The organism is Variovorax sp. P5_A3 (assembly GCF_056400665.1).
Genome location: NZ_JBFUKW010000003.1, coordinates 224,709 through 339,772, shown reverse-complemented (window position 1 = coordinate 339,772; position 115,064 = coordinate 224,709). Strand labels below are relative to the sequence as shown.

Here is a 115,064-nt window from a genome sequence, read left to right as displayed (position 1 = left end):
TCAACCGCAATTGCAGATCGTGTTCTGCAGACCATCCCTAGTGGCTTAACCATAGGAATGGTGCAAGTAATGCAACGATGACAGGCTCATCAACCGACAATGCTTGCGCTGCATATTGTTGTTCCTGTTTGGCTGCACTCAGCTTCTTTTCAGATGCAGCCGCAGGGAGAATTTTGTTGGATAGCTACAGAATGTCTGCGAAGTGTGGCAAATCATTCCACTCCATCATCTTGGAGGCCTGAAAAGCCGCGTCAAACCTGGACTTCGATGAAAACCCGTGGCGCTTTACCGTCAGTTTTACCGTTTAATCCATTGCTCGAAAGAGGATTTGCGACCGCTTGTGATCGAGCACTCTTTGTCACGCTGCAACATCCACACGCAGATGGCATGAGCACGTGAGATTGGCGGCGGCGGCTGGCGTGCAAGACGGACCGGAAACGGCCAACTTGCTCGCGCCATGACCCCACTCACGCCTACGAGGCCGATGTGGTTGCTGCTCAAGGGTTCGGCAGCCACTGGCTGAATAAGTGGCACTTGCTACATCAGCTCGAACGGCGAGAGCACGCCCGCGAGGTACTCCTCACGCCCGTCTTCCACGACCAGCCAAAGGGTCGGGCCGTCGATAGCCTTCGCGCCCTTCAGCACTTCGTCAATGGTGGTTTGCGCCTTGAGCAGCCGATCCTGCGTTACCAGGACCAGTGCCAGGCCTGGCGTATGGCCGGCAGCCTCTTCTATCGTCATTCCCAGCCGCGTCCTCCGGGCTGCCTGACTGCTGTTCAGGAACTGGGCCAATGCCAGCTCGGACAGCAGATGCCACGCCTGTCGATGCCGCACCGGGAGAAAGGAGAAAGAGTGCATGAGCATGAGCTGCCGCGCATGGGCAACAGGTTGCCAGGGTTCCACCGTGATTGGCGACTTGACCATGACGTAGCCCACCGTGGGCTTCACATCCACCATCAACGCGTCCTCCAGACCGATGCACAGCTCAATGGCCGCCACCGTCGCATGACGCGCATAGGCGCCCAGATGCATGTTGTCATTGCGAGCCTTTCGTACCGTGTCGTAGAGCGCCTCGAAAGACTTGAATCCCGACGGGTGCGTTTTCACTAGTTCAGTCAGCATGGGTGACAGCCGCGCATAGAAGGCAATTCTGTCCTCGTACTGGCCGAGGTCGCCCTGTTGGCCCAACAAGCGCAAGCCAAGCGCCTCCAGCGCGAAGCATATCTGCTCAAAGCCCTCAGCATCTGCCAAGGCAGCGTACCGGGCAGACCTGAACTCATCGCGGTAGTGACGCCGCTCGAGATCGATGAGCGGCCGTAGGGGCGGGAGATCCTTGCGGCTCATCTGCGGTAGTCCTCTTCTCGCGGCAATGCTTTGATCGTCTCCGGCATCGTACGCGACCGCCCTGCCGGGAATCGACGGGGCGGGCATCTGAAGTCGGCACGCAAAACGCCACAATCTACCTACTTCAGGCTCACCCTAGCACCGCAGAACACGCTTTCCGATGTGCAGCGCATTGGTCTTGGCCTGCGCCAACTGGCCGTCATGCGGATGTACATGGACGATAGGGCCTCCAGCGCATCGGCGATGACGCCCAAGTGCCGGTCGACGACCTGAACAGGAATATGGCCGGCTATCCGAGATTCGACAGCTGTCTCCGGCAGCTTCGCGCGGGCTGGCCGAGAAGTTCGCGTCACAATTTGACAAGACAATTCCTGGAAAAGGCAATGAAGCGCAGCGAGCTGTATGAAAGAGTTTGGGCAACACCTATGACCAAACTGGCAGCGGAGTTGGGAATCTCCGACGTGGGCTTGGCCAAAGCCTGCCGCCGCCATGCGGTGCCCGCGCCACCGAGAGGCTACTGGGCCAAACTCAAGGCGGGTCAAAAGCCGTTGCAAACGCCGCTGCCCACCCCTGAGTTGGACGTCGTCGTGTACTTCGCGACCAGCGATCCCGAAGAGCGGGAGCGGCAGCAGGCGATCGAGCGTCGTCGCACTGAGACGCTGCAGGCCGTGGCAACAACAGCCGCGAACCGGCCACCGATCGAGTTCGCCGCGGATCTGGAGGGCGCCCACAGCTTGGTCAAGGCCACCCAGCGTTATTGTGAGCGTGTACCCGCGCTGGTCGAGCGATACAAAAGAAGAGGCATTGCAGGATGGCACACGGAAAAACCCCAGGATAGGCCGCCTCCCGAGCAGCATGGACGGTACAACCTGATATCCCGTGGATACCTGGATATCAATGCGTCTCTTGCCGCCATGGACTGGGTCCTGCGATTCCATGCGACGGTCCTGCGTGGCTTGAAGGACGGCGGCATGGTGATCGAGCGAAGGGAAGCCACCGAAGACCGGCGAGGTCAGCAATCGAAAGGACCAGCTATAGAGATGCGATTCAAAGGCGAGACGTTCACCATCAGTTTTACCGAGGGGTACCGGCGCATTCGCCTGGACTCGGCTGAGCTTGCGAAGAAGAGGAAGGAATCGTCCTGGGCCAGCGAATACGAGACAAAACCGTCCGGCAACTTCACTTTCAGCATTCAGGGAACCGAATACCAAGGCAGCAAGTCATGGCAAGGCACGCAAGAAAAATTGCAGCGATTGGTCGACGAAATCGTCCGCACTGCCTTCCAGTTGGCGTCGCTTCAACCTCAATTGCGCCAAGAGCGCCAGGACCGCGAATCCAGCGCTCAGCGCGCCTCGGAATTGCGCGCGCAGGAACAACGGTGCTGTGACGCGCGAGCGGAGCAGTTGAAGCAGGCATTTCTGATGATGGAGGCAGATGCTCGCGTGCGGCAATTAAAAACTTTCCTCGACCAGTTGGAACAGGCCTCCGCCGATCTGCTGCCACCATTCGACGAACGTGCGAAGGTGTGGGTGAGTGTTGTCCGGGCCGAACTCGCTGCTCGAAGCCCCTCCGACGAAATCCTCCACCGCTGTCTGTCCGTCCCGTCCTGGGCAACCTGGCCGCCGGCTTGGTGGCCCACAGAGGCTCCTCACAAACCTTATAGCGGCGAGCAGACCTAACCTCGACAAGAAGAGACAGACATGACAAAAGAACCCAGCAGAGAAGAGCTCTCCAAAGCCCTCACCGCGGCAACAAAGAGGCATATCGCCCCGATCTTTCGCGTCAACCCGGTGAAGGTCGCGATTCACGGCACAAAGGGAGCAATTCAGGATCAGGGAACGATCACTTTCGTGAAGTATCAAGGTAAATGCTTTGGCCTGACTAACGGGCACGTCATCGGTGATGTCGACCGGCCTCGAGCAGATGCAGCCTTCATGCTCGCTCTCGACAAGCACACGCCACTGCCGGGACGGCTCATCTTTTCGTCAACTCCTAGGGACACAGACTTCCCTTTCGATCTTGCCGTCTTTCTTCTTGACGAGGAGAGCATCACACGAGGAGGGAAACTCTTCGTCGATCTTACGAATGAATCGTGCCCCATTTTGGAGTCGGCGAAATATCTAGCGGTCGGCTACCCTGGTGTACTAAGAACAGAGAACAACACGCAATCAGTTCATCCAATATTCCACATAGTCGTAACATCCGTGCTTTCTTCTGATCGAAAGCTTGTGTTCCACGACGAAGTTCCCGCGTCCGCATTTGAGATGCGTTTCGGAGGAATTTCTGGGGGAGCAATTTTCGACATCCGAGATGGTGACAACTATTCGATCGCCGGCATCATTTTCGAAGGGCGCGGCCATGACGATGAAGTCGATGAGCGTGGTAGCGCGACCGACATCGGGGTATATGGAGTGCCGCTAGACACCCGATTCATTGACCGATTGCTGGATCACGTTTCCGCTGCGGGAGGCACTTTAGATCTGCAGAAGTTGTCATGGCAAGTGAACATCACCATTGACGACAATGATCATTCGCCCACCCAGTAGGAAGCATGACCCCGCCTGCCGTTACGGCTTTATGAAACTGCGCTACGGTCCTGTTGTCTGAGCCAATATTCGTTTTTGTCCACGATGCAGGAGTAGCCAGCGTCGGAAACGAGGGCTTCCGGCGCTGCAAATTGCTGCCCGAAAGATCAACCGTGCCGAATGGGCTTCCCGGCTCCAACTTCACGGCTATGCACAATTTGACTGACCACTGAATCTGCCCATTGCTGTATGCGGCCTTCAAGTTCTTCCCGCCGCGGGCAGCCAAGCGCCTGTCGCGAGGTGTGCGTGACTTTAGCAACGACTGCTTGGAGCCCGAACAGCGACTGGCATTCCGCGACGGCAACATGGGCTAGGACGCCGCAAGCGATCACGAACTGCAGCGAACGAACCTCCTGAAATAGACGAGCGATGTTCTCTGCCGAGGTGACCTCTTCCTCCGTTGGTACCGAGCGCCCGGTCTTGGCCCGATACTCGACTCGCGACCATGCGTTTGTGATCAGATAGTTGTTGCGCGTTTTGTCGGGAAAGGTGGAAGGGAGAGCGTGATTAAGGTGGGGCAGCGCAGCTTCAAGCATCCGGCCTGTTTGACCGGCGCAGGGGTATTTGGCCTTTTCTTCAAAGCGCCCAGGACAGATAAACACAAAGCCGGTTCCACTCGGGTATTCAGGCAACGCGATGTGGCAATTTCTTTGTTGGGGCGCCATCTCGGAATGTTAGTCGATGTACACGGACCTGGCCGGTGACCTTGCCCCTGGAATCCGTACCCCATAGCAGAGTTCATAAGCTGACTTGCCTTGGCCGATTGGCAAGCCAGTGGGCATCGCTGGGCCGGTACGGCGTGGCAGGTCGACCGCGACATCCTGCTAATGTTCGTCGTGTCAACGGCGCGTTGCCCGTATGCCTCAGTCCAAGCAGCGAATAATCCGGATGACTCAATCCATGCGCAGTCTCAACGAACGTCAAGACAGGATCGCCTGTGTGAACCGCACCGGGTTTCGAGGAGGCCTATTGGCTTGAGTCAGACCGGGATGGTCTGACTTCTCTTCTTGCTGTTCTGCTTTCATTATTCCAGCCCCCCGCAGGGGCCGCCGGAGGCACCCGCGGTTGGGCCATGTACTCATGGTTCAACCCTCCTGCAGCGCCGCCGACCGGGCAGCTTTGCTTGTGGTCCGGGCCTGGGCTTGTTGTCGCCAGTAGTTGGCCTCGGCTTCGGCCGGCGGGATATAGCCGATGGGCTCAAGCAAGCGGTGGTGGTTGAACCACGAGACCCACTCGAGGGTGGCCAGTTCGACCGCTTCGCGCGTCTTCCAGGGCCCGCGCCGGTGGATGATCTCGGCCTTGTACAGCCCGTTGATGGTCTCGGCCAGCGCGTTGTCGTAGCTGTCGCCGGTGCTTCCCACCGAGGGCTCGATGCCGGCTTCGGCCAACCTCTCGCTGTAGCGGATGGAGACGTATTGCGAACCCCTGTCGCTGTGATGCACCAGCGTCCCTTCGCGCTCGCTGCGACGCGCGTACAGGGCCTGCTCGAGTGCGTCGAGCACGAAGTCGGTCTGCATCGAGCTGCTGACCCGCCAGCCGACGATGCGCCGCGCGAAGACATCGATGACGAAGGCCACGTACACGAAGCCCTGCCAGGTCGAGACGTAGGTGAAGTCCGCCACCCAGAGCTGGTTCGGCCGGTCAGCCTTGAAGTGCCGCTTCACCCGGTCCAGCGGGCATGCCGCCTTGGCGTCCGGTACTGTCGTGCGCACCTTCTTGCCACGACGCGCACCGCTCAGCCCGCCTAGTCGCATCAGCCGCTCGACCGTGCATCGCGCCACGGCCGTGCCTTCGCGGCGCAGTTGCCGCCAGACCTTGTCGGCGCCATAGACCCGCAGGTTCTGGTCGTACACGCGCTGCACCAGAGGCAGCAAGATCGAATCACGCCGGGCTCGCGCGGCCAGCAGCGCCGGGTTGCGCTGGCGCGCTGCGTAGCGCCGGTATGCCGACGGGGCGACCTGCAGCGCTCTGCAGATCGGCTCGACCCCGCAACGAGCGCGATGCTCGTCGATGAAGGCGTTCACTTCTTGAGCTGGCGGTCGAACTCCGCCTGGGCGAAATACGCGCTGGCCAACTTCAGGATCTCGTTGGTCTTGCGCAGTTCGCGAACCTCGCGCTCGAGGTCCTTGATGCGCTGCTGCTCGACAGTGCTCGGGCCTGGCCGTACGCCGCTGTCGCGCTCGCCCTGGCGCACCCACTTGCGCAGCGTCTCGCCCGTGCAGCCGATCTTGCCGGCGATCGATTCGATCGCCGCCCACTGCGACGGGTACTGGTCCTTGGCATCAAAGACCATGCGCACCGCGCGATCCTGAACTTCGGGGGAAAACTTCGGGGACTTCCTCATGATGACTCCATTCTCAATCGAAGGAGCCTCCTCAAAATCCGGGGCGGTTCAGTGCGCCTCCCAATCAGCTTTGAGCCTCAACTAAACTTGTCCGCATCTTAGTCGTAGACGCTCTTTCAAACATGGTCCTTCAAGTCCCTCCCCAACCTGATGCTGACATGCTCGGCTTTGCGCACGATCTCAAGTTCCAAGAGTCCGAGCTGATGCAATCCGCCGCCTTTGGCCCGCAAGCGAGCATGTGGAGGTGCGCGACGTACACTGCCGAGGGAATCGGGTACTGGATCGGCCACCGGGCAGGTACCTCGATCGAGCTATTCGCCTACTTGGCACTCATCCCAAGGGATCTGGATGCCCTTCGTGTTTTGGAAGCCAAGAAGGGATGGACGGCACCCGATTGGCGCCGCAAAGGCCTCGGCAGAAGCCTGCTCGAAGAGGCCGCCAAGTCGGCCCCGTTGCTTAGCGATGCCGACGGAATGACCGCCATGGCATACGCACAATGGAACTCCGCAACAGAGTTCGAGCGCCGTTGGTGGGATGACGAGAGACGATGTTTTGTCGACGACACGGTCGTGCCGCCCGAAGATCGCTTCACGGCTTTTGACTCAGGCAAACGGTGGCTGATGATCCTAGAACTGCGTTAACGCCTCAAGGCGACCTGCTTCTCCCAATTAGCTTCGATAGGCACATCCGGTCCACGGGAGCGCGCGGGGCTGCCGATCCGCACGCGGCTCGCCGTTGGCAACGAACCGTGGAAAGGCTAACTACCGAAACCTTCTTCTGCGAAGACGCCTACGTCGACGGCGAGAAAGACCTCGGGATCCAGAGCCGTGTTCTCAACAACGACGTCGCTGTAAATTTCCACCAACTCTCGGCAAAGGCGAATGATGCCGCTTCTGTCTGCGGTAAACATGGCGGCGCCGGCGTTGTGGGTCAGCTCAATCCCGTCCGATGAATATTCAAGATCATCCCGCGTAGCGCTTTTACCTAGGTTGTGGATGCTGTTTCTAGTGTTGGAATAGAACCTGACAGCCAGCAGATCTTTCGCACGATCTCTGAGGCTCTCCTTGGGCTGCCTAGACAACACAAACTCGATTTTTTCACGCCCGGAGACATAGTCACTGACTTTGGCTATGCGAGCCAAAACTTCTTCCTTTTCCTCATCCGACACGTGGTTGTATTTTGTGATCAATTTCTTCAAATGCTTTGAGCGGCTGTTCGAACTCGGGTGCTCGAGGCGCAGTGGCTCGTAGATTCTCGCCATGAACATTTCAAACGCCGAGAACGTGGAAACAATGAAGTCCATGTAGGTGCTGCCTACCACGAACTCCGTCCCATTGCGAAACAAGCTCTCCATTCCTTGGACCGCGCGGTGAATGCTGTCGAGGTGCATCCCCCGGTCGCGGGCTTCGCTGACAACTGATGCAATCAATTCGCCTCTCGGACCACCCTTTTCGAGGCAATCCGCCGCCTCATCGTTGATCTGAGCGACCAACAGGCAGTCGACTGCTCCGACGACGTTCATGAAGAAGGAACTCGCCACCCCGTGGAAACCGAATGCCTGCCTCAATGCGTCGTCCAGCACAAGGCATCGGGTCTTCAACAGCATCAGATTGAGAATCCTGTCCTTCTGGTTCTGGTCAAATTCTCTATCTTGACGGTACGTCGTACGTAGGGCGCCAGATTCTTTCTCTTGACTCACAAAAAATCATCTTTCACGGAGTGCTATCGAGCCCTGCGACGAAGTCTTCGATGGCTTCGAAACAGATTACTCTGAATCCGTGCCCTGGAAGAAGTCCGATAGCGCGGGCGCGGAGCGGTTACGCATGCTTCGATCCTATCGCGCCGCAGACACAGCGCTCGACAGGAGCGCCATTCGCTCCGCGCCGTGGAGGGGCGAGCGCCACAACACGGCTTCAAGGAGAAGGCCGCGAAAGCGGATGGGCAGGCCAACCTTGACGGATCAACCGTATAAGGCCAGAGATCGGCGGAATCTAACCGCCCAAATGGGCAGAAACAGGTCTACGCAGATCCAGTAGCCTGAGGCGCGGGTTGTCGGTGCTGTAGCGGTCATCGACAACGCTCCGCTTTGCCGGAATGCGCTGGGTTACCCTGCGGCCCCACTCAATGGTTTCCGAAGGCCGGAAACGCGCATGAATACTGGCTTTGCGGGGTTGGGACATCGCACTTTACCGTCACTTCTACCGTCGAAAAACGAGTGCTTTTGCTGGCGCGGGAGATGGACTGGGTTTGCGGGGCAGCTACTCCAGCGCATCAATCGTCAACGATCGCACGTGTCCAAGTCCACGAAGGCCCTCTCATTTTGATCGTGGCGACGTCGTTATGCATGCCACCTCCGCCATCCGCTAACTAGCAAGAGAGGCTTAGAAAGATTTTTGCACACTCTGCCCTGAAGGTGCTGCGCGTGCCCGCTGGAAGGATGCCCTGACACGGCCGCGCACGGGCGGTCACCGCCGGCTCCTAAACGGCCAGCGGTGGCTTAATTCAAATGTCGGTTTCCTGCACGCCGGCGTTCTTGAGCAGATCGAAGAATTCTGCGACCTTCTCGCGAGGTCCACGCGCGTGGCAGAACAGGAAGAGTGCACGCTGCTTTGCGCGCGACAACGCAACGAAGAAGGTCGCGATGCCTTCGGGATTACCGGGTACGTGACTCCACCACGCCCGGTCGTCCAAGCCAATGAAGGCAATGGTGTCGTACTCGAGTCCTTTGCTCTTGTGTACCGTCATCAAAGGAATCCGGCCAGCGCCAGAAAACGCTGCCAGGCAGGCAGGCCAGTCAAGGGCCGCCTCCGCACAGTCGGCCAAATGACGCACGAAGGCCTCGGCCATGATCTGCAGCAAGTCTCCGTGGGCATACTGCAGATAGTTTCTCTGGATCGCATCCCCATCCAGGTATTCGAAGACCTTGACGGCCAACTCAACCGCACTCTCACGCCTCGGCGGCGCCTTGGCCATGTCGGCACGCAGCGTCGACAGAAACGAAACGAGCTGCGCCTGAATTCTGCCTGCGCCGCCCTCATCATCTGCATCCAGTCCGCGCAGCGCCTGCAACGCACCGCTGGCGCGCTGCCAAGCTTCGGGATCTCGCCGACTCGTCCCTAAACGAAGAAACGCCAGCACGACTTGGCCAATCTCATCTGCCAGCAGATCCTGCAACGTCGTTCGCCCCAGCGCTCGGCTTTCGTTGCGAATGCTCAATCCTGCTGCTGCAAAAGCGTCCCTCAGGTCCAACTCGAAATCGTCGGCCCGCTGTCGCACGAGCAGCGCGTAGTCGCGAGGCTGTTTGCCGCGCTGCGCCATGTCATCGGCGATCCATGCAGCAAGCATTTTGGCCTCGTCCTCGCGCGTGTGGCTCGCCCAGATCTGAGCCACGTCGCCGGCCACCTGGCGCTCCGCCTGGGCCTGAGTAGGCACGGCGTTGGCGTCCAGGGCGCGCGCCACCACGTGCTGGATGCGCACGAGATCGGGAGACGATCGAAAATTGAAAAGCAGTGGAAAGCGCTGTGCCGTGAACTCTGCTTCGAACCGCTCGAATGCGTCGGGGCGCGCTCCTGCCCAGCCCATGATGCGCTGCTTGTGGTCGCCTACCGCCGTGACAGTCGCCTGTCCTGCGAACGCACCCGAGAGGAAACTGTACTGCGCGTAGGTCGTGTCCTGAAATTCGTCGACGAACACGAATGGGTAGGTCGTGCGCAGCGCTGCGCGAATGTGCGCGTTCGATCGCAGCAACAGGTCTGCCAACCGGTTGATACCCACGAACGTAAGGGACGAACGCTCCCCTGGCGCGAGGAGCCGTTGCCACCAGCGGTTCAGCGCAAATTCGACGCCATTCGTCGGGGCCGCACGGTCCACGGTCAGGATTCGACTGCCCACCACTTCAGGCTCAAACGTGAGCGGGCTCAGGGCGGCAACGTCCGCTTGCCAAAGCGGCGTCGCGGCCATGCGCGTGTCGTAAAGGAAGCCCTCCATCTGAGCCCTCGTCGGGAAAGCCACGTCGTAGGGCTTCGTCGGCCGGCGTGGTGCAGGGATCGCCGAATGGAACCGATCCACCAGTCCCTTCGTGAAGGCGTCGAACGTCATCGACGCAAAGCGATTGGAAAGTTCCGGGCGGCAGCGCTGTCGCACGCGTGCCGCGAGATTCTCGGCCGCATCGCTCTTGAACGAGATGGCCAGCACCCGGAAGGGTGGAGCGCAAAGCCCTGTCTCGAGCAAATAGGCGGCGCGCTGCGCCAAGAACTCCGTCTTGCCCGAGCCTGGGCCCGCAACGACACTGGCCGAGCTCGCATGCCTAAGCGCCCTCCAAGCCTGCGGCTCAAGATCGAGAATGCCGCGAGGACGCCAATCTTCCGGGGCAACGCGTGCCATCGTCAGGCGCCGCCCGGACCTGCCGGCTCAAGCTTGGCCTGAACGTAGCCGATCAGCGCCTTCAGTTCCTCCGGCGCGCCCGCTGCAAGCTGCGGAGCTCCGAGCGACGACAGCACGCGGACGTGCGTCGACGGCTTGCCTCGTCCCAGGAAAAGGTAACGGTACCAGCGGAACGCTTCGTCCCAGGTCGCGTCGTACAGCGCATGCTTTCCGTCCTCACCGAGCACGGCACCGCGCGGCTCGCCTTTTGCGGATGGGCCGAGAGCGCCAGGCTCCAGCACCTGGTACGCGGCGGGGAACGCCTTGTACATCGAACAGTCAAGATCCAGTGGGGCGGAAAAGAAGACGCCGAAGCCGCGCAGCCACGGCATCCACGCTTCGCAACCTGGTGTATTGGCCGCAGCGTATTGGTCGAACAATGCAAGGTTCGCCTGATGCCCCTCGGGCTTGAGCTGGTCGCCGAACAGCTGTGCCGGCGTCACGCCGCATTCCAGCAGCTGCAGGCAGGTGGTCTTGATCCGTCCCCAGCCTCCGCCGCTTCGCCCCCAGTCGAGATCCAGCAGGGTCGCATGCGGGATGTCGAGGTCGGTCAGGAGCCGCCAGAGATGGTTGACGTGCCGGCCGCCGAGCGGAACGATGGCAACGAAGGATCGGTCGATTGGAACGCCCAGCGAAGCAGCCAGTTTCGGCAGCACGACTTCCTCGGTGGCCCCCTCCCCCAACACTACGAAGCGAGCGAAGTAAAGTTCGGGATAGCTCCTCACCGCCTCGCGCACGAACTTCGACGCCTCTTCCAGACCGGCTGGAAGTTGCAGGGCTCGGACCACGGCGGTGCGGTCCGCGGAGCTGAGCCGGAAGTGGCGCACGCCCTCAGGCTCGATCCGCGCCAAGATGCTGGCCGAATGGCTGGAAACGATGGCTTGCGCGCGATGGCCCTGGGTTAGTTCCAGAATCTGGCCGACGATGCGTGACAGGTAGAAAGGAGCAAGGGTGTTCTCGGGCTCCTCCACCGCGATCAGGGTGAGCGCGGGCACCGAGACCGAATCCTCCAGGAAACCCGCCGTGGTCGGATCAGCGGCGGCCTGGGCCTCCACGTCTAGGATTGCTGCCGTAATCGCCAGATGAAACAGCGAGCGCTGTCCGTCACTCAGATCTTCGAGGCTGCGCTCACGTCCCGACTCGTCGGGATGGAACATGACCTCCACCTTGCGGACGAATTCCTGCCAACGTACGTCCACCGGACGAAAAACCGGCGTGGTGTCCGTGCCTGCCGAGTGCATTTGCTGCCAGCGATGGGTCACCGCCGCTGCAATTCGTCCCACGGCGGTCTCTCCGACGAAAGCGCCGTTCATGGCCGTTCCCGCACTGGCCAGCACCTCCTTCACGCCTTGCGACCAGTTGATGGCGCGCCACAGTCGCCCTTTGAGAAAAGCCGAGACCTGCGAGCCGCCGTCGCGGTTCGCCGGCACGTAGATCATCTGGATCTTGGCGCGGTCCGCCGCTCGTAACTCGAAACACTCGTCCTCGGTAAATGCGCCGAAGGTGCGAACCGCAAGCAGCTTCTGCTCCACGGCCCCTTCAAGCGAGCCGTCGTCCGTCCAGCTCGCCTGCAAACGCAGCCGGCATTTCAGACGACCCTGCTCGTCGGCGACCATCTGCTGAAAGAACTCGGGCACGGCGGCGAGGTCGGCTTGGCCGTCAAGTTCGGGGAACGCGATGATCGCCTCAACGTAAAGACTGCGCTCCGCGAGTGGCACCAGTTCGGCCGCAGGAACGTGGAAATCTTGCCGACGAAGACGCCTCTGCTCGCCCGATACGCCGAACATCCGAACGAGCGCTAGCAGCAGCGCCGTCTTCCCCGCGCCATTGACGCCGATCAGCGCGGTGAGATCACGCTGCAAGGCGACAGTGCATTCCGCAGCACCAAAGCATCGGAAACCGGAAATATTCAATCGCTCGATGTGCATGACAGGGACTATCGCCAAATGTAACAACCAGCAGTATGACTCAGGGGGCGAGCGACGCAACACAAACATCACCGCTCGCCAAGACTTGCTGACGACTAGACCCTCGCCTTCGCCGCAACATGCCAACTAAATTCACTATCCTGCGGACAAGCACGCGAGAATTGAAAGCTAATTCCTCAACGTTCGATAGATTGACTTAAGCGACCGTGAACACAATCCCAGACTTTCTTCGCGAAGCCGCAACCGCGGAACTATCAAGATTGGAGCGTGCGCTGCCTACCGATCCGGAATGGCGTTTTATTCTTTTTCTAGAGATTCAGCGCGTTTTCGATGTAGCTTGCATTCAACAGGCAATCTCGGGAAAGAAAGCTCACGGCTATGAGCATAATTTCGATATCTTACGTTGGGGCATGAATTTGGCAACAGCACTGCTGCTTGCTCCTATCAAGACCCCACACGCTCTGCCTCTAGTTGCAACCTCAGATGGATTTAGAGCAGACGCCCGAAATTTGCTCTGGAACTTCGGTGCCATAGCCCTTGCACGGAGAACAGCAGACATGGTGCAGCAAAGGTTTTTGCTTGCTGCCCAGGATGGGATATCGATAAGCCTAAAAGACGCAGGCACTGGCCCTGTTCAGTTTATGGATCACATCGAAGATGATCTTTTATTAAGATCAGAAGCCGCTATAACCAAAGATCCGGTTTCGCCGCAGGGCTGGACAATCTGTTCTCCGGAAGAAATTAAACAAAGGCTGCAATCAGTCGGCAACTATTTTGCCAACCCGCCTAAAAAATATGATCCTCTGCTTCAAAAAAAGGAGCTAGAGGCTCTTATGATTCCTCTAATATTTCCATGGAGAACTCCACATGGAACAATGATCGGCTATGGGGCATCAGAGGAAGTCGATGCACATTTTCTGCTGGAGGCGCAGCCAGTCATGAATGACCTTCGCATAGATGCCGGCTTTCATGCAGGCGTTGACTTTGGCAGTTATTCTGGGCTGGACGTGTTGATAGTCGTCACAGTGCTTCTCAGTTTTTTTCGCAAACATGCTGCCTTTGTGCTCCTTGCGCGCCAGCACTTTCCAGAAATAAGCGTGCAGGAAAGTCTAACGATTTGGGGGCCAAAAAATGGTTTAGTTGAGTCTGTTTGCGTAGCTTCCCAGCTGCCCAAAGCTCAAGTAGAAAAAATCCTGCAATCGCTGACATTGACAACAGAAGATGTAGGACGGCTGAAAGTGGACACCACACCGCTCCTGCCCATGCTCATTGATCTTGGCAATGGCTTTTACCTTAAGCCGACCTCTTGCCTGACAAAGAACCCATTGACCGCATTTCTCAAGATTGCTCAGTGGCGCAACCCGTCGACACGCAATTTAGTTTCCTCATCACGAGAGTCTTGGTTCCGGCAAGATGTGTACAGCTTGTTTGGGGGATCTAGGTATTGGTGCGTACCTGGAAATATCGTGCTACGCCATGGCGGCAAGCGACTTACAGACGTAGACGCCGCGGTATTCGATCGCGTTACTGGTGAACTCACATTATTTCAACTCAAATGGCAAGATTATTCGACAAATAGCATCAGCGAATTAAGGAGCAAAACCAGAAATCTCGCTACCGAAGTGGACACATGGGGAAAACGCGTCATGGAGTGGATTCAAAACAACTCTCCTCATCAAGTTGCTACGGCGCTGAGGATTAAAATTCGGGGACAACGCGGAATCACTGCATTATTTTTGGTAGGACTATCCCGTTCCGTCGCCAGAACTCATGGTTATGGGTTTCCATTAACTAACCCCTATCTTTCGATCGCCACGTGGCCGCAGTTCAAACGCGTGAGGGGCGAAATTGGACCTGCGCCCCGGGTGTTGTCAAAGATGCACGAACTGCTGCGTGAGGAGGAACAGCTGTCGCTGACGAACCGGACGCCACATCCGGCAACGGTCTCACTCCGTGATTTTGAGATGCACTTCGAGGATTTTTGGAACAGCTGGGACGATAGTGATTTGAAGGGAGAACCCTCAGGCAGTTAGATCAGCCAGGCGTGCTGCACCAACACGCTGGCAAGTGCACCGACGGTCTGCCTGGAATGCGGCTGCGCGAGCGATCACACGTACGTCAAATTGAGCGCGCTACACCATTTCGAAGCAAGATTGGAATGCCGAGTTTCTGGGATGCTGGACATCGACAACAGAGAAGTTCTGCGGGATCGAGCCGCTACGTGCCGGCTCTAGAGACCGGATACCAAACGCGGCCGCTTGGCGTTCCTCGACGCTTTTATCCGTTGGCAAAATAATTGCTGGGACGCAGGAAATACGCGCTGCAAAGCCTTGCCTGAGCGCGAGCCGCATCGTGTAAAGCCCATTCTCTTCTGCAACACCTTTACAAGTTCCACACACATCGAAGCCATAAAATCCATGGTCGATTACGCCCTCCAGTTCAAGCTTCGTCCGATACGCAGGGCATGATGGGCGGTAGGCGCACTGGGCACATTGCTCGCCAATGCACGCAAGGCCAGTGGCGGGCATCGACCTGCCGCGGGGCAGCGCTGCTCGCAAGTCCGCCAGCAAATGCGAAACAGCCTGCACAGTCGATGGGTCCAGCTTGCCTATCCACTGGTCGCCCTTGCCAAGGAGCTCAACCATGATGTCTACACTCGGATCTAGCTCCCTAACAGCAAGTCCGTACGCTGCAAGCTGCAGCACGTAGCTCCGCTTTGGATGACCTTCGCTGTCCCTGATGCTGCCGGTCTTGAAATCAACAATCCGGACCTGCCTATTCGCAGCCCAGTAGATTTCATCTGCGCGGCCCGCGATGTCGAGGGCCGCGCTCGCAAGCCGCCTCTCCCGACCCACTGGAATACGCCCTGCTACGTTGTTGGTGAGGCCGCCGGCCCCCTCTACGCGGCGCCGCGGCAGCCGCTGGGCCAGCGTCCACGCGAACCCGGCGTGAGAAATGAACTGCGCCCTAGGCAAAAGAGCATTCTTTCCATACCGACCAAGCACCCAAGCAATCAGTTGCCTTGAGGAGCTGTCGTGACTGACGAGGCGGCCAATGCATTGCTCCAGAACAGACACGCTGGACGATGCCTCTACCGGCAGCGTTCGCCGAAGCACTTCTGCTGCATCGTGTACCGCCGTGCCCATCAGGGCAGACGGATGGTCTCCGATTCTTTTCAATACCGGCCGCTCAGTTTCAAAAACGTACCGCAGCCTGCATGCCAAGAAGACGCCTAGCTTCGAAGGATTTGCCGGCTTAGTGCGCTCCACCCACAAGGGCTTATCCATGGTTCGACCTAGCGGCGCATGCGCGTCGGTGGGCAAACTCGCCCCCGCAATGCACAGCTCATGCAGCTCTAGACCGCAGCCCAGCCATTACTTCTCCCATGCGCCTCGAAAGCTCGAAAGTGCTGGCAAATTCAACCTGGTGCCCATCAAGGCACAGGCTTTCGAGCTCGGAATTTCGCTCAGAGACGGCGTCGTGATCCCAGAAAGGATGAACAATGGCCGCCCATTTTTTGGGTCCAATTTCAATCAGAGGGATGCTCCCGGATCTACGCACGCCACTCCCGTACAGCGATGCGCCCTCAGAGGCCAGCTTCCAGGCGTTGTCGCGCCAATCTTCTAAGCTGGCAGCGGAAAAATCTCCACTCAAGCCGGCGTCATAGCTGTCGTCTAGAAGCAGTCTGATTGCGTCCAGCCCAAGCCGCCAATCGAGTAGGCCGTGGTAGGCCTGATTGCCATATCGGTGAAGGCACTTGTAGCAGCCCAGCAAGCATTCCGAACGGTGGCTTTCTTCGAGCAGCTCGGCCACTCCCGCAACAGCAGGAGTGCTAATCAGCACCTTCATCACTTCGACAATGATTGGGTACCCGCTCGCGCCAAGCTGGCTCAGCCTGTTGCATAGGCCAGACCCGTTCACCAACTGATCTGCCATCTGAATCACGGGCATGAAGCGGCCGTCCGGAAGGATCTGCACCCGAGGTTCAAGGATCTCGATCTCGTCTGGATCGATATCCAACAGTTCGCGCGATGCGTAGTCGACGATTAAAAATGCGGCAGAAAGCGCAGCCGCACGGAACCCAGGCGTGAGCCGCGACATTGCTGCGCCCAGTTTCGCTGGCCGAAGGAGCTGGAGCCCCGTTGGAATGCGAGCGGCCATGAGTGCCAAGGAATCGGTCACCTTTGGCGAGGAAAGGTAAAACCCTGACTCAGCTGTTCCATCCGGCGTAAAGCGCATGTCCAAAGGACTCTCGCCCACATCCGCAGACCGTGCGTCGCGGTCGAGCCACACACCATTCGCAAAAATCGACTGGGTGCTGCCGCCAACGCGCAGAGGGATGCGCAAGCTGCCGCTGTCTGCGTTGAAGCCGCTCCATTCGTTGTTGGCAAACTCCCCGCGGTTGATCCGATGGACCCACGCCTGCGGATTCAGCTGTATGGTTGCGTTCGTCCCTGGCGTTTGCGCTGCATCGATCGCAAGAGCTTCTGCAAGCGACGATCGGCTTTGCTTCGTTGCCGATTGGTCGGCATCATCATCTGCCCGCTTCGCCACAAGCGAGGTAATAAACCCGCGCGGCACGAAGCACCGGTACTGTTTGCCTGCCCCTAACTCAGCCCTGCAACCTTTGCACGTATCGCCTGCCGCGCCAGCAGGAGCCCATGACCCGCAAACACCGCACTCCGACATAAGCCTAAGCTCGCCCAGATCTGCAGGACTTGCATCGAAGGAGCCTGGCTTCGAATGCCGTGGCAAGAGCGAGCCCGAGAAGCCCGCCGTGAAGTAGCGGCGCTTGTCCTGAATCAAAAACTTGCCCGGCGCGAACTCTTGAATCGCTACGTCGAGATCGCGGTCCATGTCGGCGAACTTGATCTTATTTTGAGCGCCGCGGAAAGGACGTGTAAGCAGTTGGCGGGTCCGCGTTGGCATTCCATACATGGGAAATCTGCCATGCTCCGCGAGCGCCTCCGCGAGGCCTTTCTCTCCCATTGCTGGATCTGCAAGCACCATGGAGATATCAGCCATCACGCTTTCGACGGTCAGTTCAGACAATATCGACTGAAGCCGCGCTTTGTCCCCCTGCGCGCATGCCGCAGAGAAAGCGTCGCGCTCTGCTACCGTCGCTGCAAGGGCTGATCGAATGGATGGCATCCAAGCAGCTTGCCGAGTGCCCAGCCATGCCACTTGAAAGAGTTCGCCGTGGTTGTCTGGCTTCCCGCGGTGCTCATCTCCCGCCCATTTGCGCCCAGCCGCGACCTCGGCACGGCGCAAATACCTAAACGCGGCTACGAGCCAGCCCTTGCGGACCAAGCGCTGGGCAATCATCTCCAAGCCAGTGGTCAAAAATGGCGGGGGCGGGAGATCTCCGGTGATCTTCTCTGCATGCCGAAAATAGTGCAGGTCGTGGCTCTTGCTCCGACAAACAGTCAGCACAAACGAGAAGGCTTGTCCGCGCCGCCCCGCGCGGCCTACCCGCTGCTGGTAGTTGAACCGCTGCGGAGGCATATTCGCCTGAAAGACGGCCCTCAGGTCGCCGATATCAACGCCTACTTCCATTGTCGTCGTGACAGATAGCACATCTACTACTCTCGCCGCTCGGTCTAAAAGTTGGTCAGCCGGCAGAGGTCCAAAGCCCGCAGGCAAGATGTCATCGTCGTCCGCGATCAAGATTCCTTTGAACCTGCGAAGCCTCGCCGCTGGGTTAACAGTCATCCCAGTCAATTCTTCGACCCGCATCCGGCGAATTCCGCGCGCAGAATGGATCCTCTTCCCTAAGAAGTTCTCAACGCGAAGCTCGCGCGCCATTCCAGAAGGAGCTTCGGGCAAAGCTTTGTAGCAGCGTGTACAAATTCCTGCACCGAAGTGCATATGCACTCGGCCGCAATTTGCGCATCGCCAGTACGAACTAAGCGGGTCGGCAACTTTGAAGTGGATCTTCGCTATTTCAATCAACCCAGCCGGATGGCCGGCAGTTTGAAGCTCCGCAAGAAAGCCGTTGATGAGATCGCGCGCTTCTCCGCCGAAGAGGATGCACCTGGCTTCAGCAAAGCGATAGAGGCGGTTTCTGGGACTTACATCGCTCGCTGAGACCCACGGCGCATCATTCCCAAAATACTGGGATGGATTGACTCGATTGGCATCGGCAAGAACACGGACCATCGCATCAAAAACAGCCAAGTCCGCGCGACTCTTCTCCGCGCGAACGGGCAAGCAGGAGAATCCCCAGCCAGCCTCCTCCAAAGCGAAGTACGTCTTGCTGAACACTGTTTCGGCTAAATGTCTCTTGAGGTCTGCAGCGATGGCTTTGCGGGCCGAATCTAGCTCAGGCTCGTACGATGAACTTTCCCGCCAGATCCATTTCCCGTCCGTCCCGCGCGCGAACAGCTGCTGCCATGCAAAGGTCACAAGCGAACCGGAGGTTCTCGACGGATCTGGGACGGGCGTGATCCCTGTTCGGTCGGTTGGATGGATTCCAGCCTCAACCAGGCGACTCAGAAGCGGCCTCAAGGGCGCTCCGGCAAGTGGCGCGTCCGGTTCAACGACAGCGCCGAGGGGAACGCTGTCGGCGCTGCCAGCCGCCTTTTTTGCACGGAGCGCCAAGCGCTCCCTGCTCAGCCCGTCAAACTCTTCTTCCTCAGCAGCACTGAGGCCTTCAGCCAGGTCCTTCGCTGTGAGTTGGGCCGACCTCGCTGCGATTCGCTGCAAGGCCTCGGCTATTGCTTCAGCAGTGTCTCGTTGCGAATCAATCTGCTGCAGTGCCTCAACTACGATCTGTCGCCGGACGTCATCGTGGTGGCCGCCTTCCAAGTCAAACGCGGCTTTCGCCGCATCCTGGCGGCTGTCGGAGAAGGTCACTAGCCGCTCTCCATCGTTCTTGCGCTGCAGTTCGGCCATGAGCGAGCTTGCAAGCAATTGCGTGGTCTTGGCAAAGCCGACTCTGAACCCTCTTATCGGCGAGAGTTTTCCGCGTCCGTACTTATATGAGGTGCCGCAAGCCGGGCATTGAAATGGCAGCGCAGTTCCGGGCGAGCTCTGCGACTCCTGGTCTCGCACTGGCTTGCCTTTGAAATCCGCGGCTGTGACTTTGTAATGCCATCCTGGAATGGATCCCTCAGGAAATCCACCGTCTGCGCTTAAGTCCTGGATGGTCGCGGTGAAGGGGTTGTAGGCGGCCTCTTGCCAGCGCCCGAATGAGTCATCGTCGATAACCTCCTCTTCTCCGGCCGGCCAGAACCTGTCTGTGGTCGGCATAAACAACGTGTAGTCTTCAGCCGTCCTTTTGTCGACCATTGCAGACTTGGCCCGCTCCGGAAGGCTTTCCGTATCGGGATCGTTCGGCAGCAGCTCGATTCGGCCACCCATCTGGGCCTCAGACCGCTTGCCGCCAAAGAAGAGCGCAGCGCAGCATTCGCAGTAGAGAAGGTCAACGCGCCGCGGCGCGATTCCTTCGTCGCTTTCCCTGCCATACCGCATTCCTGATTCCACCGTGAGGTCGGAAAACAGGCGGCGCGCCCGTTCCGCTTGCGGAAGGTCCATTGGCGCAGGAAGCGGCGCGACGAAAAGCCCTTCGATGGCGCGGAAGAATGTGTGCGCGCGAAAGCGCGGCAGGAGATCCACCTTCCCTGGTAGAGGTGTTCCGAACCAGTCCGACCAACTGTCTGCGCTGGCCCGCAGCCAGATGAGCGCTTCGACGGCCTTCGTAGCCGACGGGGCTGTGCCGAAGAGCTTCGCGCTGATTGCTTCAAGCGACGTGGCGCGCACTGCACCGCCTTCTGCTGCGCACCCGCTTTCGAGAAGCTGCGCAGCTGCGTTAATGGCCGCAAACGCCAAGAGGCCTGGATCCTCGCTGCTGGCTGGACAAGACAGGGCCAATGCAGCCTCGCGCCAAAGCGGTAAGCAGGTATCCAAGGAGCCAGGGCGTTCAGCAGATGACTTGAGCGCGGCAACCGCGCTGCACAGCCGAGACGCGTCGCCTTCGAATACTGCCTTGGCGCCTCCGCCGCTCTTTCCTCGCACCACGCACCCTGCCCAATCCTCCCTGTTTGCGCCAGCTTGAAGCCCCCCGGTGCCGAACATGCTCCACAGGTATTCGATGCTCTGCGCGCGCTGATTCCCATCGACAGGCAAAGACGCGCTGGAGGCAAGTATGCGAAGCTTGTGGCGATGCGCAGGAGAGTCGAGGCCAAGGCGGCTAAGCAAGTGCTTAAGCAGGTAGCTGACCTCCGTGCCGGCGGAACCGCGTTGCAAGTGGAGTTCGTCGAGCACCAGGAAAAAGTAAGCGTCCGGATCAGTTTCAATCCATCGCCGCGTCGCCACGAAGATGGGCTCGTCCACTTCGCGCACCAGCATGGTCGAAAGCATGCTGGTGTTGGTAATCAAGATGTCAGGGGGATGGCGCTGCATGTCCCAGCGGCTTACGACTTCGGCGCCTGGCACCCGTGGGAAGTTGAACGGCAGCGACTCATCTTTTTGGGCCACCGCCTGGGCAACGGCCGCCGAGTAGGTTGTCTCCAGCGTGCTCAGGTACTCCTGCAGTTCTGCTGCCTTCCTTGCCGATCGGTCTTGTTCCCGCTTATCGCGCAGCCGAGGATGCTCATGCCACCCCGTCACTTTGGTGGCGCTCGTATACCGTCCGAAAAAGATCCTATTTCCATGGAAGTGCTTATCCATCGACGCGTGCGCAGCATCGGAATCCAGCGCACGGCGCATTCTCACCAGCTGGTCTTCGACCAGCGCATTCATGGGATAAAGAATCATCGCCCGCATCGCCTTGGGCCTAGAAGCAGCCTCGATGGGGGCATCCCGCCTGTAGGTAGGCTTCGAGGTGCTGCCCGCTTGCCACCAAGGGCTCCACGAACTGAGCTCGGGGCTCGGCGGCCATGAAGCCGCCTCCTTCGATATCTGCGCAAATATGGGAAGCAGAAAGGATTCAGTCTTGCCGGACCCCGTTCCTGACGTCACCACTCCTGGCTTCCCAGGTTGCACGCCTCGCGCCAACATTTCAAGCTGGTGCGTATAAAGCTTGTACTTTCCCGTCGACGGGTTGTTGTCGGCACTCGGAAGAAGCCCACTCAGGCACAGGTCGACAAACGCTTCTCGCTCCTTTGCATTGAAGCCAGGGAGCCACTTTTCTCCCCCGGGACCATCGCGCAGGTCACTGATCGCCAGTCCATAGTCTTCATACTTTGGCATCGGCTCCAAAAACAAGTCGGCGCAAAGAGTCCCCTTGTCCTCCAACAACTTCCGCCGAAGCGCTTGTATCTCAGGCGGCCCGATTCGAAATGCTGTTTCCAGATACGCGATGTAGAAGTCCCGGATGGATTCGAACGTTTCTATTGGACTGTTCATCTCATGCTCCTAGTTCGATTCCAAAAATCCGCGCAATCGCCCCGGCGGCAGCGCCATCCGCAACCTCGGCAGCGTAAGGGGAAAGATCAGGCGCGAGGCGTTCCACTTCGCTACGCAGGTCTGCAGGCGCCTGCCTGCCGACTGAAAAAGCAAGCGCAGAGATCGCCCTCGCTCGATGTGCAGAAAAGCCCAAGGCCTCCGCGGCGAAGCTCGCCTGTGCCAGGACAGCGCTTTGCGTCCCGCCGCCGGTCTGAACTGGCCCAGCAAGCGCGTTCCACGCCTCGGCAGAGACTGATGCCGCATCCATCGGCAGCCCAGCAATTGAGCCAGTCTCATCTCCCCAAGGGCCGTCGGTGTGCAGTACGGGCATAAGCGCAGCAAGGGTGCCTTGGACCGGAAACACACTTTTGCCTGCCGCAAAGGTAAGCGCGAACACTGTCGGAGAGCGGAGCGACACGTGGCGAAGGTTGCCCGCGGCATCTTTCCAGCAAACATCTCTCCCGCCATCGCCGGCTCCTGGGAGCTCAGCCAGCTCAGGCAGAAGGGACTCCGGAGGAGTTCGGTTAGCCCCCCGCAGCTCAATAACAGAAGCCCGGCCGGCCTTTGATTGAATCTCCAGAAAGGCACCTAGCGTGGCGGGCCAGGCACGCGGTCCAGAGCGGATCAGCGCCGGGGCATTCATCAGGTCGCTGATGCTGAACATATCGCCGCTCACTGCGACTTCGCACACGACCCCCTCTGAAATCAGCGCGGCGAGTACAGCGATCGCATCGCGTGCGGCTTGGCCTGAAAATCCTATGACAGGCCGCACCGACGCAAGCGCTACCGCGGCCAAGATCATGGTTTCGCTAAGCCCGCTCTGCTCAGACCGGGCCGTGATGGCGGCGACAAGAGCCCGCTTAGTCGGCAGGACTTTGCCGCCCACCGATAACGCAGAGTTCAAGTCGGCGCTCATCTGGCCAGCAGAAACTTCGGGACCTGATTGAGCGTCTCGCGCTTGCGGCGACGCGGCGTTGCTCCCTAGGATTGCTTTGAGCAGCGCTGCATTGGCTAGCGTCTCGATCCCGCCTTCCACAGCTTTGTCGAAGGTATTTTTGATCCGCCGCTCCAAGTCCGCCTCTTGCTGGCGGCTGGCTTTTTTAAGCCTATCGATCTCTGCGAGCGCAGCTTCTTTCCTTGCTGCCAAGTCCGCTTCAAGCAGGCGCCGCTTGTCGGCCAAATCAGCAACCTCTTTCTTGAGGCTTGCTTGCTGCTCTTCATGCGCCTTGGCAATGCAGGCGATCTCTGCATCGATTCGACCCTTTATTTCTGGCAGCTCAAGTATTTGTTGGATCGCGCCATCCAAAAACACTTTTGCATCTGCAGCGTTGCCAAGGCTCTCGAGCGCGCGCTCGTGGGCTTGCAGATCGACTGTGGAGCTGCTGAGATTGGCAAAAGTTGCGAGTGCCTGGATCTGCGTTTTTCCAAGGGAAGGAACGTTCTCGAAATCCTTTGCTTGCTTGAACAGGCGCTTGATCAGCGTGCCCGCCGGCTCGCAATGAAACTTGCCGATTCCCGCTGGCAGGTCAGGAACGAGGAACAATCGGGCGGCGGTGAGCTCTATCGATTCGAGGCCGCGGTAGCAATCCAGCGGCATGTCGAAATTGAATTTCCCCGGGTCACTGAGGCCGCTCGGCAAGCGGAGTGCAACTCCATCCGAGAGAACGAATATGGGAACGATTGCGTGGATCGGCTTGTAGGCCTCTAAAAGCCATTGACGGACCTTGTCTGGCTCCTGCGAGGAATACGGCACACGGCTGACCGAGTACGCCCTGCCCTTGTGCTGCGAAATGACATATCGCGTGGCCTTGTCGGGGCTTTTCATCTCGGCGGTCCAGATGCCTATCTCGCCTTCAGCAAAGCTTCCGGGGATTGAATGCGGCGCTGCAGTTGCGTCCCCGCTAGAGGGGAACAGCGCTCTTGCCTGCAATGTCGAAACTTCGGTCCATTTGCCAGCTATCTCTAGCGCGACGGGGCTCACAAAAATGTGTCCCTGCGCAAGCACTTTTTTAACAATGCCAATGAATGGGATTCCGTCGGCACTTTCGACCATGCCGGGAACATAGGGCTGGGCCTTTTGAACGGTGCCTTGTGCGATCCGAGCCGGCCGCGAGTTCAGTGCGGCAATCACCAGCCCGAGCTTTTGTTCCACTGGGCTGCTACTGGCGCCCAGTGCATCCCTGCGCTCCGCCGCCATGCTTTCGTCGCCGCGCATTGACGCAAGCATTCCCGAGACCAGGGACGGCAAGGGCCGCAACGATGCCGGCAGCGGCTTTCCCTCAACGATGGCGAGGCACGAATCCGCGTCTTCGTCTGTTATCTCCACGACAGCCGGGGCATGATGATCAACGCTGTCGGAGGCCTCTTCCACGGCGCTCGCATCAACCCCTGCGAGAAACGCTTGAACGATAGGGTCGTCCTCTCCATGCGCATAGCTTCGGAGCAGGATTCGCCAAGCTGTTTTGGTGCTGTCGGCGTCACCATCGCCTGCGCTGGCAGCTTGAATGCTCTTCAATGCTCCAGAGGCATCTCCGAGATCCTCAAAAACTGCATTTTTCTTGAACCAGTCTCGGACAATCGCATCTGGCTTGGGCTGCAGCCCCGCTAAAAACCGCACTCGCCGTGGCAGGCCTACCGGCAAATTGTCAGCTTTCGCCCCTGCAGCGACCAAGCGCTTCTTGGTGTCGCTGAGGCACCGGTCCACTTCTCCAGGAGCAGTTCCTAGCGCATACATCAAGCTCAACCTGCTTTTTGCCGAATCCCCTGCGTTTCGCATCCCAGTCCCCTCTTTTTGCTTCTGTGTCGTTACTGCTTTCAGTGCGCGAGGAATGCCTAGCTCCGCTCGCGCACCCGCCTGCCTTTCAGGATGCTCAGCGCCAGTGCTCTCCGTTCGCCCGCCCTGCTCTCGTGTGGCTCTCGCGGCCCAAGTTCTCCAACCTGGACACCGTTCCAAATTCGCAGGCCACTTGCCCCTCGAAAAGCGTGGCCTCCATTGCTGGCGATTCCAACAATGCCACCGCCGAAATGCATCCACCAGCTGCTTACTGGATTTGGCAGGCTGAGCAAGGAGCCGTTCCAATCCACGTCTCCGCCTCGGGAAACGGTCCCCAGCCCCTCGGCAGACAATGCTGCACTTATAAGCATCGCCCAGCAGAAGCTGTCCGTGCGCCGGTAGCCGGCGTCCAGGCGCACATAGTAAATGTGCCGCTGGCGCCCCTCTGACCGCAGCACAGAACCTACGGGCAGGAGTTCACGAGGCACCTTCTCTGGCATCCACTGGAATGCGCCAGAATCCCACAGCGACACTACATTTCCGAACGCTGGTGCTGCTGTCTCCGCCGCATCAGTCCTGGATATCAACAAACCTGCAAGGACATCTGCCGCAGTCTCTAGCGTGGAAAGCCGTCGCAAACGCAGCATCGAGGCGATCTCACGCGCCTTTTCTTCGCTGCCGATGTCGAGCTCGACGCAGCCGATTGACAGCGGCATTGCAACATCAGCAATTCGCTGGGTGCGGTCGCCATCAGTTAACCCATTAGCCAAAGCAGACCGCTCCTGCTTCGTTAGCATCCCGCGAATTCTGGCAATGATCCGGTGTCCGCTGCGGACCCATGAGATGGTCCGCAAACCGGCCGCGACTGCCCCGTAAGGCGACAAAGGACTCTCGATCGGCTGCAGCCAGCCTCCCACAATCAAGGCGCGACGCAACCTCCAGCCGTCCAGGCCCGCCGCTTCCGCCGCCATGCGAAGGTGAGCATTGAGCTCGTCAAATTGCAACGCTCCCCTGGTCTGGAATCGCAGGGACAAGGCCTCTGCAAGCCAATCGAGTGCAGGGTGAATGGTGTCCACACCTACGCGCTCGCAAGGCGCAGCCTGAACGGCAGTTGGACTGAGTAGTTGCTGCCGTTTGCCGAAGTGGACAGGCCAGCTGGCTTCGGTTGCTAGAGAGCCATGGACAGGAAGGAAGGATGCAGCAACTGATTCGCGCACACCGGAACGTCCGTCGATCAGCCATTCCATCCGGCTTTGCGAGAACTCAAGCGGCGCGCCCGGCGCTCGATCGATAACGGGCACTTCAAGGAAATGGCTCGCGTCCGCCGCTTCTCTTTCAAGCGAGAAGCGGCACACAACCTGCCCCTCAACGCCCACGAGCTGGGATGGGGGGATATAGAAACCCTCGTCGCTCGCACTAAGTGCCCCAGCGGCCAGCAGGTCTCCGGCAGCGTTGAGGACTGTGTATGTTCCAGCAACTGCGCCTTCCAAGCGTACATACGGGTTGCTAGCTGGGGTCAAAAGGATGGCCTGCCCATATCTCGCAGCTCCAGCAATCCGAGGCACAGCTGGCACCCAGCCTTGAACGAACAATTTGCGCGCGCCTGCAGGAACCTCAAGCGAAAGCCGCTCCATGAAAGCGCTGCTAACCGCCGAGAAAGACAGCAGGCACCATGGCCCTGATGTCTCCTCCGTCCCGATCTGGGCGCATGGGACCCCTGCATGGCTCGCAAGAGACTTGATGCGCTGCGCCCCGCTTGAACGCATCAGCACACAGCATGGCCCGCCCTCGAAATAGCGGCCATCCGAACTCATGCTCCCAAGCGAATCTAGAAAGAACGGCAGACATCCTGCCTTCAGTGCCCCTCCTAACCTCGACCTTGCGAACGCTTTGTCCTTGTCCACCATCGCCTGCAACTCGGAGATCGAAGCTTTCAGCGTGGACCCCGACCATGCGGCGATGTACTGCCCACGGGCGCGCGGCAGCCGAACTCCCTGCCCTTTGCCGAATGCAAGCGCGGCTTGCTTGTCCGCAAGGATAGTGAGTGCTGGAAGCTGGGGATCCGCAACATCCACCTGTACGCATACGCGGCCAAACTGCGCGAATTCTTTTTCCTCTTCTTCGCGCGTTATGTCCCTCACCGCGCCCCAGAACGGGCTGTCATAGGCCTCCTGCAGTCGCTGTTCGGCAACGAGCGATCGGAATCCGCTAAGTTCGTCCTTGAAGGTTTGGCTAAATTTTCCGAGCCGCTCATGGGCTGCCCTGCTAACAGCCTGGAAAGGATCTCGGCTATCAACGGCGGAGTCGGCAAGCGCGGTGCGCAAATAAATCTCATCCCTGTACGAGGGAAAGGCTAAGCGCTTGGCGTGACCAATGCGCGTTTCGTGCTGGGGGTCAGGCAGGACCAGCACCGCGCAGTCGCCTGATGATGCTGCCCGCCTCTTGGTCCACGATGCGAATTGCGTCCAGAGCGCCGGAAGATCGGCGAAGTGAAAGCTCTCCAATTCGTCAATATCGAGCAGCGCCGCAAACCGCGTCCTGAACCTGCCAACTTGAAACGTATCGTCGTCTGCGCTTGCTGCAAGCAGCGATAGATAGAGCGCTGCAAAATTGGGTGGGATGCCATCGCGCTTGGTTAGAACCGCGATCCGTGGAGACAGCGTGAACTGATCCTTTATTGATTGCACATTGCTTCCGAAGGCACTGAGGAAGCCTCGCTTTGCGGCTGTGCGGTTTTGCCCCCCAGAAAGCTGCTCCAGTACGCGCCCGGTCGCGTCAATCCGGCTGAGAGTTGTGCGCGCCCGGTCAGGCCGGAGGAAAAACGCGGCGACCAGTGCTGTGTTCCATTGGGAAAGCGACGCGGGGGGCATGCGGAATCAACTGCTGCGCCGCAGCCCTGTACCGCCGCAGCTGCTGCGGCTAGATGCCGAGAAGCGCATGGACGTGCCTTTCCAGTGCTTCGATTTCGCCCGGCCCGGCGCTCCCGCGCTGCTCGGTGATAGAGCGTGCGAGGCCAGAAATTGCCGCCATGTGGGGGTCGGTGTCGCTGTAAGGGGGAATCCGCAAATATTCCGCAACGCTGGCGCCAAGGCTGAGCTGTGCCCCGTAAGCAGAGACAGCGTTTGCGACGGTCGGAGCGTTGAGGAAGCCAGTGAGATACGCTGCTTCGCCTTCCGTCTCAACTGGGATGAAGTACAGCTTGTGGTCGGGAATCACGATCTTCTCACCGGATGCACCCATGGCCGTGCTGCCTACATAGGCAGCTGCAAATGAGTTTCCCATCTCTCGCCAAAGGACCTTGAATGGAGAAAAGGTATACGGGCCTGTGCTCCAAAGCGAATAGAAGGGCTGGCCTTTTTGGAAGCGCTTCAAGCTGGAGCGTTGCTCCAGATGGGTCTTGAAGCGATTCAAGAATTTATAGGTCTGCGGAGATTTTCCTGCCAGGTCCGGGTCTCCGTGCCCTCTTTGGGGCATGATGATGCGCAGCTCCTGCTCAGGCACCGCACAAAACGGCGCGACTCCTCGGCCGCGCAAAAGGGGGAACACATGCTCCGATTCGACGGTCGCAGTGATTTCTGGAATCCCCTTGGTTTTGCCGATGTCCGCGGCGTTCCGAACTGTCACAGCATCCGGGTTGCTGGTTTCCGTCGCGTAGACCCAGAATATCCCGTTGCGATCCGTCGTCACGCCTTTGCGCGCTTGGTACTCTGGTTTCGCATCAGCTGCGAACACCTTTGCAAAGACCGCTTGATCCAATGCGGATCCGACAAGCCAAGGCCTGGTGCCGTCGCCACCTGGCACTGGCACGCCAACCCAATCGAGCGACGTCGCAGCGCCGCGGAAATGCTCGGCCGATGCAAATGTTCGCAGCTTAGCTTCACCGGCTGGTTTCCACACTGTGTAAGGAACAGGGAAAACAGTGGCGGCGTCTCTTTGGAGCAGCAAGAAGGTTGGATGGTTGCTGACTCCATCGAAGGGACGAATGTCCTGGAAGTCCTGCACCATCAGGACCTTGCAGGCCAGCCGCCCGTTGTCGATCGAAAACTTTCTGAAGCCTGCGCTTGATTCCGTAGTGAACACCGATCCAGGAAGGAAAAATCCCAGGCGTCCATCACGCGCCAAATAGTGCTTGGCGGCCTGATACGTGATCACTGTCGAGATGTCGGCCTCTATGCCGCCGACCCACTTGTCCGTGCTGAAAACGCCGAGATCCTTGCAATGCTGCTGGATAGAGACGGCGTACTCTTTGGGTAGATTGCTCCACTTCACCCAGGGAGGATTGCCGCATACATGAGAGGACGGCGGTACCGCCCCCGCTGCAAACCGGTCTGCGAGGATCGAGCACCAAATGCCGTTCCATCCTTGTTCGTGCAGTGCTGCAAGATTGCCGACTGTGGCACTAACGACAGCAATGTCCGAATCGTCGAGGCCCATCGATTGCAGCATGGGCTGGATAGAGCTGCAGATTCGCTCTGCGGTGTAGTCGGCATCGATCAGAGTGCGGATTTTGGCAAACGCACGAAAGAAATCAGCGTGGCCGATCATCCGCACTGGCACAGAGAACTCTTTCGGCCCCACCTCGGTCTGCAGTACATGGCTGTAGTTCGAGAACATGTCTACCGCCGCCGGATTGATGGCATCTGCGAGATACACCGGAAGCCGGACAGGGCGCAAGGGATCGAGATGCGGCGATAGGAAAACTGCAAGCGAACCCTTTGCGGCAAGCACGGCCAGCGGGTTCAAGTCGATGCCATGCAAGCCTGCAAGCAGCGCATGGGCATCAGCTCCGCTGTCCGCTTTCCGGCGTCTGCGGATTGCCTCGAGCAGGAAGGTGCCCGATCCGCAAGTGGGATCTGTTAGTGGGTCGGCACTGTCCCACTCCAGCAAGTTCATTCCATGCTCTGCGAGCCAGTCGGGGGTATAGAACTCGCCAAGCGCATGGCGCACTTCCCTTGGAATGAAGCGTTCGTATATTCCTTTGAACAGGTCACGCGTGGTGTCCGCGTGCTTCTTTGAAACTGTGAAGTCGACTCCACCAAGCCGCGCCAGGAGTGCGCCCAAGTGGGAGCGGTACTTGGGCCAGTCGGGGTCGTCCAGGTACCAAGAGAAGAAGTCCCCGCTAAGCATGTTCAGAATTCCGGCGTGCTCAAACAGCTCGCCGGTTTCGACTGCTTTGAGGCGATCTTCGACAGGAACGCCACGCTCCAATATGTTCTGGCTAGCGCGCGGCAGCGCACAAGCAGCAACGACCTTTGCGATGATCGCTATGTAAGTATTGAGCGCAAAAAGGTACGCGGCAGGGTTGTCTTGGTAGGGCTGATCATGCGAAATTTCCTGCCTGGCGAGGAGCTTCTTCATCTGCTCAGGCTGGAAGCCCACCACCTGGCTGAATAGCCGCCGCCATTCGGCAAACAGCATTTTGGTTTTGGACGTTGCGCCGGATGCGTCTGCCCTGCATATGCTCGAATAGAGCTCAGGGATCAGAGCCGTTCCATAGGCAGAATCCGGACCGACCAACGCTTGGAGCAGCTGCGGATGGACAAGCGGCCTGCCGTCCGACTCTAGCGAGGCCATGAGCCGGCCTGCTGACAGCTGGTCAAACGCGGACAGCGGCTCCCACTGAGGGACCGCGCCATCATACTTTCCGAAGGTTATATGCGATCCGTCCCACGCTACGAGCACATATTCCTGTAGCGGCCGACCCTCTTCCGCGGCGATCAGCTCCGCGTACTCTTCGGCTTGCCGCCGGGCGTGCAAAGCTTTGCTGCCCGCGCGCCCGCCGAATGACTTTGGCGGCTCGTACTCGATGATCACCGCCCCATGGGCTACGTCCGCGAATTTTGTCGGCTTGCCAGCAGCCTTGAGCGCGCGCTCAAGTTGGAAAGGCGTCCACTCAATGGATCGCGCCAGGCATTCCTGCTCCAGCGCCTTTTCCAGTTCGTGGCGCAACTGCGCCTCGTTTTTGGACGCCTCGGTCGCGGAAATCGCCGCACTGACCAAACGAAGTTCCTTGTCGCTAGCCACGGAGCTCCAAGGCGTGCGCCATATCAGGCATCTTTTTTGATTGTTTTGGCGTACTGACCGCCGGTGCATCCACCAGTCCCGCGCCTGTGAACAAGTGGGTGAAAATTGCCTTCGCCAACTTAGGCGGAACCGCGTTCCCTATCTGGGTAAATTTCGATGCGACGTCGCCCACTGGCACGAATTTCGCGCTGAAGGTTTGTATCCGCGCGCATTCCCGCCAAGACAGCCTCCTTGCCTCTTCGAGCTTTTGACGCTCAGGATCGGCCTCCAGGTGCTCATACTGGTCGGAGAAGTCCCAGCGCTGCTTCCAACCATCCGCCAAGTTTGACCAGGTCAGCGTCATTACGGGACTGGCAGGATGGAGCGTGATATGGCGCCAATTCGCGACGACAGTAAATGCCGGGTCATTCCACTTTGCCTTCCGGTTCCTCGACATGTAGTACCAAGAGAAATGGCCGTCAGGGTCATGGGGTCGCTCGTAAAACTCCCCTTCTGGCCAGAGCGGCAAGCCCTTGATAGCCTCGCCGTGAGATGCGTACGGCTTGAGTGGACCGGAAGCTTTGGTGCCTTTGCCGTGGGTAGCCGCTGGAAATTCAAAGCTTTGGTTCAAGTCCTTGCGCACACCTACGATGAACAAGCGCTTCCGCGATTGCGGCACGCCGTAGTCTTTTGCATTGAGGACCTGATAGCTGACGGCGTAGCCGGCTTTGCCGTACGCGTCCAGCTGTTCATTCAAAAATGTTCCGCTGCTGAGCTGCTTGAGGCCGGAAACGTTTTCGGCGACGAAGTACTTCGGACGGACAATGTTGACGACGCGAAGGAATTGCTTGTAAAGGTTGGTGCGTTCGTCTTTTTCCGGATCTCGGTTTCCAGCCATCGAAAATGATTGGCACGGATACCCGCCCACCACGACGTCTGCGTCTGGGAACGCCAGGATGCCGGCGATATCTTCATTCCGGATATCAGCATCCGAAAAATACTTCGTCAGCGTTTTGCAGGCATCTGGCAGCACATCATTCGCAAAAATGACATGTCCGCCGGCCTCTTCGACTCCGAAATCCATGCCGCCGCACCCCGAGAACAGGGAAAGCACACGGATCTTCTCATCGTTCTTTTCAAATATCTTTCTCACTGCTGTTGCTTCTCTGTTAGGCGTCTTTGGCATTAGCGCCCTGGGGGAGAAGCGGCCACTTGGATTTCAGATAGCTGTCGATCGCATCGCGGACCACCCACGCCAATGAAACCTTGTTCTCCTCAGCAATTTTTTCCAGAAATTGGTACTGCTGCTCTGGAAAGCTGATGGAAGCGCGCACCGTGCGCTCCGGCCCGTCTGTTTCCTGGCGCTTTGATTGAGCCCGCATAGCCTTACCCCCGCAGATGTTGAGCCTTTTCACCATATTACACCAATGTGGTGAACGTTCACGGCCGGCGCGGGCCATCCGCGGGTGGCCGCTGGCCCAACACCGGCTAGGTCCGCATAAATTCTTTGATGCGTTGCTCGGTCCGTTTCAGGTCGCGGATCTCACATTCCCATAGCTCCAAAACCTTCCAACCGAGTTGGGCAAGCGCGCTTGCATTCCGGGCGTCCCGTGCACGGTTTCCAGCGATCTTGGGAGACCAGTAGCCCTGGTTCGACTTCGGGACAGGGCCAAGCTTGCAGCCGTGCCCGTGCCAGAAGCATCCATGAACCAGAACTACCTTTCGGTGCCTAGGAAGGACCACGTCAGGCTTGCCGGGAAGGTCTTTTCGGTGGAGACGGAATCGATAGCCCATGCGGTGCAGCATCGACCTCACCACAAGCTCCGGGGTGGTGTCACGGCTTCGAATACGGCTCATGAGCCGCGAGCGCTGATCGGGCGTTAGCGTGTCAATGGCGACCTCCTCAGACGGATCATCGGACTGATGATTATCCGGACAGCCTGCCTTGGCGCGCTCGCTCAGACGTTCGATGCGTCCATCAATTCGATGCAGACCCGCTGCAAGCTGCCGCTGTCAAAACAGCGCGCGTACTTGTGCGTCACCCGGCATCGCCGGGTCGCGCTGTCGTGCTGCGCATCGAGCCGCTGGCGGCGTCTCGCCCCTTCGGCATCCATCGCTGACGCCTTCGCGCGTGTCCGCGCTGCGCGCTTCGCTTGCCAATCCGGCAACGGGGGGTGTGGCGGTGGGCTGGCTTGCTGTTCCCTTCACCGTATCACGCCGTTCTCGTCGTCAAGCTCTGCGCGCCCTGCCCTGCGGTTGTGCGCTTGCGTCCTGGCGGCCGTCTTCGAACCCTGACCACTGCGCTGCGCCGTGCTGGTGCCGGTCTCGGGCAATCCCGCCCGATTCACGGAGCCGACGATGGCGCACGATCTCTTCTCTTTCGATTCTTCCGTTCTTCTGGTTCGCGATGTCGCGGGCGACTACCGGCCGGCCGATGCCGGCGAGGTGCTGCAGGCCGCGCAGCGGCTGTTGGGACAGCAGTTGCAGGGGCGCGAGGTGCTGTCGTCGCCGCAGGTGGTGCGCGACTTCCTGCGGGTCAAGCTTGGGGCGTTGGAGCACGAGGTGTTTGCCGTGTTGATGCTCGATGCGCAGAACCGGCTGATCGAATACGTCGAACTGTTCCGCGGCACGGTGAGCCAGGCGTCGGTCTATCCGCGGGAGGTTGTCAAGGAATCGCTGGCGCGCAATGCGGCGGCGCTGGTCCTGGTGCACAACCATCCGTCAGGGGTTGCTGAGCCGTCGCGAGCCGATGAGCACCTGACGCAAACGCTGAAAGCGGCGCTGGCGCTGGTGGACGTGCGCGTGCTGGACCACCTGATCGTCGCGGGCCGCGACGTGCTGAGCTTTGCGGAGCGCGGGTTGCTGTGACACAAAGGGCCAGCAGGCCCTTTGATTCTTTCTTTGTCGTGCGCGCTGCGCGCGTCGTCGGTGGTTCTCCAGGGGACTGGCTGAAGCCAATCCCCGCCGCGCAGGCTTGGCGCCCCTCGACACCGCCGACCAGGCGACGCCTGATCGGCCAGCGCATGTTGCCGATGCGCGCTGCGCGCTTGTTCACCTCCAGTCAGGCGTGCCCACGGCACGCGGAGGCGCTCGCCGCGCGGCCGTGGGTTCGTCGCTCCCCTGGCCGTTGGCCGGGTATCCGTCTTTCCCCTCCTTCATCGCTGATCCCGCGACCGTAGCCGCCGGCGCCAGGCCGTCAAGGCGCGCAGGGCCGTGTCCTCGCCTGCGGCTGCGGGCCGCCCCAACCCCCTGCGCTTGCTTCCTTGACGGCCCGTCCCCGCCGGCCCGGTTTTTCGCGGGCGATGAACTCAGGAAAGACGGCGGCAACGGCGACCAGCCCAGGTCACTGCGCCGAACCCACCGAAGCCAACACCGGGCTCCGAATCTTGGAATCCGGCTGGTGTGGGAACCCACAGGAGAGCCGCGCATGCAGACACCGACACCTTGAACCCCCTCCCTCTTTTTCTTCCTTCACTTTCAACGTCCCAGTATGGGACAGGAGATTTCAATATGAACACCGCTACCCTTCACGAAACCACCGCCATCGCCGCTGCTGTCGCAGCCGTCACGGCTGCGCAGGAACTGCTGCTGATTCCGCTGTCCAAGCTGCGGCCTTCCAGCCGCAACGTGCGCAAGAGCGGCGGCACGTCAATACCCGAACTCGCTGCCAGCATCGCCCGCGTCGGCTTGCTGCAAAACCTCAACGTGGTGCTGGCCGTCGATGGCGAGTACTACGAGGTCGTAGCGGGTCGCCGTCGCCTCGCCGCGCTCAAGCTGCTGGTCAAGCGGCGCAAGCTCGCCAAGGACTTCGAGGTGCCCTGCCTGTTGGGGTCCGATGCGGCGGCGCGCACCGTGAGCCTGACCGAGAACGTGCAGCGCGAAGCCATGCACCCCGCCGACCAGTTCGAGGCCTTCGCTGATCTGGTGGCCGAGGGACGCCCCATCGAGGACATTGCCGCCGACTTCGGCGTGACGCCCTTGGTGGTGCAGCGGCGCTTGAAGCTCGCCAACGTCTCGCCGCGCCTGTTGGCTGACTACCGGGCTGACGCCGTCACGCTGGAGCAATTGATGGCCCTTGCTATCACCGACGACCATGCGGCGCAGGAGGCGGCGTTCTATGAATCGCCGCAGTGGCAGCGCAGCCCGGAGGCGCTGCGCGACCACCTCACGCATGAAGAGATCGACGCGGGCCGCGATGCGCTCGCGAAGTTCGTGGGCGTCCAGGCCTACGATCAGGCTGGCGGGGCTGTGCGGCGCGACCTGTTCGCGGACGAGCAGAACGGCATCTTCCTCACGGATGCAGCGCTGCTGGAGTCGCTGACGAAGGAAAGGCTCATGCCGGTGGCTGAGCAGGTGCAGGCCGAGGGCTGGGGTTGGGTGGACGTGGCGCCGCGTGCCACCTACGCGGACCTGCACCAGTTCCAGCGGATGCGCAGCAAGCGGCGCGAGCCGAGCAAGGCCGAAGCCAAGCGCATCGCCAAGCTCGAAGCGCAGCAACGCAAGCTGCAAGACCGCCTGGACGACGAGAACGAGGACATAACGGACGAGCAGGCGCAGGCCATGCAGGACGAGATGGACAGCCTGGGCAATGAGCTGGAAGCCTTCGAGCGCACGCTGGTGGTCTATCCGCCGCGCGGGATGGCGACGGCGGGGGCCGTGGTGTCACTCGACCACAAGGGCGGCGTGATCGTGCATCGCGGCCTGCTGCGCGAGGAACAGGCCAAGGCGTTGCGGGAGCAGGACCGCGACGGGCACAGTGCGGATGACGAAGCCGAAGACGGCAGCGGGCGGCAGGAGGCCAAGCTCACCATTTCGGAGAAGCTGGTCAAGCGCCTGAGTGCCCATCGCACCGCCGCCCTGCAGGCCGAGGTCGCCCGGCATCCGCATGTGGCGCTGGTGGCCGTGGTGCACCGGCTTGCGTTGCGCGTCATCCATGACGCGCACTACGGTTCGCCCATCAACATCACCACCAATCCGCAGGACCGGCTGGAGCAGTACGCACCGGACGTAGCCGAGGCACCGGCTGCGGTGGGCATGCGACAGGTGCGGGAGGCTTGGGGCAAGCGCCTGCCCAGCGACCCGGATGCGCTGTTCGCCGAGTTGCTGGCAATGCCACAGCAGGAGCTGCTGTCGCTGCTGGCAGTGTGCGTGGGTTTCACGGTGACCGCCATCGCTTCGCGTGAGGACGAAGCCCCGGCTGCTGCGCTGGCGCAAGCAGTCGGGCTGGACATGCACGCGTGGTGGACGCCGACCGCAGCAGGCTACTTCGACCACGTCTCCAAGGCCAAGGCACTTGAAGGAGTGCGGGCCTTCGCGCCCGGTGAGGTGAACCGGCTCGGCAAACTCAAGAAGGCACAGATCGCCAGCGAAGCCGAGCGGCTGGCAGCGGGTACAGGCTGGCTGCCTGCGATGTTCCGCGCCCCGGAGGTAACGCCGGCTGACGTTGCAAGCGCTGAACCGATTGCTGAGGGGCAGGCCGATGCCGAAAACCACGAGGACGCGCACGCAACGGCGTGATCCTTATGACTCCCCGGCCGCGAGGCCGGGGATCAAGAAATCGGCGCGACGCGCGCGGCAGGTCTGCCGCGCGCGTTTTGACTTCCGGAACGCGCAAGCCCAACGCTCCCTGCGTGCCGCCTTACGCCAGCGCTCGCTGCGGTGGGTTGGGGATGCCTGCTGGTCACGGGAGCATCGAACAGCACCGATCGCCTGCAATCCAGCGCGCTGATCGAGCCTTCGACAACCCCATCCGGATACCCCATGAACCACCAAGGCGTCAGCGAGATATTCTTTGAAGAGTCCTACACCGTGCCGGCAGACCAGACGGCGAAGTCGCTTTTCGCGCGGCTTCCTCACGGAAACGGGTATGCGGAGCGGCTGATCGAATGTCTTGCCACGGGGTACTTGGTGGCAGTGGTCGAATCCATTTGCATTCGTGAAATGCAGCAGCACGTTGATGTTGCCGCTGAAGTGGTGGTCGGTCGTTCGATCCGTATCGACCATCGAGGTCCGATCCCGCCAGGGTCGCCCCTGCGTCTGCGCGGCTGGCTCGAGCGGCTGGGGGACCGAAGCGCGACATTCCGCGTGCAGGCTCACGATGCTCATGAAATCGTCTGCGAAGCGACTGTCACGCTGGTGGCCGCACAGCGGGCACCAATGGAGTCGCGCATCGCTACGAAGGTCCTGGCGCTCCAAGACCCCTGAAAGCTAGCTCAGCGCGCCCCGCGGTAGCGGAGTCCGGGATACGAGTCCACGTGCTGCACTCGAATGTCATGCGATCCTTTCTGAATCAAGCGGGCTAACAGTCCGCCATGACGACGGTGGCTCAGCGAGAGCGTTCCGATGCGCGTCTCCTTCCAAGCCGCAAATTCCGATGCTCTGGCCAACGCCGATACGGTGGGATCGCTCTTCCCTGTTTCGTTGTCGACCGACATGACCCGGGCTGCGTTGGGGGTCGTGCCGAAACGCTGACGCAGCGGTGACGGTACCGGGGCCATGCGTCCTTCCGCGACAGGATCACACCCACAGTGGCCTTGTATTTGTCGTGAATCCTGGCGAGGGCACGGCGGCGCTGCACTTCGCTTGGCGCCGCCTCGGGCTTCTTCGCCGCAACCGACCCGGCCCGACAAATTTCCCCGACCTGCGGTCTTCCTCGCGAGGCAAATTTCTCCGGCCTCCCGGTCCTGCGCTGCGCTGCGGCCCCGCCGCTTCGCTATGGGATGCGGCGCGCCCGGACCCTCACCCATCGGATCACGCCAAGGCCGCGATGGGCGCGACCTGGTCAACTTCAAAAGGACTGCATCATGGCCAATATCGGCACCTTCACCGCACAGAACGACAGCTACACCGGCACGGTTCGCACCCTGACGCTCAACGTCAAGGTCAAGATCGTGCCCAACGACAAGGAGAGCGAGAACGCTCCCGACTACCGCATCGTCGCCGGCAACTTCGAGATCGGCGCGGCGTGGAAGAAAGTCAGCCGGGCCGAACGGCCCTACCTCTCGGTGACCCTCGATGACCCTTCGTTCCCGGCAACGATCTACGCCCGCCTGGTCGAAGGCGAGGACGGCGCGCATAACCTTATCTGGTCGCGCAGCAAGGGCGACTGAGCGTCGCCCCCGGGGCCCCCCCCCCCCCCGGGGGGGCCCGCTGCTCCCCTGCAAGGCCTTCTACTTCAACAGGTCGGGCAGGCAGTCGGCGAACGCAGGCTGGATCTTGCTCATGGGCTTGGCGACCGCTTCATCCCATGTCAGGACCGCCAGGGTCATGGCGGTCATCGTGAGCAGCCCATTGGAATTGCGCAGGATCTGAAGGGCCAGGTGGACCGGAAAGCCCTCGGACTGGCGGCGCAGCGGGTGGATACCGCCGTGCACGAACGAGTTCAGGGAATGCCAGGACACGTCCTTGAAATGCGCCAGCATCTGATGCGCGGCCGCGGGCACGTTCGGTCCGACACGTTTTCCGATTTGCTCGATCATCTCGCTGGCCGAGGGGAGATTCTTCGCGGCCTGCTCGCTCTGCAGGGTCAGCGGTGCATTGAGCTTCTCGATCGCCAGATCGCTGGCGGCATATTGCAGCCACATGGCGCGGGTCAAGGCCTCGAACTGCAGCCGCATCAGGCCGACCGCCGACGTGGCCAATCCCATTGCCATCAAGGCCCGCAGACTGAGACCGTGCTCGAGCGCGACGGAGCACATGCCGAAGGCAGCCTCACCACGAGGCGAGGGATCGAACTCGGCGCCGTCGAGCAGGTGCAGCAGGGCTTCGTGCAGCTCGTCGGAACGACGGAGCATCACTTCCAGGGGATCGTCCGAGGGTTCTTGTTGGAGAGCTTCCATGCAGGCATCGTATTCGCTTCAGTGCGGGCTCTGTGCGTCCCCGGCGCGCCGGGCCGCGCTCTCGTGCTGCGCATCGAGCCGCTTGAAGGCGTCTCGCCCCTTCGGCTTTGATCGCTGACGCCTTCGCCTGCCGGCGCTGCGCGCTTCGCTTGCCCCGTGGCTATCCCCTCCAAGCTATCGGTACAGTCCGAAACCTGATTGTCTGAATTGCGGATTCCCCCATATCCGTGCAGTCGCGTCTGCGCTTGGTCGCCAATCCGCTTATTCGACTTTGAAGCTCTACGGCTTCACGGGCAAGCGCGAAGACGGCTTTCCACTCCTCAGGCTTTGCTGAATGCCGTATTGCCGGCTCCACGAATTTGCGGATAGGCTAGCGCCGCCAAGCCGACCCCGGCATCTACTAACGCACTTGAGAGAGGCTCAAGCCCCCCGTTGGACTCGAACCGCTTGCGCGCGCAAAGCTCGGTGGGATGCGGAGATACCATTGGCCATGAAAAATCCCCGACGCGTCTTGGACGAGCTCTCGCTTGTTGAGCTTGGCGTCTACGTTTATGGACTGTCCGACCCTCAGTCGAATCGCGTGCTGTATGTCGGCAAAGGTGGGGGCAAGTTCGAGGATGGCTCTGGCAATCTTCGAGTGTTCAGTCACTTCCGGGAGGCGGAGCGTGAACTAGAGCAGGCCGAGAACGACGCTTCCTTCCGTCCAAGCGCAAAGTGTCTTGCAATTCAGGCCGTGTGGTCACGGGGTGAAGATGTTCGGGTTTCGTTCTATCGTCGCCGCCTGCGAGACGAGCTTGAGGCCTACCACGTCGAGGCCGCTGTAATCGCTGCTTTGACAGACTCACCGCAGGGCGCGACAGCCAATGCGAATCTCGGGATGCATTTGGACAGCCATGGAGCAATGTCGCTGGCAGAAGCCGTCGACTGCGGCGCGCCCCCGGTCGACCCGCCCGTTGCGTGTCGCGCGCTACTGTTCAATATTGCTAACTCGCTGGCAAAACGCCAAGCGCGTACCCCTGCAGACGTCTATGAGTGCACTAGGTATGCTTGGGCGCGACTGGCGAAGCCCGCGGCGGACATCATCGCCATTGGCTATTCTGGGAATATAAGCCGCGGTGGCTTCACAGCTCCGCAATGGCGCAAAGAAGACGACGGCCGCTTGAGCTTCACCGCCGGCACCACAAGCTGGCTTGATCAAGAACATCATCTGATCGGTCACAGTTTCACCGCGGTTCTTCATCTGGCGCCTTGGCGCCAGCGAAACGGGGCGATCGGCGTTGAATTCGACGGCGCCGGACAATTCAGGATCTTTCGGGGCGCTTCAGCGACAGTGGCGCAGCGGTGGTTTCCGTGCGTGTGATTGAGCCTACTGGTTCATAGCCGCCAATCATGAATGCGGTGTTTCAAAAATGTCGCACGTGGATGCGGAAGTAAAACAGCCGGTGAAGTCGGCTCAAAAAAAAGGTGAAGGAAGAGGATGAAGAAGCGCAATCGAAATGCCATGACTGAACGCGAGGGGCTGCTGGCTGTGGAAAGTGCCTGCAACCGGTTGAACCTAATCTGGCGCGATCTGCTTCAGGAGGATGTGGGCATTGACGGCACGATTGAGATCGTCGTCGATGAGTTTCCCACCGGCAAGCTTGTAGGGGCTCAGGTGAAGTCGGGAACCAGCTACATCAGATCGGAGACTGCCGAAACGTTCCGCTTCTACCCTGACAAGGACGACCTTGAATATTGGGGGAGCGTCTCGATTCCAATGTTTCTCTTCGTGCACGATCCTCGGCATGGCGTCGTTTATTGGACCGACCTGAGCAAACATGTCCAGGAGCGCGCGGATGATCCATTTGGCGCAGCGTTTATCAGTTGTCAAAAGTCCAATCTAGTGGACGACAACTTCTCTGCGTACCTGAGAACCCAGTTTGACTTGCTCCTGTACACGCCAGAGCAGTACGCAGCCGTTTGTGCGGAGTTGCAAGAGGTGACACATGCGTTCGGTGCGGCGGAATCGACGGTCACGATCACAGCGCTGGATCTCTTCATCGAAGGTCTTTGGGGGCTCTGCAGCAAGCTGCAGTTTCACTCGAGCCTCATGTCCGAGCTGATTCGCCGTAGCGCGAGCGACAAGCCTCACGTGCTTCTGTTTACGTATTCCTTCGACCGCGCCAACGTCTATCCGTTCCTGACGCGATACTTTCATCTCCTGTCCAAGCATCACTTGGCGGCAATAGATAGTGCTGACATCAATCAATCGCTTTATGCCAAGCTTGAGTATCCGACGTTCATCGCATCATTGACGACCAATGGCCGGCGGTTCACGGAGTATCTGAGGCAGACTGGCACGCCGCGCGTTCATGACAATCAGCATTTCACGCTCGCGTTGCTGCCGCTCGTACAGATCGAGGTCTACACCTCGTTCCGAGTTGAAGATGAGGCGGCGATTTTCGGAACGTTCACGGATGTTCTGGGTATCAGCTTCAATGCCCATTTGGATTACTACCGCGTGGAACATTGGCGCAAAGGCCCCGAGGAGGTGGCGCGCAAGGCATGGGTGCAGAACATCTTTCTGTCAGAGTTGAAGGAGTACACCGCGCGCCATCTCGGCACAATTCCGAAGGACCATTTGAACTTTCGCTATCGGGACGTGCCGCTTTCGCCGTTCATTTGCTGGCTGGAGGACTGGAACGACAACCGGCAGCCACTCCCCGGCAGCTTGCTGCAGGGAAAATCAAACGCTCAGACGGCAGGTTTCTACGACGAGATGCTTGCGATCATGGGGCCTGTTGGTGCGATGACCGTCAGTGAGCCCAAGTTGCCGCCTTTTCCGTCTCCGATGCTCAGTAACGGGGAGAGGCTGTACTAACAAGGGCATGCAGGAATCTGCTCTCGCTCAGGCGGCGACACGTCGCTCCAGTTCGTGTGCCTTTGGCCCACCGAGACTTCCGGCTAGTGGTGCGTAGTGGCGGCGAACCACCTTGGGCCGCCTGCCTCGCCGCTTCCACCTCTGCATCTTGCGCCCTGGTGCTTGAAGATGCGGCGCATATCAACTGCCAGCTGAAGTGCGTTGCTGGTGGACGCGGCTGGCTTGCTGTTCCCTACACCGTATCACGCCGTTCTCGCCGTCAAGGTCTGCGCGTGCTGTGCACGCTGGCGGCCTCGCGGCCGTCTGTCGAACCCTGACGGCTGCGCTGCGCCGTGCTGCTTCCGGTCCCGGGCAATCCCGCCCTGATTCCTTTCCAGGAGAAGACCATGACGAAGCTCATCACGGACGAACAACGCGCGCAGCTGCTGGCCAACGGCCGGCAGTCCCTCGAACAGGAAAACTTCGACCCCGCACCGGTGATCAAGCTCTTCACCCCAGACGCGGGTGCGACCTGGCTGCTGACCGAGATCGACCCGGACGACCACGACCATGCGTTCGGGTTGTGCGACCTGGGCTTGGGCTACCCTGAGCTGGGGTGGGTCAGCCTGGCGGAGATCGCAACTGTGCGCGGCCGGCTCGGACTCCCCATCGAACGGGACTTGCACTTCGAGGCGCAGAAACGCTTGAGCGCGTATGCGCGAGAGGCACGTCTCGCCGGTCGAATCGTAGTCTAGCCACGACGCATTGGCCGCCGGCGACAGTCGGCGGCCGATCTCGCCCTACTCCTCATCCCTGGGCAGACGCGCCTCGGTTTCGAGCATCAGTTCCCCAGCGCTACGGCCCAGCGCTCGCGCGATCTTGAGGATCATCGCCAAAGTCGGCATGTGCTCGCCACGCTCGATCTTGCCCATATGCGAACGCTCGATGCCCGCCTGGTGCGCCAGGGTTTCCTGGGCAACGCCATCTTCAGTGCGCAAGGCGCGCACCGCATCTCCAAAGGCCCGTGCCGGGCCTGCCTCAAATGTCGTCGCGCCGGTCGGCCGCCCGCGCTGTATTCCCTGCTTCTGCATGAACAGAAGCGTTACGTTTTAAAGCAATTAAAACCACGTTATCTTTAACTCATAGAATGCCGGCTTGTCGTGACTGCGGAGGCGCAGATGCATTCGCTGCGGCACGTCCATCTCGCGCTTTGCCCGACTTGCACAGTTCTATTTGAAAGCTATATTCGTATTCCCCCCGGCGATAACGATGACATTCCTAACTGACGAACAGCGCCTTCGAATGCTGGCAAATGGCGCGGCGCGTACGCGTGGCGAAGCCATCGACCCCCTGCCCGTGGTCAAGCTCTACACCCTGGACGCAGGGGCCGTCTGGCTGCTGACGGAGCTCGATGCCGACGAGGATCGCGCCTTTGGGCTGTGCGATGCCGGCACCGGTAGCCCTGAGCTGGGGCAAGTCAGCCTCTCGGCCCTCGAAGGCGTCCGCGGCCCGCGCGGCATGCGCATCGTTGCTGATCCACACTTCAAGCCGCGCCAGCCAATCTCTGGCTACCTGGCAGACGCACGACGCGACGGGTCGATCAACGACTGACCGATCGCGGGCAGTCGCCGATGGCGCGATGCAGCGTCGCCTCGAAAGCGACCTTGTGCGTCCTCCCCTGTGGCAGGTTTCTTCTTCCAAGGAGGATTCCTGTGACCAAGCTCAACCCCGAAGATCTGCCCCGCGCCCCGTGGGCCCTCTCTGCCGCATATCTCTACGTGCTGGACCTCGACGACTCGGGCGTCGCATGGGAGTACCTTCGCCGCAACCCGGGCTACGGCCTGGATTGGGCGCGTCGCAGGCGCGTAGTGTCCTTCGCCCGTTGGGGGTTGCGATGTCGCCGAAAATCCAGGTCTCGACGGGCGCTCTGCGTGTCCGCAGTGGCTGTCCTTCCAGGACGGATTACTGCAGGTGCGGGCCGCGCATGCGCACGACGCCGCAGCCCACCGTTTCGACTTGTGGCGCATTCCCGGCCGCAAACGCCTGGCGCTTGACGGCCCGGACCTGTCGCTGACTGCCGACCTCAGCGCACGGCGCATGCGCTTGTCGCTGTCGGGCACAGTGGCTGATGGTGCTGCCTATGTGAGCGCAGTGCCACTGACATCGCGCCTGCGGGGCCAGCTCGATGCCTTCCATGCGCAGGCACAGGCCCTGGAAGGCCATGCGCCTCGTGTCGATCCTGCGCGGGCGGTCACCCGCGCCGCGCTGCTGCATCTGCGCGCTCTGCAGGCGCTCGACGCCGCGCAGGCGGATGCGTCGCACCGGGACATCGCCCAGGCTTTGTTCGGCCTTGAAGCCGTCGTCCTGCGCTGGCACGAGGATGGCGAACTGCGCGCGCAGGTGCGCCACTTGCTGCGGCGTGCAAAGGCGTACATGAGCGGCGGCTACTTGGCCCTCGCCGGCGTATCACACACCGCAGCAGACCACCCCGGAGACGAGCCAGTGCGCTGAATCTCTCCCTGCCCTGATCGGGCCCGTGTCCCGAGACTGCCTCCATCGGGCCGCAAACGGTTTGCGGCCCATCCACAGCGATGGAGTCCGTCATGGCAGTTGGCAGATCGTTTCCTCCCCTCACGGCCGCAGCGGCTGCGCCGCAGCCTGCTGCGGTTCCGGCTGCGCCGGCCAATCCCGAGTTCCTGACCACCGACGAAGCCGGCGCCTTCCTGCGGCTGTCGCCGCGGACGCTGGAGAAGCAGCGGGTGCTTGGCGGTGGTCCGCGCTTTCGCAAATTCGGTGCGCGCGTGGTCTACGCCGCCGCCGATCTGCGCGTGTGGGCCGACAGCCACACCTACGGCATGACCTCGGACCCAGGCTACGTGCAGCGCGACTCCGTCCGCTGACATACCTTGGGCAACGCCGCATGTCCAAGCGCATGAGCGAACGCGAGCAGCTCTCGCTGTTCCGCGCGCTGCCGCACGACGGCATGGCGCTGCGCGATGCGCAGGACCTGATGGCCTACCCCTTCTTTTCGCTGGCCAAGTCGCCGCGCATCGTGCCGATCCGCTTCGAGGCCGGTGGCATTTCGCTCACCGTCGAAGGCGTGCCCGAGCATGGCATCGCCACCATCTGGGACGCCGACGTACTGATCTGGGCTGCCAGCCAGATCATCCAGGCCAAGAAAGAAGGCATTGCGCCTTCGCGGCTGATGGTGGCCACGCCCTATGAGATCCTGCGCTTTGCGCAGCGGGGCACCGGTCGCAGCGACTACCTGGCGCTGCGCGCCGCGCTGGACCGCCTGCAGTCCACCACCGTCGCCACCACGCTGCGCCAGCGCGAGCGCCCGAACGGCGGCAAGCGGGTGCACCGCTTCTCCTGGATCAACGAGTGGAAGGAGTACATCCGGCCGGATGGGCGCTCCGATGGCATCGAGCTGATCCTGGCCGACTGGTTTTTCACCGGCGTGATGGAAGAAGCGCTCGTGCTCACGCTTGATCCTACGTATTTCCGGCTTTCAGGCGGCATTGAACGCTGGCTGTACCGGCTCGTGCGAAAGCACGGCGGGCGGCAGCCCAATGGTTGGCGCTTCGAGATGCGGCACTTGTACTTGAAGTCCGGCGCGCTCCAGCGCTCGCGCGACTTCGCCGCACACATGCGCGGTCTCGCACTGCGCCAGGCGCTGCCTGGCTACCGCCTGTCCGTCGAACGCAGGGGCGGAATCGAGTGGTTGGCCTTTCACGCTTGCACCGACAACTCCCCGAAGACCGACTTATCCACTCCTGGTGTCGACCGAGACTTATCCACAGCTTCTGTTGAAGAACCTGTGGATTTCATGGGGACGGACTCGGTGGATCACCGGCGCGGGACCCGGGTGATCACCGGCGCAACCATCGGTGGATCACCGGCGCAAAACGTCCCACAACCCGCGCCCAGCAACGGTTTCGGGCCTCCCTAAACATCTAAAGGGATACATAAATGGAAGTCACGCGCGCGCGAACCGAAGCTGCCCAAAAAGCGGGCAGCGCCTCGCAGGAGGCAGTCCGAACACCCGAAAACCGCTTGCCAGGAAGACAAGACCGGCCCGGCAAGGTGATCGCATTGCTCAACCAGAAAGGCGGTGCGGGCAAGACGACGCTCGCCACGCACCTGGCCGGAGAACTGGCGATCGCGGGAAGCCGCGTGACGCTGCTCGACGCTGATCCGCAGGGGTCGGCCCTTGACTGGGCGCAACGGCGCCTTCAGAACGGCCAGGGACGGCTCTACGGGGTGTTCGGGCTGGCAAGGGACTCGCTGCACCAGGAAGCGCCACAGATCGCCCTGGAGGCGGATTACGTGGTGATCGATGGGCCGCCCCGCGTTGCGGCCCTTGCGCGCTCCGCGCTGCTGGCCGCCGACCTGGTGCTGATCCCCGTCCAGCCCAGCGCCTACGACGTCTGGGCCAGCCACGAGATGGTGACGCTCATCGCCGAAGCCCGGGTGTTCAGGCCGCAGCTTCGCGCGGCCTTCGTGATCAACCGGCGTGTGGTCGGCACGGTGATCGGCCGCGAAGCGCGCGCCGCCCTGGCCGACCAGCCGTTTGCCGCGCTGCAGGCCGAAGTCTCGCAGCGCATCGTGTTTGCCGACAGCGTAGCCGCCGGCCGGCTTGCATGCGAGGCCGCGCCGAAGTGCGCCGCGGCGCGCGAAATCGCGGCACTGGCGCAGGCAGTGCAGGAGATGCTGCGATGACGAGTTCAGCGTCATCCTCAACACCGAAGCGGGCATCCATCGGCCGCAAACCTGCCGCCGACCCGGCATCGACCTGGGTGCGCCAGGCCGATGCACCGGAGAACGTCGCGAAGGCGTCGATCTACACCGCGCGCCTCACCGTCGACGTGACGCCGGCGCTGCGGGGCCGCATCAAGGTGATCGCTTTCGAACGTGGCGCCACTGCGGCCGAGATGCTGCGCGAGCTGCTGGAGCGCGAATACGGTGGAGGCCAGTCATGACGCAACCGTCGCCCATTGCCGTGCAGACTTGGCCCCACGCAGCGCTGCCGCCACGGCCTGCCCCTATGCGCGTCTCGCTCGCCTTCGTCGAGCATCGCGTGAACGTCTGGCTGCGCTTCGGCCGGCCGGTGCGCGAGACGGTGCTCGACCGCTGGCGGCGCGTGGCAACCTTCGAGCCCAACGCGGTGTGCTGCCGAGTCAAATGGATCGGCAACGACTACGGCACGGCGCTCTGGCAGCTCATGGTCCTGCAAGCTCCGATGCCGTTCGATGGTGCACAGCGCATCGCCGGCGTGGTGCCTGGCGCGCGCATCATGCTGCGCGCCGATGGCGAACAGCAGGTCAAGTCGGTGCTGGAAAAGATCGACGCCATCGAAGCGCTCGGCATCGAACCGGCCGCGGTTGCCGCCACGTACTGGCACACCGTCGGCAACCGGCTGACTGCGCGCCAGCCGCTGCCGGACTACACCAGCGAGCGGCATGCGGCGCATCTTGCGCGCGAGGCGCTGCGATGAGCCGGCGGGTGCTTTTTGCCGGCATGGGCATCGGCCTGGCTGCGCTGTGCGCGCCGGCCTTCATGCCGATGTCGTTGCATGAGCGCGTGTTCCTGGTTTACAACCCGACGGACAGCGTGCCGCGCGGCTGGTACCAGGTCGGCAGCATCGACAGCGCAGCTGCGCTGCACGTCGGCAGCATCGTGCTGGCCCGGCTTCCTGTCGACGTGGAAGCCTTCGCAGGACAACGCCGCTACCTGCCGAGCGGCGTGCCGATCCTCAAGCGTATCGGCGCCATCGCACCGCAGTCGGTGTGCGTTCGCGAACAGGTCGTCCTGATTGATGGCGCAGTGTCCGCGACCGTACGCACAATTGATGGCGCGCGCCGGCCACTGCACGCATGGCAGCATTGCCGCCCCCTCGGCGGCGGCGAACTGTTCCTGCTCAGCGACACGAACCCGGGGTCGTTCGACAGCCGCTACTTCGGCCCCATCGCCGCCTCTGCCGTGCTCGGCATCGCGCGACCGCTGTGGACTTGGAACGCGCCATGAGATCTGCCTTATCGCAACACCCAAGATGTCTCCGGACTGCAGCCGGGCATGCGCCCGCGCTGCACTCCATCGTGCAGGGGACCCGCCGCCAGCGTGCAGCGCGCGCTGCATCGCCGCTGCCCCTCGAGCAGCGCTGCGCACCCGGTGCGCCGCTGGCGGCAGGTCGGAGCCGGGAGCGGATGCGGAAGGCGGAGACGGAGGGCCAGATAAAGAGGGTGGCACGCCGCGCCTCTCCAAGCCAGTCTGCACGTGGGTTTGCGGCGGCACCGCAAGGGGTCTTGCGCGTGCCGCGCAGAGACTGGAATCCGCGTGGCAGCGGCGGTCGCCGCGTGCTGTTTCCGATGCGCTGCGCTACCGCGCGCTGGAGTCTTCATGGCTGGCAATGATGAGGATCGCTTTCGCATCAAGCCCGCGGCACCTAAATCGCGCAGCGGCCCGAGCTCTCAGCGCTTCGTTTCGCAGGTCCTCAAGCAGGTATCGAAGACCGGCGCAAAGTCCGCCAGCAAGAGCCTTGGAAAGCCCGCCAACACGTTCGGACGCGGCCGCGTCGCTTCCACTATGGCCGGCCAGCGCCTGGGACCGAACGCGCGACGCGTGGTCATCAAGTCCCGCTTCGTGGTATTGCGGCGCGCCAGCCCGAACTCGGCAGCCGTTCACCTGCGCTACATCGAGCGTGATGGCGTCACACGAGACGGTCAGAAGGGCCAGGCCTACGGTGCCGACACCGACGTGGCCGACCTGAAGGGTTTTCAGGAACGGGGGCAGGACGATCGCCACCAGTTCCGCTTCATCGTCTCGGCTGAGGATGGCCTGGAACTGGAGGATCTGAAGAGCTTCACCCGCCAGTTGATGCGCCAAATGGAGATCGACCTGGAGACCCGATTGGATTGGGTGGCCGTGGACCATTGGGACACAGACAACCCGCACACTCACATCGTGCTGAACGGCCATACTGGGGGGCCTGCCAGCGGCAGACAAGATCTGGTGATCGCCCCCGACTACATGGCCCACGGCATGCGCCTGCGGGCCAGCGAGCTTGCCACCGAATGGCTGGGGCCTCGCACCGAAGCAGAAATCAGGCAGAGCCTGCTACGGGAGGTCGATCAGCAGCGGCTCACCGGCCTGGACCGGGTGCTGATCCGGCAAGCCGGTCCCGATGGCATCGACTTGACGGAAAACGCGAGACATCCGCAGAATCAGAATGCACTCCGGGCACGGTTGCAGCGGCTCGAAAGCATGGGCTTGGCAGAGCGGATGGATGCAAATCGCTGGAGGCTCCAGCCCGAGATGGCCACGACTCTCGACGCCATGGGCCAACGCGAGGAGGTACTGGAGACGGTGCGCCGCGCGCTCAAGGGCCAACTGCGCGAATGCGTGGTTCATGAGCAGCCGACTTACCCCGTCACGGGTCGGATTGCGGGCAAGGGCTTGGCGGACGAACTGCATGACCGCGGCTATCTGGTGGTCGACGGCGTCGACGGACGGGCGCACTACCTGAAGCTGCCAGCCGGTACCGACTTCACAGACCTGCCGACAAATGGCATCGTGGAGGCGCGGCCACCAGCCCAGGAGAAGCCGGTGGATCGCAACATCGCGACCGTCGCGAAAGACGGCGTCTACCAGACGGCCGACCATGTGGCTCAACTGAAGCAGGCCAAGGATCGTGATCCGCGATCCGCTGTCGATGCACACGTGCGCCGACTCGAAGCGCTGCGCCGCGCCGGCATCGTCGAGCGCCTCGCCGATGGCGTCTGGAAAGTGCCAACGGACCTACTGCAGAAGGCTCGCACTCATGATGCGAAGAAGGATACGGGGTTGGCAATCGAGCTGCGATCACATCTGTCCATCGATCAGCAGGTGCGCGCGATTGGCGCGACCTGGCTGGACAAACAACTGGTAGGTGAACGTTCGCCGTCGGCGAGTCAAGGCTTTGGTGCTCAGGTTCGCGACGCGATGCGAGATAGAGTCGAGTTTCTTTCTACGAGGGGACTTGCCAAGTGGAACAACGAGAGTGCGCTGCTCGTGAGCAATTTGATTGCGAACCTGCGCGAGCAAGACCTGGCACTAGCGGGCAAGGCGCGGGAGCAGCAGACCGGGCTTACCTACTGCCCGGTAAAGGACGGTGAGATGGCTATCGGCATCTATCGGGGAAGCCTCCAGCTCACCAGCGGCAGATTCGCCGTACTCGACCAGGGTACGAGCTTTTGCCTCGTGCCTTGGCGGCCAGTTGTTGAGAAAAGGATCGGCCAAACCGTGTCCGCCATCGTCCAAGGATCATCTGCAAGTTGGCACTTCGGAAGACAACAGGGAGTAGCACTTTAACAAGGCAATAGCAAGCGGCGTACCCGCCCTACCTTCGGCGCTGTTCGGAACACCATAGCTATGCACTCGACTAGCTTCACTACTAAAACTCCCACGGAACTCAGTTCATTGGGCCGCCCTCATGCGTGCAACCTCTGCCCGCAGAGCGTTTATGGTTTCAGTGACCATTGCAAACGCTTCTCTCTTCGCGGGAAGCACGTAGGCGAATTCAAATTGGACAGATGGTTTCAGAGGCTTTACCACTAGGCCGGCCGCCTTCGCGTCCTCCGCGGAAAAGGGGTCCACAATCGACAACCCCAGCCCGGCGCTCACCATAGCGCATGCGACGGTGCTCAGCTGTGTCTGCGCTACGATTCTTGGGACGACCTGATGGGCTGCGAACATCGCGTCGACGCGAAGATGCGTCCATGTTGGCGAAACGGAAACGAATGGCTCGTCTGCAAAGTCCTTAGGCTCTAAAAAGGCGCGCGAGCTGAGCGGATGCCCGTTGGGCAGCACTGCAACCGTTGGTATCGACTCAAGATGCACAACCGAGACAAGGGGATGCTCAGGGACATTGTTCACCAGCCCGATGTCGCACTTCTCGTTCACCAAGTAGTCGACCACGCTTGTTGAAGGCAGACCAAAGACCGATGGCCTAACGCCCGGAACGCGAGTGCAAAGCTTCGCAACGAAGCGAGGAAGAAAACCGTTCGCGATGGCGGGGAACGCGGCAATACGGATCGATCTAGACGGCTCGTCTCGCAGCTTTATTGCCAGTTGCATGATGGTGTCAAGCCCCGTGAACAGTCGCTCCACCTCGGCAAAAATTAAGCTCGCCTCACGAGTCGGGACGATGCCTGCTCCTTTGCGCTCGAAAAGTTTGAGTCCCAACGCCACTTCGAATTCCTTGATCAAGCGAGTAACGGCAGGCTGCGTGAGATGCAGCATTGTTGCCGCGCGGGTTATCCCGCCGGTGAGCATCGTGGCTCGAAATGCGGCAACTTGCCTTGGGCTGAGTGTTGGCACATTGAATCCTCTATGTTGCGCAGACGCTCCGGCCGACTTCGAAGCTCGGCTCCTGGAGCTTCATCGGTGTGGGCTCGGCTCGAAATGTCTTCCCGGAAGGGCTTCTCCCCGTATTTCGTGGATGCCTGCCTAACCATTACATCACTATTGACCCTGACGAAGAAAGGTTGGTCGCCGGCCTCGCCGCTCGCTTGCAGTGCGGTCCCGTTCTCCCGTTAGTACCGGCAGCCAAGTACGTGCGGACCGAGTGAAGAAGCCGCCGTGCCGTGTGCCCATAAGGTCTTGGCATGTAAACCCTCAATAATCTGATTGGACGCACAAAAGTGTCACAAGTAAGCTAATGCACTTGCACAAATTGGAACACGGCCTGCAGTGAACAGATTGCCTCCCTATACGCGACGCCGGCGCAGGTGTGTTGCAGTGAACAGCTCGCCCTCAATGAAAAGACTAGTCATTCTTCGAAAGAAATCCATATGAGATTCATCTTTGCTACTCTCGTCGCACTAGGAGGTGCGCTTGGCACCGGACAATTCGCGTCGGCGCAGGAAGCGTTTCCCACCAAGGTGGTAAAACTTATCGTACCGTTTGCAGCCGGGGGAGGGACAGACCTGCTGGCTCGCATCGTGGCGGAACGTTTAGGCGCAGTGTGGAACCAGTCTGTTGTTGTTGACAACCGCCCTGGCGCGGCGGGAGCAATTGGTTCTGATGCCGTCGCTAAAGCGAAGAACGACGGGTACACCATCTTGCTGGGAACAGCAACGACACACGCAGTCGCACCATCGCTTGGTCCAAAGCTGCCCTACGACACTCAGCGCGACTTCGTCCCTATCACTGAACTGGCGACGAGTCCCTTCGTGCTGTTGGTGCACCCAACCCTTAAAGTAAGCTCGGTTAGGGAGTTCGTTGAACTCGCGAAGTCCAAGCCTGGCGAGATTCCGTACAACGGCACCACCGGCACGGGGGGGCATATGGCAATGGAGCTGCTGGCCGCGCGTGGAGGGAAAGTTGAGTTGTTGCCAGTCCCCTATAAAGGTAGCGGCCCGGCGCTGATCGACCTTGTGGCTGGACAGCTGTTAGCCGGTTTCAACGATGTGCCGCCTGCGCTTCCTTTTGTGCGCGAAGGAAAACTGCGTGCACTGGCTGTCACCGGGACAAAGCGAACTCCACTGATGCCTCATGTCCCAACCGTCGCTGAATCTGGCTACCCCGGGTACGAAGCAGATGTCTGGTATGGGCTATTCGCGCCGGCAGGAACGCCTTCCCATATCGTCAAGAAGATTGCTGATGACGTGCGCGCAGCGCTTATGGAGCCGAGCGCCAAGAAAAAGCTTGAAGAAAGCGCATTCTCGGTGGTGGCAAGTAGTCCTTCCGAATTCAACATTCGGGTTAAGGATGACGTCGATAAATGGCGCAAGCTGATCAAGGACAACAACATCAAGATGAACTAACCCCTTCAACGACGGCAAAGCCGTTAGGGGCTCTGACATCCGCCTTGAGCTATCGATCGAAGAGCTAACGCGTCTACCGCTTTGCAGCGGGTCTTAAACAAATCGTAGAAAGAATATGTATGTACGAATTCAATCATGAGAAGCGCATCCTGCGATTTCAGGAAAGCCTCAAAGCAGAAGGAGTCGGTTTCGCCGTCGTAATGCGCCCTGCCAACGTTCGGTATTTGACCGGATTCTGGGGCTATGCGACACGGGCCGAATACTTCGAACCTATGAGGCTATTGTGCGTAGTGGTTCCACAGCAAGGCCGGCCGCTACTGGTGGTTCCCAAGATCGAGCGCTCGTTCGCTGAGGCGGCAACAGATGGGCTCGATATTCAGATCGAAAGCCACGTTCAGTGGAGCTCCCCAGGAGAGCGTAGAGACTCGTGGGGCATTGTCCGTGACTTTCTCGTGAAGTCTGGCGGACAGAACAAGTCCGTTAGCGTCGAGCGGCCGCATCTCACTGATAAGGCCTACCGAGCCTTGGAGGAAGGACTTGAGGGATATAGCCTCGTCGAGAGCAGCGAAGCAATCGAGCGGCATCGGGACATCAAAGATCCAGACGAAATCAAACTTCACCGTGCTTGCGGACACCTAGCCGCACAGATGTTTGAAGTTGAGCTTGCGGCAATCAAAGAGGGCGGTTACAGGGAGTATGAGGTCGCGCTCAAGGGCTGGGAGCACAACGTCAGGGCCTGCGCTGCTTGTATTCAGGACGAGACTCTGAACAAGCATTACGTCGACTCCCCTATCGGCCCAGGCGCGCAGTTGCTGACGTCTGGCCCCCGTCTTAGCCGTGCTCATGGTACTGCGTCCACAAGGATGATCGAACCATCGGACATGGTGGCGATTGACTTGTGTCGCGTGCCCTACTTGCTGGGATATCGCACTGGGTTCGGTCGCGTGATTGCGCAGCGCCCCTTGACTTCCGCGGAGGAAGATATCAACGCCGTAGTCAAGAAGGCGTACGACGCGGCGGTGGACATCTGCCGTCCAGGTGTCCCCGCTTCGGACCTCGATGTTGTCGTGCGAGACACCTTCATGAGCGCCGGACTCGGTCCTTACATGATGCACCGGTGCGGACGAACCCTCGGCTCCGAATCCCCGGAAATTCCAATCGCAGAAGGCAACCAGCGAGCCCTGGAGGCCGACATGATCATTTCCATCGAACCATCAATCTACATGGATGGGTTCCAGTCTCGCATCGAGAGCACATTCCGGATCACGGATGAGAAGCCCGAGCTGCTTACTCCAATTCATGAAGGTCTGATTCGCGCCTAGAAGGCCAAACCTCGTAGGGCGCCAGCTGCCCAAGGCCCACTCCTGGATCAGCTGGCGTGGCGACTACTCATTCATACAAATGCCGAACAAGATCAAAAACTCTTCAACGCCCACGCTTCTCAACGCCGTGCAATCGGCCGCCAACCCGTCGAATGACTTTGATGTGATCGTGGTGGGCGGCGGGATGGTTGGGGCCGCGATCGGGTACGGGCTCACCGGAGCAAATCGGCGGATACTGATGCTGGACGGTGCCGACACGGACTTCCGCGCGGCCAAATCGAACTTCGGGCTGCTCTGGGTTCAGGGTAAGGGGCTCGGACATCCGGCGTATCAGAAGCTGTCGATTAGTTCTGCGCAAGCATGGCCGGAGTTCGCAAAGACTTTGCAAGCGGAAAGCGGCATTGATCTCGCTTATGAGCGCAATGGGGGGGTCGTCTTTTGCCTCGGTGAGAAGGAGTTCTCCGAGCGGGCCGCCTTACTGCAGAAGTGGAATGCCCAGACACCCGAGTTTGCTCCGCTAGCGCGGATGGTCGACCGCGTCGAGCTACAGCGACGCCTTCCCTCAATTCGGCTCGGAGACGAGGTTGCTGGGGCGAGCCTGGGAGAACTGGATGGCCAGGTCAATCCTTTGCGGCTACTAGCAGCTCTGCAGACCGCATACCTGCGGCGCGGGGGACAGCTGAAAAGCAATCATGCAGTGACTGCGATCAGTTCGCTGAGGGGCGGCGGCTTTGAGGTAAGTGCCGGCGCCTTCCGGGCACGTAGTGAGCGAGTAGTCATTGCCGCGGGGCTTGGCTCATCCGGTCTTGGCCAAATGGTTGGACTCAACGTACCTATCAGGCCACAGCGTGGCCAGATACTGGTGACTGAGCGCTTGGAACCTCTGCTCCCGTTGGCGGCCACTGGGATACGGCAGAACGCGGAGGGTACGGTCTTGATTGGTGTGACGCAAGAGGAGGTTGGATACGACTTGAGTACGACCAGCGCAGCTGCAGCGCGTATGGCGAGCCGGGCTGTGCGCATCTTGCCGGATCTTGCGCGAGCAAAGGTGGTGCGTCAGTGGTCCTGTCTACGAATCCTGACGCCCGATGGAAGTCCGGTGTTTGCCAGCTCCGTTACCCATCCTGGTGCGAGCATCGCCGTTTGCCATTCCGGTGTGACCTTGGCGTCCTTCTTCGCGGGCGAGTACGCCACAGCCCTTACCCGCGGCTCGCTCCCAACCACTTTTGAAGCCTTTCACCATGAGCGATTCAATGTTCAAAAAGCTGCATGAGGCCGGCGCATCCACGCTGACGATCTACATCGACGGCGAGGCCATCAAGGCCGAACCCGGTGAGACGGTCGCTGCGGTTTTTCTGCGACAGCAAAACACCGTCTGTCGAACTACCCCCGTGGATGAGAGTCCTCGGGCGCCCTTCTGCATGATGGGTGTGTGCTTCGATTGCCTGGCCGTTGTGGATGGAGTGGCATCGACCCAATCATGCATGGTCCCGGTGCAGCAAGGCATGCGGGTCGAGCGCCAGTTTGGTCGCCGGAGCGTGCATCCATGACGCGCAAGTTTGATTCAGTCGTAGTCGGAGCCGGCCCGGCCGGCATGAGCGCGGCAATACGCATGAGTGGCTTGGGCCTATCGGTACTAGTCGTCGATGAACAGCCAACCCCTGGCGGCCAGATCTGGCGTGCCGCGGAAGCCGTAGCGGAAACGCGAATCGGCGCACTGCTTGGCAATGAATATCGGGCGGGTGCAGAGGTGATTGCGCGATTCCGTAGTTGCGGCGCAGTGTATGAACCTGATAGCCAAGTCTGGCAGATTGAGCCAGGTTGGCGCGTCTTCATCAAGCGCGGCGGTCAAGTTGAAGCCGTAAGCGCTGACCACATTGTGATCGCTACTGGAGCTCAAGAAAGGCCCGCCCCATTTCCTGGATGGGAGCTGCCAGGCGTTCTCACAGTTGGTGCAGCGCAGATCTTGCTTAAAACGTCGGGCCAAGTGCCGTCTGGCCCAGTGTGGGTGGCAGGCAGCGGTCCATTGCCGCTCCTCTACATGGCCCAATTGCTTCGTGCCGGCGGCAAGATTGCAGGTTGGTTGGACACATCGCCTCGAAACGGATGGCGACATGCGCTTCCCTGGGTAGGCACCGCGCTCCTCGAACTGTCAGAGATCCGAAAGGGCATCGGATGGATGCGCGAGATTCGACGCGGAGGCGTTCCGCGCTTTCGTGGAGTGACCTCGCTGCGCGCCCATGGCGTTGGCCGGTTGCAGGAACTGGAATTCACCCAGCTGGGGCAAGGTACGCGCCGCGTTCACGCCACTGTGTTGCTGTCTCATGAGGGCGTCGTTCCTTCGATCCACATGGCACAAGCACTGGGTTGCACAAACAGATGGGATGCGCAGCAAGCGTGTCTCGCTCCGGTTCTCGATGAGTGGGGTCAATCAACGGTCAAGGGTGTGTATGTCGCGGGGGACGGTGCCGGGATCGGCGGCGCAATGGCAGCTTGCATCCGTGGAGAGCTTGTTGGCCTAGGAATTGCATTGCACGGGGGGAAAATTAAACCGTCCACCAGTGCTAGCGACGCGATACCGCTTCGAGTGCAACTCCACAAGCTTTTGCGCCTGCGTCCAATGCTGGACGTGTTGTATCCACCCCGGGTAGAGATTTCGTCTCCATCAGACGACACCATCGTTTGCCGGTGCGAAGAACTAACCGCTGGAGATATCCGGAAAGCCTGCGCGATTGGCTCGCCTGGAATCAATCAGATTAAGGCATTGACTCGCGCTGGAATGGGGCCATGCCAAGGACGCCAGTGCGGTTACACAGTGGCGAACATTGTCGCCTCAGCAAAGGACCAGAACGTATCGGAGGTCGGGTTCTACAGAGTCCGTCCGCCTTTGAAGCCGCTGACTTTGGGTGAGCTGGCCACCATGAGTTCGGAAGAGGAAAGCAGCAAAGCCCGCTATCTGTAGAGCGCGCTTAGATGTCAGTGCCATATGAAGAACTTGAGGGAGCGTCGAGCAACATGAGCGATATCGAGCGCAAGCACACCAATGCACGTATGAGCAAGATCGTTTGCCACGGCGGCTTAGTCTATCTGTGCGGGCAAACAGCGAACRGCAGTGCCAGCGCGAGCGCAGACATTACCGCTCAAACCCACGAGATTCTGTCGCGAGTTGATGCGCTACTAGCCGAGGCGGGCAGTGACAGATCGCGGATTCTCTCGGCCACCATTTATCTGCGAGACATAAGCGACTTCGCTGCGATGAACTGCGTGTGGGAAGCTTGGCTATCTCCTGACACAGCGCCAGCGAGAACCACGGTGGAGGCACGGCTCGCGTCGCAAACCCTGTTGTGTGAGGTGACTATCAGTGCTGCAATAGCGCACGTTCGACATGCAGACGCGTGACCCGACAAATGACATCTCAAGTCAACCAAACTCGAGCAATTTCCTACACCGAGAGTTGACCCGTGGAGACGTGCGAATCAGCGATGCCCAGGGGCTCTTGGAACGCATTGCCGCGCAGGTGCGGCCTCTTCTGTCGGAGGGGCAACTTCCCAGCTTCATTCCGCAGTTGACGAGAGTAAACAAAATGCAGTTCGGTATCGCATTTGTCACGATTGATGGCAAGGAAGCATTTGCGGGCGATGCTGAGGTTCCATTCTCTATTCAAAGCATTTCCAAGCTCTTTTCTCTCATGCTGGCTCTCGAGCGCGTTGGAGAGGGCTTATGGGCCCGAGTGGGGAAGGAGCCTTCCGGCATGCCGTTCAATGAACTGGTTCAAGTCGAACAAGAGGCCGGCGCGGTGCGGAATCCATTCATAAATGCGGGTGCGCTCGTGATCAGTGACGTTCTCTGCTCCAAGTTCGCTCAACCTGAACTTGCACTTCTCCAAGCCCTGAGACAGAGTGCAGAAGACGAACGAGTAGATATTGATCAGATCGTTATGCGGTCAGAGCGCGAGAGCTGCCACCGGAACGCCGCCATCGCTCACTTGCTCAAGAGCTACGGGCGCATCTGCAATGCCGTTGAAATAGTTCTCGACATATATTGCCGACAGTGCGCTATAACCATGAATTGCCGACAGGTAGCGCGAAGCGCACTACCCTTGGCTAAGGCAGGAGGCCCTGCGTCCAGCGGCAGGCACGTGGGACTTTCATCCGCGCAAGTACACAACGTAAATGCCTTGATGCTCACCTGCGGGACATACAACGCAGCGGGCGATTTTGCGGCTCGGGTCGGATTGCCCATGAAGAGTGGCGTTGGGGGAGGCATTGTCGCAGTCATCCCAGGAGTCGGCAGCGTGTGCGCGTGGTCACCTGGTCTTGACAATGCTGGGAACAGCATAGCCGCTGCACGGGCATTAGAGCTTTTTTCAAAACATACTGGTTTCTCAGTGCTCGGATCGCGTGAGTCGATGATCTCCACACACTGATACCAATTCAGCTTGCGGATGATTACCCCCCCAATCTGGAGCTCAAATATTTGGTATTTACTGCGCGTGACTTGCTTACTTGGGCGAAGCGATGCTTTTCTTCAAGTAGTCTTCGGTCGGAGATGAGATGATCGAGTTGCGACATCTTCGCTACTTCGTCGCTGTCGCGGAGGAACTCAACTTCCGCCGCGCAGCCGAACGCATCCACATCGACCCGACACCGCTGTCACGGACCATCCGTGATCTCGAAGACCAGTTGGGTGTCCTGCTCTTCATGCGTATGCCGCGCAAGCTGCGCCTCACCCCCGCCGGTGCCCGTCTGCTCAAAGAAGCCCACAAACTTTTTATCCGGCTTGAGCGCACGCGACGCGTCGTTCGCGCGACCGATGCCCGCTATCGCGCCCCGCTGCGCATCGGCGTAGCGGATGGCATCGCCCAGCCCAAACTGTCCAAATGCTTCGTTGGCTGGCAGACGCTGGCGCCCGAGACACCCCTCGAACTGTTTGAGATGACTGCCGATGAACTGGCCACCGCGTTGCGGCGCGAGGAGATCGATGCCGGTATCTCTTTCGGCTTGCCGGAAGAAGAGGCCATTGCTCAAGAGCCGGCCTGGAGCTATCCGCTGATGGCAATGTTGCCGCATGGGCACGAGCTGGCGTCTTTGGAGAAAGTGGCCCTGGCTGACCTGTTGGCCTTCCCACTAATCACATGCAAGGCCGACCGGCAGCCGGGCCTGCTGCAACAGATGAAAACCATCGTGTTGCGCTACAGCCCGCCGCCGACGATAGTGGGCGAGGCGAGCAGCCTCGCCGGCCACATCACGCGCGTTGCTGCCGGGATGGGTGTGGGTCTGGCAGATGCAGGCCATGTTGCCACGCAGCACCGCCCCGATGTGGTCGCGGTGCCACTCAAGGAAGACGAACACATCGTCACTTGCGTGCTGCACAAGCACCAGCGCTTCGGTTTGACGGAAGAGCTCCAACGCTTCCTGACCCACGCCAAGAAGTTGCACTGATCGTTACAAGGCCGGCCGTATTGCAGCGATGCGTCGCGCCATCGGCCTTGGACAAGCTGCTCATCGCTTGCAATGCTGCAGGCTCGGCGGCCTTTAGGCCGCGTTGATAGGGCCAGCCACTTGCGGTTCCACGTATCCGCCAGCGTACGCCGCGCCACGCCCTGTTGGGTGTGCATCGCGGCAATCCGATTCCAGACTCAAGCATTTGTGCCTCTGCGGCACGTGCGTGCTGGAACCAGGACGCAAACAAAGACGGAACCAAGACGTGAAAGGGGTGGACGATGCCCACAGGCATCCTTTTCGGACAGATCTTCGTTGTGCTGGGTGTTGCCTTCGGCGGCGTGTGGTCGGCAACACAGTGGACGGCTCATGCGCTGGGCTTTCAATCGCGGCTCGGAGCTGCATGGTTCTATATTTCCGGCGTGCCCGTTTACGAGCCCTGGAAGCTCTTCGAGTGGTGGTACTTCTACGATGCCTACGCACCCGACGTGTTCCTTCGCGGCGGCACCATCGCGGCATCGAGCGGAGTGCTCGCCACCGGCGCAGCCATCGGCATGGCGGTCTGGCGTTCACGTTTGGCCAAGCGGGTCACGACCTACGGCTCCGCCCGTTGGGCAGATGCCGATGAGATCCAGCAGGCTGGCCTGATCCGCGCTACAGGCGTCTTCCTGGGAAAATTGAACGGGAAGGTCGTCGCGTACCTGCGCCACGACGGCCCGGAACACGTGATGATCTTCGCGCCCACGCGCTCGGGCAAAGGCGTGGGCCTCGTCATCCCGACGTTGCTGTCCTGGACCGGTTCCGCCGTGATCCACGACATCAAGGGCGAGAACTGGAACCTCACCGCAGGCTGGCGCACGCGATTCAGCCACTGCCTGCTGTTCAACCCGACCGACGCGAAGAGCGCAGCGTACAACCCGCTGCTCGAAGTGCGACGCGGCATGCACGAAGTTCGCGACGTGCAGAACATCGCCGACATCCTGGTCGACCCCGAAGGCGCGTTGGAGCGCCGCAATCATTGGGAAAAAACCAGCCATGCACTGCTGGTCGGTGCAATCCTGCACGTGCTCTACGCGAGCGAGGACAAGACGCTCCGTGGCGTTGCCAACTTCCTGTCCGATCCGGCATGCCCTTTCGAGGTGACGCTGCATCGGATGATGACGACCAAGCACCTGGGTAGAGATGGGGAAGATGGGGTGCATCCCGTCGTTGCGTCAGCCGCCCGCGAAGTCCTCAACAAAAGCGACAACGAGCGATCCGGCGTCCTGTCCACCGCCATGAGCTTCTTGGGCCTCTACCGCGACCCCACGGTGGCCGAAGTCACGTCACGCTGCGACTGGCGCATCGCCGACCTGATCTCAGCCGAGCACCCGGTGTCGCTGTACTTGGTCGTGCCACCCTCGGACATCAGCCGCACCAAGCCGCTGATCCGTCTGATCCTCAACCAGGTCGGCCGGCGATTGACGGAGTCGCTCGATGGCTCGGATGGCATCGCGCGCAAGCACAAGCTGCTGCTGATGCTCGATGAGTTCCCGGCACTGGGACGGCTCGACTTCTTCGAGAGCGCCCTCGCCTTCATGGCCGGCTACGGCCTGCGTGCCTTTCTGATCGCGCAGTCCCTGAACCAGATCGACAAGGCCTACGGCCAGAACCATTCGATCCTGGACAACTGCCATGTGCGCATCGCGTTCGCCACGAATGACGAACGCACGGCCAAGCGCATCTCGGAGGCACTGGGCACTGGCACCGAGTTGCGTGCGCAGCGCAACTACGCCGGCCACCGGCTGGCACCCTGGCTCGGCCACCTCATGGTGTCACGGCAGGAAACTGCACGACCGCTACTCACGCCAGGCGAAGTGATGCAGCTTCCGCCCGATGACTCAGTGGTGATGGTCTCTGGACATCCGCCGATCAAGGCGAAAAAACTCCGCTACTACCAGGACCGGAACTTCACTGCGCGGGTGCTCCCGCCGCCGGCCCTGGTATCAGGTGTCTATGTGGACCGACCTGCACCGCGCTCTGACGATTGGAGCGGGCTGGCGCCGCTCACAGTGAGCGAATCCACTTTCAGCGGCGAAGAAGGCGGCTTTGCCGACGAGGGAGGTCACCAACTCAAGCCCGAGCTCGAAGTGGCCCCCAACACGCCGATCCTTCCGGCCGACGATGGCCTGCTGGTGCTCGACGATGAGGATGACATGCCACTGCGTCCGCAGGACGTGGACCGGCAACTCACGCGCAGCGCACGTCTTGCCGCCATGGACCCCGACGACGGGATCGCCCTATGAGTCGGACACGCCTGAACATCTTCATCGAGCCAGCGCACGCCAAGCGCCTGGACCAGGTCTCCGCGCACAAGGGGGTTTCGAAGTCCGCCGTGATCGCGGCGGCACTGGCGTCATTCCTCTCGCCGGACGGCGAGGACCAGCGCGAGGCGGCTCTGGCCAAACGCCTGGACCGCCTCTCGCGGCAGTTCGACCGTCTGGAACGCGACCAGGGCGTGCTGATCGAGACCGTGGCCCTGTACCTGCGCCACTACCTGACCGTGGCGCTGCCGGTACCCGAACACCAGCAGGAGGCCATGCGCGCTCAGGGTCGCGCCCGCTATGTCCAGTTCATCGAGCAGCTGGCTCGCCACATCCAGCGCGGGCGCAGCCTGGTCCGGGAACTTCATCAGGACATTGACCCCGTTGCACCGGCACAGCAAACGGGTGAAGGCCACCAGCCGCCCTCCTCCGACGGCGCGATTCATGGAGACGACCCAGCCATGTCCAGTGAAGGAGAAAGACCATGAGGCCCATCAACATCGCTCAGGGCGGAGGCGTGGGCGACGGCGGCGAATCTGCCGTCCGCCGCATCCGCATGCTGCGCACGGCGATGGGGCCAGAGATCGCGGCGGCGCTCGACGACCCGGAGATCGTTGAAGTGCTTCTGAACCCCGATGGATCGCTGTGGGTGGACCGTCTTGGCACTGGCCGCGCGCCGACCGGCACCGCGCTCCCTGCACCGGTGGCCGAACGGATCATCCGGCTCGTGGCTGCGCACGTTCGCACGGAAGTGCATCCGGGCGCGCCGATCCTTTCAGCCGAGCTGCCTGAGACCGGCGAGCGATTCTTGGGTGTGCTGCCGCCCGTCGTGCGGGCGCCGTCGTTCGCTATTCGCAAGCGGGCGCTGCGCATCATGAATCTCGCTCGCTATGTGGAAGACGGTGTGATGACGGCCGAGCAGGCGGCATTCCTGCGCTCGGCGGTGCATGACCGGCTGAACATCGTCGTCGCAGGCGGGACCAGCACAGGCAAGACGACGCTCGCGAACGCGCTGCTCGACGAGATCGCAGAAACCCGCGATCGCGTGCTGATCCTCGAGGACACGGTGGAGCTGCAGTGCCGCAGCGACGACCACGTCGGCATGCGCACCGAGCCTGGCGTGAGCACCATGGCCGATCTGGTGCGCGCGACCCTGCGGCTGCGGCCGGACCGGATCGTCGTCGGCGAAGTGCGCGGCGCCGAGGCTTTGGACCTGCTCAAGGCCTGGGGCACCGGGCATCCGGGTGGCATCGCCACCGTGCATGCCGGCTCCGCCGCTGGCGCACTCACGCGGCTCGAACAACTCGTGCAGGAGGTGAGCGTCACCGTCCCGCGCGCCCTCATCGGCGAGACGGTCAACGTGATCGTCTTCATCGCAGGCCGCGGCCGCGCGCGCCGCGTGCGCGAAATCGCACGCGTCATCGGCTTCGACAGTCATGGCTACCAGCTCGACACCTCGCTCGGGTCGGGCTTTCCTTCGATATCCCCTAACCCGTCATCCACAGGAGAACCGACATGACGAACCTGCGTACATCCGTAAAGCCGCTTCTGTTCGCCGCCACCGCTGCGGCGGTGTTGCTCACCGTTGCGCTGCCCGCGCACGCGGCCGGCTCCAGCATGCCATGGGAGGCACCGCTGCAATCCATCCTCGATTCGATCCAGGGGCCGGTGGCGCGCATCGTCGCGGTGATCGTCATCATCGCCACCGGGCTGGCACTGGCTTTCGGGGACACCTCGGGCGGCTTTCGCAAGCTGATCCAGATCGTTTTCGGTCTGTCCATCGCGTTCGCCGCCTCCTCGTTCTTCCTGACCTTCTTCAGCTTCACGGGCGGAGCGGTGTTGGCATGAACACCTCGGCTGCCAACACGTCGGGGCCGCCCGGCTTCGAAGTGCCCCTGCATCGGTCGTTGACCGAGCCGATCCTGATGGGCGGGGCGCCGCGCACCGTGGCGATCGCCAACGGCACGCTGGCCGCGGCGGTCGGGCTGGGTCTGCAGCTCTGGTTGCCCGGCATCGCACTGTGGATCGTCGGGCACTCACTCGCTGTCTGGGGCGCCCGCGTGGACCCGCAGTTCATGCAGGTCTTCGCGCGGCACATCAAGCACCGGCAACTGCTGGACGTGTGAGGACATCACGATGATGAACCTCACCGAATACCGCAAGCGTCCGGCGCTGCTGGCCGACTGGCTTCCCTGGGCAGGCCTTGTCGCCCCCGGTGTAGTGCTCAACAAGGATGGCTCGTTCCAGCGCACGGCGCGTTTCCGTGGGCCAGACCTGGACAGCGCGACACAGGGCGAGCTGGTCGCCACGTCAGCGCGCCTCAACAACGCACTGCGCCGGCTCGGCTCGGGCTGGGCGCTGTTCGTCGAAGCCGAGCGCCGCGAAGCGGCCGACTATCCCGAGTCATCATTTCCGGAACCACTGTCGTGGCTCGTCGACGAAGAGCGCCGCGCCGCCTTCGAGGAAGACGCCAGCCACTTCGAGAGCAGCTACCACTTGACGCTGCTGTATCTGCCGCCAGAGGAATCGCGCGCGCGTGCGGGCCGGCTGCTCTACGAGAACCAGAAGACCAAAGGCGTTGACTGGCGCGAACGGAGTGCCACTTTCGTATCCGAGACCGAACGCTTCTTCGGACTGCTCGAAGGCGTCATGCCGGAGATCGGCTGGCTCGACGACGGCCAGACATTGACCTACCTGCATGCGTGCATTTCGACGCGCCGACACGCCGTGGCGGTGCCCGAGGTGTCGATGCACCTCGATACGCTGCTGGCGGATGAGCCGCTCACGGGCGGACTGGAGCCGATGCTGGGCGGTTCGCATCTTCGGGTGTTGACCGTGCGCGGCTTCCCGACCTCTACCTGGCCCGGTCTGCTCGACGATTTGAATCGCCTGGGCTTTGCCTACCGATGGAGCACGCGGTTCATCTGCCTGGACAAGGCCGAGTCCGAGAAGGAACTGAGCCGCCTGCGCCGCCAATGGTTCGTCAAACGCAAGAACATCGTCGCGCTGCTGCGCGAGACGATCTTCCAGCAGGAGAGTCCACTTGTGGACTCCGACGCATCGAACAAGGCATCCGACGCGGATGCTGCGTTGCAGGAGCTGGGAAGCGACCAGGTGGCCTTCGGCTATGTCACCGCGACGGTGGCCGTGCTTGATACCGATGCGACCGCGGCAGACGAGAAGCTGCGGCAGGTGGAGCGTGCCATCCAGGGACGTGGATTCGTAACAATCCCGGAGACCTTGAACGCGGTCGACGCCTGGCTGTCGTCGATTCCCGGCCACGCCTATGCGAACGTGCGCCAGCCGATCGTCTCGACGCTGAACCTGGCGCACATGATGCCGGTCTCGGCAGTGTGGGCCGGACCGGAGCGCAACGCGCACTTGGATGGCCCGCCGTTGATTGTCACCCGCACCGATGGGGCGACACCATTCCGACTGGTGACGCACATCGGCGACGTGGGCCACACGCTGGTGGTCGGGCCGACTGGCATGGGCAAATCGGTGCTGCTCGCCACATTGGCGATGCAGTTCCGGCGCTACGCCGGCTCTCAGTTGCTCGTCTTCGACATGGGGCGCTCGATGCGTGCCACCGTGCTCGGACTGGGCGGCGAGCACTACGACCTTGGCACGGACGGAGCCATCGCCTTCCAGCCTTTGGCCCGCATCGACCAGAACGCCTACCGGACCTGGGCGGCGGAGTGGATCGAGGGACGCCTGGTTCAGGAAGGCGTCGTCGTCGACCCGCCTCAGAAAGACGCGGTCTGGTCCGCGCTCAACAGCCTGGCCAGCGCGCCCGCCGAGCAACGCACCATGACCGGGCTGTCGGTCCTGCTGCAGTCCAACGCGCTGCGCCAGGCGCTGCAGCCCTACGTGCTGGGTGGTGCGCACGGCACGCTGCTCGACGCGGACTCGGACCGACTCGGCACGGCTTCGATCCAGTGCTTCGAGATGGAAGAGCTGATGCAAAGCAAAGCAGCGGTGCTGGCCGTGTTGGGTTATCTGTTCGCGCGCTTCGATGAACGCTTCGATGGGGCGCCGACCCTGTTGATCCTCGACGAGGCGTGGCTGTTCCTCGACGACCCCGTGTTCGCGTCGCGCATCCGCCAGTGGCTCAAGACGCTGCGCAAGAAGAACGTCTCGGTGATCTTCGCGACGCAGTCGCTGGCCGATATCCAGAACTCGTCGATTGCGCCGGCCATCGTGGAGAGCTGCGCGAGCCGCATCTTCCTGCCGAACCCGCAAGCCACCGAGCCGCAGATCCGTTCGATCTACGAGGGCTTCGGCCTGAACTCACGGCAGATCGACATCGTCGCGACCTCGCAGCCGAAGCGGGACTACTACTACCAGTCGCGGCTCGGCAACCGGGTCTTCGACCTTGGCCTGGGGCCGGCGGCGCTGGCGTTCGCCGGAGCCTCCTCGCCGGAAGACCAGCGCGCTATCGATGCCGTGCTTGCCGAGGGCGATGCCGGTGCATTCGCCGCCAGCTGGCTGCGCCATTGCGGCCTCGACTGGGCGGCCGATCTCATCCCCTCGTTTCCTCGCTTTCCCTCCGTTCCACCCCTTTCGTCCACAACCAAGGAGAACACACCATGAAGAAGACCTTGCTCGCCGTCACCACAGCGGCCTTGATGAGCGCGCTGCCCGTTGCACATGCGCAGTGGGTCGTGATCGACCCCACCAACCTTGCGCAGAACCTCATGACAGCGGCCAACACGCTGGAGCAGATCAACAACCAGATCAAGCAATTGCAGAACCAGGCGCAGTCGCTGACGAACCAGGCGAAGAACCTGACCGGTCTGGACTTCAGCGCTCTGAACGAGTTGCGCGCCGCACTGTCGGCGACGAACCGGTTGATCCAGCAGGCGCAGGGCTTGGCGTTCAATGTGCAGCAGATGGAGACGCAGTTCCAACAGCTGTATCCCGAGTCGTTCAGTGCCACCGTCTCCAGTGGTCAGATGGTGCTCGATGCGCGCAAGCGCTGGACGAACTCGCTGGACGCACTTCGCACCGCGACCAAGGTGCAGTCTCAGGCCGTGCAGAACTTCGCCTCGGACGAATCGACGCTGACGGATCTGGTGAATCGCAGCCAGTCTGCCGTGGGCGCACTGCAGGCCACGCAGGCGACCAATCAGCTGCTGGCCCTGCAGGCCCGGCAGTCAATCCAAGCGCAGCAGCTTCAGATCACGCAGGACCGGGCGGCCGCGCTGGAGCAGGCGCGGCAGATTGCCGTCCAAGAGCGTGCGCGCGAGGTGCGCCGCCGCTTCATGGGTGATGGCACACCGTACACGCCAGCGGCGGTGAATTTCTACAGCGAGTGAAGGGCGAGCCATGAACAAGCTCTTCATCCTTGCAGCCGTGGCTTCAACCCTGCTGATGGCGGCCTGCGGCAAGCCGGCATCCATCGAGTCCGTCGAATCGCTCGTGGCGAACCCTGAGCGCCTGAAGGAACTTCGTGCGCAGTGCAAGGCTGACCATTCCAAGTTCGGCGATGCGCAGTGCAACGCAGTGGCCGAGGCCACGCGTCGGCGCTTCTTCGGTAGCGGTGGTCCGACGTACACGCCGCCCGCTTCATCGCCAGCATCGCCGGCGCAGAAGGAGTAGCGGTGCAGGACGTGGCGGTCATCGACCGCTTCCTCGACGTCGTCTCGCGCTATATCGATTCGGGCTTCGGGTTGTTGCGCGGCGAAGTCACCTTCCTCACCGCCACGCTGATCGCGATCGACATGACGCTTGCAGGCTTGTTCTGGGCGATGAGCCATGCGTCCGGCCAGGGCGATGACGTAATAGCCAAGCTCATCAAGAAGGTGCTGTACGTCGGAGCCTTCGCCTACATCATCGGCAACTTCAACGGCTTGGCGGGCATCCTGTTCCGATCTTTTGCCGGCTTGGGCCTGACCGCTTCGGGTTCGGGCATGAGCCAAACGCAGTTGCTGCAGCCAGGCCAGCTGGCCAAGGTCGGCATCGACGCCGGCCGGCCGATCATGGAGCAGATCGGCACCATGACGGGGTTCCCGGAGGTGTTCGCAAACCTCGACACCATCGCGGTGCTGTTCCTCGCGTGGCTCGTACTGATCGTGGCGTTCTTCGTGCTGGCGGTACAGCTCTTCGTCACGCTGATCGAGTTCAAGCTGACCACGCTCGCGGGCTTTGTGCTCGTGCCGTTCGCGCTGTGGAACAAGACTTCGTTCCTGGCCGAGAAGGTGCTGGGCAACGTGGTGTCGTCGGGCATCAAGGTGCTGGTGCTCGCGGTGATCGTGGGTATCGGCTCCGGCTTGTTCGCAGAGTTCACAGTGCCGCCCGGTGCCGACCCAAGCATCGACCATGCCCTCGTGATCATGCTGGCGTCGCTGGCGATGCTCGGGCTAGGGGTCTTCGGCCCGGGGATCGCGACGGGGCTGGTATCTGGTGCGCCGCAGTTGGGCGCGGGTGCTGCGGCGGGCACCGCGATGGGTGCAGCGGGGCTTGCGGTGGCCGGAGGTGCGGCCGTGGTTGGCGCCGGTTCCGCGGTCGCGGCCGGCGCGCGTATGACCCCTGGTGCAGCGCGTGCGGCCGTCGGCGGCGGCGCGACGGCCGCGCGCTCGGCGAGCGCGATGGCCAGTGGAGCGAAATCTGCTTACCAGGCGGGCGCTGCCGCATCGGGCGGTAGCGGCGTGCGTGCTGCCGGCGCCGGGCTCGCGAGCGTCGCCAAGGCCGGGGCGAATGCAGCCGGCCAGCGCGTTGCTTCTGGCGCCAAAGCCATCAAGGACCGCGCGGCGAACTTCGTGGCCGATGCTGCTACGCCTGCTTCGCCCTCGGCTTCTGCCTCTGGCTCGACCGCAGAAAGCAGTGCATCCGCCGCCTCGGCATCCGAACCCGCTTGGGCGCAGCGCATGCGTCGCAAGCAGCAGGTGACCCAAGCCGCGACGACCGCCGCCCACGTGCTGCGCTCGGGCGACCACGCCGGTGGCGGCGCCAGTCCCAGCCTGCGGGACAGCTCCAACCCCTGAACCCTTTTTGAAAGGAATCCCTGTGCGTTTCAAACGACCCCAGGTGCGGTATTCGGATACGCCCGAGCCCGTCACCCCATATCAAGCCGCCGCGCAGGTCTGGGACCAGCGCATCGGCGACAGCCGCGTGCAGGCGAAAAACTGGCGCTTGATGGCCTTCGGCAGTCTGTCCCTGGCACTGCTGATGGCCGGCGGCCTGGTCTGGCGATCGGCGCAGTCCATCGTCACGCCCTATGTCATCGAGGTGGACAACGCCGGTCAGGTGCGGGCCGTGGGCGAAGCCGCGGTGCCGTACAAGCCGGCCGATGCGCAAATCGCGTTTCACTTGGCGCGCTTCATTGGCGACGTGCGGTCGCTCTCCATCGATCCGATTGTGGTGCGGCGCAACTGGCTCGAAGCCTACGACTACACGACCGACCGCGGTGCCGCGACGCTGAACGATTACGCGCGAACCAACGATCCGTTCTCCCGCATCGGGCAGAGCTCGGTAGCCGTGGAGGTGACCAGCGTCGTCCGCGCCAGCGATGCCTCGTTCCAGGTGCGCTGGATCGAGCGCAGCTATACGAATGGGTCGCCTTCGGGCACCGAGCGGTGGACGGCGGTGCTGTCCGTCGTGTTGCAGCCGCCGCGCACCGAAGAGCGGCTGCGCAAAAACCCATTGGGCATCTATGTCAACGGCCTGTCCTGGAGCCGTGAACTCGAAGCAGCGCAAGGAGCAAAACCATGAAAGCACATTTCAGTAAGACCGTATCGCCGTTGATCCTGCTGGCCACGCTGGCCTCTGTCGCGGGCTGCACCACGCAGGGCAAGCCGCCGCCGGTGATCTCACTCGATGAACCTGTTGCCGTCGCGGCCAAGGTCTTGCCCGAGCCTGCCAAGCCGATCGAGGTGGTGACCGTTCCTGAGCCACTGCCGTTGCCCGAGCAGATGAAGGCGCTGCCGGTTGAAGTACAGGCGAAGCCGGCGCCAGAGCCGGCCGACGACAAGGTGCGCGTCTCCCGCGCGAATGAGGAAGCGCGCATTGTGCCGACGCGCGAGGGGTACGTGAATGCGATCCAGGTTTGGCCCTATGCGGACGGAGCGCTGTATCAGGTCTACACCAGCCCGGGGCGGGTGACAGTCATCGCATTGCAGGAGGGCGAGGAACTGGTGACGGTCTCCGCCGGCGATACGGTGCGCTGGATAGTGGGCGACACGGCCAGCGGCGCTGGCGCTGCTCTGCGCGTCAACATCCTGCTGAAGCCAACCCGCGTGGGGCTGAAGACGAATCTCGTCGTCACCACGAATCGGCGCACCTACCTGCTCGAGCTGTCTTCGACGCCGCAGGCCTGGATGGCATCGGTGTCCTGGGACTACCCCAAGGATCGGATGCTTGCGCTGCAGAAGCAGGCGCGCGAAGCCCAGCCGGCCACGCCGGTGGACTCGGGCCTGTCGTTGGAGCAGATCAAGTTCCGCTATGCAATCACTGGCGATGGTCCGTCCTGGAAGCCGTTGCGCGCGTTCGACGATGGGCAGCGTGTCTACATCCAGTTCCCCGGTGGCATCGCACAGGGCGAGCTGCCGCCGCTGTTCGTGATCGGACCGCAAGGGGACGGGCAGCTCGTGAACTACCGCTTCCGGTCGCCTTACTATGTCGTCGATCGGCTCTTCGGCGCTGCCGAACTACGGCTGGGTGGGTTCAAGGGCGGCAAGGCCGAGGTCGTGCGCATCGAGCGCACGGATGGTGTTCAGCGCGGGAGTGGATCGTGAGCGATGCCGACGCACCATCCCTCAAGGCCGATCCGGAAACGCTGGCGCTGCGCGCGCAGCCGCGCCCAGTCGTTCGCCTGAATCGCCGCGCGCTGGCCGTCGGAGCTGGCACTGTCGCCGCGGCGGTGCTGGGCGGCACGCTGTGGTCGTTGCAGTCGCAGCAGCGTTCCCGTCCTCCATCGAATGAGCTGTTCAACGTCGATCGAATTGCGAAGTCGGAGAACCTGGACCGGCTGCCGAAGGACTATGCGGGGCTTCCGCCGGCGGTGACGGCAGCACCGCCTGTGCTGGGCGAGCCATTGCCCGGCGATCTCGGGCCGGCGATCGTGAAATCGCAGCAGCCGATGGAACAGCGGATGGCGCCGCCTGGTACCGATCCGGCGCAGCTGGCCGCCGAAGAAGCGGCGCGGTCGTCGGTGTTTTTCCGGGGGGCCGGGAGCGGGGCCGGTGGCGCCAGGCCGGTGGCTGCCGCGCCACCTACGACATCAGTAGCCAATCCGAATGCAGGCATTGCCGCTCCGACCCAGAATCCGTTCAATGCAACGGCGGGCGGCACGCTGCCTGCGGTGCCGACCGATCCGACGGCAGCGCAGAACCGGCAAGACTCGAAAGAGGCCTTCCTGACGAAGGCGGGAGACGGAGCCACGCGCAATCCAGGAAGTCTGCAACCGCCCGCATCGCCGTACCAGGTAATGGCGGGCACCGTGATTTCTGCAGCGCTGGTGACGGGCATCAATTCTGATCTGCCGGGGCAGGTGATCGCCAACGTGACCGAGGCGGTCTACGACACCGCCACGGGGCGGCATCTGTTGGTCCCGCAGGGCTCGCGGCTGATTGGGCGCTACGACAGCCAGGTTTCGTTTGGCCAGCGGCGCGTGCTGCTGGTGTGGACGCGGCTGATCCTGCCAGACACGTCGTCGGTGGCGCTGGATCGGTTGCCGGGGATCGATCCAGCGGGCTATGCCGGGCTTGAGGATGGCGTTGACTGGCACTGGGACCGCATCCTGGCCGGAGCCGCTCTGTCTACGCTGCTGGGCGTGGGGGCTGAGCTGGCAGCGCCGGAGAGTCGCACCGACCAAAACGGTAACCGGACGGTGATCGCCATCCGCGAAGGCGCGCAGGACTCGATCAACCAGGTCGGGCAGGAGATCACGAAGCGAAATGCGAGCATCCAGCCGACGCTGACCATCCGGCCGGGGTTTCCGATGCGGGTGATGGTGAGCAAGGACTTGGTGCTGCGGCCGTACCAGCCATTGTTCTTCGTGCGAGGAGTACCGCAATGAGCGCAGCCAAGCTCCGCCTTGGACCATTGCCAAAGGCAACGACGGTGAGGCTTGCTGTGACCATGCCTGCCGACCTGAAGGACATGCTCGACCGTTATGCGGCTCAGCATTCACAGGCCTACGGCGAGCCGGTTGACGCAGCTTCTCTCATTCCGCACATGCTGGAAGCCTTCATGGCACGCGATCGCGCTTTCAGCAGAGGCGCTGGCAAGCGACCGCCGCCCCAAACTACGACCGGGCACGCTGCAGCAGGTTCTTGATAGATGTCGGCTCCTGCACGATGAGGGCATCAACAGTTGCAGTGCAATCAGCGTGACCGGACTTCCGTGACGCTGTGGCACGGGTGGAGTCGATCATGAGAAAAGGCGAAGAGTCAGCCGCTGTCGGGACCTTTCACCGCGGGCACGTCGTACGCTTGGAGAGCCCCGAACAGCGACCCCAATCGGAGGTTCCAAGCGCCGTGTCCTTCCGGCGCACGATCCGGCGGACGGAACTGCACAAGATGGTGCCGCTCTCCGGCACCACGATCTACGACATGGAGCGTCGAGGCGAGTTTCCGCGCAGATTCAACCTGACCTCGCGCTGCGTGGTGTGGGATCTTGCAGAGGTCGAGGCCTGGATCGAGACACGCCGCCAGGTCTCGGACGCCGCGCAGATGAAGCGTGCGCCCTCCCCCGACGTGCGGCAGCGCAAGCGCCGTCCGGTCAAAGCAATGCTTGCGTCGTGATGACCTTCATCGACGGCGGCAGCAAGGTGGGCGTGTGGGACTTGCCTGCCACCCAGGCGTCGATCATGTCCGCCCACTCTTGCAGCATGTGCCGGCGCTGCTCGGCGTACTCAGCCTTGTTGTAGACCCCGCGCGACGAGCGGCCGTCTTCGTGGGCGAGGCACTTCTCGATCCAGTCACTGTTGAAGCCTAGTTCGTTCAGGGTGGTCGAGCCGGTACGGCGCAGGTCATGCACGGTAAAGCCGTCCAAGGGCAGGCCCTTCTCCTTCGCTCGGGCGGTCACCAGCTGCGTCACGCGGTTAAGGGTCGCATTGGACATGCACTTGTCAGGCTCGTAACGCGAAGGCAGCACGTACCTGGAACCGCCAGCGCAAGTGCGCAGCGCGACCATGATGTCGAGCGCCTGCTGCGACAGATAGACGTTGTGCGCCTTGGAACCCTTCATGCGCTCCTTGGGGATGGTCCACAGCGCGTTCTCGAAGTCGATCTCGTTCCAGGTGGCATGGATCAGCTCACCCTTGCGCACAAGGGTGAGCAGGATGAGCCGGAGTGCCAAGCGGATGGTCGGGTACGACGCCACCGTTTCCAATTGATGGTGCATCAGTCGGATTTCGACCGGCGACAAGGCACGGTCTTTCGGCACGAAGGTCGCGATCGAGGACGGCCCGACGTCATCGGCCGGGTTGGAGACCTTCTCGCCGTGCAGGATGGCAAACCCGTAGATTTGCTTGACGATGTCTCGCACGTGGACGGCCGTAGCCGGGGCCCCCCTGCCTTTGACCTTGTTGCAGAGGTCGCGCAGGTCGTCCGACGTTATTTCGGTCAAGAGGCGGTTCTTGAAGACGGGCAGGATGTCGCGGTCGAGGATGCTCTTGCGCATCGAGCGAGTACTGTCCGCCATCCTGGCGCCCTTGGCCCACCTGTCGGTGAATTCCTGGAAGTTCTTTGCCTCCGACAGACGGCGCTTTTCACGCTGTTTCTCCTGCGCCGGAGATTTTCCGTCAGACACCGCGCGCCGGGCGTCTATGCACCTCTCGCGGGCCCTGGCCAACGACAAGCCGTCCGCTCCATAACGTCCGATCGTCAGAGTCTCACGGCGGCCATTCATACGGTAGTCGTAGCGGAAGGTGACAGTGCCGACCGGCGACACAGTGACGTACATCCCGTCCCGGTCGGTCACCTTGTAGAGCGCGGCCTTGGGCTTGAGGTTCTTGAGCGCGGTGTCGGTGAGCATGCGTTCTCCTGGGCGAGAGCGCCTTTACCGTCAAGCACGCTCAAACTGCAAACACGCCCGGAACCCGCATGAAACCTAGCTTTTCGCCTTCTTTTTTACCGTCATGCGTCGAAACGGGCTGACGGTACAAATTTTAGACCAGTGGAACGAACTTTTGCTACCGACAGATCAACCGACAACTTGAGTTGCTTGCCACCAATCGTTGTCGATAGACGTCAAGAAGAAAATATTTATAAATCAACAACTTACGTCAATTTAGCGATAGTTGTCGATTGTCCGCGAAGAGCGGCAAATCATTCCCACTCGATCGTCGCCGGCGGCTTGCTGCTCACGTCGTACGTCACGCGATTGATGCCTCGAACCTCGTTGATGATGCGTCCCGACACCTTCTTGAGCAGCGCATAGGGCAGTTCGGCCCAGTCTGCCGTCATGAAGTCGCTGGTCTGCACCGCGCGCAGGGCCACGACGTAGTCGTAGGTGCGGCCGTCGCCCATCACGCCGACGCTCTTGACCGGCAGGAACACGGCAAAGGCCTGGCTGGTCAGGTCGTACCAGCTCTTGTCGGTGGCGGGATCGATGAAGTTGCGCAGTTCCTCGATGAAGATCGCATCGGCGCGGCGCAGCAGTTCGGCGTATTCCTTCTTCACTTCGCCGAGGATCCGCACACCCAGGCCGGGGCCAGGGAACGGATGGCGGTACACCATCTCGGGCGGCAGGCCGAGCGCGACGCCGAGTTCGCGGACTTCGTCCTTGAACAGGTCGCGCAGCGGCTCCAACAGCTTCAGGCCCAGTTGCTCAGGCAGGCCGCCGACGTTGTGGTGGCTCTTGATCGTGACGGCCTTCTTGCTCTTGGCGCCACCGGACTCGATCACGTCCGGGTAGATGGTGCCCTGCGCCAGCCACTTCGCGCCCTTGGCGCCGGCGCTGGTGAGCTTGGCCGCCTCCTGCTTGAACACAGTGACGAACTCGCCGCCGATGATCTTTCGCTTGGCCTCGGGATCGCTCACGCCGGCGAGCTTGCCGAGGAAGAGCTCGCTCGCATCGACGCGGATCACCTTGGCGTGCAGCTTGCCGACGAACATGTCCATGACCATGTCGCCCTCGTTCAGGCGCAGCAGGCCGTGGTCGACGAAGACACAGGTGAGCTGGTCGCCGATGGCGCGATGGATCAGGGCGGCCGCCACGGAGGAGTCGACGCCGCCGGAAAGCCCGAGGATGACTTCCTCGTCGCCCACCTGCTGGCGAATGGCTTCCACGGCTTCGGCGATGTGGTCGCGCATCACCCAATCGGGCCGCGCGCCGCAGATGCCGAGCACGAAGCGATCGAGGATCTCCTTGCCCTGCTGCGTGTGCGTGACCTCGGGGTGGAACTGCACGGCGTAGAAATGCCGGTCCTCGTCGGCCATGCCGGCGATCGGGCAGCTCTCGGTCGACGCCATCAGCTTGAAGCCGGGCGGAAGTTCGGTGACCTTGTCACCATGGCTCATCCACACGTTGAGCATGCCGTGCCCTTCGTCGGTCGTGAAATCGGCGATGTCCTTGAGAAGCTCGGTGTGCCCGCGCGCCCGGACGGCCGCAAAGCCGAACTCGCGCTTGTGGCCGCCCTCGACCTTGCCGCCGAGCTGATGCGCCATGGTCTGCATGCCGTAGCAGATGCCCAGCACGGGCACGCCGAGCTCGAACACCGCCTGCGGCGCCTTGTCGGTGGTGTCCTCATAGACACTGGCATGGCTGCCCGAAAGGATGACGCCCTTCAGGCTCCCATCCTTGGCGTACTCGCGAATCCACTCATCCGTGACGTCGCAAGGATGCACCTCGCTCAGCACGTGCGCCTCGCGCACGCGACGTGCGATGAGCTGGGTGACTTGCGAGCCGAAATCGAGAATCAGGATCTTCTGGTGCATATGAATAGCCGAAATAGGTGCCAAATACCCTGCGCCGCTCCCTTCGGGAAACACCGCGGACCGGCTCCGCCGGCCCGCCGGTGTTGCCCCCTGCAAGGGGGTTGGGCGAAGCGACACGAAGTGCGCGCAGCCTGGGGGTGTGCTTATTCAGCCCTGTAGTTGGGCGCTTCCTTGGTGATCTGCACGTCGTGCACATGGCTTTCGCGGATGCCTGCGGTGGTGATCTCGACGAACTCGGCCTTGTTCTTCATGTCCTCGATCGTCGCGCAGCCGCAGTAGCCCATGCTGGCGCGCAAGCCGCCGGACATCTGGTAGACGATCGACACCATCGAACCCTTGTAGGGCACGCGGCCTTCGATGCCCTCGGGCACGAGCTTGTCGGCATTGGGGTTGCCTGTGGTCGATTCCTGGAAGTAGCGATCCGCACTGCCCTGCTGCATGGCGCCGATGGAGCCCATGCCGCGGTAGCTCTTGTAGCTGCGGCCCTGGAACAGAACGATCTCGCCCGGGGCCTCTTCGGTGCCCGCGAACATGCCGCCCATCATCACGGTGCTCGCGCCGGCGGCAATGGCCTTGGCGATATCGCCCGAATAGCGGATGCCGCCATCGGCGATAAGCGGGATGCCAGTGCCCTGCAGGGCCGTCGCGACGTTGTCGACCGCCATGATCTGCGGGACGCCCACGCCGGCCACGATGCGGGTCGTGCAGATGGAGCCCGGGCCGATGCCGACCTTGACGGCATCGGCACCCGCGTCGGCCAGCGCGCGGGCCGCGTCGCCGGTGGCGATGTTGCCGCCGATCACGTCGACCTGCGGGTAGTTCTTCTTGACCCAGCGCACGCGCTCGATCACGCCGGCGCTGTGGCCGTGGGCGGTGTCGACGACGATCGCATCGACGCCGGCCCTCACGAGCGCCTCGACGCGCTCCTCAGTGCCCTCGCCCACGCCGACCGCTGCGCCGCAACGCAGGCGGCCGCTGGCGTCACGTGCGGCGTTCGGGAAGCTGGTCTGCTTGGTGATGTCCTTGACGGTGATCAGGCCCTTGAGCTCCCAGGCCTCGTTGATCACGAGCAGGCGTTCGAGCTTGTGCTTGTTGAGCAGCGCCTTCGCGTCCGCCAGCGTGGTGCCGTCAGGCACGGTGATGAGCTTGTCGCGCCGCGTCATGATCTCGCTTACGGGCACGTCGTAGCGGTTTTCGAAGCGAAGATCGCGGCCGGTGACGATGCCGACCACCTTGCCTGCGTCGCAGACCGGGAAGCCGGAGATGCCGAGCTGGTCGGACAGCGCCATGACTTCACGCACGGTGTGCGTCGGGGTGATGACCACGGGGTCGCGCAGCACGCCGGACTCATAGCGCTTCACCTTCGCCACCTGGGCGGCCTGTTCGGCAGGGGTGAAGTTCTTGTGCACGATGCCGATGCCGCCTTCCTGCGCGATGGCGATCGCGAGGCGCGCTTCGGTCACGGTGTCCATGGCCGCCGAGACGAGCGGCAGGTTCAGCGTGATGTTTCGGGAGAGCCGGGTGGCGAGGGAGGTGTCCTTGGGGAGGACCTGGGAGAACGCTGGCACCAGCAACACGTCGTCGAAGGTGAGCGCTTTGCCGAGAAGGCGCATGGGTGAAGCTCCAAAAGACGGATTGTAACGATGGCTCGGCGCCTGCCGCGCCGGAGGGCCTTGCGTCTTCCCACACGCAATTCCGTCCGAATTTGTCGGAATCGCGGCAGAACGTTGCAAAAATGCCAGCGGCAAAGTTGCAAAACGTAAGGCGGCGCTAAACTGCCGGCCATGAAATTCGCGCATCTGCTTGTCATCGCATCGGTGTTCCTGTTGCCGTTGGGTGCCCACGCCCAGTGGCAATGGATCGACAAGGACAACAAAAAGGTGTTCAGCGACCAGCCGCCTCCTCCGGACGTTCCCGAGAAGAACATCATTCGCAAACCCGGCGTACCCGGTAAGCGGCTGAACTTCAGCACGCCTCCTGCACCGCCGGAAGCCGTGGCAGCAGCCGTTCCGCCGCCCACCGCCGCCAAGCCGACGGGTGTCGACAAGGAACTCACCGAGAAGGCGAAGAAGGCCGAAGACACCGAAAAGGCCAAACAGGCGGCCGAAGCGCAGAAGATGGCGCAGGCCAGGGCCGAGAACTGCAGTCGGGCGCGTCAGGGCAAGGCGACCATGGACAGCGGCATCCGCGTGGCCCGCATCAATGCGCAGGGCGAACGCGAGATCATCGACGACAGCGCGCGCGCCGCGGAAACGCAACGGCTGCAATCGGTGATCGAATCCGAGTGCAGGTAGGCGAGGCTAGTACCCCGCCTTGCCGCCCTTGCGTCGGCGAGCGAACAGTCCCGTTCCGCGTGCGCCCTGCTGCCGGAATCGTTCGCGCCTCGCGACCTTGGGGTCCACCGTGAGCGGTCGGCACAGTTCGACGCGATCGAGGTCAGCGAGGACCTGATCCCATTCGACCGCACGGCCCCAAATGCCGGGAACCGACGCCTGCCAGTCGAACATTGGGAAGCTGGCCCCGAGCCTGCTGGCCGCGACGGCATCCCGCGCCGTCGCACCGTCCGGAAGGGACACGACCTGTTCAAACACCTCGCGCGGCGCCGGCGAATACGTCACCGTGACTTGAAGCATCAGGGTGCGCCGTAGACGTGCTCGGCGCGCTTCACGAAGGCTTCGACCAGATTCGAGGCCACTTTGTCGAACACCGGGCCGACCAGCGCCTGCAGCGCGAAATTGTTGAAGCCGTAGCTGAGGTTCAGCTCGACGCGGCAGGCGCGCTCGCCCTCCTCTCCCACAGGGGTGAATTTCCAGACGCCGTCCAGATTGGAGAAGGGACCGGCGACCAGCTTCAGATGCACCTCGCGGCCGGGCACATGCGTGTTGCGCGTCGTGAAGCTCTGATGAAAGCCGCTGAATGCGAGGCCGACTTCGGCCGTCATTCCGAGGCCGTCCTGCTCGATCACTTTCGAGCGGTCGCACCAGGGCAAAAACTCCGGATACTTCGCAACATCAGTGACGAGGGCGTACATCTCATCGGCGCTGTACCAGATCAGAACGGACTTATGGACTGTTTTCATAGAATCGGCACCGCGTGCGCGACGGATTGTATTGAAGCCATGCAGCCCTCACCTGTCACACCATGGCCACAAAAAAACAAGACACCTCCTCCCGGATCGCGGACAACAAGAAAGCCGCCTACAACTACTTCTTCGAGGAGCGCTTCGAGGCGGGCATGGTTCTCGAGGGATGGGAAGTCAAATCGCTGCGCGAGGGCAAGGTGCAACTCACTGACGGGTACGTCGTGATTCGCGATGGAGAACTCTTCGTGATCGGTTGCCAGATCAACCCGCTGCGATCCGCGTCAACGCACATCACGCCCGATTCCGTTCGCACCAAGAAGCTGCTGCTGCACAAGGAGCAGATCCGCCGCCTCATCGGCAAGGTCGAGCAAAAAGGCTATACGCTCGTGCCGCTCAACCTTCACTGGAAGGCTGGCAAGGTCAAGTGCGAGATCGCGCTGGCCAAGGGCAAGGCCGAACACGACAAACGCGACACGATCAAGGACCGCGAAGGCAAGCGTGAAGTCGAGCGGGCCATGAAGAGTCGAAGCCGCTGAAGGAACATCGATGGCGCTCCAACCCCTCGACGCCGCGCGCGTCAATCCGCTCGAAGGCGGCCCGAGCTTTTCGCTGGGTAATCGGGTGTTGCGGGCCGTCTGGAACCTGAGTTGGGCGCTGCTGGCATCGTGGACCCCTCCGCAGATGCGCTTCTGGCGCCGCTTTCTGCTGAAGCTCTTCGGTGCGCAACTGGGCGAATCCAGCGACGTGCGAGGCAGCGCACGGGTCTGGTATCCGCCCCACCTTCATCTGGCCGATCGTGCCTTGCTGGCTGAACGGGTCACTTGCTACAACATGGCGCCGATTTCACTGGGACGCGCAGCGCTGGTGTCGCAAGGCGCGCATCTCTGCGCGGGCACGCACGACATCGCTTCGCCGACCTTCCAGTTGACCGCGCGGCCGATCGTCATCGGCCCGCAAGCGTGGATCGCGGCCGAGGCCTTCGTCGGACCGGGCGTGGAAGTGGGCGAAGGTGCGGTCCTGGGCGCGCGAGGTGTTGCGTTCCGCTCGCTGGATCCCTGGATGGTGTACGGCGGGAACCCGGCGAAACCGCTCAAGCGGCGCGTGCTTCGCGATGAGGATCGCAGCGGCCTGGTCGGCGACCGTTGAGCTTTTTTTCTAGGACATGGAATAAACCAACCCGTCCTGGCGTTTGTGCAGCAGACAACCCCGATGATCTGCTTCACCTCATGAACGCGCGCCTGCTCGTCGACCATATCCCCAGCCTGCGGCGCTATGCCCGCGCGCTGACGGGCGACAGCTGGTCCGCGGACGACCTCGTGCAGGACACTCTCGAGCGCGCCTGCAGCAAGTGGCGGCTGTGGATCGTGGGAAGCGATCTCAGGGCCTGGCTCTTCACCATCATGCACAACGTGTTTGCGAGCCAAGTGCGTCGCGCGCCGGCGCGCGCGGCTGTCGTCGACATCGACGACGTCGTGCACGAGATACGCAGTGTGGATTCGCACCGTGACCAGGCCATCGACCTGCAGCGGTGCCTGCTGCTGCTTCCCGAGGACCAGCGCGCCGTGCTCCTGCTGGTGGCGCTCGAAGACCTTTCCTACGCGCAGGTGGCCAAGGTGCTGGGTATTCCGGTGGGCACCGTGATGTCGCGCCTCTCGCGGGCGCGCGCCCGACTTCAGGATCTGATGGAGGGCACGCCTGCGGCTGCCTCGGTTCGCCCTGGCCTGCGTCGCCTCAAGTGATCGGCTATCGCCATGAATACGCCCCCACCTTCCCCCGATGACGACCCGGTCGCCTGGGAGGCCCAGTGCAACGCCTTGCGGCAACTGCATCGCGAGGTGCTCGACGAACCCGTTCCACCCTCGCTGGTGGCCGCGGCCGGCCTGGCCGACGAACAGCATGCCCGGCGAACCGGCTGGATGCGCTGGGGCGGCATGGCAGCGGGTGTCTTGATCGCCTTTGCTGCGGGGTGGCTCGCGAACACCCAATGGGCTGTATCACGGCCAGGCGCAGCGCTGGCTCGCGCGCCGGCCACGCGCGAATTCGTGCATGCCGCCTCGGTGGCCCATGCGGTCTATGCGCCCGAGAAGCGCCATCCGGTCGAAGTGGCCGCGGCCGAACAACAGCATCTGGCCCAGTGGCTCTCGAAACGGCTCGACAAACCGCTCCAGGTGCCGGATCTGTCGGCGGAGGGCTACGCATTGGTCGGCGGTCGCCTGCTACCCGGCAGCGACGGTGCCCGCGCACAGTTCATGTTCGAACGGGCTGGGGGCGAGCGCATCACACTCTACATTGGCAGCCTCGGTCCGGGTGCGGATGCTTCGCGCTCGGGAGAGACTGCATTCCGTTTTGCAGCGGACGGCCCAGTGCCGAGCTTCTATTGGGTGGACCGGGGCTTCGGCTATGCGCTGACGGGCGCGCTCCCGCGCGACGCTTTGCTCGATCTCGCGACGGCGGTGTACCGCCAGCTTGAAAAGACCGGCGGATAGACTGTTCCGTCAGAATCGTTTTTTAACCGAAGGAGAAAACCTCAATGAAATTGCTCAGCGCCTCGATCCTTGCCGCCGCCCTGCTCGCAGGATGCGGAAGCATGTCAACAGCGCCGGACACGCCGACGCGCACGTCCGACGGCGTCCTGATCGGCCCGACCGGCATGACGCTCTACACCTTCGACCGCGATTCAGCCGGCAGCGGCAAGTCCGCGTGCAACGGACCTTGCGCCACCAACTGGCCGCCGCTTCCCGTAGCGGATACGGCCAAGGCCATGGGCTCCTACACCATCATCGTGCGCGACGATGGCAAGAAGCAATGGGCCTACAAGGGCTGGCCGCTCTACTACTGGTCGAAGGACACGAAGGCCGGCGACAAGACCGGCGATGGCTTCAATGGCGCGTGGAAGGTGGCGCGCCCCTGAGCCACGAATCTCGCCGGATGGCGAGTTGAATGAAAAAAGGCCGGCTTGATGCCGGCCTTTTTGCTGGGGCTCGCGGCTGCTCAGCAGCGGCCCTTCTTCGCTTGGCCCGGAGGGCAGTGATAACCGCCGTGGTCATGGTCATCATCCCGATCGTGATGATCGTAGTGCTTGTCCTTCTTCTGCTTGTAGGGCTTCCAGTTCGGTTCGACCCAGCGCCAGCCACCTTCGGCACGCACCCAGCGACCTGGCGCATAGGCGTAGTCGGGGCGTGCGGGCTCCCAATAGCCTTGGCGCCAGTCATAGGCGTTGTGCTGCCATTGCCAATTTCCGGGCACCCAGACATAGCCCTGGCGTTGCGGCGGCATGGGCTCGTAGCGCGGTGGCGGTGGCGCCGCCATCACGACGCCGGGTACGTTGATATTGATCGACACCTGGGCTGTCGAGCAAAGGGGCGCGGCAACCAATACACAGGCAGCCAGGACAACGGAAAGTCGCATCAATTCCTCCTCAAAATAATCAATCAACGTCGAGCGGGCTGTCAGGGCATCAGTGAATGCCCTATCCACTCTCAGTGGGGACTGGTCAGGGCACCCGCCGGAGCCCGCCTCTCGCGAAGCCCGAGCAGCTCGTTGAACACCAGGGCTCCGATGACGACTGCGCCACCGGTCAGCACGCTCGGCTCGGGCTCTTCGCCAGCGCCGATCCAGGCCAACGCAATGCCAAAGATAACTTCCAGCAGTGCGAGGAGCGACACCTCGGGCGCCTTCAGCACACGAGCGCACATCACCGACAACACACAGGGAATCGCAAGCTGGAAGAGGCCGAGGAAAGCCAGCAGGCCGAGGTCGTGAGCGTTCGCCTGGAAGGGCCAGGCCAGCGGCAGCGTGACGAGCGTGGAGATGGCGGCGCCGATCAGGACCGCGGGTACGAGGTCGACGTCGTGCCCCTTGGCATGTGCGTGCTGGACCACCGTCCAGTTGCAGGCGCCTGCGAGCGGCACGCACAGCGCGACCAACGTGCCCAACAAGAGACCTTCGCCAAGCTGTGCGCCGTACATCCATCCGATGCCGGCGCCCGCCGCCACGATGGCGATCCAGGTCCGCGACGGCAACTTGTGGCCGATGAAGATCCGTGCCGCCAGCGCCGTCAGCAACGGGCCGGCAGCCATGGTCACCAGCACATTCGCCACGCTGGTCAATGTGAGCGCCACCATGAAGGCGGTGAACATCACGCTCCAGCAGACGCCGGAGACCCACAGCTCGCTACCGCCCTGGCGGATCTTCGAGAAGATTGCGCGGCCCTGCCACAGCGGCAGGATCACCAGTAGCGACGCCAGCGTGAAGAAGCTGCGCCAGAAGGTCACCTCGAAGCTGCGAGCGTGCTCCAGGTGACGCGTGACGACACCCGCCGTGGCCCACATGAGGGTCACGACGACCATCAGCCAGACCGCGCGGCCGTGAGTGAGCCCGCGGCCACCCACCTGCTGCATCAGGCAGTCTCGCGCGAGGCGCGCTTTCGCTCGTGTTCCTTCAGGAAACGCTTGCGCAGGCGCACGCTCTTGGGCGTGATCTCGACCAACTCGTCGTCCTCGATGAATTCAACGCCGTATTCCAGCGTGAGTTCGATCGGCGGCGTGATCTTGATCGCGTCCTCCTTGCCGGACACGCGGAAGTTGGTCAGCTGCTTGGTGCGCGTGGCATTCACGACCAGGTCGTTATCGCGACTGTGGATGCCGACGATCATGCCTTCGTACACCGGATCATTCGCGCGCACGAACATGCGGCCGCGATCGTCCAGCTTGCCCAGCGCGTAGGTGAAGATCTCGCCGTCGTCCATCGAAATCAGAACGCCGTTCTTGCGGCTACCGATCTCGCCCTTGTGCGGCTCATAGCCGTCGAAGATGTTGGAGATCAGGCCCGAGCCGCGCGTCAGGTTCAGGAATTCGTTGGTAAAGCCGATCAGGCCCCGCGCCGGAATGCGGTACTCGAGGCGCACACGGCCACGACCGTCCGGTTCCATGTTGACCAGTTCGCCCTTGCGCTCGCCCAGGGCTTGCATCACGCCACCCTGGTGCGCGTCCTCGATGTCGGCCGTCACCAGTTCGATCGGCTCGTGCTTCACGCCGTCAATGTCGCGGAACACCACGCGCGGCTTCGACACGGCCATCTCGTAGCCCTCACGGCGCATGTTCTCCAGCAGGATGGTCAGGTGCAGTTCGCCGCGACCCATGACTTCGAAGATGCCTTCTTCGTCCGTTTCCTTGACGCGCAAGGCCACGTTGTGTTGCAGCTCTTTCTGCAGGCGGTCCCAGATCTGGCGGCTGGTGACGAACTTGCCCTCGCGGCCGGCCAGGGGGCTGGTGTTGACGCAGAAGTTCATGGTCAGGGTCGGCTCGTCGACCTTGAGCATGGGCAGCGAAGTGGGTTTCACCGGATCGGTGACGGTCACGCCGATGCCGATGTCGGAAATGCCGTTGATCAGCACTATCTCGCCCGGACCGGCTTCATCGGTCTGAACGCGCTCGAGGCCCTGGAAGGTCAACACCTGGTTGACGCGGCCCTTGAAAGTATTGCCGTCCGGACCTTCCATCACCAGCACGTCCATCTGGGGCTTGATGGTCCCGGAGTGGATTCGGCCAACGCCGATCCGACCCACGAAGGTCGAGAAGTCGAGCGCGGAGATCTGCAGTTGCAGCGGCGCCTCGGGGTCACCGGCATGGGCAGGCACGTGCTTCAGAATGGTGTTGAACAGGGCCGACATGTCGGGACCCCACTGTTCGCCATGCTCGCCCTCCTCCAGCGAGGACCAGCCGTTGATGCCCGATGCGTACACAACCGGGAAATCAAGTTGTTCGTCCGTGGCGCCGAGCTTGTCGAACAGGTCGAAGGCGGCATTGACCACGTAGTCGGGGCGGGCGCCGGGCTTGTCGACCTTGTTGACGACCAGGATCGGCTTCAGGCCAAGGGCCAGCGCCTTCTTTGTCACGAAGCGGGTCTGGGGCATCGGACCTTCCTGCGCGTCGATCAGCAGCACGACACCGTCGACCATGCTGAGCGCACGCTCGACTTCACCACCGAAGTCCGCGTGGCCGGGGGTGTCCACGATGTTGATGTGCGTGCCTTCCCAGGTCACGGCGCAGTTCTTGGCCAGGATCGTGATGCCGCGCTCTTTTTCGATCGCGTTGTTGTCCATCACGGTATCGACCACTTTCTCGTGCTCGGCAAAGGTGCCGGACTGGCGCAGCAATTGGTCGACCATCGTGGTCTTGCCATGGTCCACGTGGGCAATGATGGCGATGTTGCGAATCTGTTTGGTGCTCATGGTGTCGCTTCGGTCAATAGTGTTTGCTGGATTTCGATGGGGCTCAGCAAGCGCCCCGGAATCAGTTCGCCGGCCTTCACATGGGCCGAGCCGAGGAATGCCTGGGGTTCGCGGGCGAAGACGGCCACGGCGGGCGCGTCCAGCCACGTGCCGCGTCGGCGCAGGCCGGACAGGAATCGCCCGGCATCTTCGGCGTCGAGCGTGACGGGCGTGTGATCGGCGACCAGCGCTTCGGTGGGGAGCAATTGCGCGAGGCGCTCTTCCTCGGTCATGGCTTCGAGCGCCTCCAGCGTCACGCATTGCGATACGTCGAAGCCGCCGGTCGCCGTCCGGCGCAACGCCGTGAGGTGGGCGCCGCAGCCCAAGGCTTCGCCAATGTCTTCGCCCAGCGTGCGGATGTAGGTGCCCTTGCTCACGGTCGCGCGGATGCGGATCTGGTTGTCGGACGATGCGTCGATCGTCAACCTGTAGATCATCACGTCGCGAGGTGCCCGCTCCACTTCGACGCCTTCGCGCGCGTATTCGTACAGCGCCTTTCCGTCTTTCTTCAAAGCGCTGTGCATCGGTGGCACCTGGCGTATCGGGCCGGTGAACTGCGCTTCGACGCGCTTCAGGTCGGCAGCAGTTGCTGCAACGGGACGCACGGCGATGACGTCGCCTTCGGCGTCGCCGGTGGATGTCTTCACGCCGAGACGCGCCGTGGCCTCGTAGGTCTTGTCGGCATCGAGATGGAGCTGGCTGAATTTGGTCGCCGCGCCGAAGCACAGCGGCAACACCCCGCTCGCGAGCGGATCGAGCGTGCCTGTGTGCCCTGCCTTCTCCGCCCGCAGCAACCATTTGGCCTTCTGCAAGGCCTGGTTGCTGGAAAGACCCAGCGGCTTGTCGAGCAGCAACACCCCATGCACAGGGCGCCGCTGCACCCGTGTGCGTGGCGCGTTCATCTTCAGTCGTCTTTGGAACGTGAAGCAACGGCCTGCGCGATCAGCGCATTCATGTCAGCCGCGCGTTCGGTCGTGCGATCGAACTGGAAATGCAGCGTCGGGACCGTATGGATGTGCAAGCGCTTGAAGAGGCCGTTGCGCAGGAAGCCCGCGGCCTGGTTCAGCGCTTCGGTGGTCTCGACCGGATCGCCCACGAGCAGGCTGAAGAAGACCTTCGCGTGCGCGTAGTCGGGCGTGACCTCGACCGCCTGGATCGTGACCATGCCCACCCGCGGATCCTTTAACTCGCGCGCGATCAGTTCCGTCAGATCGCGCTGGATCTGATCGGCCACCTTGAAGGCGCGGTTGGGGGTTGCGGCTTTTCTCTTGGGCATGGCCAGCGTCGTACGAGGCGCTTACAGCGTCCGGGCGATTTCCTTGATCTCGAAGAACTCCAGCTGATCACCTTCCTTGATGTCGTTGTAGTTCTTGAGCTTGATACCGCACTCGAAGCCTTCGCGCACTTCGCGCACGTCGTCCTTGAGGCGCTTGATCGAGTCGATTTCGCCGGTGTAGATCACCACGTTGTCGCGCAGCAGGCGGAAATGCGCGCTGCGGTTGACCGAGCCGGCGGTGACCATACAACCTGCGACCGTACCGATCTTGGACGCCACGAACACGGTGCGGATTTCGGCCGAGCCGATGACCTCTTCGCGCCGTTCGGGTGCCAGCATGCCGGACATGGCGACCTTGATGTCGTCCACCGCGTCGTAGATGATGCTGTAGTAGTGGAGTTGGATGCCGTTGCTCTCGGCCAGCTTGCGCGCACCAGCATCGGCGCGCACGTTGAAGCCGATCACGATGGCCTTCGACGCGATCGCGAGGTTGATGTCGCTCTCGCTGATGCCGCCGACGCCGGCGTACACCATCTGCACCTTGACTTCCTCGGTCGCCAGCTTGAGCAGGGACTGAGCCAGTGCCTCCTGCGAGCCTTGCACGTCAGCCTTGATGATGATTCGCAGCGTCTGCACCTCGCCTGCCGACAGGTCGCTGAACATGTTCTGCAGATTTGCAGCCTGGGCCTTCGCCAGCTTGGTGTTCCGGAACTTGCCTGCACGGTAAGTGGCGATCTCGCGCGCACGGCGCTCATCGCTCATCACCATGAACTCGTCGCCAGCTTGCGGCACTTCGGTCAGGCCCTGAATCTCGACCGGGATCGACGGACCCGCGGACTTGATTGCCTTGCCGTCTTCGTCAATCATGGCGCGCACACGGCCAAAGGTCGAGCCGGCCAGCACCACGTCGCCCGTCTTGAGCGTGCCGGATTGCACCAGCACGGTCGCGACCGGACCGCGGCCCTTGTCGAGTTGGGCTTCGATCACCAGGCCCTTGGCGGCAGCATCGACCGGCGCCTTGAGTTCCAGGACTTCGGCCTGCAGCAGCACTTGCTCAAGCAGGTCGTCAACGCCCTGCCCGGTCTTGGCGGACACGGGCACGAACGGCGTATCGCCGCCGTACTCTTCGGGCACGACTTCTTCGGCAACCAGTTCCTGCTTGACGCGGTCGAGGTTGGCATCGGGCTTGTCGATCTTGTTGATCGCGACCACGATCGGCACACCCGCGGCCTTTGCGTGCTTGATGGCTTCCTTGGTCTGTGGCATGACGCCGTCATCCGCGGCAACCACCAGGATCACGATGTCGGTGGCCTGCGCACCACGCGCACGCATGGCGGTGAACGCCTCGTGGCCCGGGGTGTCGAGGAAGGACACCATGCCGCGAGCGGTCTGCACGTGATAGGCACCGATGTGCTGCGTGATGCCGCCGGCTTCGCCCGCGGCCACCTTGGCACGGCGGATGTAGTCCAGCAGCGAGGTCTTGCCGTGGTCGACGTGACCCATGACGGTCACGACCGGAGCACGCGGCAGGGCTTCCGCCTGTTGCGCCGACACGTCCTCGTCGGTGAAGGCTTCCGGATCGTCCAGCGCTGCCACCACCGCGTTGTGGCCCATTTCTTCCACGATGATCATCGCGGTGTCCTGGTCCAGCGACTGGTTGATGGTCGCCATCTGGCCGAGCTTCATCAATTGCTTGATGACTTCGGACGCCTTGACGGCCATTTTGTGAGCGAGTTCCGAGACTGTGATGGTTTCGGGCACATGCACTTCGAGCACGCGCGCCTCGACCGGCGCGGCCTGCACGCGCTCTTCCTGGCCATTGCGGTCATTGCCGCGACGGCCTCGCGGGCCACCGCGCCAGTTGCCGCGACCGACGCCGCCGCTGGCGTCGCCGCGGGTCTTGATTTCCTTCTTCTTGGCAGTGTCGCCGGCCCAACTCGACGAGAGCTTGGCCGACTTGACTTCCTTGCCTGCACCGGGAGCCGCTGCGGCAGCAGTTCCGGGAGCAGCAGGCGCGCCCGGACGGGCGGCCGGGGCCGTCGGCTTGTGCAACGTGCCCTTTACCCCGGCCTTGGCTTCCGGCGCGGGCTTCTCGGGCGCCTTGTGCGGCACCAGGACGCGTGCCGGTGCATTCATCATCGCGCGGATGGCTTCGGCTTCGGCCAGCGCCTTGCGGCGGCGCTCGTCCAGATCCCTGGCGCGGACGGCTTCCTCATCGGCACGTGCCTTGGACTCGGCGGCGGCCTTGGCCTTGGCATCGTCCTTCGCCTGCGCGGCAGCGGCTTCCGCGGCCGCCTTGCGATCGGTCACGGCAGGCGCTTCCTCGGGCACATCGGGCGCGCCTTCGGTCACGGTTGCAGCGGCGGCAGCTTCTGCGGCCTTCTTCTTGGCGGCCTTGGCTTCTTGCTCGGCCTGCTCCGCCCGTTCTGCCTTCTCGCGCTCACGCGCCTCGGCTTCTTCGCGAATGCGGCGCTTCTCGACCAGTTCTTCTTCCTGGCGACGGATCAATTCGGCCTGTCGACGTGCTTCTTCCTCGCGGCGAGTCAGTTCAGCTTCGTCGATCTGCGGCGCGGCCGGAGCAGCCGCAGCGGGCGCTTCCTGCGGTGCCGGCTCGGCGGCGGCCGGATGACCTTCGTCGCGCTGGATGAAGGTGCGCTTCTTGCGCACTTCGACCTGGATTGTGCGAGCGCGGCCGGTGGCGTCGGCCTGCTTGATCTCGCTGGTCGACTTCTTCGTCAGCGTGATCTTCTTGCGCTCGGGGTCGATCGTGCCGTGGCTGGCCTTCAGGAAGCCAAGCAGACGCTGCTTGTCAGCCTCGGTGAGCGCATCGGTGACGGCGGCCTTGGGCACGCCCGCGCTCTTGAGCTGGTCAAGCAGGATTTCGGGAGTCTTCTTGAGCTCGTTCGCGAACTCGGCGACAGTGGTACTGGACATATTGGTTTCGTGCCTCCATGACCGTCACTCTTGGCCGGCGAACCAATGTTCGCGGGCTTTCAAGATGAGGTTCTTGGCGTCATCGGCGCTCTGGCCGGTGATCTCGGTGAGTTCATCGACCGCAAGGTCGGCCAGGTCGTCACGGGTGTGGACACCCGCCTCGGCCAATTTCGGAATCAGGGCCGGGTCGAGCCCGTCGAGGTCGCGCAGATCCTGCGAGACGCTCTCGACGTTTTCTTCACGGGCGATTTCCATGGTGAGCAGCGCATCCTTGGCGCGCGAACGCAGTTCGTTGATCGTGTCTTCGTCGAAGCTCTCGATCTCAAGCAGTTCGGAAATCGGCACGTAGGCCACTTCTTCCAGGCTCGTGAAGCCCTCGGAGATCAGGATGTCGGCGATTTCCTCGTCGACGTCGAGCTTTTCCATGAACAGCTTGCGGCTCGCGTCCGTCTCGGTCGCCTGCTTCTGCGCAGATTCGTTGGCGTCCATGATGTTGATCTTCCAGCCGGTCAGGTCGGAGGCGAGCCTCACGTTCTGGCCGCCGCGACCGATCGCGATCGCGAGGTTTTCCTCGTCGACCACCACGTCCATGGCATGCTTTTCCTCGTCGACCACGATCGACGAGACATTGGCCGGCGCCAGTGCACCGATCACGAATTGCGCCGGGTCTTCGCTCCAGAGAACGATGTCCACGCGCTCGCCTGCGAGTTCGTTGGTGACGGCATTGACGCGCGTACCGCGCACGCCGACGCAGGTGCCGATCGGGTCGACACGCTTGTCGTGAGAGAGCACGGCGATCTTGGCGCGCGAGCCGGGGTCACGGGCGCAGCTCTTGATCTCGAGCAGGCCTTGCTCGATCTCGGGCACTTCCTGGCGGAACAACTCGATCATGAATTCGGGGGCCGCGCGCGACAGGATGATCGGCGCGCCGCGCAGCGTCAGGTCGACTTCCATGATCATGGCGCGCACGCGGTCGCCATTGCGCAGGTTTTCCTTGGCGATCATCTCGCTGCGACGCAGGCGCCCTTCGACGCGGCCGGCCTCGACGATGATGTCGCCCTTGTCCAGTCGCTTGACGGTGCCGGTGAAGATCTTCTCGCCGCGCGACATGAAGTCGTTGAGCAGCATCTCGCGCTCCGCGTCGCGGATCTTCTGCAGGATCACCTGCTTGGCGGCCATCGCGCCGATGCGACCGATCGGCACCGATTCGACGGCTTCCTCGATGTACTCGTCCAGCTCGATGTCGGGCATCTCCTCCTTGGCTTCGAACAGGAGGATTTCCTGGTCGGGCAACTGGAGGCCGGCCTCGTCGGGCACCACGTGCCAGCGGCGGAAGGTCTCATAGTCGCCGCTGTCGCGGTCGACGGCGACGCGGATGTCCACGTCGCCCTGGTAGAGCTTCTTGGTGGCTTGCGCCAAGGCGGACTCGACGGCGCCGAAGACGACGTCACGTTCGACGTTCTTCTCGCGCGAGATCGCATCCACCAACATCAACATTTCGCGATTCATGCCACCACTCTCCTCGTTCAGTCCGACACCACCGTGCCAGGTTTGGGCCTGCGCCCTTTGAAATCCACTATCGGGGCGAGCCGCGCTTCGCGGAGCTCGTCCAAAGCAAAACCCAACGCCTGCAGGGGTGCAGGCGCGCGCTTCTTGCTGATCTTCTGGCCGGGCTTCGGCGCCGGCTCGTCGCTCCAGACGATCTGCCAGCCTGGCGATCCATCGCCCGCTGCGACACGTTCCAGCGTGCCGCGAAATTTCTTGCGGTTGGCCGCCACCTGACCGCCCGCCGCAGCACCCATCGGCGCCTTGAGCGTGATGTCAATCACCTCACCGGCAAAACGTTCGAAATCCTGCTCATTGCGCAACGGCCGGTCAATACCCGGCGACGACACTTCGAGGCGCTTGTAGTCCGCGCCATCCACTTCCAGCGCGAACTGCAATTGACGGGTGACCTTTTCGCAATCCTCGACAGTGACGAAAGGCTCCGGCGCACCCGCAACCGCACCTTCTGAATTGGGGCCACTCCAGGGCAAATCAATCGTGACGCGCAGCAATCCCCCGGCCGAGCGTTCGATCTCGACCAGGTCGTAGCCGAGCCCGGCCACGGTTTGTTCCACTGTCTGCTGCAATGCCACGTGTCTGTTTTTGCCTTTGGTGTGCCCGATGCCGCCGCCCGCCTGCGACATCAAGAATGCTTCGACCAATAAAAAACGGGCGGTTGGTACCCGCCCGTTTGGTCGTGAGCCTTGAATTATATGCCAAATGCGTTACGAAACAGGGGTTTCTACGCGGCTTGGATACCTTTGGTCACTTGAGCGCGATGCCAGACAGAGATAAAGAGCACCGCCATGCAGGCCAGGGCCCCGCGCGCCAAGCACCGCGCCTGTCATAACCGATCTGCGACATTTTGCGCTCTCCGAGTTCTTCTAATCTGTCAGCGCCGCCGCGACCAGTTTCTGCGTGTAGGGATGCTCGGGCGCGTCGAGCACCCGGTCGACAGGGCCCGATTCGAGGATCGCGCCGTCCTTCATCACGATGACCTGGTGCGCCATCGCGCGAATCACCTCGACGTCGTGCGTGATCAGCAGGTAGCTCAGGCCGCGCTCGCGCTGTAGGCGCTGCAGCAAGCCCAGCACCTGCTTCTGGATCGTGACGTCGAGCGCGCTCGTGGGCTCGTCGAGCACGAGCAGCCTGGGGTCGACGATCAACGCCCGGGCAATCGCCAGCCGCTGCCGTTGCCCACCCGAAAACTCGTGCGGATAGCGGTCGAGCAACGCGGGAAACTGCGCCTCCGTCAAGCCCACGTCGGCCAGCGCCGCGAGCGCACGTGTGCGACGGGATGCCTCGTCGAGTTCGGGCGCATGGACCGTCAGGCCCTCGCCGACGATCTGCTCGACCGTCATGCGAGGCGAGAGCGACGAAAACGGATCCTGGAAGACCACCTGCATCACACGCCGCAGCGCCCGATCGCTGGCACCGCCCGTCGCCCACTTCTGTCCGCCGACGTCGAGTTGGCCCTCGTGCTTCAGCAGTCCGAGCGCCGCGAGCGCCAGCGTCGACTTGCCCGATCCGGATTCACCCACCACACCCAGCGTCTCGCCGGGACCGACGCGGAAATCGGCGCCCTGCACCGCCACGAACTCGCCCCTGCGGAACCACCCGGCGACGCCAGGGCGGGGCACCGGATAGCTCACCCTCAGCGCAGTGGCGGCGAGTATGGGCGGCGCGTTCGTGTCGATCGCCACAGGCGCCACGTCCCGCGTCGGCCGGCTGTCGATCAGCTTGCGTGTGTACGGGTGTTGCGGCGCGTCGAACACGGTCGAAACCGCGCCGTGCTCGACGATGTAGCCGTTCTCCATCACTGCAACGCGATCGGCGAAGCGACGCACGAGGTTCAGGTCATGCGTGATGAGCAGCACCGCCATGCCATGCTTGCGTTGCAGGTCGGCCAGCAGATCGAGAATCTGCGCCCGGACGGTGACGTCGAGCGCCGTAGTCGGCTCGTCCGCCAGCAGGAGCCGCGGCTTGCAGGCCAGTGCCATTGCGATCATGGCGCGCTGCCGCTGGCCACCCGACAACTGGTGCGGGAACGCCCTCGCCCGCCGTGCCGGCTCCGGAATGCCCGTATCCGCCAGCAATTGCACCGCTGCTTCGTGCGCTGCGCGCGCCGGCATGGCCTGATGCAGTTCGAGCACTTCGGCAATCTGGTCGCCCACCGGGTAGAGCGCGTTGAGGGCGGTCATCGGCTCCTGGAAGATCATCGCGATCTCCTTGCCGCGGATGCCGCGCAGTCGCGACTCGGGAAGGGATAGCAGGTCGCGCGCATCCCCGCCCTCCTCGCCGGCAAAGCTCGCGGCGCCCGAGATTTTGGCGTTCTGCACCAGCCGGAGCAGGCTCAACGCCGTGACGGTCTTGCCCGAGCCCGATTCGCCGACCAGCGCCAGTTTCTCGCCCTGCGCGATGTCGAAGCGGATGTCATGCACCACTTCCTTGTCGCCGAAAGCAACCTTCAGGCCTTCGACCTTCAACAACGGCGCGCTCATTGGTCCGCCTTTCGCGGATCGAGCGCATCGCGGAGCGCATCGCCCATGAAAGTCAGCAGCATCAGCGTGACCACGAGCACGCCGAAGGTGGACAGCGAAATCCACCACGCATCGATGTTGGCCTTACCCTGGCTCAGGAGTTCGCCCAGCGACGGCGTTCCCGGCGGCACGCCGAGCCCGAGGAAGTCGAGCGAGGTCAGCGCCAGGATCGCCGCGCTCATGCGAAACGGCAGGAAGGTCACGACCGGCGTCATGCTGTTCGGCAGGATGTGCTTCCACATGATCTGCAGGTTGCCGACGCCCAGCGCACGCGCCGCGCGCACGTAGTCCATCTGCCGATTGCGCAGGAACTCGGCGCGCACGTAGTCGGACAGCCCCATCCAGCCGAACAGGCTCAGCAGGATCAGCAGCAAGGCCACGCTGGGCGCGAAGATCGCGCTGAAGATGATCAGCAGGTACAGCTCCGGCATGGAGCCCCAGATCTCGATGAATCGCTGGAACGCGAGGTCTGTCTTCCCGCCGAAAAAGCCCTGCACGGCGCCGGCAGCGATGCCCAGGATCACGCCGATGACAGTCAGCGCCAGCGCGAACAGCACGCTCACCCGGAATCCGTAGATCAGTTGCGCCAACAGGTCGCGCCCGCGGTCGTCGGTGCCGAAGATGTTCTCCGACGAAGGCGCGGAAGGATTCGGCAGCTTCGCGAAGTAGTTGAGCGTCCTTGGCCCATACGGATTCGGCGCGTAGATCGCCCAGTTGCCGCCCGTGGTAATACGCTCCCGGATGAACGGATCGAGATAGTCGGCCGGCGTCTCGAAATCGCCGCCAAAGGTCTTCTCGGAGTAATCGCGCACCACCGGGAAGTAGGTCTGACTGTCATAGCGCACGACAAGCGGCTTGTCGGTCGACAGCACTTCGGCGAACAGGCTCAGCACGACCAGCACGGTGAAGACGACGAAGCTCCAGAAGCCGAGCCGGTTTCGCTTGAAGCGCTGCCAGGCCCGGCGCCCCGGGCTCGGCGAAAGCGGCCGTGACGGCGGCGCGCTAGTCAAACTTCACCCTCGGATCGACCCAGACGTAGCAGAGGTCGGACATGAGCTTGGTGACCAGCCCGATCAGCGTGAAGAAGTACAGCGTCCCGAGAACCACCGGATAGTCCCGCCGGATCACGCTCTCGTAGCTCAGCAAGCCCAGGCCGTCGAGCGAGAACAGCGTCTCGATCAGCAGCGAGCCGGCGAAGAAGGCGCCGATGAACGCCGCCGGAAAGCCGGTGACGATCGGGATCAGCGCATTGCGGAACACGTGCTTCCAGAGCACCTGGCGTTCCGAAAGGCCCTTGGCACGGGCGGTCAGCACGTACTGCTTGCGGATTTCCTCGAGAAAGGAGTTCTTGGTCAGCATCGCCGTGACGGCAAAGCTGCCCAGGACCATCGCGATGATGGGCAGCGTGATGTGCCACAGGTAGTCGGTCACCTTGGCGCCCCAACTCAGGCTCTCCCAGTTCGAGGAGGTCAATCCGCGCAACGGGAACCACTGCAACTGCCCCCCGAAAATCACCAGCAGCGCCACGCCCAGCACGAAGCCGGGGATCGCATAGCCGATCAGCACGATCAGCGTGGTCACGAAATCGAAGCGCGTGCCGGCCCGCACCGCCTTGGCGACGCCCAGCGGCACGGCGATCAGGTAGCTGATGAAGAAGGTCCACAGGCCAAGGCTGATCGAGACCGGCAACTTCTCCTTCACCAGCGTCCACACCGCCTTGCGTTGATAGAAGCTGCTGCCCAGGTCGAACTGCGCATAGGACTTGAGCATCAGCCCGAATCGCTCCAGCGGCGGCTTGTCGAAGCCGTAGAGCTTCTTGATCTCCTCGATACGCTGGGGATCGAGGCCCTGGCGTCCCCGGTAGCCACTGCCGGCCGCCACCGCACGCTCGCCGCCCGAATCGCGCCCCTGCAGCTGCGACACCATCTGTTCGACCGGCCCGCCCGGCACGAACTGGATGACGACGAAGGTGAGCAGCAGCACGCCGAACAGCGTCGGGATCATCAGCAGCAGGCGCTTGAGGATGTAGCTGGCCATTGTTCTCCCGAGCCTAACGGTTCGAGGGCGAAGCCCACCACGTCGACATCGCCCAGGAATCGGGCTGGTAGTACGGCGGGATCACTTCGGGCAACACGAAGGGCCTCGGACGGTAGCCGACCAGGAAGGAATCGCTGTACCACTGTGGAACGGAATAGAAGCCGTGTGAAAGCACGCGGTCGAGCGCACGCATCGCTGCGGCAAGTTCGGGGCGCGTCGTCGCCTTCACTACCTGCTGCAGGAGCGCATCGACCGCGGGATCGGCAATTCCCCAGAGATTCGACGACCCCGTCGTTGCCGCCGCCTGGCTACTGAAAAGCTCGAACAGTTCGCCGCCCGGCGCAGTGCTACCCGGCAGCCGCAGACTGGTCATCTCGAACTCGAAGTTGTCCATGCGCTGCTGGAAGAGCGAGCTGTCCACCGTCCGCACGCGCAGCTCGATGCCCAGCTTGCGCAGGGCCGTCTGCATGGGCGTGATGACGCGGATCAGCGAGGGCTGGTTGTTGAGCATCTCGATCTCGAAGACATCGCCGCTGGCATTGCGCAATGCGCCATCGCGGTAGGTCCAACCGGCATCGGCCAGCAATTGCCGTGCCTTCCGCAGATTCGCGCGCAGGCTGGAAGGCGGCACTGTCGTCGGCGAGATGACCGCGGGACCGAAGACCTCGGGGCGCAACTTGCTGCGCAACGGCTCCAACAGCGCCAGCTCGTCAGGACCGGGCAATCCTTCGGCGTGGAATTCGCTGTTGGGGAAATACCCTTCGACGCGCTTGTACAGGCCGTAGAACAGTTGGCGGTTGAGCCAGTCGAAGTCCATCGTCAAGCCGATGGCCTCCCGCACGCGCCGGTCCTGGAACTTGGGATTGCGGGTATTGAAGACGTAGCCCTGGAAATCGCCCGGGTTGCGGTTCTCGAAGACCCGCGCCTTGAGTTCGCCGCTGTCGAACTGCTTGCCCTTGTACTGCCGGGCCCAGTTGCGCGAGATGAATTCGCGCATGAAGTCGAACTCTCCGGCCTTCAGTCCTTCGAATCTCGCTGTCTCGTCGAGGTAGAGCTTGAAGGTCAGGCGATCGAAATTGAACTGCCCCCTGCGCACCGCCAGATTGGCGCCCCAGTAGTTCGGGTCTCGCACGTAGGTGATGTCCCGCCCGAGCCGTGCGTCGGGGATCCTGTAGGGACCGGACGCGATCGGAAGCTCGTTCGTCACCTGGTCGAACGGCTTTCCCCCGCCCCATTTCGGGCTGAAGACCGCCATGCCGCCCACCACGAGGGGCAACTCGCGGTTCGGGCTGGCAAAGTCGAAGCGGACCGTGCGCGGACCGGTGGCGGTCGCGCCCTTCACTTCGGCGTAGATCGTGCGGAACTGGGGCGCGGCGAGCGGACCGGTCAGCGTCTTGAAGGAATACACCACGTCGGACGCCATGACCGGCGAACCGTCATTGAAGCGAGCCTCGGGGCGGATCCTGAAAGTGGCCGAGAGCCGGTCCGGCGCGACCTCCACATCCTCGGCCAGGAGGCCGTAGGCCGTGGTCGGCTCCTCCGAATTGCCGATCAGAAGGCTCTCGAACACCAGCAGGCCCATTCCCGCCGGCGGCGTTCCCTTCAGGGTGAAGGGGTTGAACTTGTCGAAGTTCGTCGACGTGATGGGCGGCACCATGCGCAGTTCCCCGCCCTTGGGGGCCTGGGGATTCACATAGGCGAAATGGGTGAAATCCGGGGGGTACTTGATGTCGCCGAACTGCGCGTAGGCATGGGCAGCCCATGACGGGGCCGCCGAGAGCGCCAACACGAAAAGCAGCCAACCTCGCATGCGAGAATTCTGCCCAAGATTTTCACGAGGTCGTTCCATGGGCTTTCTTTCCGGCAAAAAACTTCTGATCACCGGCGTGTTGAGCAACCGCTCCATCGCCTACGGCATCGCCAAGGCCTGCCATGAACAGGGCGCCGAACTGGCGTTCAGCTACGTGGGCGAGCGCTTCAAGGATCGCATCACCGAGTTCGCGGCCGACTTCGGTTCGAAGCTGATCTTCGATTGCGACGTGGGCGACGATGCGCAGATCGACAAGCTCTTCGCCGACCTGTCGCAGACCTGGCCAAAGTTCGACGGCTTCGTGCACAGCATCGGCTTCGCGCCGCGCGAGGCGATCGCCGGCGACTTCCTCGATGGCCTGTCGCGTGATGCCTTCAAGGTGGCGCACGACATCAGCGCCTACAGCTTCCCGGCGATGGCCAAGGCCGCGTTGCCCTATCTCAACGACAAGTCGGCGCTGCTGACGCTGACCTACCTCGGCGCCATGCGCGTCCTGCCCAACTACAACACCATGGGGCTCGCCAAGGCTTCGCTCGAGGCGTCGGTGCGCTACCTGGCCGAGTCGCTCGGCCCCAAGGGCACGCGTGTCAACGGCATCAGCGCCGGGCCGATCAAGACGCTGGCGGCCAGCGGCATCAAGGGCTTCGGCAAGATCCTGTCGGTGGTGGCCGAGGTGTCGCCGATCCGCCGCAACGTGACCATCGAGGAAGTGGGCAACGTCGCCGCCTTCCTGCTGAGCGATCTCGCGAGCGGCGTGACCGCGGAGATCACCTACGTGGACGGCGGCTTCAGCCATGTCGTCGGCGGCATCGCGGAGCCCGCTGCCTGACCAGCCAGCCCCCTTCGAAACTCCATAATTCCGACATACCTAAAAGTGTCGGGGAGTTGATCGTGAGTTTTTCTGTTCGTGCGGGCCTCAATGCGCCCGTTCTCCTGTCTCGCCGCGCGCTCGCGCTGGGCGCTTTCGGCGCAGTCTTCGCTTCGCTCCGCCCTCTCGTTGCATCGGCGGCGAACGGCGCGAAGGCGCCACCGCTCATGCTGGCCGAGGTCTATCGCCGAGGCCTGCCTCTCGACGACTACTGGGTCAGCGAGAAGTACGACGGCGTCCGCGGCTACTGGGACGGCAAGCAACTCTGGACGCGCGGCGGCGAGCGCGTCGCCGCGCCCAACTGGTTCACCGCGCCCCTGCCCCCGATCCCCATGGACGGCGAGCTATGGATGGGCCGCGGTCGTTTTCCGCAAACGGTTTCGACCGTGCGCAGCCAGACACCGCTCGATACGGCCTGGCGCGAGATCCGCTTCATGATCTTCGACCTGCCTGCTGCCCCTGGAGACTTCACCGCGCGACTCGCGGCCCTTCGCAAGCTCCTGCCCATCACGACCGCTCCCTGGCTGGTCGCCGTGCCCCAGCAGCGCGCCACGACGCACGCGGAGCTGCAGGCTCTGCTCGACAAGACGGTGCGCATGGGAGGCGAAGGCCTGATGCTTCATCGCGGCGCGTCGGCCTATCGCTCCGAGCGCAGTGCCGACCTGCTCAAAGTCAAGCCCTTCGACGATGCCGACGCGCGCGTGGTCGCGCACATCGGCGGACGCGGCAAGCACGCCGGCCGCCTGGGCGCGCTGATGGTCGAGATGCCCGACGGCAAGCGTTTCAAGCTCGGCAGCGGCTTCACCGATGCCGAACGCGAGGATCCGCCCGCCATCGGCACCTGGGTCACCTACCGCTATAACGGCTTGAACCCCTCGGGCGTGCCGAGATTCGCGCGCTTCCTGCGGGTGCGCAACGACCTCGAATGATCGCGCGCCTCTATCTACTTCGGCAGCAGCACCTTGACGCATCCAGGGGGCAACCTGCGTGGCACTGAGCGGGCCGATCGTGTTCGCGGTGCTTTGCGGCGCACTGCTGCATGCGGGCTGGAACGCGCTGATCAAGTCAGGGCGCGACAAGTCGCTCGACACGGCGCTGATCCACAGCCTGGGCATCTTMGTCGCGGTGCCCCTGATCTTCGTCACCGGCCTGCCGGCGCCTGTCGCGTGGCCCTACATGATCGCGTCGATGGTGATCCATCTCGGCTACTACATCGCGTTGGCCGGCGCCTACAAGCATGGCGATCTCGGACTCACCTATCCGATCATGCGAGGCTGCGCGCCGCTGCTGGTGGCGATGGGCAGCCTTGCCTTCATCGGTGAGGCTATCTCGGCGGCCGCGTGGGCGGGCGTCGCGATCATCTGCGTAGGCGTTGTCACGCTGGGACTCTCACGCTCGGCCTTGCACAGCGGCAGTGAGGCGCAGCGGCGCAAGGCGCTCGCCTTCGCACTGGTCAACGCGGCGATCATCGCGCTCTACACCGTCATCGACGGCCTCGGCGTTCGCGCGTCGGGCGATGCGTTCGCCTACGTGGCGGGCTTGTTCCTGTTCGACGGGATTCCGTACCTGCTGCTGGTGCTGTGGCGCAGGCCGGGGCAACGCCGCGCGGCCTTCACGTACATGGCCGGACGCTGGAAGATCGCCGCCATCGGCACCCTCGCCTCGCTAGGCAGCTACGGCATCGCCTTGTGGGCCATGACGCACGCGCCCGTCGCCATCGTCGCGGCGCTGCGCGAGACATCGGTGCTGTTCGCCGCAATCCTGGGCGCCCTCTTCCTCGGCGAAGGCTTCGGCCGGCAGCGTGCCGCCGGCACGGTGATCATCGTGGCCGGCGTGATGACCCTGCGCCTCGCCTGATCAGGCGGCGCGGACGCAATCCGCGTAGTAGCGCTTCTTCCCGGTCTCATCGATACGGCCCACGAGGCCGTGGATGTCGGTCTCGAACCCCGGGCATTCGGTATTGAACTCACGCGCGAACTTCAGGTAGTCCACGATCTTCTTGTTGAAGACCTCGCCCGGGATCAGCAGCGGAATGCCGGGCGGGTACGGCGTGATAAGGCTCGTGGTGATGCGACCTTCGAGGTAGTCGATCTCGACCCGCTCCGTCTTGCGGTGCGCGATATGCGCGAAGGCATCGCTCGGCTTCATCGCCGGCGTGAGGTCGCTTAGGTACATCTCGGTGGTCAGCCGCGCCACGTCGAAGCGCGCATACAACTCATGGATGTGCTGGCACAGGTCGCGCAGGCCCAGGCGTTCGTACTTGGGATGCGCCTGGCAGAACTCCGGCATGATCCGCCACATCGGCTGGTTGCGCGCGTAATCGTCCTTGAACTGCTGCAGCGCAGTCAGCAGCGTGTTCCAGCGGCCCTTGGTGATGCCGATCGTGAACATGATGAAGAAGCTGTAGAGCCCCGTCTTCTCGACGATCACGCCATGCTCGGCCAGGAACTTGGTGACGATGCTGGCGGGGATGCCGGTCGTGGCGAACTTCCCGTTCAGGTCCAGGCCCGGTGTCACGATGGTGGACTTGATCGGGTCCAGCATGTTGAACCCGTCGGCCAGCTTGCCGAAGCCATGCCACTTCGCGGTGCGTGACTCGCCCTTGATGATCCAGTCGTCGGCGCGTCCAATGCCCTCGTCGACCAGCTTCTCGGGGCCCCAGACCTTGAACCACCATTCGTCCTTGCCGAACTCGTCCTCCACCTTGCGCATCGCGCGGCGGAAGTCGAGCGCTTCAAGAATGCTCTCTTCCACCAGCGCGGTACCGCCGGGCGGCTCCATCATCGCGGCGGCCACGTCGCAACTCGCGATGATCGCGTACTGCGGGCTTGTCGACGAGTGCATCAGGTAGGCCTCGTTGAAGAGGTCGCGGTCGAGCGCTCGGTTCTGCGAGTCCTGCACCAGCACGTGGCTGGCCTGGCTGATGCCGGCCAGCAGCTTGTGGGTCGACTGCGTAGCGAACACCAGCGATTCCTTCGGGCGCACGCGGCGCTTACCCATCGCGTGGTAGGCACCGTAAAACGGGTGGAACGCCGCGTGCGGCAGCCACGCCTCGTCGAAATGCAGCGTGTCGACGTAGCCGTCGAGCATGTTCTTGATGGTCTCGGTGTTGTAGATCACACCGTCGTAGGTCGACTGCGTGAGCGTCATCACGCGGGGCTTGACCTTGTTCGCGTCGACATGCGAGAGCAGCGGATTCGCCGCGATCTTGGCCCTGATGGCGGCCGGCTCGAACTCGCTCTTGGGGATCGGGCCGATGATGCCGAAGTGGTTGCGCGTCGGTTTCATGAAGACCGGAATGGCGCCCGTCATGATGATCGCGTGCAGGATCGACTTGTGGCAGTTGCGGTCGACCACCACCACATCGTCCGGCGCCACCGTGTGGTGCCACACCATCTTGTTGCTGGTGCTGGTGCCGTTGGTGACGAAGAAGCAGTGGTCGGCGTTGAAGATGCGCGCCGCGTTGCGCTCGCTGGCCGCCACCGGGCCGGTGTGGTCGAGCAACTGACCGAGTTCCTCGACCGCATTGCAGACGTCGGCACGCAGCATGTTCTCGCCGAAGAATTGGTGGAACATCTGGCCTACAGGGCTCTTCAGGAACGCCACCCCGCCCGAATGGCCCGGGCAGTGCCACGAATACGAACCGTCCTCCGCGTAGTCGATCAGCGCCTTGAAGAACGGCGGCTGCACGCCTTCCAGGTAGCTCTTCGCCTCCCGGATGATGTGGCGCGCCACGAACTCCGGCGTGTCCTCGAACATGTGGATGAAGCCATGCAGCTCGCGCAGGATGTCGTTCGGAATGTGGCGCGAGGTCTTCGTCTCGCCGTAGATGTAGATCGGCACGTCGGCGTTCTTGCGACGCACTTCGCCGATGAAGTTGCGCAGGTTGAGCACGGCCGGATCGAGATCGGGGCCCACCGAGAACTCCTCGTCGTCGATCGACAGGATGAAGGCACTGGCCCGGCTCTGCTGCTGAGCGAACTGGCTCAGGTCGCCGTAGCTCGTGACGCCCAGCACCTCGAAGCCTTCGCTCTCGAAGGCCTGCGCCAGCGCGCGGATACCGAGCCCCGAGGTGTTCTCGGATCGAAAGTCCTCGTCGATGATGACGATGGGGAAGCGAAATTTCATGAGCGGGGCTCCGGACTGGGCAAATAGGCGCGAAGTGTACGGAATTCAGATGAAGGTACTGGTCAGCTTTGACACAATCCCCTCCACCTATCACGACGAGAGGAATCTACATGGCGAGTTCCACCATCTGGTGGTTGATAGCGGGGGCGGCGGTGGTGGTCGAGTTGCTGTCCGGCACGGGTACGGTCTACCTGCTGCTCATGAGTGCGGGCTTCGCAGCCGCGGCGCTGTCCGCGCATGCCGGCGCCGCGCTGAGCACGCAGTTGATCGTCGCCGCGGTCGTCAGCTTGGGCGCGGTGATCGTCTGGCATGCGATTCGCCGCAAGCGTCCACCTGAACCGCCGACGGGCGCCAATCGCAACGTCAACCTCGACATCGGCGAAAGGGTCTACGTCGACGCCTGGAACGCGGACGGTACCGCCACGGTCCGCTACCGGGGCGCGCAATGGACTGTCGTGTCCCGTGCCGGCAGCACGCCGTCGGCCGGCGAGCACAAGGTGGCCGAGGTGATCGGCAGTCGCCTGGTCGTCGAGAAGATCTGAAGCAGAAATCAGAAATCGAAAAGGAACAATGAGCAATGGAATTCGCCGCAGTCCCCCTGGTTCTCCTCGTCATCGCCGTGATCGTCATCACGCAGTCGATCAAGTTCGTCCCGCAGCAGAACGCGTGGGTGCGCGAGCGCCTCGGCAAGTACCACGGCACCATGACGCCGGGACCCAACTTCCTTATCCCCTTCATCGACCGGGTGGCCTACAAGCACAGCCTGAAGGAAATCCCGCTCGACGTACCGAGCCAGGTCTGCATCACGCGCGACAACACGCAACTCCAGGTCGACGGCATCCTCTACTTCCAGGTGACCGACCCGATGCGCGCGAGCTATGGCTCGTCGAACTACATCGTGGCCGTGACGCAGCTGGCCCAGACCTCGCTGCGCAGCGTGATCGGCAAGCTCGAACTCGACAAGACCTTCGAGGAACGGGACATCATCAATTCCCAGATCGTCTCGGCCATCGACGAGGCCGCACTCAACTGGGGCGTGAAGGTGCTGCGCTACGAGATCAAGGACCTGACGCCGCCGAACGAGATCCTGCATGCGATGCAGCGCCAGATCACCGCCGAGCGCGAGAAGCGCGCCCTGATCGCTGCTTCCGAAGGGCGCCGCCAGGAACAGATCAACATCGCCACGGGCGAGCGCGAGGCCTTCATCGCAAGGTCCGAAGGCGAGAAGCAGGCGCAGATCAACAACGCCCAGGGCGAAGCGGCCGCCATCACCGCCGTGGCCGAGGCCACCGCGGGCGCCATCGAACGCATCGCCGCCGCGATCCGGCAGCCGGGCGGTGAACAGGCCGTCCAGCTCAAGGTGGCCGAGCGCGCGGTCGACGCCTACGGCAAGGTCGCCGCCGACGCAACGACCACCCTCATCGTGCCGAGCAACATGAGCGAAACCGCCGCCCTCATTGCGTCGGCGATGCGGATGGTGCAGGCGGGCAAGACGTCAGGTTCCGCCTGAACTCGCTGCTACAATCGCGGGCTCGGAGCGGTGGATGAGCGGTTTAAGTCGCACGCCTGGAAAGCGTGTGAGGGTTAATAGCCCTCCGCGGGTTCGAATCCCGCCTGCTCCGCCAGGAAAACCGAATCCAGCAGCTTCCACCTGCAACCGGAATCGTCTTGAAAGCCCCGCTAGCCGGGGCTTTTTTGTGGGCGCTTTACAAGCGCTACCGTCTGCTTTCTCCTACGCTATGTAAGGCTTCAGGCGCATGATTTTTGCGATCCGGACCGCTACGCTTCACCGCTCGCACTGGCAAGAACTCCGCATGGCCCTTTTCACATTCCTCGTCGAGGACAACAGGACCATCCGAGACAACCTGATCCCCGCCCTGGAAGATCTGGCCGATGCCACTGTCGTCGGCACGGCCGAGACCGAAACCGACGCTGTGCGCTGGCTGGACTCCCATCCGGAGGATTGGCAGTTGGTTGTCGTCGACCTGTTTCTCAAGGAAGGTTCCGGACTGGGCGTGCTTCGCAATTGCGTCCATCGCCCCTCGTCGAAGCGCGCGGTGGTGCTCAGCAACTACATCAATGCCGACATTCGTGCGCGATGCATGGCGCTGGGAGCGGACGCGGTCTTCGACAAGTCGAGGGAGCTGGAGGCGTTCTTCGAGTACTGCAACGGCAACGCGCGCGCGCGTTCCTCCGCACACTGAGGCTTCCGCGCAGCCATGAAAAAAGGGCCCGAAGGCCCTTTTGATTTCAGCGTGAAGCCGCTTGCTCAGCGCACCACGGCGATCTGCGTGCGTGCACCGTTCTTGTAGGTGTACAGCGTCAGCGCACCGTTCTTGATGTCGCCCTTTTCGTCGAATGCGATCGGACCGGTCAGGCCCTTGTATTCGACCTTGCCGACTTCAGGCAGGTACTTCTCGGGATCCGACGAACCGGCTTTCTGCATTGCCGCGGCCAGCACTTGCACGGCGTCGTAGACGTACGGTGCGTAGATCTGGACTTCGACGCCGTTCTTTTCCTTGAACTTGGTCTTCCAGGCATCCAGCGGCGCCTTGAAGTCGCCGTCCACACCGCCGGCTTCGGCGCACACGACCATGTCTTCACCGATCGCGTCGCCAGCCAGCTTGGCCAGTTCGCCGGTGCACAGGCCGTCGCCGCCCATGAACTTGACGTTCATGCCGAGCTGCTTGACCTGCTTGAGCATCGGGCCGCCGACGGCGTCCATGCCGCCGAAGAACAGCACGTCGGGGTTGGTGCCCTTGAGCTTGGTCAGGATGGCGTTGAAGTCGGTCGACTTGTCGGTCGTGAATTCGTGGCCGACGATCGTGCCGCCGGCGGCCTTGGCGGCCTTCTCGAATTCCTCGGCGACGCCCTGGCCATAGGCCGTACGGTCGTCGATCACGGCGATGTTCTTGCCCTTCAGCGTCTCGACCGCGTACTTGCCGAGCGTGCCGCCGAGTTGCGTGTCGTCAGCCACCACGCGGAACGTGGTCTTGAAGCCCTGGCGGGTGTACTTGGGGTTGGTTGCCGACGGCGAGATCTGCGGAATGCCGGCGTCGCTGTAGAGCTTGGAAGCAGGGATCGTGGTGCCGGAATTCAGGTGACCGACGACGCCGTTGACCTTGCTGTCGACCAGCTTCTGGGCGACTGCCGTGCCTTGCTTCGGATCGGCTGCGTCGTCTTCGGCGAGCAGTTCGAACTTGGCAACCTTGTCGCCGATCTTGATGCCCTTGGCGTTGAGGTCTTCGATGGCCATGCGTGCGCCGAACTCGTTGTCCTTGCCGAGGTGGGCGATCGCGCCGCTGGTCGGTGCCACGTGACCGATCTTCACCACGAGCGTGTCGGCCGGAGGTGCTGCCGGTGCGGGCGCCGCTGCAGTCGGTGCGGAAGCGGCGGGTGCCGCTGCCTCTTCTTTCTTGCCACAGGCCACAAGCGCGAGAGCAGCCAGTGCGACCGCAGTCCATTTCAATTGCATGGGGAACCTCCAGAACATTGATAAACAGAGAGTTGAGAACCGGTCTTTCGATCCGGGCGCGAAGACTCAGCAAGTATCGCGCCGAGGATGCACAGCGCCCTCGCGCATTCGACCCGGCGCGCAGTTTAGCCCAAGGATTGAGGGCCGAAAGCTGGCGTAGACCCTGTGTTGTCGGAAAGCTCATGGGCCAGAGCTTCACTCACGAGCGCACGCAAAACGGCTTCGATTTCGGACCGAAGACCGGGGATCATCCGGTCGAGATGTTGCTGAACGGAAGCTGACACGGCATCGCTCACGCGCTCCTCGAGCGAGAGGTCGACGCGCTGCAAGACGCGGTGCAGCAAATGCTCTTCGAGCCTGAACGCCTCGGCCTCCGACAGCTTCGCCTCGGGGGTGAGCGCGACTGCGTCCGAGGGCTCCGCCACGGCTGGCGAAGGCGACTCGACAGGTGCAACTTCTTCGGGCGCGTGCACCGGGTCCGGCGGCAGTTCGAGCACCGTCGTCAGCGTCGGCACGAAACGCGGCGGGGTGCGCTGCGTCATGCGTTGGGGCTCCCGCCGTACGGGTGGGTGCGAATCGCGTACCCGCGATCCTTGTAGTGTCGCCAGCGCGTCCGCCCCGCGAGCTTGTCGGCGTCGTCGCTGCTGACGATGTCGATTAGGCGCTCGAAGCGTTCGAACCTCGCGGGAAGTCCGGCCCCGAGGTTCACGAGGATGGGCCGGTCCGGCAACGCGGCCTCGCCGCTTTCGGCCAGCACGACGGGCGAGCGCGCCACGATGTGCGCGTCGTCCGTGATGCGGCAGTGCGGTATGAACTCGGTCGGCTGCAAGGTCCACAGCGACTGGTCGATGGCGTCCAGCGTCGCGCCATCGGCGACAACCACCAGGCGGGCGCCATGCGCGGCGACTGCCTTGCGCAGCAGCCGGCAGGCATAGCTCACCTTGTCCGGCATGTTGTAGTGGCCGTCGATTTCAGTCACGCCGCGGACCGTGCCTTCCTGGCCTTGCGCGCGGGCGACTTGGGAGTGCCCTGCCGGCATAGCCCGAGCAGGTAGTTCAGCAAGAGGCCGACCGGACGGCCGGTGGAGCCCTTGGACGCCCCGCTCTTCCAGGCGGTGCCGGCAATGTCCAGGTGTGCCCACGGAAAGTCGCTCGTGAAGCGCTGCAGGAACTTGGCGGCCGTGATCGCCCCACCCGCGCGCCCCGCGATGTTGGCGACGTCGGCGAAGTTGCTCTTCAGGCCTTCGGCATAGTCATCGTCGAGCGGCATGCGCCAGCAACGGTCCTGGGCTTCTTCACCGGCGGCAGCGAGCGCGCCCGCCAGCGCGTCGTCGCTGGAAAACAGGCCGCTGCGAATGCCCCCCAGGGCCACCACGCAAGCGCCTGTCAGCGTCGCGATGTCGATCACGGCAGCCGGCGCGAAACGCTTGGCGTAGGTGAGCGCATCGCACAGGATCAGGCGCCCTTCCGCATCGGTGTTGAGCACCTCGATGGTCTGCCCGCTCATGCTGGTCACGACGTCGCCCGGCTTGACTGCGCGGCCGTCATTCATGTTCTCGCACGAAGGCACGAGCCCGATGACATTGATGGCAGGCTGGATGTCGCCGAGCGCGCGGAACACGCCGAGGACGCTCGCGGCGCCGCACATGTCGAACTTCATCTCGTCCATCTCGGCGGCGGGCTTGAGCGAAACGCCGCCGGTGTCGAAGGTGATGCCCTTGCCGACCAGGACGACCGGCGCCTGGTCCTTGGGCGCGCCGTGGTAGCGCAGCACGATGAAGCGAAGCGGTTCCGCCGAACCCTGCGCGACGGCGGCGAACGCGCCCATGCCGAGCTTGGCCACTTCCTTGGGGCCCAGCACCTCGCACTTGATGTTCGGCAGGTCCGCCAGGTCCTTTGCGGCATCGGCCAGCAGCGTCGGGGTGCAATAGTTGCCGGGGCGATTGCCCCATTCCTTTGCGAGTTCGACACCCGCGACGGTCGCCGTGGCTTCGTCGAAGGCTTGCCGAAGCGGCGTCGCATCCGGCACGCCGATGCTCAGGTGGCGAATCGTCCGGGCCTCGGCCTTCGACTTGGTCGTGGTGTAGACGTAGCTGGCGTCCGCGGCGGCGATCACCGCGCCGCCGACGCCGGCCGCATCGGCGTCCTGCGCGAACACGATGGCCAGACGCTTGGGATTCGACCCCTTCGCCGCATTGACGGCGGCGATCACGGTCGAACGGACCGACGACGGCTTGCCATCCCCCACCGATGCCAGCACCACGCGCGAGGCGGTGACGCCGGCTGGGCGATAGAACGCGAGCAGCTTGCCCGCCTTGTCCGGCAGGTCCGAGGACTTGCGGGCGTCGGCGATCAGCGTGGAGAGCGCATCCCTGGAGGCGGGGGTTCCGGACGCCACGAGCACGATGAGGACATCGCATTTTTCCGTGGCAGCCTGGGCGATGGAGAGGGTCTTGAGTTGAAAGTCCATAATCCTTTTTTTCCCTCGACGATGTTATTCCATTCCTCTATACGCAAGGAGCTGTCGCGCAGCTTCGGAGCCACGCTGGTGGTTCTGGTCACCATCGTGATGACCATGATGCTGATCCGCACGCTCGGACTGGCGTCCAAGGGCAGCGTGAATCCCTCCGAGGTCTTCCTCGTGATGACCTACACCGTGCTCGGCTATATGCCGACCATCCTCGGCCTCTGCCTGTTCATCTCGATCGTCGGCACGCTCTCGCGCATGTACCGCGACAGCGAAATGGTGATCTGGTTCTCCGCCGGGCGCAGCCTGGTCGAGTTCCTGCGGCCGCTCTACCAGTTCTCGTGGCCGATCCTGCTGCTGATCGCCGTATTGGCGCTGGTCGGCTGGCCCTGGTCCAATTCGCAGACCCAGGGCATGCGCCAGCGCTACGAACAGCGCAGCGACATCGAACGGGTCGCGCCGGGCGAATTCCGCGAATCGTCAGGGCGCCTGCGCGTGTTCTTCATCGACAAGGATGCACCCGACAGCGCCACGGCGAACAATGTCTTCATCTCCTCGATCGAACGCGGCCTGCAGATCATCACTTCCGCACGCAGCGGGCGAATGGAGGACGTCGACGGCACCCGCTACCTGCTGCTGAACAACGGGCAACGCCTCGAGCGGCCGCTGGCGCCCGACGCCGGCATCAAGATCAGTGAATTCGAGACGTACGGCGCCAAGGTCGGTGGCCGCCTGGACAATTCGCCCGACGCTGCCCCGGTGCGCACCCGCAGCACGCTGGCGCTGCTGCGCGACTTCAGTCCCGCCAGTCACGGAGAGCTGGCATGGCGTATCGGCATGCTGTTGGCAGCGGTCAATTTCGTCCTTCTCGCCCTGGCGCTGTCGAGCGTGAATCCACGCGTGGGCCGTAGCGGCAACTTGGGCATCGCGCTGTTCGCCTTCATCATCTACTACAACATGCTCAATCTTGGGCAGAACTGGGTCAGCATTGGCCGATACAGCATGGGCGGCTTCATGCTGGCGCTGCACGGCGGCGCGCTCCTGATCGGCCTGCTCTGGCTGGCGAAAAGACATTTCAACTGGGGTCGCCCGTCGCGTCGTTCCCGTACTGCAACAACACCCAACGCGTGAAAACAATCCGTCGCCTGATCTACGTCGAGGTGGTGAAGGCCGTCGCCTTCGTCGCCGTCGGATTCCTGAGCCTCTTCTTTTTCTTCGACTTCGTCGATGAGCTGCAATCGATCGGCAGGCCCGAAAGCCTCAACTACAGTGCCGGCAAGGCGCTGATCTACGTCACGATGCTGATCCCGAGCCACCTCTACGAACTGCTGCCGATCGCGGTCCTGATCGGCACGATCTTCGTGATGGCGAGACTCGCGCAAAGTTCCGAATTCACGATTCTCCGCACCAGCGGCCTCGGCCCGTGGCGCGCGCTGCGCACGCTCCTGGTGCTGGGGTTCGGCTTCGTGGTGCTGACCTTTGCCGTCGGCGACTACATCGCGCCGGCCTCCGACCGGGCGGCCCAGTTGCTCAAGGCGCGCTTCCAGGACGCCTACTCCCTGGTCGGGAACACGGGCGCATGGCTGAAGGAGCGCCAGGGCGACAACTCCTTTGCGGTCAATGTGGCGACCATGGGACGCAACGGCGTGCTGAAGGATCCGCGCATCCTCGAGTTCGGCGCCGACGGCTTCATCGTGTCGCAAGTGGCGGCGGCCTCTGCCCGAACCGAAGACGGCCACTGGACGCTGATCGACGTGGAGCGCCAGGAGTACGACACGCGCCGCCCCAGCGGGCCTCGTATCGTCACGACCAAGATCCCCATGGTGGAGTGGCCGACTTCGCTGACCACCGAAATGGTGTCGGTCGCCCTGCTCCGTCCGGAGCGCATGCGCACGCTCGACCTCTTCGACTACATCCAACACCTCGAGGCCAACGGCCAGACGGCGCAGCGCTACGAAATCGAGTTCTGGCGCAAGGTGTTCTACCCGCTGTCGTGCCTGGTGATGATCGTGCTCGCCCTGCCCTTCGCGTACCTGCACTTCCGCCAAGCGGGCATCACGACCTATGTGTTCGGCGGCGTGATGATCGGCATCAGTTTCTTCCTGCTGAACAACGTCTTCGGCTACCTGGGCAACCTCGGCAACTGGTGGCCCTGGATGACGGCGGCGGCGCCCGGGATGATCTATTCCGTGATGTCACTGGCCGCGTTCACCTGGCTGGTATTGCGACGCTAGGCGCGCATCCAATGTCTGCTTTGCAGGGCATCGTCCTCTTTGCGCACGGATCGCGTGACGAACGCTGGCGCGCGCCGGTCGAAGCAGTGGCTCGCCGCGTCGCGATCCTCGACCCAGCGGCCCGGGTCGTGTGCGCCTACCTCGAACTGGTCGAGCCCGACCTGCGCACGGCCGCAGCCGGGCTGATCGCCGGCGGGGTCGATGCGATCCGCGTCGTGCCGCTTTTCCTCGGCATGGGCAAGCATGCGCGGGAAGATCTGCCGCGCCTGCTCGACGAGTTGCGCTCCCAGCATCCGTCGGTGAAGTTCTCGCTGCGCCGTGCCGTCGGCGAGGAGCCCGAAGTCATCGAATTGCTGGCGCGAATGGCGCTCGAATCCTGATCCCGCGCTGATTTTCATAGACTCCGAAGGCATAATGAATTCCTAAATAAGACGGAATTTGTTATGAATCTGCACCAGTTCAAGTTTGTCCAGGAAGCCGTGCGGCGCAACCTGAACCTGACCGAGGCCGCCAAGGCGCTCCACACATCGCAGCCGGGCGTCTCCAAGGCCATCATCGAACTCGAGGAAGAACTGGGCGTGGAGATCTTTGCCCGCCACGGCAAACGACTGAAGCGCGTCACCGAACCCGGCCAGCACGTGCTCGCCAGCATCGAGTTGATCATGCGCGAAGTCGGCAACCTGAAGCGGATCGGCGAGCAGTTCAGCGCACAGGACAGCGGCACGCTCTCGATCGCCACCACCCATACGCAGGCACGCTATGTGTTGCCCGTCCCGGTCGCGAAGCTGCGCGAGGCCTACCCGAAGGTCAACGTGAGCTTGCATCAAGGCTCGCCGGACCAGGTCGCGCGCATGGTGATCGACGAGATCGCGGAAATCGGCATCGCCACCGAGTCACTCGCCGACTACGCCGAACTCGTGACGATGCCCTGCTACGAGTGGCAGCACGTGCTGGTGCTGCCCAAGGGCCACGCGCTCGCGGACAAGGAGCGCATCTCGCTCGAAGACCTGGCGAACGAGCCGATCATCACCTACCACCCGTCGTTCACCGGTCGCACGCGCATCGACCACGCCTTCGCGCAGAAGAAGCTCACCCCGCGGATCGCACTGGAAGCCATCGACTCCGACGTCATCAAGACCTATGTGCGGCTTGGGCTCGGCGTCGGCATCGTGGCGGAGATGGCGGTGCGCGACGAGTCCAACGCCGACCTGGTCGTGCGGCCGATGGGGCACATCTTCGGCGTCAACATCGCGCGCGTGGCGTTCAAGCGCAGCGCCTACCTGCGCAATTTCGTCTTCAAATTCGCCGAGCTGCTTTCGGACCGGCTCGACCGCAACCTGATCGCCAAGGCATTGAGCGGTCACAACCAGGACTACGAACTGTGAGCACCGTGACCGCCCGCACCCCCGACGTCAAGACGAAGCTGCCCGCCGTCGGCACGACCATCTTCACCGTGATGTCGGCGCTGGCCACCGAGAAGAACGCGGTGAACCTCGGCCAGGGCTTTCCGGATTTCGGCTGCGACCCCAAGCTGCTGCAGGCGGTGACGGACGCGATGGCGGCCGGCCATAACCAGTACCCGCCGATGCCCGGCATCCTGCCGCTGCGCGAGGCGGTCGCATCGAAGGTCGCGGCGCTGTATGGCCACAGCTACGACCCGCAGACCGAGATCACCATCACGGCCGGCGCGACGCAGGCGATCATCACGGCGATCCTTGCCGTGGTGCGCCCCGGCGACGAGGTCGTCGTGCTGGAGCCCTGCTACGACAGCTACGTGCCCAACATCGATCTGGCCGGCGGCACGGTGGTGCGCGTGCCGCTCACGCCCGGCACGTTCCGTCCGGACTTCGACAAGATCGCGGCGGCGATCACGCCGCGCACGCGCGCCATCATCATCAACACGCCGCACAACCCGAGCGCGACCGTGTGGACCGAGGCCGAGATGCGCCGGCTCGAAGAGTTGCTCGCACCGACCGACGTGCTGGTGATCAGCGACGAGGTCTACGAGCACATGGTCTACACCGGCGCGCGACACGAAAGCGCATCGCGCTTCCCCGGCCTGGCCGCACGCAGCTTCATCGTGAGCAGCTTCGGCAAGACCTACCACGTGACAGGCTGGAAGGTCGGCTACGTCGCCGCGCCCGCGTCGCTCACCGCCGAGTTCCGCAAGGTGCATCAGTTCAACGTCTTTACCGTCAACACGCCGATGCAGCACGCGCTCGCGAGCTTCATGGCCGACCCGGCGCCCTATCTCGAACTGCCCGCGTTCTACCAGCGCAAGCGCGACCTCTTCGCGGCGGGCCTGTCGAAGACGCGGCTCAAGCTGCTGCCGAGCGCCGGCACCTACTTTCAATGCGTCGACATCAGCGAGGTGAGCGAGCTCGGCGAATCCGATTTCTGCCAGTGGCTCACGACTGAGATCGGCGTCGCGGCCATCCCGCTGTCGGCCTTCTACGGCGACGGCTTCGATCAGCATGTGGTCAGGTTTTGCTTCGCCAAGAAGGACGAAACACTTCAAACCGCCCTCGATCGACTGGCCCGGCTCTGACACGAACGGTAGGAGAGTCCTGACCGCGGGAGGGGGCCCCTTCCCGCGATGGATTCGAGGCCGCGCGCAGACCATGAACTCCTCAAAACATTCCGCCCTAGGAGAAGTTCATGTCCATCTCGTTGATTCTGCTGATCGTCCTGATCCTGTTGCTGGTGGGCGCACTCCCGAGCTGGGGTTACAGCCGCGGCTGGGGCTACGGTCCGAGCGGCGGCCTTGGCCTGGTGCTGCTGGTCGTCATCGTGCTGCTTCTCATGGGGCGCATATAGCCCACGCGCGCTTCCAGGCGCGCACGCAAAAGGCAAGGCCCGCTTCGGCGGGCTTTTGCTCGTCCGCGGACAGGCTGCTCAGCTTTCGAGCTGAACCCAGAGCTTGTCGAGCCGCTTCACGCTGACCGGCTGCGGCGTGCGCAGCTCCTGCGCGAAGAAGCTCACGCGCAACTCTTCCAGCAGCCAGCGGAACTCGCTCATGCGCTCATCGATCGCGCCCTTGCGCTCGGCCAGCAGGCGCCAGTAGCGCTGCTCCTGCGGTCGAAGCTCGGCCAGCCGTTGCGCATCGCGCGCGGGGTCGCCTCGGAGCTTGTCGAGCCGCAAGGTGATCGCCTTCAGGTAGCGCGCGAAATGCTGCAGCCGCGGCCACGGCGTGTCGGCGACGAAGCGCTTACCCATCAAACGCTGCAACTGCTGCGCGGCGTCGGCGGTGGCGGTAGGTTGAATCTTCGTGTCCTTGATCTTGCGCAACGCCTGCGTGTACTCGGCAAGGATCACACCCCCCAACCGCGCCACTTCATTGGCAATCAACGTGAGCCGGCCACGGCCCTCCTCCACGCGGCGCTTGAAGGCCGCCTCGTCGGTCGGCAAGGGTTCCTGCAGGAAGGCGCGTTCCAGGGCCACGTCGATGATCTGCGCGCGGAGCTCTTCGGCAGTGCCGAGCGGCATGTACGCGACCGCCATCTTCTGCAGGTCGGGGATGTTCTTCTCGAGATATTTGAGGGCGTCCTTCAGTTGAAGCGCGAAGAGGCGCCGCAAGCCGCTGCGATGCTTCGCGGCGGCCACGGCGGGCTCGTCGAACACTTCGATCGTGACGGCGTCGCCGCCATCCACCAGCGCCGGAAAGCCGATCAACGACTGCGCGCCGCGCCGGACCTCCATCAGCTCGGGGAGCTCGCCGAAGGTCCACGCCGTGTAGCGTTGACCGGCAGGCAATGCCGGCGGCGCGGGCTCGCTCGATGCAGCCTCCGCCGATGGCCTCGCCGAACCACTGCCGGATGCGGCTTCGGCGGGCTTCGCCGACGCCTTGACGTTGAGCCCCGCAAGCGCCTGGAACGCACCGCGTGCCTGCGCGCCCAGCTCCGCCTTCAAGGCGCCAAGATTGCGTCCCATGCCGAGTTGCCGGCCATGCTCGTCGACCACGCGCAGGTTCATGAACAGGTGCGGCGGCAGCATGTCCAGCTTGAAATCGGTGCGCCTCACGTCGAGGCTGGTCTGGTCGCGCACGCGCTTGAGCAATGCGTCGGTCAGCGAGCCGTGGCCGAAGACCTCGGGATCCGCGAGCAGTTCACTCAGGCGCGCGGCCGATTCAGGCAACGGCACGAGCCGGGCACGCGGCTTCTGCGGCAGGCTCTTGAGCAAGGCCTGCACCTTGTCCTTCAGCATGCCGGTCACGAGCCATTCGCAGCGTTCTTCGCTGACCTGGTTCAGCACGAAGAGCGGAACGGTGACCGTCAGCCCGTCCTTCGCATCGCCCGGCTCGTGCAGATAGGTGGCCGAGCAATCGACGCCCCCCAGGCGCAGGGTCGGCGGGAACGATTGCGTCGTGATGCCCGCCGCCTGATGCCGCATCAGCTCGTCGCGCGTGAGATACAGCAGCCTAGGCTGGTCCTTCGACTGCTGGCGGTACCAGTTCTCGAAGGAGATGCCGCTCGCGACATCCGGCGGAAGCTGGGCATCGTAGAAGGCGTAGATCAACTCGTCGTCGACAAGCACGTCCTGCCGCCTGGACTTGTGTTCCAGGCCTTCGACCTCGCGCACGAGCTTTCGATTGGCCGCGAGGAAAGGCAGCTTGCTTTCCCACTGGCCGCCGACCAGCGCCTCACGGATGAATATCTCGCGGGCGGCGACCGGATCGACCTTGCCGAAGTCGACACGCCGCCCGCTGTACACGACCAGTCCGTAGAGCGTCGCGCGCTCCAGCGCTGCGACCTGCGCACCCTTCTTTTCCCAATGCGGGTCGAGCAACTGCTTCTTGAGCAGATGCCCGGCGACCTGTTCGAGCCACTGCGGCTCGATGTTGGCGATGCCGCGGCCGAAGAGGCGCGTCGTCTCGACCAGTTCAGCGCAGACGATCCAGCGACCCGGCTTCTTCTTGAGGTGTGCGCCGGGATGGCGGTAGAACTTGATGCCGCGCGCGCCGAGGTAGGCCTCGTCGTCCTCCAGCTTCCATCCAACGTTGCCGAGCAGTCCCGAGAGCATCGACAGATGCAGCGGCTCATAGCCCGCGGGCTGGGTGTTGATGCGCCACTTGTGCTCGGTGACGACCGTGAGCAATTGCGAATGGATGTCGCGCCATTCGCGCACGCGCCGCACGTTGATGAAGTTCTGGCGCAGCAGTTGTTCGTATTGGCGGTTGCTGAG

At 62.5% G+C, this 115,064-nt stretch carries 101 protein-coding genes, 1 tRNA gene, 1 pseudogene and 1 other annotated feature (1 of these 104 only partly in view); of the genes and pseudogenes, 62 read left to right on the top strand and 41 right to left on the bottom strand.

What is annotated here, in order from left to right; genetic code table 11:
* Window positions 1-537: 537 nt before the first annotated feature.
* Window positions 538-1,344 (bottom strand): hypothetical protein, encoded by an 807-nt coding sequence (locus AC1D3B_RS06950; protein WP_478189921.1) that lies wholly within the window; start codon window positions 1,342-1,344, stop codon window positions 538-540.
* A 383-nt stretch (window positions 1,345-1,727) separates the two neighbouring features.
* Between AC1D3B_RS06950 and AC1D3B_RS06945 the strand changes: the two genes are divergently transcribed.
* Together AC1D3B_RS06945 and AC1D3B_RS06940 are read left to right on the top strand one after the other, a co-directional pair.
* The gene (locus tag AC1D3B_RS06945) at window positions 1,728-3,023 is read left to right on the top strand and encodes a hypothetical protein (RefSeq protein ID WP_478189920.1); all 1,296 of its coding nucleotides are present in this window, start codon (window positions 1,728-1,730) and stop codon (window positions 3,021-3,023) included.
* Between the two features lie 21 nt (window positions 3,024-3,044).
* On the top strand, window positions 3,045-3,890 hold the full coding sequence (locus AC1D3B_RS06940; RefSeq protein ID WP_478189919.1) for a hypothetical protein: 846 nt from the start codon (window positions 3,045-3,047) through the stop codon (window positions 3,888-3,890).
* A gap of 146 nt (window positions 3,891-4,036) precedes the next feature.
* On the opposite strand, the gene AC1D3B_RS06935 is transcribed toward AC1D3B_RS06940, so the two are convergent.
* Together AC1D3B_RS06935 and AC1D3B_RS06930 are read right to left on the bottom strand one after the other, a co-directional pair.
* Window positions 4,037-4,594: a hypothetical protein gene (locus tag AC1D3B_RS06935; RefSeq protein WP_478189918.1), complete on the bottom strand. Its 558-nt coding sequence runs from the start codon at window positions 4,592-4,594 to the stop codon at window positions 4,037-4,039.
* Window positions 4,595-5,014: 420 nt separating this feature from the next.
* Window positions 5,015-6,273, bottom strand: a protein-coding gene (locus AC1D3B_RS06930; protein WP_478189917.1) for an IS3 family transposase whose coding sequence is annotated in 2 segments (ribosomal slippage) — window positions 5,015-5,985 and window positions 5,985-6,273 — 1,260 coding nt in all. Because the reading frame shifts where the segments join, the coding sequence is not laid out codon by codon here.
* Window positions 5,879-5,995, bottom strand: a sequence feature (AL1L pseudoknot). (Overlaps the previous gene by 117 nt.)
* 158 nt (window positions 6,274-6,431) lie before the next feature.
* Here AC1D3B_RS06930 and AC1D3B_RS06925 point away from each other — a divergent pair.
* Window positions 6,432-6,914, top strand: coding sequence for a hypothetical protein (locus AC1D3B_RS06925; RefSeq protein ID WP_478189916.1), 483 nt, complete (start codon window positions 6,432-6,434; stop codon window positions 6,912-6,914).
* 116 nt (window positions 6,915-7,030) lie between these two features.
* On the opposite strand, the gene AC1D3B_RS06920 is transcribed toward AC1D3B_RS06925, so the two are convergent.
* From AC1D3B_RS06920 to AC1D3B_RS06910, 3 genes are all read right to left on the bottom strand, one after another.
* Entirely contained in the window at window positions 7,031-7,879 is an 849-nt protein-coding gene (locus AC1D3B_RS06920; RefSeq protein WP_478189915.1) for a hypothetical protein, read from the bottom strand.
* Between the two features lie 896 nt (window positions 7,880-8,775).
* Window positions 8,776-10,656 (bottom strand): UvrD-helicase domain-containing protein, encoded by a 1,881-nt coding sequence (locus tag AC1D3B_RS06915; protein WP_478189914.1) that lies wholly within the window; start codon window positions 10,654-10,656, stop codon window positions 8,776-8,778.
* Between the two features lie 2 nt (window positions 10,657-10,658).
* Window positions 10,659-12,623 (bottom strand): ATP-dependent nuclease, encoded by a 1,965-nt coding sequence (locus AC1D3B_RS06910; protein ID WP_478189913.1) that lies wholly within the window; start codon window positions 12,621-12,623, stop codon window positions 10,659-10,661.
* Between the two features lie 206 nt (window positions 12,624-12,829).
* Here AC1D3B_RS06910 and AC1D3B_RS06905 point away from each other — a divergent pair, with 206 nt between their 5' ends.
* Window positions 12,830-14,656 carry a hypothetical protein gene (locus AC1D3B_RS06905; RefSeq protein WP_478189912.1) on the top strand — a complete coding sequence of 609 codons (1,827 nt, stop codon included), beginning with the start codon at window positions 12,830-12,832 and terminating at the stop codon, window positions 14,654-14,656.
* 99 nt (window positions 14,657-14,755) lie between these two features.
* Here the strand turns inward: AC1D3B_RS06905 and AC1D3B_RS06900 are convergent, their stop codons facing one another.
* From AC1D3B_RS06900 to AC1D3B_RS06860, 9 genes are all read right to left on the bottom strand, one after another.
* A complete protein-coding gene (locus AC1D3B_RS06900) occupies window positions 14,756-15,910 on the bottom strand; it encodes a PD-(D/E)XK nuclease family protein (RefSeq protein WP_478189911.1) in 1,155 nt (384 codons plus the stop codon).
* Window positions 15,911-15,968: 58 nt separating this feature from the next.
* Window positions 15,969-21,971, bottom strand: coding sequence for a DEAD/DEAH box helicase (locus tag AC1D3B_RS06895; protein WP_478189910.1), 6,003 nt, complete (start codon window positions 21,969-21,971; stop codon window positions 15,969-15,971).
* Between the two features lies 1 nt (window position 21,972).
* On the bottom strand, window positions 21,973-24,714 hold the full coding sequence (locus tag AC1D3B_RS06890) for a hypothetical protein (RefSeq protein ID WP_478189909.1): 2,742 nt from the start codon (window positions 24,712-24,714) through the stop codon (window positions 21,973-21,975).
* A gap of 128 nt (window positions 24,715-24,842) precedes the next feature.
* On the bottom strand, window positions 24,843-27,653 hold the full coding sequence (locus AC1D3B_RS06885; RefSeq protein ID WP_478189908.1) for a hypothetical protein: 2,811 nt from the start codon (window positions 27,651-27,653) through the stop codon (window positions 24,843-24,845).
* Window positions 27,654-27,702: 49 nt separating this feature from the next.
* Window positions 27,703-30,807: an N-6 DNA methylase gene (locus AC1D3B_RS06880; protein ID WP_478189907.1), complete on the bottom strand. Its 3,105-nt coding sequence runs from the start codon at window positions 30,805-30,807 to the stop codon at window positions 27,703-27,705.
* Window positions 30,800-31,939, bottom strand: coding sequence for a DNA cytosine methyltransferase (locus AC1D3B_RS06875; protein ID WP_478189906.1), 1,140 nt, complete (start codon window positions 31,937-31,939; stop codon window positions 30,800-30,802). The genes AC1D3B_RS06880 and AC1D3B_RS06875 overlap by 8 nt, the downstream gene beginning before the upstream one ends.
* A 16-nt stretch (window positions 31,940-31,955) precedes the next feature.
* Complete coding sequence (locus AC1D3B_RS06870; protein WP_478189905.1) at window positions 31,956-32,120, bottom strand: ribbon-helix-helix domain-containing protein; 165 nt, start codon at window positions 32,118-32,120, stop codon at window positions 31,956-31,958.
* 154 nt (window positions 32,121-32,274) lie between these two features.
* A complete protein-coding gene (locus AC1D3B_RS06865) occupies window positions 32,275-32,679 on the bottom strand; it encodes a very short patch repair endonuclease (RefSeq protein WP_478190012.1) in 405 nt (134 codons plus the stop codon).
* A 65-nt stretch (window positions 32,680-32,744) separates the two neighbouring features.
* On the bottom strand, window positions 32,745-32,900 hold the full coding sequence (locus AC1D3B_RS06860) for a hypothetical protein (RefSeq protein WP_478189904.1): 156 nt from the start codon (window positions 32,898-32,900) through the stop codon (window positions 32,745-32,747).
* 244 nt (window positions 32,901-33,144) lie between these two features.
* On the opposite strand from AC1D3B_RS06860, the gene radC reads away from it, so the two are divergent.
* The 4 genes from radC to AC1D3B_RS06840 all read left to right on the top strand — a co-directional run bounded on the left by radC (window position 33,145) and on the right by AC1D3B_RS06840 (window position 37,895).
* Window positions 33,145-33,654, top strand: coding sequence for a RadC family protein (gene radC, locus AC1D3B_RS06855; protein ID WP_478189903.1), 510 nt, complete (start codon window positions 33,145-33,147; stop codon window positions 33,652-33,654).
* A gap of 642 nt (window positions 33,655-34,296) precedes the next feature.
* Entirely contained in the window at window positions 34,297-36,303 is a 2,007-nt protein-coding gene (locus AC1D3B_RS06850) for a ParB/RepB/Spo0J family partition protein (RefSeq protein WP_478189902.1), read from the top strand.
* Between the two features lie 243 nt (window positions 36,304-36,546).
* A complete protein-coding gene (locus AC1D3B_RS06845) occupies window positions 36,547-36,990 on the top strand; it encodes a thioesterase family protein (RefSeq protein ID WP_478189901.1) in 444 nt (147 codons plus the stop codon).
* 599 nt (window positions 36,991-37,589) lie between these two features.
* Window positions 37,590-37,895, top strand: coding sequence for a DUF736 domain-containing protein (locus AC1D3B_RS06840; protein WP_478189900.1), 306 nt, complete (start codon window positions 37,590-37,592; stop codon window positions 37,893-37,895).
* 60 nt (window positions 37,896-37,955) lie between these two features.
* Here AC1D3B_RS06840 and AC1D3B_RS06835 read toward each other — a convergent pair whose 3' ends face one another.
* Complete coding sequence (locus AC1D3B_RS06835; protein WP_478189899.1) at window positions 37,956-38,624, bottom strand: DUF6988 family protein; 669 nt, start codon at window positions 38,622-38,624, stop codon at window positions 37,956-37,958.
* Between the two features lie 490 nt (window positions 38,625-39,114).
* Here AC1D3B_RS06835 and AC1D3B_RS06830 point away from each other — a divergent pair, with 490 nt between their 5' ends.
* The 3 genes from AC1D3B_RS06830 to AC1D3B_RS06820 all read left to right on the top strand — a co-directional run bounded on the left by AC1D3B_RS06830 (window position 39,115) and on the right by AC1D3B_RS06820 (window position 42,218).
* Window positions 39,115-39,984, top strand: a complete 870-nt coding sequence (locus AC1D3B_RS06830; protein WP_478189898.1) for a hypothetical protein — start codon at window positions 39,115-39,117, stop codon at window positions 39,982-39,984.
* A 117-nt stretch (window positions 39,985-40,101) separates the two neighbouring features.
* On the top strand, window positions 40,102-41,484 hold the full coding sequence (locus tag AC1D3B_RS06825) for a DUF4365 domain-containing protein (RefSeq protein ID WP_478189897.1): 1,383 nt from the start codon (window positions 40,102-40,104) through the stop codon (window positions 41,482-41,484).
* A 386-nt stretch (window positions 41,485-41,870) separates the two neighbouring features.
* Window positions 41,871-42,218 (top strand): DUF2958 domain-containing protein, encoded by a 348-nt coding sequence (locus tag AC1D3B_RS06820; protein WP_478189896.1) that lies wholly within the window; start codon window positions 41,871-41,873, stop codon window positions 42,216-42,218.
* A 45-nt stretch (window positions 42,219-42,263) separates the two neighbouring features.
* Here the strand turns inward: AC1D3B_RS06820 and AC1D3B_RS06815 are convergent, their stop codons facing one another.
* Window positions 42,264-42,554, bottom strand: coding sequence for a helix-turn-helix domain-containing protein (locus AC1D3B_RS06815; protein WP_478189895.1), 291 nt, complete (start codon window positions 42,552-42,554; stop codon window positions 42,264-42,266).
* 178 nt (window positions 42,555-42,732) lie between these two features.
* Between AC1D3B_RS06815 and AC1D3B_RS06810 the strand changes: the two genes are divergently transcribed.
* The 10 genes and pseudogenes from AC1D3B_RS06810 to AC1D3B_RS06765 all read left to right on the top strand — a co-directional run bounded on the left by AC1D3B_RS06810 (window position 42,733) and on the right by AC1D3B_RS06765 (window position 49,812).
* Complete coding sequence (locus AC1D3B_RS06810) at window positions 42,733-43,074, top strand: DUF2958 domain-containing protein (protein ID WP_478189894.1); 342 nt, start codon at window positions 42,733-42,735, stop codon at window positions 43,072-43,074.
* A gap of 20 nt (window positions 43,075-43,094) precedes the next feature.
* Window positions 43,095-43,517 carry a transcriptional regulator domain-containing protein gene (locus AC1D3B_RS06805; RefSeq protein ID WP_478189893.1) on the top strand — a complete coding sequence of 141 codons (423 nt, stop codon included), beginning with the start codon at window positions 43,095-43,097 and terminating at the stop codon, window positions 43,515-43,517.
* On the top strand, window positions 43,435-43,974 hold the full coding sequence (locus AC1D3B_RS06800) for a DNA -binding domain-containing protein (RefSeq protein WP_478189892.1): 540 nt from the start codon (window positions 43,435-43,437) through the stop codon (window positions 43,972-43,974). Before AC1D3B_RS06805 ends, AC1D3B_RS06800 begins: the two co-directional genes overlap by 83 nt.
* 92 nt (window positions 43,975-44,066) lie before the next feature.
* Entirely contained in the window at window positions 44,067-44,363 is a 297-nt protein-coding gene (locus tag AC1D3B_RS06795; RefSeq protein WP_478189891.1) for a helix-turn-helix transcriptional regulator, read from the top strand.
* Window positions 44,364-44,383: 20 nt separating this feature from the next.
* Window positions 44,384-45,196 (top strand): annotated as a pseudogene (locus AC1D3B_RS06790) (replication initiator protein A); the annotation flags it as partial.
* A 239-nt stretch (window positions 45,197-45,435) separates the two neighbouring features.
* On the top strand, window positions 45,436-46,185 hold the full coding sequence (gene parA, locus AC1D3B_RS06785) for a ParA family partition ATPase (protein WP_478189890.1): 750 nt from the start codon (window positions 45,436-45,438) through the stop codon (window positions 46,183-46,185).
* Window positions 46,182-46,445 (top strand): chromosome partitioning protein ParB, encoded by a 264-nt coding sequence (locus tag AC1D3B_RS06780; protein ID WP_478189889.1) that lies wholly within the window; start codon window positions 46,182-46,184, stop codon window positions 46,443-46,445. Before parA ends, AC1D3B_RS06780 begins: the two co-directional genes overlap by 4 nt.
* Entirely contained in the window at window positions 46,442-46,960 is a 519-nt protein-coding gene (locus tag AC1D3B_RS06775) for a DUF2840 domain-containing protein (protein ID WP_478189888.1), read from the top strand. Before AC1D3B_RS06780 ends, AC1D3B_RS06775 begins: the two co-directional genes overlap by 4 nt.
* Window positions 46,957-47,490, top strand: coding sequence for a S26 family signal peptidase (locus AC1D3B_RS06770; RefSeq protein WP_478189887.1), 534 nt, complete (start codon window positions 46,957-46,959; stop codon window positions 47,488-47,490). Before AC1D3B_RS06775 ends, AC1D3B_RS06770 begins: the two co-directional genes overlap by 4 nt.
* A gap of 372 nt (window positions 47,491-47,862) precedes the next feature.
* Entirely contained in the window at window positions 47,863-49,812 is a 1,950-nt protein-coding gene (locus tag AC1D3B_RS06765) for a DUF3363 domain-containing protein (protein ID WP_478189886.1), read from the top strand.
* Between the two features lie 105 nt (window positions 49,813-49,917).
* Here AC1D3B_RS06765 and AC1D3B_RS06760 read toward each other — a convergent pair whose 3' ends face one another.
* On the bottom strand, window positions 49,918-50,820 hold the full coding sequence (locus AC1D3B_RS06760; protein WP_478189885.1) for a LysR substrate-binding domain-containing protein: 903 nt from the start codon (window positions 50,818-50,820) through the stop codon (window positions 49,918-49,920).
* A 473-nt stretch (window positions 50,821-51,293) separates the two neighbouring features.
* On the opposite strand from AC1D3B_RS06760, the gene AC1D3B_RS06755 reads away from it, so the two are divergent.
* The 22 genes from AC1D3B_RS06755 (at window position 51,294) to AC1D3B_RS06650 (ending at window position 72,079) form a co-directional block, all read left to right on the top strand.
* The gene (locus AC1D3B_RS06755; protein ID WP_478189884.1) at window positions 51,294-52,268 is read left to right on the top strand and encodes a Bug family tripartite tricarboxylate transporter substrate binding protein; all 975 of its coding nucleotides are present in this window, start codon (window positions 51,294-51,296) and stop codon (window positions 52,266-52,268) included.
* Between the two features lie 119 nt (window positions 52,269-52,387).
* Complete coding sequence (locus tag AC1D3B_RS06750) at window positions 52,388-53,590, top strand: M24 family metallopeptidase (protein WP_478189883.1); 1,203 nt, start codon at window positions 52,388-52,390, stop codon at window positions 53,588-53,590.
* A 79-nt stretch (window positions 53,591-53,669) separates the two neighbouring features.
* Window positions 53,670-54,863 carry an NAD(P)/FAD-dependent oxidoreductase gene (locus AC1D3B_RS06745; protein WP_478189882.1) on the top strand — a complete coding sequence of 398 codons (1,194 nt, stop codon included), beginning with the start codon at window positions 53,670-53,672 and terminating at the stop codon, window positions 54,861-54,863.
* Window positions 54,844-55,140, top strand: a complete 297-nt coding sequence (locus AC1D3B_RS06740; RefSeq protein ID WP_478189881.1) for a (2Fe-2S)-binding protein — start codon at window positions 54,844-54,846, stop codon at window positions 55,138-55,140. Before AC1D3B_RS06745 ends, AC1D3B_RS06740 begins: the two co-directional genes overlap by 20 nt.
* Entirely contained in the window at window positions 55,137-56,552 is a 1,416-nt protein-coding gene (locus tag AC1D3B_RS06735; protein ID WP_478189880.1) for an FAD-dependent oxidoreductase, read from the top strand. The genes AC1D3B_RS06740 and AC1D3B_RS06735 overlap by 4 nt, the downstream gene beginning before the upstream one ends.
* Window positions 56,553-56,605: 53 nt before the next feature.
* Window positions 56,606-56,989, top strand: a complete 384-nt coding sequence (locus AC1D3B_RS06730) for a RidA family protein (RefSeq protein ID WP_478189879.1) — start codon at window positions 56,606-56,608, stop codon at window positions 56,987-56,989.
* Window positions 56,990-57,065: 76 nt separating this feature from the next.
* Window positions 57,066-58,016 (top strand): glutaminase, encoded by a 951-nt coding sequence (locus tag AC1D3B_RS06725; protein WP_478190011.1) that lies wholly within the window; start codon window positions 57,066-57,068, stop codon window positions 58,014-58,016.
* Between the two features lie 127 nt (window positions 58,017-58,143).
* Window positions 58,144-59,031 carry a LysR family transcriptional regulator gene (locus AC1D3B_RS06720; RefSeq protein ID WP_478189878.1) on the top strand — a complete coding sequence of 296 codons (888 nt, stop codon included), beginning with the start codon at window positions 58,144-58,146 and terminating at the stop codon, window positions 59,029-59,031.
* A 281-nt stretch (window positions 59,032-59,312) separates the two neighbouring features.
* Entirely contained in the window at window positions 59,313-61,316 is a 2,004-nt protein-coding gene (locus AC1D3B_RS06715; RefSeq protein ID WP_478189877.1) for a conjugal transfer protein TraG, read from the top strand.
* Window positions 61,313-61,822: a CopG family transcriptional regulator gene (locus AC1D3B_RS06710; protein WP_478189876.1), complete on the top strand. Its 510-nt coding sequence runs from the start codon at window positions 61,313-61,315 to the stop codon at window positions 61,820-61,822. The genes AC1D3B_RS06715 and AC1D3B_RS06710 overlap by 4 nt, the downstream gene beginning before the upstream one ends.
* Window positions 61,819-62,853 carry a P-type conjugative transfer ATPase TrbB gene (gene trbB / locus AC1D3B_RS06705; RefSeq protein WP_478189875.1) on the top strand — a complete coding sequence of 345 codons (1,035 nt, stop codon included), beginning with the start codon at window positions 61,819-61,821 and terminating at the stop codon, window positions 62,851-62,853. The genes AC1D3B_RS06710 and trbB overlap by 4 nt, the downstream gene beginning before the upstream one ends.
* Window positions 62,850-63,182 carry a TrbC/VirB2 family type IV secretion system protein gene (locus tag AC1D3B_RS06700; RefSeq protein WP_319426046.1) on the top strand — a complete coding sequence of 111 codons (333 nt, stop codon included), beginning with the start codon at window positions 62,850-62,852 and terminating at the stop codon, window positions 63,180-63,182. Before trbB ends, AC1D3B_RS06700 begins: the two co-directional genes overlap by 4 nt.
* Window positions 63,179-63,460: a VirB3 family type IV secretion system protein gene (locus AC1D3B_RS06695; RefSeq protein WP_478189874.1), complete on the top strand. Its 282-nt coding sequence runs from the start codon at window positions 63,179-63,181 to the stop codon at window positions 63,458-63,460. The genes AC1D3B_RS06700 and AC1D3B_RS06695 overlap by 4 nt, the downstream gene beginning before the upstream one ends.
* A gap of 10 nt (window positions 63,461-63,470) precedes the next feature.
* The gene (gene trbE / locus AC1D3B_RS06690) at window positions 63,471-65,927 is read left to right on the top strand and encodes a conjugal transfer protein TrbE (protein ID WP_478189873.1); all 2,457 of its coding nucleotides are present in this window, start codon (window positions 63,471-63,473) and stop codon (window positions 65,925-65,927) included.
* A complete protein-coding gene (trbJ, locus tag AC1D3B_RS06685; RefSeq protein WP_478189872.1) occupies window positions 65,924-66,652 on the top strand; it encodes a P-type conjugative transfer protein TrbJ in 729 nt (242 codons plus the stop codon). Before trbE ends, trbJ begins: the two co-directional genes overlap by 4 nt.
* 10 nt (window positions 66,653-66,662) lie before the next feature.
* Window positions 66,663-66,935, top strand: coding sequence for an EexN family lipoprotein (locus AC1D3B_RS06680; protein WP_478189871.1), 273 nt, complete (start codon window positions 66,663-66,665; stop codon window positions 66,933-66,935).
* A gap of 2 nt (window positions 66,936-66,937) precedes the next feature.
* Window positions 66,938-68,320: a P-type conjugative transfer protein TrbL gene (gene trbL / locus AC1D3B_RS06675; protein WP_478189870.1), complete on the top strand. Its 1,383-nt coding sequence runs from the start codon at window positions 66,938-66,940 to the stop codon at window positions 68,318-68,320.
* A 22-nt stretch (window positions 68,321-68,342) separates the two neighbouring features.
* On the top strand, window positions 68,343-69,047 hold the full coding sequence (trbF, locus tag AC1D3B_RS06670) for a conjugal transfer protein TrbF (protein WP_478189869.1): 705 nt from the start codon (window positions 68,343-68,345) through the stop codon (window positions 69,045-69,047).
* Window positions 69,044-70,069, top strand: coding sequence for a P-type conjugative transfer protein TrbG (gene trbG / locus AC1D3B_RS06665; protein ID WP_478189868.1), 1,026 nt, complete (start codon window positions 69,044-69,046; stop codon window positions 70,067-70,069). The genes trbF and trbG overlap by 4 nt, the downstream gene beginning before the upstream one ends.
* Window positions 70,066-71,352, top strand: coding sequence for a TraB/TrbI/VirB10 family type IV secretion system protein (locus AC1D3B_RS06660; RefSeq protein WP_478189867.1), 1,287 nt, complete (start codon window positions 70,066-70,068; stop codon window positions 71,350-71,352). Before trbG ends, AC1D3B_RS06660 begins: the two co-directional genes overlap by 4 nt.
* The gene (locus AC1D3B_RS06655; RefSeq protein ID WP_478189866.1) at window positions 71,349-71,612 is read left to right on the top strand and encodes a DUF2274 domain-containing protein; all 264 of its coding nucleotides are present in this window, start codon (window positions 71,349-71,351) and stop codon (window positions 71,610-71,612) included. The genes AC1D3B_RS06660 and AC1D3B_RS06655 overlap by 4 nt, the downstream gene beginning before the upstream one ends.
* Window positions 71,613-71,812: 200 nt before the next feature.
* Window positions 71,813-72,079: a helix-turn-helix transcriptional regulator gene (locus AC1D3B_RS06650; RefSeq protein WP_478189865.1), complete on the top strand. Its 267-nt coding sequence runs from the start codon at window positions 71,813-71,815 to the stop codon at window positions 72,077-72,079.
* Here the strand turns inward: AC1D3B_RS06650 and AC1D3B_RS06645 are convergent.
* The 3 genes from AC1D3B_RS06645 to guaB all read right to left on the bottom strand — a co-directional run bounded on the left by AC1D3B_RS06645 (window position 72,057) and on the right by guaB (window position 76,830).
* Window positions 72,057-73,313 (bottom strand): tyrosine-type recombinase/integrase, encoded by a 1,257-nt coding sequence (locus tag AC1D3B_RS06645; protein ID WP_478189864.1) that lies wholly within the window; start codon window positions 73,311-73,313, stop codon window positions 72,057-72,059. The two genes, AC1D3B_RS06650 and AC1D3B_RS06645, sit on opposite strands and share 23 nt — an antisense overlap.
* Window positions 73,314-73,606: 293 nt before the next feature.
* Window positions 73,607-75,217, bottom strand: a complete 1,611-nt coding sequence (gene guaA / locus AC1D3B_RS06640; protein WP_478189863.1) for a glutamine-hydrolyzing GMP synthase — start codon at window positions 75,215-75,217, stop codon at window positions 73,607-73,609.
* 143 nt (window positions 75,218-75,360) lie between these two features.
* On the bottom strand, window positions 75,361-76,830 hold the full coding sequence (gene guaB / locus AC1D3B_RS06635; protein ID WP_478189862.1) for an IMP dehydrogenase: 1,470 nt from the start codon (window positions 76,828-76,830) through the stop codon (window positions 75,361-75,363).
* Between the two features lie 171 nt (window positions 76,831-77,001).
* Between guaB and AC1D3B_RS06630 the strand changes: the two genes are divergently transcribed.
* Complete coding sequence (locus AC1D3B_RS06630) at window positions 77,002-77,511, top strand: DUF4124 domain-containing protein (RefSeq protein WP_478189861.1); 510 nt, start codon at window positions 77,002-77,004, stop codon at window positions 77,509-77,511.
* A gap of 6 nt (window positions 77,512-77,517) precedes the next feature.
* On the opposite strand, the gene AC1D3B_RS06625 is transcribed toward AC1D3B_RS06630, so the two are convergent.
* Window positions 77,518-77,850: an RnfH family protein gene (locus tag AC1D3B_RS06625; protein WP_478189860.1), complete on the bottom strand. Its 333-nt coding sequence runs from the start codon at window positions 77,848-77,850 to the stop codon at window positions 77,518-77,520.
* Entirely contained in the window at window positions 77,850-78,296 is a 447-nt protein-coding gene (locus tag AC1D3B_RS06620) for a type II toxin-antitoxin system RatA family toxin (protein ID WP_478189859.1), read from the bottom strand. Before AC1D3B_RS06620 ends, AC1D3B_RS06625 begins: the two co-directional genes overlap by 1 nt.
* A 62-nt stretch (window positions 78,297-78,358) precedes the next feature.
* On the opposite strand from AC1D3B_RS06620, the gene smpB reads away from it, so the two are divergent.
* The 5 genes from smpB to AC1D3B_RS06595 all read left to right on the top strand — a co-directional run bounded on the left by smpB (window position 78,359) and on the right by AC1D3B_RS06595 (window position 81,210).
* Entirely contained in the window at window positions 78,359-78,835 is a 477-nt protein-coding gene (smpB, locus tag AC1D3B_RS06615; protein ID WP_286615425.1) for an SsrA-binding protein SmpB, read from the top strand.
* Window positions 78,836-78,845: 10 nt separating this feature from the next.
* A complete protein-coding gene (locus AC1D3B_RS06610; RefSeq protein ID WP_478189858.1) occupies window positions 78,846-79,445 on the top strand; it encodes an LbetaH domain-containing protein in 600 nt (199 codons plus the stop codon).
* An 80-nt stretch (window positions 79,446-79,525) separates the two neighbouring features.
* Complete coding sequence (locus AC1D3B_RS06605; RefSeq protein WP_478189857.1) at window positions 79,526-80,038, top strand: sigma-70 family RNA polymerase sigma factor; 513 nt, start codon at window positions 79,526-79,528, stop codon at window positions 80,036-80,038.
* A gap of 12 nt (window positions 80,039-80,050) precedes the next feature.
* The gene (locus AC1D3B_RS06600) at window positions 80,051-80,785 is read left to right on the top strand and encodes an anti-sigma factor family protein (protein ID WP_478189856.1); all 735 of its coding nucleotides are present in this window, start codon (window positions 80,051-80,053) and stop codon (window positions 80,783-80,785) included.
* A gap of 44 nt (window positions 80,786-80,829) precedes the next feature.
* Entirely contained in the window at window positions 80,830-81,210 is a 381-nt protein-coding gene (locus AC1D3B_RS06595; RefSeq protein ID WP_478189855.1) for a COG4315 family predicted lipoprotein, read from the top strand.
* Window positions 81,211-81,290: 80 nt separating this feature from the next.
* Here AC1D3B_RS06595 and AC1D3B_RS06590 read toward each other — a convergent pair whose 3' ends face one another.
* The 12 genes from AC1D3B_RS06590 to AC1D3B_RS06535 form a co-directional block, all read right to left on the bottom strand.
* Entirely contained in the window at window positions 81,291-81,707 is a 417-nt protein-coding gene (locus AC1D3B_RS06590; protein WP_478189854.1) for a YXWGXW repeat-containing protein, read from the bottom strand.
* A gap of 71 nt (window positions 81,708-81,778) precedes the next feature.
* Window positions 81,779-82,699: a DMT family transporter gene (locus AC1D3B_RS06585; RefSeq protein WP_478189853.1), complete on the bottom strand. Its 921-nt coding sequence runs from the start codon at window positions 82,697-82,699 to the stop codon at window positions 81,779-81,781.
* The gene (typA, locus tag AC1D3B_RS06580) at window positions 82,699-84,531 is read right to left on the bottom strand and encodes a translational GTPase TypA (RefSeq protein ID WP_478189852.1); all 1,833 of its coding nucleotides are present in this window, start codon (window positions 84,529-84,531) and stop codon (window positions 82,699-82,701) included. Before typA ends, AC1D3B_RS06585 begins: the two co-directional genes overlap by 1 nt.
* Entirely contained in the window at window positions 84,528-85,472 is a 945-nt protein-coding gene (gene truB, locus AC1D3B_RS06575) for a tRNA pseudouridine(55) synthase TruB (RefSeq protein ID WP_478189851.1), read from the bottom strand. Before truB ends, typA begins: the two co-directional genes overlap by 4 nt.
* A gap of 2 nt (window positions 85,473-85,474) precedes the next feature.
* Window positions 85,475-85,846 carry a 30S ribosome-binding factor RbfA gene (gene rbfA, locus AC1D3B_RS06570; protein WP_068685509.1) on the bottom strand — a complete coding sequence of 124 codons (372 nt, stop codon included), beginning with the start codon at window positions 85,844-85,846 and terminating at the stop codon, window positions 85,475-85,477.
* A 21-nt stretch (window positions 85,847-85,867) separates the two neighbouring features.
* A complete protein-coding gene (infB, locus tag AC1D3B_RS06565) occupies window positions 85,868-88,780 on the bottom strand; it encodes a translation initiation factor IF-2 (RefSeq protein WP_478189850.1) in 2,913 nt (970 codons plus the stop codon).
* A gap of 24 nt (window positions 88,781-88,804) precedes the next feature.
* On the bottom strand, window positions 88,805-90,289 hold the full coding sequence (gene nusA, locus AC1D3B_RS06560) for a transcription termination factor NusA (RefSeq protein WP_435517989.1): 1,485 nt from the start codon (window positions 90,287-90,289) through the stop codon (window positions 88,805-88,807).
* Window positions 90,290-90,306: 17 nt separating this feature from the next.
* Window positions 90,307-90,918: a ribosome maturation factor RimP gene (gene rimP / locus AC1D3B_RS06555; protein ID WP_478190010.1), complete on the bottom strand. Its 612-nt coding sequence runs from the start codon at window positions 90,916-90,918 to the stop codon at window positions 90,307-90,309.
* Window positions 90,919-91,209: 291 nt separating this feature from the next.
* A complete protein-coding gene (locus tag AC1D3B_RS06550) occupies window positions 91,210-92,826 on the bottom strand; it encodes an ABC transporter ATP-binding protein (protein ID WP_478189849.1) in 1,617 nt (538 codons plus the stop codon).
* On the bottom strand, window positions 92,823-93,875 hold the full coding sequence (locus AC1D3B_RS06545) for an ABC transporter permease (protein WP_478189848.1): 1,053 nt from the start codon (window positions 93,873-93,875) through the stop codon (window positions 92,823-92,825). The genes AC1D3B_RS06550 and AC1D3B_RS06545 overlap by 4 nt, the downstream gene beginning before the upstream one ends.
* Complete coding sequence (locus tag AC1D3B_RS06540; RefSeq protein ID WP_478189847.1) at window positions 93,868-94,902, bottom strand: microcin C ABC transporter permease YejB; 1,035 nt, start codon at window positions 94,900-94,902, stop codon at window positions 93,868-93,870. The genes AC1D3B_RS06545 and AC1D3B_RS06540 overlap by 8 nt, the downstream gene beginning before the upstream one ends.
* 13 nt (window positions 94,903-94,915) lie before the next feature.
* Window positions 94,916-96,712, bottom strand: a complete 1,797-nt coding sequence (locus tag AC1D3B_RS06535; RefSeq protein ID WP_478189846.1) for an extracellular solute-binding protein — start codon at window positions 96,710-96,712, stop codon at window positions 94,916-94,918.
* Between the two features lie 37 nt (window positions 96,713-96,749).
* Between AC1D3B_RS06535 and fabI the strand changes: the two genes are divergently transcribed.
* The 3 genes from fabI (at window position 96,750) to AC1D3B_RS06520 (ending at window position 99,437) form a co-directional block, all read left to right on the top strand.
* Window positions 96,750-97,541, top strand: a complete 792-nt coding sequence (fabI, locus tag AC1D3B_RS06530) for an enoyl-ACP reductase FabI (protein WP_478189845.1) — start codon at window positions 96,750-96,752, stop codon at window positions 97,539-97,541.
* Between the two features lie 62 nt (window positions 97,542-97,603).
* Window positions 97,604-98,509, top strand: coding sequence for a DNA ligase (locus AC1D3B_RS06525; protein WP_478189844.1), 906 nt, complete (start codon window positions 97,604-97,606; stop codon window positions 98,507-98,509).
* 58 nt (window positions 98,510-98,567) lie between these two features.
* Window positions 98,568-99,437: an EamA family transporter gene (locus AC1D3B_RS06520; protein ID WP_478189843.1), complete on the top strand. Its 870-nt coding sequence runs from the start codon at window positions 98,568-98,570 to the stop codon at window positions 99,435-99,437.
* On the opposite strand, the gene AC1D3B_RS06515 is transcribed toward AC1D3B_RS06520, so the two are convergent.
* Complete coding sequence (locus AC1D3B_RS06515; protein ID WP_478189842.1) at window positions 99,438-101,708, bottom strand: Orn/Lys/Arg family decarboxylase; 2,271 nt, start codon at window positions 101,706-101,708, stop codon at window positions 99,438-99,440.
* A gap of 110 nt (window positions 101,709-101,818) precedes the next feature.
* On the opposite strand from AC1D3B_RS06515, the gene AC1D3B_RS06510 reads away from it, so the two are divergent.
* From AC1D3B_RS06510 to AC1D3B_RS06495, 4 genes are all read left to right on the top strand, one after another.
* A complete protein-coding gene (locus tag AC1D3B_RS06510) occupies window positions 101,819-102,250 on the top strand; it encodes an NfeD family protein (RefSeq protein WP_478189841.1) in 432 nt (143 codons plus the stop codon).
* A gap of 35 nt (window positions 102,251-102,285) precedes the next feature.
* Window positions 102,286-103,218: an SPFH domain-containing protein gene (locus tag AC1D3B_RS06505; protein ID WP_478189840.1), complete on the top strand. Its 933-nt coding sequence runs from the start codon at window positions 102,286-102,288 to the stop codon at window positions 103,216-103,218.
* 24 nt (window positions 103,219-103,242) lie between these two features.
* Window positions 103,243-103,333 (top strand) — tRNA-Ser (locus AC1D3B_RS06500).
* 189 nt (window positions 103,334-103,522) lie between these two features.
* Window positions 103,523-103,912: a response regulator gene (locus AC1D3B_RS06495; protein ID WP_478189839.1), complete on the top strand. Its 390-nt coding sequence runs from the start codon at window positions 103,523-103,525 to the stop codon at window positions 103,910-103,912.
* Between the two features lie 65 nt (window positions 103,913-103,977).
* Here AC1D3B_RS06495 and AC1D3B_RS06490 read toward each other — a convergent pair whose 3' ends face one another.
* The 4 genes from AC1D3B_RS06490 to AC1D3B_RS06475 form a co-directional block, all read right to left on the bottom strand.
* The gene (locus AC1D3B_RS06490) at window positions 103,978-105,183 is read right to left on the bottom strand and encodes a branched-chain amino acid ABC transporter substrate-binding protein (RefSeq protein ID WP_478189838.1); all 1,206 of its coding nucleotides are present in this window, start codon (window positions 105,181-105,183) and stop codon (window positions 103,978-103,980) included.
* 125 nt (window positions 105,184-105,308) lie between these two features.
* Entirely contained in the window at window positions 105,309-105,725 is a 417-nt protein-coding gene (locus AC1D3B_RS06485; RefSeq protein WP_478189837.1) for a hypothetical protein, read from the bottom strand.
* Window positions 105,722-106,162 (bottom strand): DNA polymerase III subunit chi, encoded by a 441-nt coding sequence (locus AC1D3B_RS06480; RefSeq protein WP_478189836.1) that lies wholly within the window; start codon window positions 106,160-106,162, stop codon window positions 105,722-105,724. Before AC1D3B_RS06480 ends, AC1D3B_RS06485 begins: the two co-directional genes overlap by 4 nt.
* Entirely contained in the window at window positions 106,159-107,652 is a 1,494-nt protein-coding gene (locus AC1D3B_RS06475; RefSeq protein WP_478189835.1) for a leucyl aminopeptidase, read from the bottom strand. Before AC1D3B_RS06475 ends, AC1D3B_RS06480 begins: the two co-directional genes overlap by 4 nt.
* Window positions 107,653-107,673: 21 nt before the next feature.
* Between AC1D3B_RS06475 and lptF the strand changes: the two genes are divergently transcribed.
* The 6 genes from lptF to AC1D3B_RS06445 all read left to right on the top strand — a co-directional run bounded on the left by lptF (window position 107,674) and on the right by AC1D3B_RS06445 (window position 112,700).
* Complete coding sequence (lptF, locus tag AC1D3B_RS06470) at window positions 107,674-108,780, top strand: LPS export ABC transporter permease LptF (RefSeq protein ID WP_478189834.1); 1,107 nt, start codon at window positions 107,674-107,676, stop codon at window positions 108,778-108,780.
* Window positions 108,777-109,883, top strand: a complete 1,107-nt coding sequence (gene lptG / locus AC1D3B_RS06465; protein ID WP_478189833.1) for an LPS export ABC transporter permease LptG — start codon at window positions 108,777-108,779, stop codon at window positions 109,881-109,883. Before lptF ends, lptG begins: the two co-directional genes overlap by 4 nt.
* 11 nt (window positions 109,884-109,894) lie before the next feature.
* Complete coding sequence (locus AC1D3B_RS06460; protein WP_478189832.1) at window positions 109,895-110,263, top strand: sirohydrochlorin chelatase; 369 nt, start codon at window positions 109,895-109,897, stop codon at window positions 110,261-110,263.
* A gap of 63 nt (window positions 110,264-110,326) precedes the next feature.
* Window positions 110,327-111,268, top strand: coding sequence for a CysB family HTH-type transcriptional regulator (locus tag AC1D3B_RS06455; protein ID WP_478189831.1), 942 nt, complete (start codon window positions 110,327-110,329; stop codon window positions 111,266-111,268).
* Entirely contained in the window at window positions 111,265-112,431 is a 1,167-nt protein-coding gene (locus tag AC1D3B_RS06450; protein WP_478189830.1) for a pyridoxal phosphate-dependent aminotransferase, read from the top strand. The genes AC1D3B_RS06455 and AC1D3B_RS06450 overlap by 4 nt, the downstream gene beginning before the upstream one ends.
* Window positions 112,432-112,541: 110 nt before the next feature.
* A complete protein-coding gene (locus AC1D3B_RS06445; protein ID WP_435518012.1) occupies window positions 112,542-112,700 on the top strand; it encodes a DUF3309 family protein in 159 nt (52 codons plus the stop codon).
* A 78-nt stretch (window positions 112,701-112,778) separates the two neighbouring features.
* On the opposite strand, the gene hrpA is transcribed toward AC1D3B_RS06445, so the two are convergent.
* Window positions 112,779-115,064 carry the 3' portion of an ATP-dependent RNA helicase HrpA gene (gene hrpA / locus AC1D3B_RS06440; RefSeq protein ID WP_478190009.1) on the bottom strand. It continues 1,590 nt past the right edge of the window, so the window shows 2,286 of its 3,876 coding nt (coding positions 1,591-3,876); its start codon lies beyond the right edge, outside the window; its stop codon occupies window positions 112,779-112,781.

What these genes read in the sequence shown, in the direction of transcription:
- AC1D3B_RS06505 (WP_478189840.1), top strand. Translation starts at nt 102,286, where the DNA reads ATGGAATTCGCCGCAGTCCCCCTGGTTCTCCTCGTCATCGCCGTGATC.
- rbfA (WP_068685509.1), bottom strand. Translation starts at nt 85,846, where the DNA reads ATGCCCAAGAGAAAAGCCGCAACCCCCAACCGCGCCTTCAAGGTGGCC.
- fabI (WP_478189845.1), top strand. Translation starts at nt 96,750, where the DNA reads ATGGGCTTTCTTTCCGGCAAAAAACTTCTGATCACCGGCGTGTTGAGC.
- AC1D3B_RS06755 (WP_478189884.1), top strand. Translation starts at nt 51,294, where the DNA reads ATGAGATTCATCTTTGCTACTCTCGTCGCACTAGGAGGTGCGCTTGGC.
- AC1D3B_RS06775 (WP_478189888.1), top strand. Translation starts at nt 46,442, where the DNA reads ATGACGCAACCGTCGCCCATTGCCGTGCAGACTTGGCCCCACGCAGCG.
- AC1D3B_RS06710 (WP_478189876.1), top strand. Translation starts at nt 61,313, where the DNA reads ATGAGTCGGACACGCCTGAACATCTTCATCGAGCCAGCGCACGCCAAG.
- AC1D3B_RS06845 (WP_478189901.1), top strand. Translation starts at nt 36,547, where the DNA reads ATGAACCACCAAGGCGTCAGCGAGATATTCTTTGAAGAGTCCTACACC.
- AC1D3B_RS06835 (WP_478189899.1), bottom strand. Translation starts at nt 38,624, where the DNA reads ATGGAAGCTCTCCAACAAGAACCCTCGGACGATCCCCTGGAAGTGATG.
- AC1D3B_RS06825 (WP_478189897.1), top strand. Translation starts at nt 40,102, where the DNA reads ATGAAGAAGCGCAATCGAAATGCCATGACTGAACGCGAGGGGCTGCTG.
- AC1D3B_RS06605 (WP_478189857.1), top strand. Translation starts at nt 79,526, where the DNA reads ATGAACGCGCGCCTGCTCGTCGACCATATCCCCAGCCTGCGGCGCTAT.
- AC1D3B_RS06475 (WP_478189835.1), bottom strand. Translation starts at nt 107,652, where the DNA reads ATGGACTTTCAACTCAAGACCCTCTCCATCGCCCAGGCTGCCACGGAA.
- trbE (WP_478189873.1), top strand. Translation starts at nt 63,471, where the DNA reads ATGATGAACCTCACCGAATACCGCAAGCGTCCGGCGCTGCTGGCCGAC.
- AC1D3B_RS06695 (WP_478189874.1), top strand. Translation starts at nt 63,179, where the DNA reads ATGAACACCTCGGCTGCCAACACGTCGGGGCCGCCCGGCTTCGAAGTG.
- AC1D3B_RS06935 (WP_478189918.1), bottom strand. Translation starts at nt 4,594, where the DNA reads ATGGCGCCCCAACAAAGAAATTGCCACATCGCGTTGCCTGAATACCCG.
- AC1D3B_RS06700 (WP_319426046.1), top strand. Translation starts at nt 62,850, where the DNA reads ATGACGAACCTGCGTACATCCGTAAAGCCGCTTCTGTTCGCCGCCACC.
- AC1D3B_RS06495 (WP_478189839.1), top strand. Translation starts at nt 103,523, where the DNA reads ATGGCCCTTTTCACATTCCTCGTCGAGGACAACAGGACCATCCGAGAC.
- AC1D3B_RS06830 (WP_478189898.1), top strand. Translation starts at nt 39,115, where the DNA reads ATGAAAAATCCCCGACGCGTCTTGGACGAGCTCTCGCTTGTTGAGCTT.
- AC1D3B_RS06815 (WP_478189895.1), bottom strand. Translation starts at nt 42,554, where the DNA reads ATGCAGAAGCAGGGAATACAGCGCGGGCGGCCGACCGGCGCGACGACA.
- AC1D3B_RS06485 (WP_478189837.1), bottom strand. Translation starts at nt 105,725, where the DNA reads ATGACGCAGCGCACCCCGCCGCGTTTCGTGCCGACGCTGACGACGGTG.
- parA (WP_478189890.1), top strand. Translation starts at nt 45,436, where the DNA reads ATGGAAGTCACGCGCGCGCGAACCGAAGCTGCCCAAAAAGCGGGCAGC.
- AC1D3B_RS06765 (WP_478189886.1), top strand. Translation starts at nt 47,863, where the DNA reads ATGGCTGGCAATGATGAGGATCGCTTTCGCATCAAGCCCGCGGCACCT.
- AC1D3B_RS06750 (WP_478189883.1), top strand. Translation starts at nt 52,388, where the DNA reads ATGTACGAATTCAATCATGAGAAGCGCATCCTGCGATTTCAGGAAAGC.
- AC1D3B_RS06850 (WP_478189902.1), top strand. Translation starts at nt 34,297, where the DNA reads ATGAACACCGCTACCCTTCACGAAACCACCGCCATCGCCGCTGCTGTC.
- AC1D3B_RS06745 (WP_478189882.1), top strand. Translation starts at nt 53,670, where the DNA reads ATGCCGAACAAGATCAAAAACTCTTCAACGCCCACGCTTCTCAACGCC.
- guaB (WP_478189862.1), bottom strand. Translation starts at nt 76,830, where the DNA reads ATGCGCCTTCTCGGCAAAGCGCTCACCTTCGACGACGTGTTGCTGGTG.
- AC1D3B_RS06910 (WP_478189913.1), bottom strand. Translation starts at nt 12,623, where the DNA reads ATGCACATCGAGCGATTGAATATTTCCGGTTTCCGATGCTTTGGTGCT.
- AC1D3B_RS06720 (WP_478189878.1), top strand. Translation starts at nt 58,144, where the DNA reads ATGATCGAGTTGCGACATCTTCGCTACTTCGTCGCTGTCGCGGAGGAA.
- lptF (WP_478189834.1), top strand. Translation starts at nt 107,674, where the DNA reads ATGTTATTCCATTCCTCTATACGCAAGGAGCTGTCGCGCAGCTTCGGA.
- trbB (WP_478189875.1), top strand. Translation starts at nt 61,819, where the DNA reads ATGAGGCCCATCAACATCGCTCAGGGCGGAGGCGTGGGCGACGGCGGC.
- AC1D3B_RS06780 (WP_478189889.1), top strand. Translation starts at nt 46,182, where the DNA reads ATGACGAGTTCAGCGTCATCCTCAACACCGAAGCGGGCATCCATCGGC.
- AC1D3B_RS06550 (WP_478189849.1), bottom strand. Translation starts at nt 92,826, where the DNA reads ATGAGCGCGCCGTTGTTGAAGGTCGAAGGCCTGAAGGTTGCTTTCGGC.
- AC1D3B_RS06885 (WP_478189908.1), bottom strand. Translation starts at nt 27,653, where the DNA reads ATGCCCCCCGCGTCGCTTTCCCAATGGAACACAGCACTGGTCGCCGCG.
- AC1D3B_RS06900 (WP_478189911.1), bottom strand. Translation starts at nt 15,910, where the DNA reads ATGGATAAGCCCTTGTGGGTGGAGCGCACTAAGCCGGCAAATCCTTCG.
- nusA (WP_435517989.1), bottom strand. Translation starts at nt 90,289, where the DNA reads ATGAATCGCGAAATGTTGATGTTGGTGGATGCGATCTCGCGCGAGAAG.
- AC1D3B_RS06630 (WP_478189861.1), top strand. Translation starts at nt 77,002, where the DNA reads ATGAAATTCGCGCATCTGCTTGTCATCGCATCGGTGTTCCTGTTGCCG.
- AC1D3B_RS06805 (WP_478189893.1), top strand. Translation starts at nt 43,095, where the DNA reads ATGGCGCGATGCAGCGTCGCCTCGAAAGCGACCTTGTGCGTCCTCCCC.
- AC1D3B_RS06840 (WP_478189900.1), top strand. Translation starts at nt 37,590, where the DNA reads ATGGCCAATATCGGCACCTTCACCGCACAGAACGACAGCTACACCGGC.
- AC1D3B_RS06620 (WP_478189859.1), bottom strand. Translation starts at nt 78,296, where the DNA reads ATGAAAACAGTCCATAAGTCCGTTCTGATCTGGTACAGCGCCGATGAG.
- AC1D3B_RS06600 (WP_478189856.1), top strand. Translation starts at nt 80,051, where the DNA reads ATGAATACGCCCCCACCTTCCCCCGATGACGACCCGGTCGCCTGGGAG.
- AC1D3B_RS06740 (WP_478189881.1), top strand. Translation starts at nt 54,844, where the DNA reads ATGTTCAAAAAGCTGCATGAGGCCGGCGCATCCACGCTGACGATCTAC.
- AC1D3B_RS06945 (WP_478189920.1), top strand. Translation starts at nt 1,728, where the DNA reads ATGAAGCGCAGCGAGCTGTATGAAAGAGTTTGGGCAACACCTATGACC.
- AC1D3B_RS06585 (WP_478189853.1), bottom strand. Translation starts at nt 82,699, where the DNA reads ATGCAGCAGGTGGGTGGCCGCGGGCTCACTCACGGCCGCGCGGTCTGG.
- AC1D3B_RS06680 (WP_478189871.1), top strand. Translation starts at nt 66,663, where the DNA reads ATGAACAAGCTCTTCATCCTTGCAGCCGTGGCTTCAACCCTGCTGATG.
- AC1D3B_RS06915 (WP_478189914.1), bottom strand. Translation starts at nt 10,656, where the DNA reads ATGGCACGCGTTGCCCCGGAAGATTGGCGTCCTCGCGGCATTCTCGAT.
- AC1D3B_RS06490 (WP_478189838.1), bottom strand. Translation starts at nt 105,183, where the DNA reads ATGCAATTGAAATGGACTGCGGTCGCACTGGCTGCTCTCGCGCTTGTG.
- AC1D3B_RS06715 (WP_478189877.1), top strand. Translation starts at nt 59,313, where the DNA reads ATGCCCACAGGCATCCTTTTCGGACAGATCTTCGTTGTGCTGGGTGTT.
- AC1D3B_RS06510 (WP_478189841.1), top strand. Translation starts at nt 101,819, where the DNA reads ATGGCGAGTTCCACCATCTGGTGGTTGATAGCGGGGGCGGCGGTGGTG.
- AC1D3B_RS06595 (WP_478189855.1), top strand. Translation starts at nt 80,830, where the DNA reads ATGAAATTGCTCAGCGCCTCGATCCTTGCCGCCGCCCTGCTCGCAGGA.
- AC1D3B_RS06590 (WP_478189854.1), bottom strand. Translation starts at nt 81,707, where the DNA reads ATGCGACTTTCCGTTGTCCTGGCTGCCTGTGTATTGGTTGCCGCGCCC.
- infB (WP_478189850.1), bottom strand. Translation starts at nt 88,780, where the DNA reads ATGTCCAGTACCACTGTCGCCGAGTTCGCGAACGAGCTCAAGAAGACT.
- AC1D3B_RS06460 (WP_478189832.1), top strand. Translation starts at nt 109,895, where the DNA reads ATGTCTGCTTTGCAGGGCATCGTCCTCTTTGCGCACGGATCGCGTGAC.
- AC1D3B_RS06770 (WP_478189887.1), top strand. Translation starts at nt 46,957, where the DNA reads ATGAGCCGGCGGGTGCTTTTTGCCGGCATGGGCATCGGCCTGGCTGCG.
- AC1D3B_RS06445 (WP_435518012.1), top strand. Translation starts at nt 112,542, where the DNA reads ATGTCCATCTCGTTGATTCTGCTGATCGTCCTGATCCTGTTGCTGGTG.
- smpB (WP_286615425.1), top strand. Translation starts at nt 78,359, where the DNA reads ATGGCCACAAAAAAACAAGACACCTCCTCCCGGATCGCGGACAACAAG.
- AC1D3B_RS06610 (WP_478189858.1), top strand. Translation starts at nt 78,846, where the DNA reads ATGGCGCTCCAACCCCTCGACGCCGCGCGCGTCAATCCGCTCGAAGGC.
- trbG (WP_478189868.1), top strand. Translation starts at nt 69,044, where the DNA reads ATGAAAGCACATTTCAGTAAGACCGTATCGCCGTTGATCCTGCTGGCC.
- AC1D3B_RS06515 (WP_478189842.1), bottom strand. Translation starts at nt 101,708, where the DNA reads ATGAAATTTCGCTTCCCCATCGTCATCATCGACGAGGACTTTCGATCC.
- guaA (WP_478189863.1), bottom strand. Translation starts at nt 75,217, where the DNA reads ATGCACCAGAAGATCCTGATTCTCGATTTCGGCTCGCAAGTCACCCAG.
- AC1D3B_RS06735 (WP_478189880.1), top strand. Translation starts at nt 55,137, where the DNA reads ATGACGCGCAAGTTTGATTCAGTCGTAGTCGGAGCCGGCCCGGCCGGC.
- AC1D3B_RS06455 (WP_478189831.1), top strand. Translation starts at nt 110,327, where the DNA reads ATGAATCTGCACCAGTTCAAGTTTGTCCAGGAAGCCGTGCGGCGCAAC.
- AC1D3B_RS06820 (WP_478189896.1), top strand. Translation starts at nt 41,871, where the DNA reads ATGACGAAGCTCATCACGGACGAACAACGCGCGCAGCTGCTGGCCAAC.
- AC1D3B_RS06920 (WP_478189915.1), bottom strand. Translation starts at nt 7,879, where the DNA reads ATGCTGTTGAAGACCCGATGCCTTGTGCTGGACGACGCATTGAGGCAG.
- AC1D3B_RS06810 (WP_478189894.1), top strand. Translation starts at nt 42,733, where the DNA reads ATGACATTCCTAACTGACGAACAGCGCCTTCGAATGCTGGCAAATGGC.
- AC1D3B_RS06925 (WP_478189916.1), top strand. Translation starts at nt 6,432, where the DNA reads ATGCTCGGCTTTGCGCACGATCTCAAGTTCCAAGAGTCCGAGCTGATG.
- AC1D3B_RS06795 (WP_478189891.1), top strand. Translation starts at nt 44,067, where the DNA reads ATGGCAGTTGGCAGATCGTTTCCTCCCCTCACGGCCGCAGCGGCTGCG.
- AC1D3B_RS06895 (WP_478189910.1), bottom strand. Translation starts at nt 21,971, where the DNA reads ATGAACAGTCCAATAGAAACGTTCGAATCCATCCGGGACTTCTACATC.
- AC1D3B_RS06655 (WP_478189866.1), top strand. Translation starts at nt 71,349, where the DNA reads ATGAGCGCAGCCAAGCTCCGCCTTGGACCATTGCCAAAGGCAACGACG.
- radC (WP_478189903.1), top strand. Translation starts at nt 33,145, where the DNA reads ATGGCGCACGATCTCTTCTCTTTCGATTCTTCCGTTCTTCTGGTTCGC.
- truB (WP_478189851.1), bottom strand. Translation starts at nt 85,472, where the DNA reads ATGAACGCGCCACGCACACGGGTGCAGCGGCGCCCTGTGCATGGGGTG.
- AC1D3B_RS06940 (WP_478189919.1), top strand. Translation starts at nt 3,045, where the DNA reads ATGACAAAAGAACCCAGCAGAGAAGAGCTCTCCAAAGCCCTCACCGCG.
- AC1D3B_RS06540 (WP_478189847.1), bottom strand. Translation starts at nt 94,902, where the DNA reads ATGGCCAGCTACATCCTCAAGCGCCTGCTGCTGATGATCCCGACGCTG.
- AC1D3B_RS06860 (WP_478189904.1), bottom strand. Translation starts at nt 32,900, where the DNA reads ATGGATGCCGAAGGGGCGAGACGCCGCCAGCGGCTCGATGCGCAGCAC.
- trbJ (WP_478189872.1), top strand. Translation starts at nt 65,924, where the DNA reads ATGAAGAAGACCTTGCTCGCCGTCACCACAGCGGCCTTGATGAGCGCG.
- AC1D3B_RS06645 (WP_478189864.1), bottom strand. Translation starts at nt 73,313, where the DNA reads ATGCTCACCGACACCGCGCTCAAGAACCTCAAGCCCAAGGCCGCGCTC.
- AC1D3B_RS06625 (WP_478189860.1), bottom strand. Translation starts at nt 77,850, where the DNA reads ATGCTTCAAGTCACGGTGACGTATTCGCCGGCGCCGCGCGAGGTGTTT.
- typA (WP_478189852.1), bottom strand. Translation starts at nt 84,531, where the DNA reads ATGAGCACCAAACAGATTCGCAACATCGCCATCATTGCCCACGTGGAC.
- AC1D3B_RS06535 (WP_478189846.1), bottom strand. Translation starts at nt 96,712, where the DNA reads ATGCGAGGTTGGCTGCTTTTCGTGTTGGCGCTCTCGGCGGCCCCGTCA.
- AC1D3B_RS06950 (WP_478189921.1), bottom strand. Translation starts at nt 1,344, where the DNA reads ATGAGCCGCAAGGATCTCCCGCCCCTACGGCCGCTCATCGATCTCGAG.